Genomic DNA, 113,879 nt, shown 5'->3' with positions numbered 1-113,879 from the left:
CCCCTGGCCGCGCCGCCGGCCCGGTCGTCGCCGTCATCCGCGCCCGCCCGCCGGTGCCCGAAACCACGGTGGCGGACCGCGCGGCGGCGCTCACCCGGCTCGATGAAGCGCTGGCCGCCGCCCGCGCCGCGCTTTTCGGCAACCCGATCCTCGCCGCCCAGGCCGCCCTGCTCGCCGATCCGGCGCTGATCGGCCCCGCCCGCGCCGCGATCGAGGCGGATGGCCGTCACGAGGCCGCCGCCTGGCGCGACGCCATCGCCGCCGCCGCCGCCAGCCACGAGGCGCTGGATGACCCTTATCTCCGCGCCCGCGCGCGCGATCTGCGCGAGGCCGGCGATGCCGTGCTCCGCGAACTGCTCGGCGGTGGCGGTCTCGGCCTGCCTTCCGCGCCCGCGATCATCGCGGTGGACGACCTCACCGCCGCCGAGGCCGCGAGCCTGCCGCCCACCATCCTCGGCGTGCTGGACCGGCGCGGCGGCCCCACCAGCCACGCCGCGATCCTGCTCCGCGCCGCCGGCATTCCCGCCCTGGGTGGCGTCGCGCTCGATCCGCTCCCGGCCCGCGTCGCCTTCGATGGCGCGACCGGCGAACTTGTCACCGACTCCGACGCCGCGACCGAAACCCGCTTCCGCGCCGCCGACCTGCTCGCGCCGGGCCCCGCCTCCGTCATCCTGCCGGGTGGCGAGGCGCTCGAATTCTGGGCGAATGTCGCCGGCCCCGCCGATGCCGCGGCCGCCGCCCGTGCCGGCGCCTTCGGCATCGGCCTCGCCCGCACCGAAATGCTCTTCCTCGGCCGTGCCGACATGCCCGGCGAGGATGAGCAGGAAGCCCGCGTCGCCGCGATGATCGCGCCGTTTCGGGGCCGCCCGGTCGTCGTCCGCCTGCTCGATGCCGGGGCCGACAAGCCGGTGCCCTTCCTCGCCCTGGCGGCGGAGGAAAACCCCGCGCTCGGGGTGCGCGGCGTACGCGCGCTACTCCGCCGGCCGGATTTCTGCGCCGCCCATCTGCGCGCCCTGCTGCGCGCCGGCGCCGGGCACGACCTGCGGGTCATGGTCCCCATGGTCACCTTCGCCGCCGAGTTGCGCGCTATACGCGACCTGCTCACGGCCGCCGCGGCCGATGTGGGCTGCAAGCCGCCGCCGCTCGGCGCGATGATCGAGGTGCCCGCCGCCGCCCTCACCGTGCCGGAGTTGCTGGCGGTGAGCGATTTCTTCTCGATCGGCACCAACGATCTCACGCAATACGCCCTCGCCGCGGATCGCGGCCACAAGGATCTCCCCGGCTTTGCCGATGCCGGCCACCCGGCGGTCATCGGCCTCTGCGCCCAGGTCTGCCGCGATGCCGGCACGGCTCCGGTCTCGGTCTGCGGCGAAGCCGCTGGCGATCCGGCGACCGCCCGCCTCCTGGTCGCGGCCGGCATCCGCAAGCTCTCGATGGGCGCCGCCCGGCTGGGCACCCTCCGCGCGGCGTTTTTAGCCAGCGCATCCTGACACCCGCACACCCGGACCACGGCGCCGCCACTCGGCCCGCCTCTCACCCCGTTTTTTAGAGCATCACCCGATCAGATGGAGTCATCTGATCGGGTGATGCTCTATTTATCAATATTATAGAGCACTACATCCGATCCGGATGGATCGGAGAGTGCTCTAGTGTCCCGAATCTGAAATCCATCGGATTTCAGATTCAAAGTGGACACTGGAAAAAACAATAGTTTAGTGGCCTGCTTGTCCCTGAAATTCACCCACGAATTTCAGGGGCAGGACACTAGGTTCTGTACCTATTGCCATGACTACGGAGCGTCTGATTCAAGTCTGTTTGGAGGACTTGGAACATGGCGGAACTTTTCTGGCTGAACGACACGCAATGGGCTGCGATCGAACCATTGCTGCCGAAGCTTGGCGGCAAGCCTCGGGTTGATGACCGCCGGGTGCTGAGCGGCATCCTGCATCGCTTTCGCGAGGGCTTGCGATGGCGAGCGCTTCCTGAGGCCTATGGCCACGAACCACGGTGTTCAACCGGTTCAACCGCTGGAGCCAGCGTGGCCTCTGGCAGGAGATCTTTGCGGCCCTGGTCGCCTGCGCGTATCCGCCGCGCATCGCCATGGTGGACAGCACCTCGGTTCGGGCACATCGCGCGGCCGCGGGCGGTAAAGGGGGGCGCAAAGCCAGGCTATCGGCCGGTCGAGGGGTGGACGGACGACCAAGATCCACGCCGTCGCGGATGAGCAGGGACGCATCGCCGCACTCCTCCTGACGCCGGGACAGGCCTCCGACATCAGCGGCGCCAGGGCGCTTCTGCCCACAATACCGCCACCAGAAGAGCTGATCGCCGACAAAGCCTACGACGCCGATGACCTGCGCGCCTTCCTCACCCGCCAAGGCACCAGGCCCGTGATCTCGCCCATGCCCAACCGCCGCGCCATTCCGCCCTTCGACCCCGTCGCCTACAGAAAGCGCAATCTCATCGAACGCGCCTTCTGCAGGCTCAAGGACTGGCGCGCCATCGCCACACGCTACGACAAAACCGCACGAAATTTCCTCGCAGGTATCTGCCTCGTCCTCGCCGTCACATCTTGGATCAGTTGAGTCCAGAACCTAGGGCGAGGGGACGGGATGTGGTCAGGCCGTCAGCCTGGTCTCCTCCGCCCGCTGCATCACCGGATAGCGCAGACCGGCTTTCAGCGGCGTCACGGTCAGAACGCGGCTCTTGAGCAGGCTCGCCGGCACCACCGCCGCGCCATCGGTCCAGCGGCCATCGGCTTCCACGCCGTGCCACCCTTCGGCCAGTGCCGGGTGATCGAGCGCCACCGGTTCGTCGCCCGCCATCAAGGCGCCGATCTTGACGCCGAGCCGGCGGCGGTCGCGCGGATCGGGCGTCACCTCGGCGGGAACCGCGCTGCGCGACGTGATGATCGCCGCGCCATCGGCGCGGTACTCGACCCGAAGCTGCGCGTCTTCCGTCGTCTCGAGTCCTGCGCGCCTGAGGATCTGCATCCGGACCTGCTCAACGAACGCGCCATGCTCGGCGAAGGGGGCGCAGCTTGCCGCCTCGCGCAGCGGCTGCGCGAACTCTGGATGCAGGGCGATGGCGGCACCGCCATTTTCGAAGGCCTGGCGGTTGCCGGTATCGAGGTAGCTTTCCGCCGGCATGTTCTCGGCCAGCAGGATCGCGTGCGCCGGTAGTTCGACATGGTAATAGGTGACGCTGCGCCGCTCGACCTGCCGGATCGTCGTGCCGTTGACGAGCGCTTTCGCCGGGATGAGCGCGCCGTTGAAATAGAACGCATGATCCGGCGAAACGACGAGGTCGCGCGCCGGCACGTTATCCGCAATCGCATGGGCGCCGATCAGCACCGGCTGCACCGCGTCAGGCCTTGCATGGCGACCCGGTTCGATCGTGCGATGCCCGACCCACACCACGGGCGCCGTCCCGCCGCCATGCAGGAGGACGGCGTCGCCCTTCGCCAGTTCCTCCACCGGGACGTCACCGCGCGTCGTCGCAATCCGGGTGCCCGCGGCGAAACAGGCATTCGAACCAAGCGACGACAAAGACGGCGTCACGCCATCGAACGTAATTTCGCCAGTGCCCTGACCTTGTATGTCATAGAATACACCGTCCTACGAATAGAGATTTACGTAAACCTTTCTCCCACCGCGGGAAGTTGTGAATTCCAGTCCGTGCGTATCGAGTCCCTGCGTATTGCCATCATGTCCGTTGTAGCTGGCGCCGGACGTCGTGCCCGGGAAAATCGTGTTGTCGAAAAATACGCTGCGGCCCTACTGAACTTGCCCGCTGTTTCCGACCATCCCGGTGATTGTGCTGCCTTCCCAGGTTCCGCTGATCGACAACACGGGATACCCCTGGCCGCTAACGACACCGATGTTCAGGGGGTTGGTGATGGTGGCGATCGTTGTCGAGATCGTCACGTTGACCGTGTCTGTGTATGAACCGTCGGCAAAGGTATATGTAAAAATTTCCTGTCCGGACATGACGAAATGCCTCAAAAAAGATATTATATCTAAAGATGCATACAGTAAATCACCCAAGTTAACCTTTTCGTATCCATGGAATGTTGCCGGTGCAAACTTTTTATTGGTGCAGGCTCATTCACTCGGGTAACGCAGTCCCCCGGACCGTGCGATGCGTCGGGCCAGCCCGGCCCTGCCCATCGTCGTTAGAGTATCTTTATCCGATGAAATGTTTCCACATGACCGGACAAGGATGCTCTGACGGTCATTGGACTGGAGCACTGTATCCGATCCGGACGGATCGGAATCCGCTCAGTCCCCCGCCTGCGTCGCGAGCCGCCGCGCCGGCGCCGCGCGGCCGGGCTGGCGATGCCGATAGGCGATCGCCTCCGCGATATGCTCCCGCCGCACCACATCGATGCCCGCCAGGTCGGCGATGGTTCGGGCCATCCGCAGGATGCGCGTCAGCCCCCGCGCCGAGAGATGCAGCCGGTCCGCCGCCTGCTCCGCCAGCGCCCGCGCCCCGGCATCGAGCGCGATCGCGTCGCTGGCGATTTCGGCGTTCGTCACGCTCTCGCCCTGCCGTTCGCGCTGGATCATCCGGCATGCGGCCACCCGCGCGGCCACGGTCTCGCTCCGCTCGCCCGGCGGTGCCCGCATCAGTTCCGCCGGACTCGCCGGCGCGATCTCCACCACGAGATCGATGCGGTCGAGCAGCGGTCCGCTGATCCGCCCCTGATAGTCCTCCCCGCAGCGCGGCGCGCGGCCACAGGCGCGGGCGGCATCGAACAGGTGGCCGCAGCGGCAGGGATTCATCGCCGCAACCAGCTGGAACCGCGCCGGATAGGTGACATGCGCCGCCGCCCGCGCCACCGTGGTCCGCCCGGTCTCCAGCGGCTGGCGCAGCGCCTCGAGCGCCGCGCGCGGGAATTCCGGAAACTCGTCGAGGAACAGCACACCCCGATGCGCCAGCGAAATCTCGCCAGGCCGCGCCCGGTTGCCGCCGCCGGCGATCGCCGCCATGCTCGCCGAGTGGTGCGGTTCGCGGAAGGGTGGCCGCGTCACCAGCCGCCCTTCGTTCAGCAGCCCGGCAACGGAGTGAACCATGCTGACCTCCAGCGCCTCGCGCGGTGTCAGATCGGGGAGCAGACCCGGCAATCGCGCGGCCAGCATCGATTTCCCGCCTCCCGGCGGGCCGATCATCAGCAGGTTGTGCTGTCCCGCGGCGGCGATTTCGAGAGCGCGCCGCGCGCCCTCCATTCCCCGCACGTCGGCGAGGTCCGGCTGGCTGGACGGAGGCTGCAACCGCCCCCGTGCTGGCGGTTCAAGCAACGCGTCGCCGCGGAAATGGTTGATCAGCCCGAGCAGGTCGGCCGGCGCCAGCACGCCGATCTCGCCGGCCCAGCCCGCTTCCGGCCCCTGCGCCGCCGGGCAGATCAGGCCGAGATCGCGCGCCCCCGCGGCAATCGCCGCCGGCAGCACGCCGGCTACCGGCGCGAGCCGCCCGTCGAGCGACAGCTCGCCGATCGCGGCGAAGCCTGCCATCTCCTCCGCGGGCAGCACGTCCATCGCGGTCAGCACGCCGAGCGCGATCGGCAGGTCGAAATGGCTGCCCTCCTTCTGCAGGTCGGCCGGGGCGAGGTTCACGAGGATGCGCTTCGCCGGCAGGGCGAGGCCCATCGCGGTCAGCGCCGCGCGCACTCGCTCCCGCGATTCCGCCACCGCCTTGTCCGCCAGCCCGACGATGAGGAACACCGGCAGCCCGGCGGCGATCTGCACCTGCACCTCGACCGGCTGCGCCTCGATCCCGGCGAAGGCGAAGCTCTGGATGCGGGCGATGCTCACACAGCCGCCCCGGCAAGAAAACCCTCGCGCCGGAGGCTCAGCCAGCCGGCCTTGCCGATGATGACGTGGTCGTGCAGCGTCACGTCGAGCAGGGCGACGGCGCGTTGGATTTCCCGGGTCATCTCGATGTCGTCGCGCGAGGGGGATGGATCGCCGCTCGGATGGTTGTGGACGAGAATCAGCGCCGTTGCGCCCGTCTCGACCGTTCGCCGCACCACCTCGCGGACATAGACGGGCGTGTGGTTCACCGTGCCGCGCGAAGCGACCTCGTCGGCCACCAGCCGGTTGCGGTTGTCGAGATAGAGCACGCGGAACTGCTCGACCGTCTCGCGCGCCATGGCCATGGTGAGATAGTCGATCAAACGCTCCCAGTTGTTGAGCAGCGGTGCGCTGGCAAGCTCCGTCCGCGCCAGGCGGATGGCCGAAGCCTGCACCAGCTTGATCGCGGCGACGCTGTGCTGCCCGAGGCCCGGCGTTGCGAACAGCGCCTCCGGCGCGGCGGCGAGCACGCCGGCATAGGAGCCGAACCGGTTGATCAGCGCCTTGGCCAGCGGCTTGGTATCGCCTTTCTTGAAGGCAAGGAAAAGCAGCATTTCCAGCAGCTCGTAATCGGCCAGCGACTCGGCGCCGCGGCCGAGCAGCTTCTCGCGCATCCGGCCGCGATGGCCCTGCGGTCCGGTGCTGGAAAACGGGAGTTCTGCCGCCGGCGCCGGATCGAACGTGTCGCGCTCCGCCATCCCGCGTGGCCGCGGGGCGGCTTCAGGAAAAGGCCCGGCATCGTGCCGGCGGATCGCGCGGAACAGTCTTTCCAGCAAGTGGCGCGAAACCTTCCTCAAAAATACACGCGAAGGTTGAATATTACCGATCAACCGGGCGGCTTGTCCAGTCTTTCGCGGTACCCGATTTCATCCCGCCGCGCGGGCATGGCTTGCGCCGCTGCCGGCGGCGCAGATAGAAGAGCGCCACGGCCGCCACTCGCGGCCGCCACCAGCCCCGGAGACGTCCATGAGCCGCATCATTCGCACCGAAGCGAACGAAATCCTTTCCAAAGCCGTCGAGTATCATGGCTTCGTCTACACCCAGGGTGTGGTCGCGTCTGACCCCTCCGGCGACATCACGGCGCAGACCCGTGACGTTCTGGCCCAGATCGATGCGCTGCTGGAACAGCACGGCACCGACAACACGCGGCTGTTGCAGGCTCAGATTTGGCTGAAATCGATTGACGACCGCGCAGCGATGAACGCGGTTTGGTCGGCCTGGCTGCCGGAGGGCGGCGCGCCGGTCCGCGCCTGCGTCGAGGCTCGCCTTGCCGACCCGCGCCTGCTGGTCGAAATCATGGTGGTCGCCTGCCGCTGAGGCTTCTGCCCTCAAATTACCGAAAGTTGCGATTCCCGCCGGGTGAGTGCGAGATTTTCACCCGGCGTTAGCAATTTCGCGGTAAATTGATGTTTGTGACACGGGCGAAACATTAAATTCTCATCGTGTGTGACATTTTTGCTTGCCTGAAGGGTTGCATTTACCGCAGTCCCCCGTAACAGAAATGCAAGGTATGCGTGGCTTGAATTGACCGTCCGAGCGAGTCGTAGCGGCAATGCGCCTGTGACGACGATTTGGAATCATCTCGCAGATGCCTGTTTGGATTGTGGTTTTTTTGTGTTCGATTGCGTCACGGGGGTCGGGAAGGTGAACGGGGCATGAGAACGTGCGTGACAAACTTGAATGGAGTGTTGCGCATTGTCGGCGGCGTTTCGTCCGTCATGCTGTTCGCGCAGATCGCTCATGCCAAGGCGACCCGTGTTATTGACATTCCTGTAACAAAACATTCGACCGCTCCTGTCCGCAAGGTCGCAGCGCGTCGTCTCCCCACAAATCATGTCAGCGCGTCGGCCGAACATCCGGTCGAAATCCATCACGTCGTCGATCGCGTCACTTCGCCTCATCCCGCCGCCGTCCGCGCAGCGCAAATCCATCACACCGTCGTCCATCACACCGTCGTCCATCACACCGTTGCTCACGCCGCGCCGGTGCATCGCGCGGTCGTCCACGCGGCCATCCGCCATGTCGTCGAGCCGCGTCGGGTGGACGCGCATCCTGCCATTGTCCGCCGCGTCGTCGACCGCCATCCGGCGGAAGTGCATCATGCTGAAGTGCATCATGCCGTTGTGCGCCACGTTGTCGTCCACCGCCCGGTGGTTGCACATCCCGCTTCCATCCGCCACGTCGTGGAACGTCGTCCGGTCGAACCGCATCATGCTCCGGTTCGCCATGTCGTTGTCCGCCGCGCGGTTGAGCATCGCCCGGTGGTTCACCATGTCGTGCTGCACGAGGCCCGGCGCGATCACGTCCGCTATCCGCACCGCCTCGCCAGCAGCCATGGATATCGCTGGTGCGTGCCCTATGCCCGCGATGTTTCTCATATCGACATCAAGGGCGATGCGTTCCTCTGGTGGGCCGAGGCCGCCGGCCGCTATGCCCGCGGCCACCGGCCCGAACCGCGTGCGGTGCTCAACTTCCGCCCGACCGGCCGCATGCCGCTTGGTCATGTCGCCGTCGTCGCGAAGGTGATCAACAGCCGGGAGGTTCTGGTCAATCAGGCCAATTGGATCCCCGATACCGTCTCGCATGACGTACCGGTGATCGATGTGTCGCCGCACAATAACTGGACCGAAGTGAGGGTTGCGCTTGGCAATGGCCGTTTCGGCATGACCTACCCGACCTACGGCTTCATTTATGACCAGGCGCCGAGCAACATCGTCTACGCCAGCAATGGCGGCACCGAGGTTGCGGAAGCGCCGGTTGCCCACAAGATCCGCCTGACCGCGCCGAACCGCAAGCTGCGCTGATCGCGCCAGCCTCAGCCCGGCAAGTGTCGGGCCAGGGCGAGGAACTCCTCCGGCGTCAGCGTTTCCGCCCGGCGGGACGGGTCGATGCCGGCCGCTTCGGCCAGCGCCGCACCGCCGAGCGCCTTCAGCGAACCCCGCAGCATTTTCCGCCGCTGGCCGAACGCTGCCGCCGTGACCCTCTCCACCCTGGCCAGCAGCGCGGCCGGCAACTGTTCCTCGCGCGGCACCAGCCTGACGACGGCCGACTCCACCTTGGGCGGCGGTGAGAAAGCGCCCGGCGGCAGCGTCAGCACGATGGCGCCGCGAACCGTCAGCGCCGCCAGTACCGCGAGCCGCCCATAAGCCGCGCTGCCGGGGGCGCGACGATCCGCTCCGCGACCTCGCGCTGGAACATCAGCGTCATCGAGCGGAATTCCGCCGCCTGGTGCAGCCAGCGGAGCAGCATCGCCGTGCCGGCATTATAGGGCAGGTTGGCGACGATCGCCCGCGGTCCGGGCACCAGTGCGGCGAGGTCGATATCGAGCGCATCCCCTTCGATGATCCGCAGCCGTCCCGCATGCGTCGCCGCAAGTTCGGTCACCGCGGCCACCGCGCGCGGATCAAGCTCGATCGCCGTCACACTAGCCGCGTCGCTGGCCAGCAGTGCCCGCGTCAGCCCGCCCGGGCCAGGACCGACCTCGATCGCGTTGGCCCCCTCAAGCGGCCCGGCGAGGCGCACGATCCGCGCCAGCAGGTCGGGGTCGAGCAGGAAATGCTGGCCGAGCGACCGCTTCGCCGAAAGCCCGTGCCGCGCGATCACCTCGCGCAGCGGCGGCATCTCGCTCATGACGCGCTGTGGAAGGTCCGGATCACGGCGTTGCGATGCAGCGTATCCATCAGCCGCTGTGATTCCAGCGAGACCCGCCGGTTGATCAGCATCTCCGCGATCGTCTTGCTGTCCGGCAGGCCGATCTTCACTGTCTGCCGCTTGCAGACCATGACGATGGCGATCCCCTTGCTGGAGACCAGCGGCTGGCTGGCCTGGCCCAGCGGCAGGGTGGAGAGAAGCTGGCGGAATGCCGCCGGGCGAACCGTCGCGAGATCCACCGGACCGGGGTTCGATTTCTGCACGTTTCCCGCCGCCGCGTTCGCCGCCTCGACATCGGCGCAGCTATGCAGCGAACCGCGCACCGCATTTGCGTGCTGCAACACGCCGAGCTGCTGCGCGTTCGGCTGGCCACCGGCGAAGGGGGTGGCGAAGGGCAGGAATGCTTCGCGGATCGAAAGTTCGGTCTTGTCGCCCTCGCCGAATTTGCGGATTCCGAGCTGGTTGACGATTTCGAAGCCGCCCGCCACCCGCACCGGATCGCTGATTGCCCCCACCGGCATCTGCTCGACGATGCGCCGCACTGCCGGATCGAGCAAATCGGGCTCCACCCAGCCGCGGTCGCCGCCGGTCAGTGCGCTCTGCCCCTGGCTGAACTGGGCCGCGACCACCGGGAACGCCGCCCCGCCGCGCAGCTGGCGGATCACCACATCGGCGAAGCGCCGCGCCCCTGCCGTGTCCTGCGGGTTTTCCACCGGGATGAAGATTTCCGCGATATGATATTGCGTTGTGCCGATCTGCTTCTTCATCGCCGCCGCTTCCGCCGCGATGTCTTCCGGTGTGGGCCGCAGGTCGGCGCCGAGCTTCTTGCGCAGCACATCGGTCCAGCCGATCTGGGTGCGGAACTGGTTCACCAGCGTCGAGAGCGGCACGCCGGCGGCGGCCAGTTTCTTCTGCAGGGTGCCGGGCGGCAGATGGTTCGCCGTGTTCACCCGTTGCAGCGCGGTGGCGATCTTGTCTTCAGGCACCACCACCTTGTTCTGCTCGATGGCCTGCAATTGCAGGGCCTGGTCGATCAGCTCGCGGGTAATCTGCGGGCGGAGCCGCCGCAGCGTGTCCGATGCGGTGGGCAGGCCGGCGGAGAGGGCGAAGAGCCGTGTGCGCGCGGCGACATCGGCATTGGTGATCACGGTGCCATTCACCACGGCGGCGATGCTCGCAGTTTGCGCGCGCGCCGGCGCGCCGGGTCCGAGCAGGCCTGCGGCAAGGCCGATCAGGGCCGCGTAAGAGACGAACGATTTCATAGGGCGCTGAATCCGATATTCCCGAGTGTCTTGAGCGTGACGGTGATCAGCAGCGTCGTCGTGCCGTGATCATAGTTGTAGGAGGTGAAGTTGCGGTAGAAATTGAAGCTGACCGCGGTGCACTCGTTCTGCCAGACCGCGCCGATCGAGGCGTTGTCGAACCGGCCAGTGGCGAGGTTGCGCTGAACCCCGGCCGAGATCGACCAGTGCGGCACCAGCGTGGTTGAAACGCCGAGCGTCACTTCTCGCTGCGCCACGAAATACTGTGCCGGCGGCGTGGCGGACTGGGTGAACAGATAATAGGGGTTGGTCGTACTGTAGAAATACCCTGCCGAGGCGCGCAGGCTCGGCGGCCCGAAGGTCGCGTAGCTGTCGATCATCTGGGTGGAGAGGTCGCGGTGCGACAACCGGGTGCGGTAGGTCAGGCTGAGCCAGCGCGCCGGCGCGATCGTCGCGCGCCCCACCACGTCCGAATAGTGCCCGCCAAGCCCGCTCTCCGCCGGGTAAAGCTTCGAGGTTTCGAACGCGTAGGACTGGCCGATCATCCCCTCCGCCGAAGCGCCGCCCGGCAGAATCCAGTTTCCCTGCAGCGCATAGTCGACCCGCGTGCCGCCGGCGAAACGGTCGATGCCGCCGAAGCGCTGCAGGCTGAACAGGTTCGCGTCGGTAAACTGGAAGTCCAGACTGTCCTCGTTCGGAATCGTCGTCGTCTGCCCCAGCCCATAGACCGGCGCCGTCACCAGTTGCACCCGGGGTTCGATGATCTGCGTGCCCCAGCGCCCGGCGTCGCGCTCCAGCGGCCAGGCGAACGACACCGCGCCGATCGGGATCGCCCGCGCGGTCTGCGACGTGGTGAGCGGCGAGTAGTTCGGCTGCAGGTTCAGCTTGTCCGCCGAATACCCGGCGGCGATCAGCCGCAGCCGCGCGTCCACCAGCAGCCCGTCCGGCCCTTGCCGCGGCAGGTCGTAATTCGCGATCATCGCGACGCGCCGCGTCTGCGTGCCGACCTGGCGGAGAATGTTGAAGGCGTTGGCGGTGAGCGAGAACCGCCCGCCCCAGCTGTCGGCCTGCCCGTCATAGCTGTAGCGGGCATAGGGCAGCACGATCGGCAGCCGGTTCTGGCTGATCGAGGCGACCAGGCCCTGATAGGTCTCCGCCTCGATTCGCGCGTACGATCCGCGGCCGAATCCCTCCAGCCAGGCGTTCGACGCGAGGTAGGCGAGGTTGGGCAGATACCGGAAATCGTTGAGATACTGCGCGCTCGACGTACGGTTATAGCTGAAACCGGCTCGCCAGGAGCGGTTGAGGTCGAACGTGCCGTTGGCGAAGATCGAGTCGGAAATCCCACCGCGGTCGGCATAGCGGTCGTGCCCGCCGGAGACATTGATGCTGAGCTTGCCGTCGTTGAAGGCCCGGCGATATTTCAGGTCGAGCACCGGCCCCGCCTTGGTCGCGACGATCGGCACGATCGTCAGGTCCTGGCTCTTGCCGATGTCCCAGAAATACGGTGTGGCGATGAAACTGCCGACATGGGTCGAGCCGCCGAAGCTCGGGATCAGCAGCCCGCTCTGCCGCTTCACCGAAGGGTCGGGCTGGGAGAGATAGGGCAGCCAGAACACCGGCACGCCATAGATCTGGATCTGCGCGTCGTGATACTCGATCACCTTGTGCTGCAGGTCTTCCACCGCCTGGCGGGCGCGGATCTGCCACAGCGGCGGCGCGGTCGGATCGCTCTTGCACAGATTGCAGGTGGAATAGACGGGCTTCGAGAGTTCCTCGATCACCCCGCCATAGCGCCGCGCGCCGTTTGCCACCATGCGGCCGTTCTGCGCCAGGATCGACGCCACATCGTGCAGCACGGCGTTCTTCATGCCTTGCGACAAAGCGGCGTGGCGCGCGAACACCACCGCGCCGTCCGGCTCGATCATCACCACATGGCCGGACGCCACCGCCGTGTCGTGCCGACGGTCGATCTCGATGCGGTCCGCCTGCAGCACGTGGCCATCCTGCCACGCCTCGACATGGCCGGCGGCGACCACGATGCCGGTGCCGTGGTCATAGGAAACCCGGTCGGCCAGAAAGGTGACGGGGGCCGATTTGGAAACCGGCGTCTGCGGCCCGGCGACCAGCGCGCCCATCTGCGCGCGCGCGGCCGTGGCCGCCAGCATCGTGCCGGCAATCCCGATCCCGATGCGTCGGCGCAATCGCGCGCGGCGGCGTTGCTGGGCCTGGTTCATGGTTCAGCCATCCTCCAGATGGAGCAACAAGGCAAGCGCCAGCATCAGCCCGGCGGCGGCCGGCGCCCATGCCGCAAGGCCGACCGGCAGCGCCCCTGATTTGCCGAGCTGGGCCGCCACCTCCGAGAGCATGAACAGCAGGAACCCGCAGCCCACGCCCGCCCCGATCATCTGGATCGCCCCGCCCCGCCGCGATGGTCGCATCGAGAATCCGGCCGCCACGAGCACCATCGTCGCGCAGAGCAGCGGCAGCGCCAGCAGCTGCTGGAACGCGAGTTCATGCGGCGTCGCCGGAAAGCCGGAGCGCCGCAGCAGCCGGATGAAGCCCGGCAGCGCCCAGAACGAGAGAGCGCTCGGGCTGGCGAAGCTCTCCTGCACCCGGCTGGCCGTCAGCGTCGTCGGAATCCGAAGGGCCGGCACCGATCGTGGCGCGCGTTCCGGGGTCAGAATCCGGGCCGCCTCGAACTGCCAGTAGCCGGGCTCGAGCCGCCCGCCCGCCGCCTCGATCCGCTGACGCAGCGTCGTCTGCGCCGAGATCTGCAGCACCGTGACATGGCCGGTGACCAGTACCTTGCCGTGCAGATGCACGCCGCTCGCATGCAGGATCGCGATACCCCCCTTGCCTGCGGCCGGATCGGCCTGGCGCAGCCACAATTGCCCGCCCTGCAGCGAGAGCGGCCCGCCGCCGATCCCGAGATATGATGAATAAAGCGCCTCGGCGCGGGCAAACATCACCGCCGAAATCGGGCTGACCGCCGTGGTGCCGAGCGCGCCGATCAGCGCCGCGGCGGCCACCGGCAGGGCAAGGAACTGCCAGGCCGAGGTGCCGGTCGCCCGCGCGACAACCAGCTCCGAGCTGCGCGTCAGCCGCCAGAAGGCGAAAATTCCGCCGAGCAGCACGGCGAAGGGCAGGATTTTCATGCCGAGCCAGGGCACCCGCAGCACCTCCAGCGCCAGCATCCGCCAGAACGTCGCCTGCGGCTTGTCGGCCGACTGGCGCAGCAGGTCGAGAAAATCGAACAGCGCGCCTACCGCCGTCAGCCCCGCCTGCATCGCGATCACGGCAGCGACGAAGCGCCGGCCGATATAGAGCGAGAGCGTGAGCGGCGGCAGCCAGTTCCGCAGGCGGATCATGCGGCCACCTCGCGCAGCCGCCGCAAGCCCCGCAGCAGCAGCCCGAGCCCGGCCAGCGCCGGCCCAGCGTGACGACGAAAATCAGCGGGATCAGCGCATTCTGCCGCGCCGCGAGCGTTTCGACGCCGAGTTCGACCGCGACCAGCCCCATCACCCCGAACACCGCCGCCACCAGCGCCGCCACCCCGCCCTGCCGGCGGAACGGGCTGCGCAGCACCGCCAGCAGCGCCAGCACCGCGTAGGACAGCACGGCGAAGGGGGCGGCGATCCGCCGCCAGGCTTCTTCCCGCCAGCGCCGCCGCACCTCCGGGGCGATCCGCGCCGCCTCCGGATGGAACAGCTGCGCCATCGTCGCTTCCGAGGTCTTCGGCGCCAGATGCTCGGTGCCGCCGCGCGGCTTGGCGAGGCTGATCAGGTTGCGGTGGAAGCTGAGGATGTTGAGCTGCCCGGTCTTGGGGTCGAGCTGCTCGCGCGAGCCGTCGCGCAGCAGCACCGCCGGGCCGTCCGCGCTTTCGATCAGCCGGCCGCTGCGGGCGAGGATCGTCGCCGGCTCCCCCTTCTGCCGCGCGTCCTGGATGATGATGCCATGCAGTACCTGGTCGGGGTCGCGCCGCTGCACATAAACCGTGACATGTCCCGGAACCGCGGTGAACACGCCGGGTTCCAGCAGGAAGGCGGCGACCTGGTTGCGGATCACCGATTCGAAGCCGGTGAACTGCGCGAGGGTCGAGGGCACCAGCCACAAATTGAGCGCCCAGCAGGCGAGCATGGTCAGCGTTGCCAGCGCCAGCGCCGGCCGCGCGATCGCGGCGTCCGACATGCCGCTCGCGCGCATCACCGTCAGCTCGCGGTCGGCGGCGAGCCGCGCATAGACGAACAGGATCACGATGAAACACGTGATCGGCAGGATCACCGCGACGAAGCTCGGCACCAGCAGCCCGGTCAGATGCAGGAAGACGAACGGCGAAAGCCCGTGCTGGATGATCATCTGGATGAAGCGCAGCGACTGGGTCAGCCACACCAGCGCGACCAGCCCAAGCGTCGAGACCGCCAGCCCGATGAGGAGCTGGCGGAACACGTAGCGGTCCAGCCGGGTCGGGGTCAGCAAGGAGAGCATCGCCGGTCTTTTGGCGGCGCGCCGGGTCAATGGCAAGTTAACGCTGCGTACGCCGTCGCGCCGCGTCCATGATCGCGCGCATCCGGCGGATTGCCTCGGCGAGGCCGACAAATACCGCCTCGCCGACGATGAAATGGCCGATATTCAGCTCCCGTACTTCCGGTAACGCCGCGACCGGCGCGACATTGTCATAGTTCAGCCCGTGCCCGGCATGCACTTCCAGCCCGAGTGCTGCCGCCCGTGCCGCCGCGGCGCGCAGCCGGTCCAGCTCGCCCGGCCGTCCCTCGGCATAGGCGCCGGTATGCAGTTCGACCACCGGCGCGCCCAGCCGCGCCGCCGCTTCCAGCTGCACCGGATCGGGATCGACGAAGAGCGAGACGCGGATGCCCGCCTCGCGCAGCGCCACGATGCGCGGCGCCAGCGACGCGGCCATTCCCGCCACGTCCAGCCCGCCCTCGGTCGTCACCTCCTGGCGCCGTTCCGGCACCAGGCAGCTTGCATGCGGCTTCAGCCCGCAGGCGATGCCGACCATCTCCTCGGTTGCCGCCATCTCCATGTTGAGCGGCACCGAAAGCGCCCGCACGGCGCGCAGATCGGCGTCGCGGATATGCCGCCGGTCCTCGCGCAGATGCAGCGTGATCCCGTCTGCCCCCGCCTCGATGGCGAGGTGCGCGGCGCGGAGCGGGTCGGGTGTGGCGATGCCGCGGGCATTCCGCAATGTGGCCACATGGTCGAGATTGACGCCGAGGCGCAGCGCGCTCATCGCCGCCCCGCCATTTCGCCGGCCAGACGCAGCGCCGCGACCAGGCTCTCTGGCCGCGCCTTTCCGGTCCCCGCGATGTCGAAGGCGGTGCCGTGGTCCGGCGAGGTGCGGATGATGGGCAGGCCGAGGGTGACGTTCACGCCGTTCTCCATGTCGATCGTCTTGAGCGGGATCAGGGCCTGGTCATGATACATGCAAAGCGCCGCGTCGTAACCCGCCCGCGCCGCCGGGGTGAACATCGTGTCCGGCGGCAGCGGCCCGAACGCGTCGATGCCGGATTGCTTCAGCGCGGCGATCGCCGGCGCGATGATGGTCCGCTCCTCGTCGCCCATCGCCCCCGCCTCGCCGGCGTGGGGGTTGAGACCGGCCACCGCGATGCGCGGCGCCGCCACCCCGAAATCCCGCGTCAGCGCCGCCGCCAGCGTCCGCCCGGCGGCGACGATGGCGCCGGTCTCCAGCGTCTCGATCGCCCGCCGCAGCGCCACATGCACCGTCACCGGCACCACCCGCAGGCCGGGGCAGGCCAGCATCATCACCGGCGCCGCGACACCGGTCAGCGCGCCGAGGAACTCGGTATGGCCGGGATGCGGAAATCCCGCCTGATACAGCACCGACTTGGCGATCGGGCAGGTCACCACCGCCGCCGCCTCGCCGGCCAGCGCCAGCCGCGTCGCGGTCTCGATCGCCCCGGTCACCGCCGACGCGTTGCGCGGATCGGGCTGCCCCGGAATCGCCGGCACCGCGAGCTTCACGTCGAGCACCGGCAGCGCTGCGCCGAACCGCGCGGCGGCCTCGCCGATCCGCCCGATCCGCGCCACCTGCACGCCCAACCCCGCCGCCCAGTCGGCATCGCCGATGAGCGCGAACGGTCGCAATCGATCCCGCGCGTCGCGCCACGCGGCGGCGGCGATTTCCCCGCCGATCCCGGCCGGATCGCCCATGGTCAGCGCGATCGGGGCGTCGGTGTTGGCCACAGGCTCAGCCGGTCGGCCAGTCCCCGACCGCGATGCGCGGCATGTCGAACCGCTCCGTGGTCCGGGCATACCAGCCGCCGCCGTGCAGCCGGCCGATCAGATCGAGCTTCGGCGTGTCGATATGGCAGCGCTCCGGGTTCAGCACGGCGTCGTCGCGCACATGCATCGCCTGCACCTGGCCGATCACCAGCGCGCGGTCCGGCCCGAACTCGATCATCGAATGCAGCGTGCACTCCATCGCCACCGGGCTTTCGGCGATGCGCGGCGGGCGGATCTTTTCCGAGGGCAGGGTGGTCAGCCGCGCCTCGGCCAGTTCGTCCACCTCGGGGCCGAATTCGATCGCCGTCACGTTCATCGCCTCGGCATTCTCGTGCGCGACGAGATTGACCACGAACTCCCCGGTCAGCCGGATGTTCTCGCCGGTATCCTTGGGGTCGCCCGGCCGCCGCGCGCCGATGCCAAGGCACAGGATCGGCGGCCCGGCGCCGAACACGTTGAAGAATGAAAAGGGCGCGGCGTTCAGCCGGCCTTCGGGGCTCAGTGTCACCACCCAGGCGATGGGCCGGGGCACCACGGTCGAGGCCAGCAGCTTGTACTGATCCTCGGGTTTCAGCTTGGTCAGGTCGAACAGCATGGACCGATCATCGCTGCTTCCGCCGCCCCTGTCCATGCGGCGGGAGCGCCGCGGATGAAAAACCCCGCGCCTTGCGGCGCGGGGCAGTCGCAGCGTTTCGGGGTCAGGCGGCGACCTTCTCCTGCCCGATCGCCGGTGCGGCGGCCGGGGCGCTGGTGCCGATGGCGATCTTGCGGGGCTTCAGCGCCTCGGGAATCACCCGCTTCAGCGCCACGTGCAGCAGCCCGTTCTCCAGCGCAGCGCCATCGACCACCATGTGATCGGCCAGCACGAAGCGCCGCTCGAAGGCCCGCGAGGCGATGCCGCGATAGAGCATCTCGCCCCGACCGGCGCCTTCGGCGATCCGTCCGGTGATGATGAGGGTATTGTCCTTCACCGTCATGTCGAGATCCTCGGCGCGGAAACCGGCCACCGCCATCGTCAGGCGATAATCCTCGGCGCCGAGCTTCTCGATATTGTAGGGCGGGTAGGCGTTGGCGTTGCCGTCCGGCACGCTGTCGAGCAGTTGCTGCAGCCGGTCGAACCCGATGGCGGTGCGGAACAGCGGCGAAAAATCGAGAGTCATGAGTAACCTCCTCGGTCAAGCAAGGTTCATTGAACCGGGCTGTCCGACGGACCAGCCCGCGATGTCGGAAGAACCCCGAAGGCATCCTTCCTGACTGAGGATAAAGGTATTCGACGTTGCAGCTTCAAGACCCGCGCGCACGCGAAAACGCGCCCGGCCGAAAGCGGCGGGGCGCGTTGCAGGTCTTCCGCGGCGGAAACGCTTACTTCTTGCGGGCGCCGATCCCGGCGAAGCGCTTGTTGAACTTCGCCACCTGGCCCCCGGTGTCGAGCACGCGCTGCTGGCCGGTCCAGGCCGGGTGCGATTTCGGGTCGATATCGAGCCGCAGCGTGTCGCCGGGCTTGCCGTAGCACGAGCGGGTCTTGAACTCGGTGCCATCGGTCATGATGATGTTGATCTCGTGATAATCCGGGTGGATATCGGCTTTCATCGAAACTCTCCTGATTCTGGCCGATGCCGACCGGCCGCGTGACGCGCCCGCTTAGCGGTTTGCGCCGCCGGTGGCAAGTTCAACCCGCCTCTTCCGAAGGACTCCACACCCCATGACCGAACCGACCCGCGAACAGAAATGGGAATCCCGCTACGCCGCCGCCGATGGCTACATCTTCGGCACCGCGCCGAACGCCTTTCTCGCCGCCAATGCCGGGCTGATCGCGCCGGGGCGAAGGTGCTTTCGGTGGCCGACGGCGAAGGCCGCAACAGCGTCTTCCTTGCCGGCAACGGCGCCGATGTCCACGCCGTCGAGGTCTCGCCCACCGCCATTGCCCGCGCGCGCGAACTCGCCGCCCGGCGCGGTGTCCATGTGGCGTTCGAACAGGCCGACCTGCTGCGCTGGGCCTGGCCGGAAGGTGCCTATGACGCGGTGGTGGCGATTTTCGTGCAGTTCGTGACGCCTGAAGAGCGCCCCGCGTTTTTCGGTCGGCTGGTGCGCGCCCTGCGCCCCGGCGGCTTGCTGCTGCTCGCGGGCTACCGGCCCGAGCAGGTCGCCAACCGCACCGGCGGCCCGTCCGATCCGGCGCATTGTTACACCGAGGCTCTGCTTCGTGAATCCTTCGCCGGTCTCGAAATCGAACGGCTCGACAGCTACGATGCGGTGCTCGACGAGGGCCCCGGCCATTCCGGCCCCTCCGCGCTGATCGACCTCGTGGCCAGGGTCAGGCCGGCGGCGTGATCTTCTTCGCCCGGTCGGCGGCCCGCCAGAGATACCAGGCCGCCGTGCTGCGATACGGCGCATAGACCTCGCCGATCGCGGCGAAGGCGCGCGGCTTCGGCTGCGCATCGAGCCCGTGGATCAGCCGGTAGCCCTCGCGCACGCCGAAATCGTCCACCGGAAACACGTCCGGCCGGCCGAGCGTGAAGATCAGCAGCATCTCCACCGTCCAGCGGCCGATCCCGCGCAGGGTGCAGAGCCGCTCGATCAGCGCCGCATCGCTCATCCGCGCCGCGGCCCGCCTCGTCGGCACCGTGCCATCCAGCGTCCGCCGCGCGATGTCGCGCAGTGCCGCCGCCTTCGCGGCCGAGAACCCGCAGCCCCGCAGCGCCTCGTCCGACAGCGACAGCAGGTGCCCCGGCGCCGGCACCGGCGCCGCGGTCAGCGCGCGCAGCCGCCCCAGCATCGCCTCGGCGGCGCGGGCGTGCAGCTGCTGGTGCGCCACCGCCGAGATCAGCGCCTCATAGGGCTCGCGCGCCCGCTCCGGCTTCAGCGTGCAGCGCCCGACCTCGCGGATTAGCGCGCCGAGCACCGGATCGGCGGCGGCAAGATGGGCGCGGGCAAGGCGGCTCATCCGGCGGTCGTCATCGGCGGGCCTGCCCCGCCATCCGCGCCAGGCGCCAGCGCCAGGCGGAAAACCGCCGCGCCAGCCGGCGATTGCCCGCCCGTGCCAGCGCGCCGCGCAGTGCGCGCCGCAGCCGCAGCCGCACGGGCTCGGTCCGCATCAGCACCCAGGCCTTCGCCGCGAACACCGCGTGATGGGCCTGCGCGAACCACCGCACCGACAGCAGGCTCTGCTCGCAGGCCTGATAGATCCAGATCGCCAGCAGCAGCGCGAATCCCTTGACGAACACGGCAACCATTGTCGCGCCCAGCCAGTTGCCCTTCACCAGCAGCACCGTCGCCCAGAACCCGCTCAGATGATCGATCGCCTCGGGGATCAGGAACAGGAACAGCACCACCACCGGCGGCAGGCCCTGAAGGACGCGCCGCAGCCGGGCAATCGGCGGTGCCCGCGAGATCAGGTCGAGCAGCGCCTTCGTGCCGTCCCACACCACCCGTTCGAGAAACTCGACCAGCAAGGCGAGCGGCAGCAGCAGCACGTCCTCGGCCATCCGCCACCGCCGCCGGTGGCGCGCGATCCGGGCGACCCTGTCGTCGATCCTGCTGGACATGACCGAACCCTATCACAACCGCCCCCCGCCCGATAGCGGAACATGGCGGCGCAGCGCCCGGAGCGGTGCCGTCATAACGTTACAATTTTGGCATCAATTGGCCCCATCGCCGCCATACCATCCGTCACAATATCCACCCGACGACATGGGGAAAGACGATGACACCCAGTTTGCGCAGACTCCTTCTGGCGGCCTTCGCGGCGGGCGCGGCCCTGACCCTTGGCGGCTGCGTCTACTATCCGTCGAGCTACGGTTATGGCTATGGCTATTATGCGCCGCCGCCGGTGGTTTATGGCGGAGTCACGATCGGCGGGTGGTGGCATGGCGACGATGATGGCTGGCATCGGGGCTGGCATCACTGATCGCCCTTGCCAAGCCGCCGGGCGGACGCCTATATCCCGTGGTGACGAACAGCGCTCGTAGATGCGGCCCCTGGCCGCCGGCCCTGTTCACCGGCCGGCCGCGCTCTGCGCCGCCACCGCCGGCAGGCGCGTTCCATTCGGGGCGCGCACCCTCTGGGCGGCTCGTCTACGAAGCTTCCTGCCACCCTTGTGCCGCTCCTTCATCCTGAAGGGGCCGCGACGAAAGCGCTGTCTTGACCGATTTTACCACACTCGGCCTTGCCGAGCCCCTGCTGCGCGCCATCCGCGAGCAGTCCTATGAAACCCCCACCCCGATCCAGGCCCGTTCGATCCCGGTGATGCTCGAAGGCCACGATCTGGTCGGCATCGCCCAGACCGGCACCGGCAAGACGGCTGCCTTCGTGCTGCCGATCCTGCACCGGATCGCGGCCAACCGCGCCCGCCCGGCGCCGCGCGCCTGCCGCGCGCTGGTTCTCGCCCCCACCCGCGAGCTTGCCACCCAGATCGCCGATGCCGCCCGCACCTATGGGGCGTTTACCCGCCCGTCGGTCGCCGTCGTCATCGGCGGGGCCAAACCCGGCCCGCAGGCTCGCCGTATGGAAGCGGGTGTCGACCTGCTGGTCGCCACTCCCGGCCGCCTGCTCGACCATGTCGCCGCCGGCGCCATCCGCCTCGACGGGGTTGAAACCGTGGTGCTCGACGAGGCGGATCAGATGCTCGATCTCGGCTTCATCCCGGCGATCCGCCAGATCATGGCGAAGCTGCCCCGCCAGCGCCAGGCGGTGATGTTTTCGGCTACCATGCCGAAGCCGATCCGTGCCCTGGCCGGCGAATTCCTGCGCGACCCGCGCGAGGTCGCCGTCAGCGTCGAATCGAAGCCGGTCGACCGGATCGACCAGCAGGTTCTCCTCCTCGCCCCCGAGGAAAAGAAGGACAAGCTCGCCTGGCTGCTGGCCGATGTCGCGGTCGAGCGCGCCATCGTCTTCACCCGCACCAAGCACGGCGCCGACAAGGTCACCCGCCATCTCGAGGATGCCGGCATCGGCGCCGCCGCGATCCACGGCAACAAGAGCCAGGGCCAGCGCGAGCGCGCGCTCGATCTGTTCCGCTCCGGCCGCATCCGTGTGCTCGTCGCGACCGATATCGCCGCGCGCGGCATCGATGTCGACAATGTCTCGCATGTGGTGAATTTCGAGCTGCCGAACGTGCCGGAATCCTACGTCCACCGCATCGGCCGCACCGCCCGCGCCGGCGCCGAGGGGGTGGCGATCTCGCTGGTCGAGCCGTCCGAACTGCCCTATCTGCGCGATATCGAAACGCTGATCGGCCGCCATCTCGTCCCCGGCGGCGCCCAGCCGGTGCGCGGCCTCGCCCCGCCGCATCTCCTGCGCGCCCGCAACCAGGTTGCCCGCCAGGGGCAGATGCCCAAGCGCCATGCGCCGCCAAAGGCAGCGCATGGCGGCCATGGGCATGGTCATGGCGGCAGTCACGGCAGCGGCCAGGGTCATGGCGGCGGCCATCACGGCAAGCCGGCCCATGCGAATGCCGCCGGAAAGCCGCAGGGGCGCGGCCGCTCAGCCGGCGGCGGCCGGGGGCGTTCGTCCAATCGCGCGGTAAATCGTGTTGCGTGACACCCCGAGCGCGCGCGCCGCGCGGCTGACATTGCCGCCGGCCGCGCGCAGCGCCGCCTCGATCCGCTGCGCCTGAACGTCGCGCAGCACCGAGCGCCCGCCGCCCGAGGCCGCCGTGCCGCCATCCTCGGCCGGCAGCAGGGCGGCGATCGCCGCCTCGCCGATCACCTTGTCACCGCCCAGTGCCGCGCGCGCCAGAAGGTTGCGCAACTCGCGGATATTGCCCGGAAACTCGTGCCGCGCGAGGCGCGCCGCCGCCGCCGTATCCAGCCGTGATCCGGGCGCTATCTGCTCCAGCAGGTGCGCCGCCAGCGGGCGGACGTCGTTGCGGTCCTTCAGCGCCGGCAGGGTGATCTCGGCAATCGCCAGGCGATAGTAGAGATCGGCGCGGAATCGCCCGGCCGCCACCGCGGCGGCCAGATCCACATTGGTCGCCGTCAGCAGCAGCACATCGACCAGCCGCGGCGCCCCGCCGCCCACCGCCCGCACCGAGAAATCGTCGAGAAAGCGCAGCAGCGCCGCCTGCAAGGGCAGCGGCAGGTCGCCGATTTCATCGAGAAACAGCGTCCCGCCATCCGCCTCCACCGCCAGCCCGTTCGCCCCGCCGCGCCGCGCGCCGGTGAACGCGCCCTCGACATGGCCGAACAACTCGGCGGCGATCAGATCCGGCGGGATCGCTGCGCAGTTCACCGCGACGAACCGGCCGTTCCGCCCCGAGGCGCGGTGGGCGTAGCGCGCGGCCACTTCCTTGCCCGTGCCGGTCGCCCCGCGGATCAGCACCGGCATGCCGCGCACCGCCGCCCGTGCCGCCATGTCGAGCGCCGCCCGCGCCGCCGGGTCGTCCGCGACGACCGCATCCATCGCCGATGCTTCCGGTGCCCGGGCGAGCGCGCGCGGCCGCGCCGCCGCCTCCGGCTGGTCGAGCCGCGCGTGCAGCAGCCGCCCGGAGCGGTCGGTCAGCGTGCCGAGCGTCCCCGGCCGGAGTTCGCCGGGTGCGAACAGCGCGCCGAACGCGGCCCCCACGGGTTCGGCCAGCCCGGCCAGGATGAACCGCGCCTGGTCGTTCGCCGCCACCACGCGGTCCGCGGCGTCGAGCGCCAGAAGCCCGGCATAGGCGGTGTCGATGAACTCGGCCCGGCCGTGGAACGCCAGCAGCCGCTTGCCGGCCAGCCGCGCGCGGAACAGCCGCGCCTCGATCTCGGCCGCGGCCAGCGCCACGATGGCCCGGGCGTTGGGCGCGTAGGATTCGCTGAAGCAGGTTGCATCCAGCACCCCTGCCAGCGTCCGGTCCGGCAGGAAGATGGGGGCTGCGATGCAGGTCAGCCGCTGGTGATGGGTGAAGAAGTGCTCGGCGCCGCGCACCACCATGCGCTGGCGGGCCTCGCTCGCGGTGCCGAGCGCGTTGGTGCCCGCCATCGCCTCCTGCCACACGGTTCCGGGAACGATGCCGAAGGCCTCGATATCGGTGCGCCGCCCCTCGCTCGCCAGCGCGTCGAGCAGTACGCCCTCCGGATCGGCGAAGGCAAGCATGAAACTGTCGCGCCCGAGCTGGCGCTGGAGGGTCTGCATTTCCGCCCGGGCCAGCCGCCGCACGGTCTCGTGCGCGGCGCGGTGGCGTTCCAGCATATGCCGTTCGATCCGCTCGACCGGCGGTGGATGGTGCGGCTCGAGCCCTGCATCGAGGCAGCGCCGCCAGCTCGCGGCGATGGGTGCGGCCAGCAGCCCGGCCGGGATCGCCCGGCCGAGTTCCAGCAACGAGCGCGCCTGGGCAAGGCGAGAGTCGGTGGCACGATGCGCCAGCATGTTTCCTCCGAACGCTTTTTGTCCCTCTGCCGGGCTGGCCATTTCCGCCGCTCCGGCGAAGTCTTTTATCTTTGTTCAACTTATACGCAGGCGGGCCGCAACGGAACACATGTTTTGTATCGCTGTTGCGGAATGGAGCAGCCGCACCGGGCCCGAAGCCCTCTCCGGCCGCCAAAACCAGCCAATCCCGCGGCTGGCACGATCGATGCAGCACTCGTCTCACCAGAACAGGGGGACCCCGCGCCATGAAAGCCGCCGTGCTGCACGGATATGACGAAAAGCTCACCGCACCCGACTTCGTCACCTACGAGGACGTGCCCGAACCGCAGATCCGCAACCCGACCGACGTGATCGTGCGTATCGGCGGCGCCGGCGTCTGCCGGACCGACCTGCACATCATCGAGGGCGTCTGGCGCTCGAAGGTCGATCTCCAGTTTCCGCACATCATGGGCCACGAGAACGCCGGCTGGATCGAGGAGGTCGGCGCCGCCGTCACTCACCTGAAAAAGGGCGACCCGGTGATCTGCCATCCGCTGATCACCTCCGGCCATTGCCTCGCCTGCCGCCGCGGCGACGACATGCACGCCGAGGAAAGTGAATTCCCCGGCATCAACTGCAATGGCGGCTATGCCGAGCTGCTGCGCACCGGCGTGCGCTCCATCATCAAGCTGCCGAAATCGCTCTCGCCGAAGGACGTCGCTCCGCATACCGATGCCGGGCTGACCGCCTATCGCGCCGCGAAGAAGGCCTCGCGCCACCTGCTGCCCGGCCAGTTCGCGGTGGTGATCGGCGCTGGTGGCCTCGGCCATATCGGCATCCAGGTGCTGCGCGCGATGTGCGCCGCCCAGATCATCATCGTCGACCGCGCCGACATGGCGCTGCATCTCGCCCAGGAATGCGGCGCCGATTTTGCGGTGAAGGCGGACGGCTCCGAGCTCGACGAGGTGATGCGCCTGACCCGCGGCAAGGGGGCGGAAGCGGTGATCGACTTCGTCGGCGAGGGCGACGCCGTGGCGAAAGGCCTCGCGATGACCCGCGACGGCGGCTACTATTACATCGTCGGCTATGGCGGGAAGATCGACATTCCCACCATCGACATGATCACCTCGGAAAAGACCATCGTCGGCAACCTCGTCGGCACCTATCCCGAGCTGATCGAGCTGATGGCGCTCGCCGACCAGGGCAAGGTCACCCTCGCCACCCGCGAATACCGGCTCGACGAGGCGAACACCGCCCTGCACGACCTGCATCACGGCAAGGTCCGCGGCCGCGCCGTGCTGATTCCCTGAACGAAGCGAAAAAACCGCGCTCGAACGTCCAACGTCAAGGAAGGAAACGAACCCAGTGTATACTACCAAAGACGGCGAAGAGATCTTCATCATCGACGGCCACGTCCATCTCTGGGATGCCAGCCCCGAGAACATCAAGAACATTCACGGCAAGCAATTCATCGACTGCTTTTATGGGTATCACGCCTCGCTCTCCCCGCCGGAGCAGCTCTGGACGCCGGAGAAATTCGCCAAATACGGCGCCGAGCAGATGGTGCAGGACCTGTTCATCGACGGGCCGGACGACATGGCGATCTTCCAGCCCACCTATCTCAAGGATTTCTACAAGACCGGCTTCAACACGCTCGAACAGAACGCGGTGCTGAAAACCCGCTACCCCGACCGCTTCATCCTCAACGGCGCCTTCGATCCGCGCGACGGCGAGGGCGGGCTTGAAGCCCTCGAAGCCATGGCCGAGATCCACAAGATCAAGGGGGTGAAGCTCTACACCGCTGAATGGAAGGGTGACAGCCGCGGCTACAAGCTCTCCGATCCCGCCGCCTACAAGTATTTTGAACGCTGCGAGAAGCTCGGGATCAAGAATATCCACGTCCACAAGGGCCCGACCATCATCCCGCTCGACCGCGATGCCTTCGACGTCGCCGATATCGACCATTGCGCCACCGACTTCCCCAACCTCAACTTCATCGTCGAGCATTGCGGCCTGCCGCGCCTCGATGATTTCTGCTGGATCGCGGTGCAGGAAAGCAACGTCTATGGCGGCCTCGCCGTGGTGCTGCCCTTCATCCACTCGCGCCCCGGCTATTTCGCCAAGGTGATGTCCGAACTGCTGTTCTGGCTCGGCGAGGACCGCATCCTGTTCGGCTCCGATTACGGAATCTGGACGCCGCGCTGGCTGGTCGAGCGCTTCATGAGCTTCGAGATCCCCGACGAGCTGGCGAAGGAGACCGGCAAGCAGCTCACGCTCGAGGGCAAGAAGAAGATCCTCGGCGAAAACGCCGCCCGGATCTACGGTGTCGACATCGCCGCCCAGAAGGCCAAGCTCGGCCGGATGGCGCCGGTGGCCGCGTGATGTCAAGGCTGGAGGCGCGCACCGCGGAGGTGCGCGCCGCTCTCGATCAGGTGACCGACCCGGAACTTGACGAGAGCGTGGTCGAGCTCGGCTTCGTCACCGGTATCGACATCGCGGAAGACGGCGCCGTCAGCGTCGGCTTCCGCCTGCCGACCTACTGGTGCGCCGCCAATTTCTCCTATCTCATGGCCGCCGACATGCGCGATGCCGTCGCCGCCCTGCCCTGGGTCACGCACGCCGATGTCCGGCTCGACGAGCACATGTTCATCGACGAGATCAACAACGGCGTCGCCGCCGGTAAGGATTTCGCCGATGCCTTCCCGCAGGAGGCGGGCGAGAACCTCGCCGGCATCCGCCGGCATTTCGGCCTGAAATCCTTCGAGCGCCGGCAGGAGGCGCTGCTCCGCCACCTGCTCGCCGCCGGCCACGATGCGCAAGCCTTCCTCGATCTCACGGTAGAGGGCCTTGAACGCCTGGCGCTGGACGGGGAGGGGGCCGCCCTGCGCGCCCGCTACCTCGCCCGCCGCCTGCTCGCCGGTGGCGGGGATCTCGCTTTCGTCACCAGCGCCGGCGAGCGGATCATGCACGAAACGCTGAGCGTCTATCTGCGCCACATCCGCCGCGTCGGGCTCAACGCCGAATTCAACGGCGCGCTCTGCCGCGGCCTGCTCGCCGCCCGCTATGGCGAGGCGCCGTCAACCCTGCCGGAAGACCCGGGCCTGGCCGACTTCATCCGCCAGAGCGTCGCCGGCGGCGATCAGACCGCCCGGCCGTAATAGATGGCCGAAACGTGCGTCGCCTCGGCGAAGAACAGCCAGCGCTCGGCGAACAGGCCGATGCCGGCGAGGAGCGCGGCCAGTGGCGCCGCCACCGCCGGCATCGCCCCCGCCAGCGCGAGAGCGGCCAGCACCGCGGGTGCGGCGAAGGCGAGAACCAGAACGATCCGCCGCAGCCGCGCGGCGTGCCGCCGGGCGATCTGGTAGCCCATCTCCCGCAGCACGTAGTTCTCGGTGAAATGCGGCCGGTCGAGCGCCCGCACCGTGCCGAACTCGGCGAGCCCGGTGGCCGAGGCGAGGGTCGCGAGCGGCCCCTGAGCGTCGATGAAGCGCCAGTAGGCCGCCTTCGCCACGCCCGCGCCGATCGCGAACACCACGACCAGCGCCGAGGCCGCCGCCGCTGCCCCGGTCCACACCCCGAGCAGGGCCGCCAGCAGCAGCGCGCCGGAGAACGCGGCGAACATCAGATACAGCGGTGCGGTGAAGCGGTTGTGCCACTGGCGGATCGGCTTCAGGCAGGCATAGATCATCGCGGTGCAGAACACCGTCCCCAGCGCCATCGCCGCCGCCACCAGCCCGAGGGCGATGGTCAGCCTCGCGCCCGCGCCCAGCGCCGCCCATGACGCCGCGAAGCCCAGCGCCGGCAGGTTGGTCGCCACCGCCGTCACCCCCTCGCGCGACAGCCACGACGACCGCCACTGGCTGAACGCCCGCCAGGCGCGTTCCTTCCGCCCGAGATGCAGCGTCGAGGCGACCAGCCCAGCGCCGGCGAAGCCGAGCGCGATCACCACCGCCACCGGCCCGAACCACGGGCTCTCCGGCAGCGCCCCGGCGGCGCAGAAAATCCCGAGCCAGGCCAGCAGCCCGTAGCCGAAGCCGGTGAGGGTGGTCAGCAGCAGGACCGAACTTGCCGGGGTCATCGCGAAAGCACCTTGTCCACGAGGGCGAGCAGCGCGCCGCCCAGCCCGCCCGGCGCCGATGCCGGCATCTCCACCGGCCGCGTCTCGATGCGGGTCTGCCGCGGCGGCAGATATTTGTTGGTCGGCCGGTAGCCCAGCTCCGCCAGCAGATCGACGCCGCCGCGCTCCGCCACCAGTTTCGACACCCGGCTCTCGGGGTCGGCCAGATCGCCGAAATGCCGCGCCCGCGACGGGCAGGTCGCCACACAGGCCGGCTCGCGCTCCGCCTCGGGCAGCGACTCGTTATAGATCCGGTCGATGCAGAGGGTGCATTTCTTCATCACCCCGTCATGCTCGTCGAATTCCCGCGCGCCATAGGGGCAGGCCCAGGAACACAGCTTGCAGCCGATGCAGATATCCGTGTTCACCAGCACGATGCCGTCCTCGGCCCGCTTGTAGGAGGCGCCGGTCGGGCAGACGGTGACGCAGAGCGGATTTTCGCAATGCAGGCACGAGCGCGGGAAATTCACCGTCTTGCCGCACCCCCCGCTGCCCGTTGCCTCGTAGGAATGGATGCGGTTGAACCACACCCCGTCCGGGTCCGCGCCATGCGGATCGTAATCCGGCAGCGGCGCGTGGTGCCCCCCGGTGTTCCATTCCTTGCAGTTCACCGCGCAGGCATGGCAGCCGACACAGGTATCGAGATCGATCACGAGGCCGAGCCGCCTCGCACCCGGCTCACTCTGCGGCAGCGATGTCATCGCCCGGCTCCCTTCGTCGTCAACGCCACCGGGGCCATCCGCGGCTGGGTTTCCGCGATCGTCTCCGGCTCGCATTTCTCAAGCCTCACGGTAAGGTCGAACCACGCCGCCTGTCCGGTCACCGGGTCGGAATTCGACAGCCGCGCCCCGTCATCCCCCGCCGGCAGATATTCCGAGATCACGTGGTTGAGCAGGAAGCCGCGCACCGCCTCCGGCGCGTCCTGCGCCAGCGCCACCGCCCCGCTGCGCCGGCCGATCGCGTTCCACGTCCACACCGTGTGCGGGTTCACCCCGTCCATGATGCGGATCTGGCATTTCAGCCGCCCGGTGCGCGAGACCACCTCGACCCAGTCGTCATCCTCCAGCCCCTGTGCGGCGGCGAGGTCGCGATGCACGTAGAGCCGGTTTTCCGAATGGATCTGCCGCAGCCACGCATTGTGCGATCCCCATGAATGATACATCGACATCGGCCGCTGCGTGATCGCGTGGATCGGAAACCGTTTCATATCCGTCATGGTCTGCTCGATCGGTTCGTACCAGATCGGCAGCGGGTCCATGAACCGGGCGATGCGCGCGCGCAGCCGCTCCGGCGGCCGCACCGCCCCGTGCCCCTCGGCGGCGAGGCGGAATTTCTGCAGGTGCTCGCTGTAGAGATTGAGAACGATCTGGCTGTCGTCGTCGATCAGCCCCATGTCCTTCGCGCCGGTGAGATAGGCCCGGTTCGCGTGCTTGTAATAAAGCTGCTCCAGCGGCAGGTCGTAACGCGCGAACCCCTTGTTGGCGATGTAGCGGGAAATCTGCTCGGGGTTCGGCTCGCCCCGGCCGAACGCGGTCCCGTCCGCCCCGCGGAATCCGGCCAGCGGCCCCACCCCCGGCTTGCGCTGGTGGCGCACCATGTAATCGGCATAGGAATTGTAGAGCGTCTTGCCCGGCGCCTCGGCGAAATCCGGCAGGCCGAGCCGCCCGGCAAGGTCGATCAGCACGTCCTGGAACGGCCGCACGTCGCGGTCCGGCTTGAGCACCGGCACGCGGATCGCATCCGCCGGCCCGTGCGCCGAGCCGATCGGCCGGTCGAGCAGCGAAATGCAGTCATAGCGTTCGAGATAGGTCGTGTCCGGCAGCACCAGGTCGGCATAGGCGACCGTTTCGGATTCGAACGCATCGGCGACGATCACGAACGGAATCCGATACTCGCCGTCCTCGTCGCGGTCCGTCAGCATCCGCGTCGTCTCGCCGGGGTTCATCGCCGAGTTCCACGCCATGTTCGCCATGTAGAGGAACAGCGTGTCCACCCGCGCCCGCCCGGCCGCATGCGCCTCGGCGATCGCCATGTGCATCATGCCGTGAATGCCGAGCGGCGCCTCCCACGAGAACGCCCGGTCGAGCCGCAGCGGCTCGCCCGCGTCATCCACCAGCAGGTCGTCCGGCGAGGTCGGAAAGCCGAGCACGTTGCCGGTCAGCGCACCGCGCCCGTCATGCGCCCGCCCCGCCGGGCCCGGTCCGGGCGGAATCGGCTTCGGGTGCGGCGACTTGTAGCGCCACGACCCCGGCGTATCGACGGCGCCGATCAGCATCTGCAGCACATGCAGCGCCCGGCAGGTGTGGAACCCGTTGGAATGCGCCGAAATCCCGCGCATCGCGTGCATCGCCACCGGCCGCCCGGTCATCGTCTCGTGCCTGCGCCCGTCGGTGTCGGTCCAGGCCTGCTCGATCGTCACCGGCTGGCGGAACGCGATCTCGGCAATCTCGGCGGCCAGCCGACGGATCGTCGTCGCAGCCACGCCGCAGCGTGCTTCCACCGCCTCCGGCGCGTACTCCGCCGCCGTATAACGCTCCGCCAGAATGGCGAATGACGGCCGCGCGCTCCGCCCGTCGGGGAGCGTGAACGTCCCGAGCAGCGCGGGGTCGGTGCCGGTCGCATCCGCCCGCGCCAGCGCGCCCGCCTTGCGGTCGAAGGCCAGCGCCGCGCCGTCCGAGCCGCGCGCGAACAGCCCGTGATCGGCCGCGCCCGGCGCGTCGATCACCAGGTGATGCGCGTTGGTGTAACGGACCAGGAACGCGGTATCGACCGCCCCCTCCGCCAGCAGACAGTGGATCAGCGCCATGATGAACAGCCCGTCGGTCCCCGGCGTGATGCCGACGAACTCGTCGGCGATCGCCGAATACCCGGTCCGCACGGGGTTAACCGAAACGATCTTCGCGCCCCGCTCTTTCAGCTTGGCGAGGCCGAGCTTGATCGGGTTGGAATCGTGGTCCTCCGCCACGCCGAACAGCAGGAACAGCTTCGCATGGTTCCAGTCCGGCTCGCCGAATTCCCAGAATGCGCCGCCCACCGAATAGAGTCCGGCGGCCGCCATGTTGACCGAGCAGAACCCGCCATGGGCGGCGAAGTTCATCGTCCCGAACATCCGCGCGAAATGCCCGGTCAGCGATTGCGACTGGTCGCGCCCGGTAAAGAAGGCGAGGCGGTGCGGATCGCTGGCGCGGATGCCCGCGAGCCGCGCCGTCACGATCGCCATCGCCTCGTCCCAGCCGATTTCCTCGAACTCGCCCGCCCCGCGCGGGCCCACCCGCTTCAGCGGTGCGCGCAGCCGCGCCGGCGAGGTGGCCGACATGATCCCCGCCGACCCCTTGGCGCAGAGCACGCCGCGATTGATCGGATGGTCGCGGTTGCCCTCGATGTAGCGCAGCTTCCCGTCCCTGAGATGGACCTTGATGCCGCAGCGGCAGGCGCACATGTAGCAGGTGGTGTGGGCCACCTCGTCGCCGACCGGCGCGTGATAGGCAATCCTGTCTTCGGGCATGGCAATTCTCCGCCCGAATTTATGATCCCCCGCGCCGATTCAGGCCATCGTCCCTGACCGATCCGTTTGATCGGTTCAGCCGATCGGTTCACGCCGCCGTGCGTCGCCCGCGGCGGTCACCGCCGCCGCCAGCCCGTCGATATCGGCCGCCGTCGTGCGGTGATTGACGATCGCCGCCCGCAGCGCCCGCACCCCGTCGATCATCGTGGTCGAGATCACGTAGCGCCCGCTCTCCTGGATGTCGGCGGCGATCGCGGCGTTCAGCGCGTCCAGCCCGTCGCCGCCATCATCGTAGCGGAAACACACGATGTTGAGCGGCACCGGCGCGAGGCGCGCAAGCCGCGGCGCCGTATCCACCGCGGCCGCGAGCCGCGCCGCCAGCGCGCAGCAATCATCGACGATGCCGCCCAGCGCCGCGGTGCCATAGGCCTCGATCGTCATCCACACCTTCAGTGCCCGGAACCCGCGCGAGAGATCCGGCCCCATGTCGCACGGCCAGGGCGCGCCGCCCGAAAGCCCCCGCGCCGTCGTCGTCAGATACGAGGCATCCTGCGCGAACGTATCCAGCATCAGCTGCCGGTCGCGCACCAGGATGCAACCGGAATCGTATTGCACCTGCGCCCATTTGTGAAAATCGAACGCCACCGAATCCGCCTCGCCGATCCCCGCGACCAGCTCCCGCCTCGCCGGCGAGGCCGCCGCCAGCGCGCCGAACGCGGCATCGACATGAAACCACATCCCCTCCCGCCGGGCGATCGCCGCGAGGGCGGCCAGATCGTCGATCGCCCCGACATCGACCGACCCCACGGTGCCGACGATCATGAACGGCTCCGCCCCTGCCGCCCGGTCGGCGGCGATCGCCGCCTCCAGCGCCGCGAGGTCGATCCGCCGGTCGGTGCCGAGCGCCACCCGCCGCAGCGCCGCACCGCCAAGCCCGGCCATGTCGAACGCGCCCGGCACGCAGCGATGCACCCCCGCCTGCGCGTAGCCGGTAAGGCGCCGCCCGCCGAGCCCGTCCCGCCGCACCGCCGCGCCGCAATGCGCCCGCCGCGCGCAGAGCAGGGCGATGAAATTCGCGATCGACGATCCGGTCACCATCAGCCCGCCGGTCGCCGCCGGCAGGCCGAGCAGCTCCGCCGCCCAGGCCACCACCTGCCGCTCCACCTCGAGCCCGACATGGTCCCGCCCGCCGCAATTCTCGTTGAGCCCGCCGGCCAGCAGCTCCGCCAGCATCCCCACCGCGTTGCCGCCGCCCTGCACCCAGCCCATGAAGCGCGGATTCGCATTGCCCGAGGCATAGGGCGCGATCCGCGTGGCGAACGCGTCATAGGCGCGGGCGGCGCCGCTCCCCTCGCGCGGCACCGGGGCGCGGAACCCCGCGCGCACCGCGTCCGGCATCGGTTGCCAGACCGGCGCCGCGCCGAGCCCTTCCAGCCGGTCGAACATGTCGTCGATCATCCGGTGCCCCAGCGCGCGGAGTTCGGACCAGTCCTCGGGATCAAGCGTTGCCATGGACGCTGCTTATGCGCGCAGGCGCGGGCGGTAAAGCCCGCCAAATTTAACCCGGTAAAGCCCGCCAAATTTAACCCGGTAAAGCCCGCCCGCGCCGCCTAATCGTTCCCGGTGATGGCGATCTGCTGCTGCCGCTCGCGCGCCCGGCGCGAGACGCGCATCCGCAGCGTCTCGAACATCACGTACAGCAGCGGGATCACGAAAATCCCGATGCCGCTGGCGAAGATCATCCCGGCAAAGATCGGCGTGCCGAGCGAGCGCCTGGTGATCTGCGCCGCCCCGGTCGCCACCACCAGCGGCACCAGCCCGAAGATGAAGGCGATCGAGGTCATCATCACCGCGCGGAACCGCATCCGTGCCCCCAGCACCGCCGCCTCGCGGATGCCCATGCCCTCCTCGCGCCGCTCCTTGGCGAACTCGACGATGAGGATGCCGTTCTTCGCCGCCAGCGCGATCAGCACGACGAGCCCGATCTCGGCATAGAGGTCGATCGTCAGCCCGGCGAGGACGATGCCGAGCATCGCCCCGAACACGCCGACCACGACCGACAGCAGCACCGGCACCGGAATGATCCAGCTCTCATAGAGTGCGACGAGGAACAGATAGGCGAAGATCAGCGACAGGATGAACACATAGGCGGCCTGGCCCTTGGCCTGCTCCTGCAGATAGGCGGTGCTGGTCCAGTCATAGGAAAATCCGGCAGGCAGCACGCGGGACGAGATTGCCGCCATCTCGGCCAGCGCGGCACCCGATGAGATGCCCGGCGCCGGCGCGCCGAAGATCGGGGCGGCCAGCGAGTCGTTGTAACGGCTGACGATCTGCGGGCCGAGCCTCGTATGCGCCGTCGCCAACGAGCGTAGCGAGACCATCTGGCCCGAATTGCTGCGCACATAGATCCGCCAGATCGCCGCCCTGGTGTTGCGGTCGGCCGAGGCGGCCTGGATGTTGACCTGCCAGACCTGGCCGAACATGTTGAACTGGTTGACGTAGAACCCGCCGAGCGAAGCCTGCAACGCCTGGAAGATCGAGGCGACCGGCACGCCCAGCGCCTGTGCCTTGGCGCGGTCGATATCGAGATAGACCGAGGGGTTGTTCGCCGCATAGGTGCTGAACACATGCACGAGCTTCGGGTCCGAATTCGCCGCGACGATCAGCCCCTTGAGCACGGAATCGAATTTCTGCTGGCTGGCGCCGGCCACGTTCTCAAGCTCGTAGGTGAAGCCGCCATTGGTCGACAGCCCGATGATCGGCGGCAGGTTGAAGGCGACGATGTTCGCCCCCTGCACCTGCGAGCCCATCGCGAAGATCTTGCGGATCACCGCCTGCACCGAATTCTTCGGCCCCGGCCGCTGCGCGAACGGCTTCAGGTGCGCGACCATGAACAGCGCGTTCGGCTCGGTCGCCGAGTCGAGGATCGAGTAACCGTTGATGGCGATCACGTCCTGCACCTGCGGCAGGGTGTGGATCATCTTCGCCAGCTTCTGCCCCATCGCGTCGGTCCGCTGCAGCGAGGCGCCGGGCGGCAGCGTCGCCTGGATGAACAGCGCGCCCTGGTCCTCGTCCGGCAGGAACCCGCCCGGCGTGATCCGCGCGAGCAGGAACGCCGCCGCCCCGAAGGCGACGATCACCATCAGCCCCAGCACCGAGCGCGCGACCAGCCGGCCGATCAGCCGGCTGTAGCCCGCCCGCGTGCGCTCGATGAAATCGAGGATGCGCGCCATGATGCCGTGCCCGTGCTCGCCCCGGCGCAGCAGGATGGCGCAGAGCGCCGGCGACAGTGTGAGCGCGTTCAGCGCCGAGATCAGCATCGCCGTGCTGATCGCCACCGCGAACTGTGTGAACAGCAGGCCCGACAGGCCGGGGATGAACGCCGTCGGCACGAACACCGAGAGCAGCACCAGCATGATCGCGATGATCGGCGCCTGGATCTGCGCCATCGCCACTTTCGACGCCTCGCGCGGCGACAGTTCCGGCCGCTCCGCCATCACCCGCTCGATGTTCTCGACGACGACGATGGCGTCATCCACCACCAGCCCGGTCGCCACCACCAGCGCCAGCAGCGTGATCGTGTTCGCCGAATAGCCGAGCGCGAGCATGAAGGCGAAGCTGCCGAGCAGCGCGATCGGCACGACAATCGAGGGCACCAGCGCCGCCCGCCACGAGCCGAGGAAGAAGAACACCACCAGCACGACGAGGCCGAACGCCTCGGCCAGCGTCTTGATCACCTCGCTGATCGTGTCCGAGACGAAGCTGCTGGAATTATAGACAGTCTTGCTCGAGAGACTGGCCGGAAACCGCTTCGAGAGCTGGGCGATCTCGGCCGAAACCCGCTTCGACGTCGCCACCGCGTTCGCCCCCGGCGAGAGGAACACGCCGATGGCGACACCGGGATGCCCGTTGATCCGGTCGAGCTGGTTCTCGCTCTGCGGCCCGAGCTTGATGGTCGCCACGTCCTTCAGCCGCAGCAGCGAGCCATCCTTGTTGCCGCGGATGACGATGTCGCCGAACTGCCGGGGCGATTTCAGCCGCCCCTCGGTTTGCACCGAGAGCTGATATTGTTGCTTGCCGCCGATCGGCATTAGCCCGATCGTGCCGACCGGCGCCTGGGTGTTCTGGTCCTCGATCGCGCTGATCAGGTCGGCCGGCGTCAGCCCGAGCTGGGCGAGGCGGGCGGTGCTGAAGATCACCCGCATCGCGTAATCCTGCTCGCCGAACATGAAGGCCTGTCCCACCCCCGGCACGCGGCCGAGCGGGTTGAGCACGTTGATCTTCACGTAGTTCGAGATCTGCAGCGGTGTCAGCTTGTTGTCCGGGCTGTAGAAGAACATGAACTCCAGCACCGAGGCCGAGCGCTTGCGCACCGTCAGCCCTTCCTTCTGCACCTCGGCCGGAAGCTGGGTCAGCGCCTGCTGCACCGCGTTGGTGACATTGACGGTGTCGATGTCCGGGTTGCTGCCAAGCTTGAAGGTGACGGTGAGGTTGTAGGAGCCGTCATTCGCCGTGGTCGAGGCGTAATAGATCTCGTCGCTCAGCCCGTTGATCTTCTGCTCGATCGGCTCGGCCACGGTGTCGTTCACCACCTGCGCCGAGGCGCCGGGATAGGTCGCCGTCACCTGCACTGCCGGCGGCACGATCGAGGGGAACTGCGCCACCGGAATCCGCGTCATCGCGATGATGCCGGCGATCGTCAGCACGATCGCGATCACCATCGCGAAGCGTGGGCGGTCGATGAAGAAGGAGGGGATCATCGGCTCAGCCCGGTGTGGCCGGCGAGGGTATCACCTTCGCGTTCGCCTTGACCCCGGGATGCACCTTCTCGATCCCGTCGACGATCACCTTCGCGCCGATGGCAAGCCCGCGCGCGATCGTCGCGGTCGCCGGCGTGGTCGAGGCGAGCTTCACATCGGTCCGCGCCACCTTGCCGTCCTTGCCGACGGTCAGCACATAGTCGCCCACCTGGTCGGCCAGCACCGCGTCGCGCGGCAGCACGATCTTCTGCTCCGGCGTGCGGCTGCGCACGATGACGGTGACGAACTCGCCGCTTGTCAGCATCCGGTCGCTGGTGCGCGCTTTGCCGAGCCCCTTGATCACCGGGTTCGGAATCGTCCCCTGCATCGCGAGGCTGTCAGTCGATGCGCTGATCTGGTTGCCGGTGAAGTCGAGCGTGCCTTTCTGCGGGTCCAATCGCCCGTCCGGCAGCTTCACCCGCAGCACCACGCCGGCGAGCCCGCCCTGTTTGGCCAGCTGGTCGCCAAGGCGGATGGCGTCGCGCGTCGGCATCGAGAACACGATATTCATCGGGTCCTGGCTCACCACGGTCGCGAGCGTGCCGGTATTCGGTCCGACGACATTGCCGACATTCACCGCACTCGCGCCGATCCGCCCGTCGAGCGGCGCGCGGATCTCGGTATAGGCGAGGTTGATCGCCGCCGTCTCGCGCGCCGCCTCGGCGGCTTGCAGCTTGGCCGCGGCACTTTCCGCCGCCGCCCTGTCGTCGTCGTAGGTCGATTGCCGGCCCGCCGGTGTATGCAGAAGCTTGGCCGCGCGCTCCAGCGTCAGTTTCGCGTTGTCGAGCGTTGCCTGCGCGTCGGCGACATTCGCCTTCGCCTGGTCGAACGCCGCCTGGTATGGCCCCGGCTCGATTACGTAGAGCAGCTGTCCCTTCCTTACCTCCGCCCCCTGGCGGAACTGGCGCTGTTCCAGATAGCCGGTCACCCGCGGGACGAGATTGACGATGTGCGCCGCCTGAATGCGCCCGATGAAACTGTCCTGCTGGTAAACCTTTCGCGGTTTGACGATCACGACGCTGACCACCGGCGGCGGCGGTGCCGCGGCGCTGGCCGCTTCGCCGCCCAAGCCGAGACCGAAGACAAGGGCGATAGCGGCGGCGCGGCAGGCCGTGGCGTGAAACGGTCGTCGCATGCGGTTCCTCTTGGTCGTGTGCTGATCGGGTCGTGCGTGGGCGACAGGAGAGAGATCGGCGTGGCCGGCGGCACGGCAAGGCCCGGACGCGCAAAAACGGCAAGTCTGCTGTCCTGCCTCCTGATAATTGAAACGGGGCCGCGCGGTCAATCGCGCGGCCCCGTCCGCCAGCCGGTTATGCGGGAGCCTCCGGCATCGTTTATGCGGTTTGCTCGTTGGTGATGCAGCCTGGGTCAGAACGAAATCTGCGTCGCCTGCATCACCTGCGGCAGCGCGCGGATCGCGGCGAGTGCCGCCTCCGGCAGGGTCTCGTCGATCGAGATCAGGCACACCGCATCGCCGCCCTTCTCGGTCCGGCCGAGATGGAAGGTCGCGATGTTGATGCCCTTCTCGGCGAGAATGGCGCTGCACTGGGCGATGAATCCCGGCTTGTCGCGGTTGGTCACATAGAGCATGTGCCGGCCGAAATCGGCCTCGACCTTGATGCCCTTCACCTCGACCAGCCGCGGCTTGGCCCCGCCGAACAGCGTGCCCGACACGGTGCGCGTCTGCTCGTCGGTCGTCACCGAAACGCGGATCAGCGTCTGGTATTCGCAGTCGCGGTCGAACACCGTCTCAGCCAGCTCGATCCCGTGATCCCGCGCGAAGACCGGCGCGTTGACCATGTTCACGCCCTCCATCATCGGCGCGAGCAGCCCGGCGAACAGCGCGGCCGAGAGCGGGCGCTGGTTCACATGCGCGGCCGCACCTTCATATTCGATGCCGACCTTGCGGATCACGCCCTGCCGCGCCTCGGTCAGCTGCCCCGCGAAACTGCCGAGCAGCTGGCACAGCTCCATGTAGGGCTTCAGCCGTGGCGCGTCCTCGGCCGAGACCGAGGCCATGTTGATCGCGTTCGTCACCGCCCCGGTCAGCAGGAAATCGCTGATCTGCTCGGCCACCTGCAAGGCCACGTTCTCCTGCGCCTCGGTCGTCGCCGCCCCCAGATGCGGGGTGCAGACCACGTTCGGCAGCTCGAAGAGCGGGCTGTCCTTCGCCGGCTCGACCTCGAACACGTCGAGCGCCGCCCCCGCCACATGGCCCGATTTCAGCGCGTCGTACAGCGCCGCCTCGTCGATCAGCCCGCCGCGCGCGCAGTTGATGATCCGCACGCCCGCTTTCGTCTTCGTAAGGCTTTCGCGCGAGAGGATGTTGCGCGTCTGCTCGGTCAGCGGCGTGTGCAGGGTGATGAAATCCGCCCGCGCCAGCACCGTGTCCAGATCCGCCTTCTCGACGCCGAGCGTCGTTGCCCGCGCCTCGGTCAGATAGGGGTCATAGGCCAGCACGCGCATCTTCAGCCCGAGCGCGCGGTCGGCGACGATCGAGCCGATATTGCCGGCGCCGATCAGCCCGAGCGTCTTGCCGGTCAGCTCGACGCCCATAAACCGGTTCTTCTCCCACTTCCCCGCCTTGGTCGAGGCCGAGGCCTCCGGCAGGTCGCGGGCCAGCGCGAACATCATGCCGATCGCGTGCTCGGCGGTGGTGATGGCGTTGCCATAGGGCGTGTTCATCACCACCACGCCGCGCGCGGTGGCCGATTTCACGTCCACATTGTCGACGCCGATGCCGGCACGGCCGATCACCTTGAGGTTGGTCGCCGCATCCAGCAGCTCGCGCGTCACCTTGGTCGCGGAGCGGATGGCGAGCCCGTCGAACGCGTCGATGATCTCGCGCAGTTCCGCCGGGGCGAGCCCGGTCTTCACCGTCACGTCGATGCCGCGCCGCTTGAAGATGTCGATGGCGGCGGGGGAAAGCTTGTCGCTGATCAGAACCTTGGGCATGTCTCAGGCCTTCGCGGAAATGTCGGAATGAACGGTGTCGATCGCCCAGTCGATCCAGGGCAGCAGCGCCTCGATGTCGGCGGTCTCGACCGTCGCACCGCCCCAGATCCGCAGCCCCGGCGGCGCGTCGCGATAGGCGCCGATGTCATGGGCGACGCCCTCGGCCTCCAGCAGCGCGGCCACCCGCTTCGCCGCCTTCGCCTGCGCCTCGGCATCGAGGGCGGCGAACCACGGCGCGGCGATGACGAGGCAGATCGACGTGCAGGAGCGGATCGCCGGGTCGGCGGCAAGGAACGCCACCCGCTCATTGCCCTCGGCCCAGCGCGCGATCGCCGCGAGATTCCGTTCCGAACGCGCAATCATGGCCTTGAGCCCGCCGATGCCCTCGGCCCAGCGCAGCCCGTCCAGCGCGTCCTCCACCGCCAGCATCGACGGGGTGTTGATCGTCTCGCCGGCGAAAATCCCCTCGATCAGCTTGCCGCCCGAGGTCAGGCGGAAAATCTTCGGCAGCGGCCGCTCCGGCTTGAACGTCAGCAACCGTTCGACCGCGCGCGGCGACAGCGCCAGCATCCCGTGCGCCGCCTCGCCGCCCAGCGCCTTCTGCCACGACCAGGTCACCACATCGAGCTTGTCGAACGGCAACTCCATCGCGAACGCGGCCGAGGTCGCATCCGCGATCACCAGCCCTTCGCGATCCGCCGGAATCCAGTCGCCGTTCGGAATCCGCGCGCCCGAGGTCGTGCCGTTCCAGGCCAGCACCACGTCATGGCTGAAATCGACGGCGGCGAGATCGGGAAGTTGTCCGTAGGGCGCCTTCAGCACCCGCGCATCGGCGAGCTTGAGCTGCTTGAGCACATCGGTCGCCCAGGCCTCGGAGAAACTCTCGAACGCCAGCACGTCGACCGGCCGCGCGCCCAGCATCGACCACAGCGCCATCTCGACGGCGCCGGTATCCGAGGCGGGAACGATGCCGAGCCGCCAGTCGGCCGGCAGGCCGAGAATGTCGCGCGAGCGGGTAATCACCTCGGCGAGCTTCGCCTTCGGCTCCTTGGCGCGGTGGCTGCGGCCGAGCATCGCGCCGGAAAGCGCCGCAAGGGTGAAGCCGGGCCGCTTGGCGCAGGGGCCGGAGGAAAAATTCGGATTATGGGGGCGAGTATGCGGCTTCGCGTGCGCGGCCGCGGCGGCGTCTGCCATCAGATGGTCTCCCTTGCAGAAGATAAGCGCCCCGGTGGGGGGGCGTGACCCGCCGCGGGATGTATCCGGCTTTTCGCGCCGCCGCAAGCAAAACCGTGCGCCGCCTCAGCGCGCGTCCCTCATGGCTGCAATCAGGAATTCGCGATTGCCATCCCCGCCCTCGATCGGGCTGGGGATGATGCCGAGCCCCCGCCAGCCGGGAAGCTGCGCGAACCAGTCGCCGATCTCGCCGCACACACGTTCATGCACGGCGGCATCGCGCACGATCCCGCCCTTGCCGACCGCCTCCGGCCCCGCCTCGAATTGCGGCTTGATCAGCGCCACCGCAAAGGCGTCCTTCCCGCACAGGGCGAGCCCCGCCGGCAGCACCTTGCGCAGTCCGATGAAACTCACGTCGCACACCACAGCACCCAGCCCGTCCGGAATCCCCGTGGCCGAAAGGTCGCGCGCGTTCACGCCCTCATGCAGACGCACCCGCGCATCTTCGCGCAGGGCAGGGGCCATCTGCCCGTGGCCGACATCCACCGCATGCACCAGTGCCGCGCCGCGCGCGAGCAGCACCTCGGTGAACCCGCCGGTCGAGGCGCCGATATCGAGGCAGATCCGGTTTTCCGGTGACAATCCGAAATGATCGAGGGCCGCGATCAGCTTCAGCGCCCCGCGAGACACCCACGCGGCGCCGGCATCGGCCACGCTCAGCGCCTCGTCGTCGCCCACCATCTCGCCGGGTTTGCCGATCGTCCGCCCGCCGGCGCTCACCAGGCCGCGCCGGATCGCCTCCTGCGCCCGCGCCCGGCTCGCGAAATGCCCGCGCGCGACGAGGGCGAGATCGGCCCGGCCGCGCGCCACGCCGGTCTCAGCCGCGGGCGAGCCGCTTCGCGGTGCGCAGCAGGATCTGCCGGTCCTCCGCGGCACAGGCGCGGTAAAGCCGCATCAGCGCCAGTTCGTCGCCTTGCAGCGAGCCGGTCTCCCCGGAGACGAGATAGGCAATCGAGGTGCCGAGAACCTTGGCGATCCGTTCAAGATTCTCCCGAACCTGCCCGGCCCGGTCGGTTTCCCATTGCGCAATCGCCGAGCGCGACACGCCAAGCTGGGACGCGAATTCGTCCTGGGTGAGATTGTTCGCCAGCCGGAGAGCACGGATCCTCTGCCCGACCGATTCCGGTGGTGCCTGTTTCTTCGTTGCCATGCGCTCACCATAACGGCAAGGTTACGTCAACGCCAGTTCCACCATGCGATTTACGCCAAAAAAATGTTAAGAAATATAGTTTTTAGCGTCAGTGTGCGTGATATTCACGTTATTCTATGTCATTTGTGTCAAAAAATTAAAATTGAGATCTTCCGTGCTGTTTTCACGTGCGGCAAATGTCCCAATGCCCGCCATCCGATACGCTTGGCCACCCTGTTAACGCGACCGGCGCCGCCGCCCGACCCTCGCCGATGCCACGCCGACAGCCGGCCTGACAGTCAGCGCCGCAGCCGCGCGATGAAAAACCCGTCCATCCCACCGCGGTCGGCCCACATGCCGGGATGGGTGGCGACATCGCCCTCCGCCGTCACCGCCGCCTCCAGCCCGGGCACCTCCGCAGGGAAGATGGGCGCCCGCCGCAGCCCGAGCCGCGCCATGGCGGCTTCAATTCGCGCGGCACCCTCCTCCGGTTGCAGCGAGCACACGGCGTAGACCAGCGTTCCCCCCGGCGCGAGCATCGCCACGGCGGCATCGAGCAGTTGGTCCTGCATGGCCGCGCAAGCCTCGATGTCGCGGGGCCGCCGCAGATGCACGATTTCCGGATGCCGGCGGATCGTGCCCGTCGCCGAACACGGCGCATCCAGCAGGATCGCGTCGAAGGGCGCCGCCGGCCGCCAGTTCAGCGCGTCCGCCGCGATCGTCTCCGCCGCGAACCCGAGTCGCCCGAGATTTTCCCGCAGCCGGCCCAGCCGGCGCGCATCGCGGTCCAGCGCCGTCACCCGTGCGCCCGAAGCGGCGAGCTGCGCCGTCTTTCCGCCCGGGGCTGCGCAGAGATCGAGCACGCGCCGCCCGGCGACATCGCCGAGCAGCCGCGCCGGCAGCGCCGCCGCCGCGTCCTGCACCCAGAGCGTGCCCGCGGCGTAGCCGTAAAGCTGGGTCACGTCGGTTCCCGCCGGCAGCCGCACCGATCCGCTCGGCAGCCGCTCGCCGCCCTCAGGCATCGCGACGCCGTCCTTCAGCGTCAGGTCGAGCGGCGCCTCGGCCTGATGCGCGGTGGCGATCGCCCGCGCCGCCGCCCCCCACGAGGCCCAGAGCCAGGCCGGCGTGTCCAGCCGCGGCGAATCGAGCGCCTCCAGCGCCGCCGCCCCCTCGGCGCTCACCTTGCGCAGCACCGCGTTCACCAGCCCGGCGAACTTGCCGAGCCCGCGCGCATGCGCGAGCCCCACCGCGGTACTCACCGCCGCGTGCGCCGGCGCGCCGAGCAGCACGAGCTGTGCGGCGCCGATCCGCAGCATATGCCGCACCGCCGGAGGCGGCGCCCGCCTCAGATGGGTTTCAAGAACAGCATCGAGGCTGCCGAGCCGCCGCAGCACGGCGGCCGCGATCCGGTGCGCCGCCGCACGATCGCGTGGGGCGATGTCCGGCAGTCCGGCGAGTGCGACGTCCAGCGGCACGCGCCGGTCCAGAACGGCGGACAGCAATACGAACGCCGCATCGCGGGTCGGGTCGGCCCCTGTCTTGCTCATGCGCACCATGCAACTTTGGGGAAAAACGGGATGGTGGAGCTGAGGGGAATCGAACCCCTGACCTCCTCATTGCGAACGAGGCGCTCTCCCAACTGAGCTACAGCCCCATCCCTGTTGCGGCCAATCGCGCACCCTGAGCCGGAAGTCAAGCCATCAAAGCCGCCTTGTCACGTTGCGCGAAACGCCATGCTTCGCTAACCCGGCAGCGAACCCCCAGGAGGTGACGATGCTCGGATCGGTATTCTGGCTCCTCGACGAGGCGATCCAGATCTATGTCTACATCATGATCGCAGCGGCGATCTTCAGCTGGCTGATGGCGTTCGGCGTGCTCGATACCCGCAACCACATCGTCTACCGGATCGAGGAATTCCTCCTCCGCGCGACCGAACCCTTCCTCGCGCCGTTCCGTCGCTTCATCCCGGCGATCGGCGGGATCGACATTTCCTTCATCGTCGGGTTCCTGCTGCTGCGCGCATTGCAGATCTTCCTCGCCGGGCTTTATGCCCATCTCGCCGTGATGGGCTACCGGTGAGCGGCGCGGTGTCCGCCCGCATCATCGACGGCAAGGCCGTCGCCGCATCCCTGCGCGCCGAGGTCGCCGCCCGCGCCGCCGCGCTGCCCTACACGCCCGGCCTCGTCGTCGTGCTCGTCGGCGAAGACCCGGCGAGCCAAGTCTACGTGCGCAACAAGGAGCGCGCGGCAACGGCGGCCGGCATCGCCGGCGAAACCATCCGCCTGCCCGCGACCACAAGCCAGGCCGAGCTTCTCGCCGTGATCGACCGCCTCAACCGCGATGCGGCTGTGGATGGCATCCTCGTCCAGCTCCCCCTGCCGGCCGGGCTCGATGCCGGGGCGGTCATCCGCGCGATCGACCCGGCCAAGGATGTCGACGGCTTCCACCCCGACAATGTCGCCGCCCTCGCGCTCGGCGCGCCCTTTCTCGTGCCCTGCACTCCGCGCGGCGTGATGAAGCTGCTCGATGCCGCCGGCATCGCCCCGCGCGGCGCCCGCGCCGTGGTGCTCGGCCGTTCCAACATCGTCGGTCGGCCGATGGCCGCGCTGCTGCTCGCCGCCGATGCCACCGTCACCATCGCGCATTCCCGCACCCGCGATCTGCCGGCCGAATGCCGCCGCGCCGATATCCTCGTCGCCGCGGTCGGCCGCGCCGAAATGGTCAAGGGCGACTGGATCGCCCCTGGCGCGACAGTCATCGATGTTGGCATCAACCGCACGGCGGCGGGCGGGCTGGTCGGCGATGTCGCTTACGCGGAAGCCGCCGCGGTTGCTGGCGCGATCACGCCGGTTCCCGGCGGCGTCGGCCCGATGACCATTGCCTGCCTGCTGGAAAACACCCTGATCGCCGCCGCTTCCCGCCGCTTCTGACCCCGAGTCGGAGGGGCGTGGCTCAGGCCTTGCGCGTCACGGCGCGCCCGGCGCGACCAGCGCGCAGCCGGTCGGCCCGCCGCGCAGCGCGTGGCAGGCATTCACCGCCGTGTCATGCGGCAGGTCAACGAACCGGGCGCGATAGAACCGCCCGTGCGCCGTCGCCACCGGTTCGACCACCGGCTGCGCCCTGATCAGCATCGCCACCGCGGCCAGCTCGGCGATGCCGAGCGCCGCCTTGGCGTGGGCCGGCGTGTCGTAGGCGCCGACCTGTATGCTCCAGCGCCCGCCGCCCAGCGTCCGCGTCGTCGCCGCCGCGTGAGCCGCCGCCAGCCGCATCGTCGCATGCGCCGATGCCGGCACCACGGGCGGTGTCGGCCGTGGCGCCGGCATGCGCTGCGCCGGGGCGGGCGCCGTCACCGGTGGCCCATCCAGTACCGGGGTCGCCGCCTCGGCCGAGGGGATCAGCGAAAACCCGCCAAAAACATCATGCCGTCGCGCCGGTGGCCGCCCGCGCGCGGCGATGGGCGCGGGCGCTGGTGCTGGCGAGCGGTTTTGCCGCATCGCGAGCTGCGCCTCGTTCAGCCGCGAGGTCGCCGCCTCGTCGGCGCCCGGCCGCATGCCAGCCGGAATCCGCGCCGGAAGCTGGTTCATCGCCACGGCCTCCGCCCCGGAGGTTCCTGCCGGGTACACGCCGGCGATCCGCGGGGCGATCATCGCGACATAGTGCCGCGTCTCCGCCGGCAGGGGCTGGCGATAGTCGAGATAGTCGTCGAGCCGCCCCGGTCCCGCGTTGTAGGCGGCCAGGAAGCCGGGCGAGCCGTAGATCTCGTACATCTGATGGATGTACGCAGTCCCGGCCATGATGTTGTCGCGCGGGTTGAACGGGTCCGGCCCCAGCCCGTAGCGGGCCGCCATTTCCTGGTAGGTCTGCGGTTCGAGCTGCATCAGCCCCATCGCCCCGGCGCTGGAGACGGTGAGATGCCCGTTCATGTATTCATGACCGCCGGATTCGACGCGCATCACCTCGCGGATCCATTTCGCCGGCACGTCGAACCGGGTCGAGGCCTGCACGATATAGGGACCCCACGGGTCGCCCGGCGGCCCCGGCGGCCGGTAATCGGCCGGCGCGTTGGCGGCGTAGCGCGCGGCGAGCTGGCTCGGGCTCAGGCTGGCCTGGTGCGACGAACACGCGGCGAGGAGCGCGAGCGCCGAGAGCCCGGCAAGCTGGCCGAGCCGGCGGCGCCACTGGCGGGGCATGACCGGCGCGCGCGGGGCGGGGGTGAACGCAGTGGTCAACGCATGTCTCCCATCGCAGAAGCGGGGCGGCGCGCGGCGGCGGCCTGAGTTGCCCCTTGCGCCGGAAGCCTCGACCGGCACATGAAATTCATCCCATAAGCGCTTAACTTATAGCCGATTTCAAGGCAACATGATTCTGCGCGCCGTGGTGTCGGTCCGCGCCCGGAGGCCAGTTCATGAGATTTGTCCCGCCGCCCGTCCTGCTGCCCCTCCTTGTTCTCTGCCTTGCCGGTTGCGCCACGAATGTCCAGCCGCCGCCCCGCGCCGCCGGCCTCGCCGGCGAGGTGGTGGCGGTTCGCCCCGTCGCCCCTGGGGCGCGCCGCCTCGTGCTCGGCGCGCTCGGGGTCGACACCACACCCTCCGCCGCGCCGGCCAGCGAATATATCGTCCGTCTCGGCGATGGCAGTGTCGTCTCCGTGGTCGAGCCGGGGATGCCCACCTTGCGCCGCGGCGCCGCGGTACGCCTGATCGAGACCGATCCGCCGCGATTGCTGCCCGCTTCGCCCTGACCCCGGCGCCTTGCCGTGCAGTCACCGCTTGCCAAGCGGTGGCGCGCTTCCCAATTCCCGTTCCTGACACACCGCATCGGCCGCAACTCCGGGGAGGGGCGATGAACGAACGCAGGCTGGGCAGATCGCTGGTCGTCTCCGCGCTGGGCTTCGGCTGCATGGCCCTGGCCGGACCTGATGCCGCCGCCGAGGCGCTGGTTCGCCGCGCCGTCGAGCGCGGTGTCAGCTTCTTCGATACCGCCGATGTCTATGGTCTCGGCGCCAGCGAAAGCCTGCTCGGGCGCTGCCTCGCGCCGGTCCGCGATCAGGTCGTGCTGGCCACCAAATCCGGCATCCGCCGCGCGCCTGACGGCGCCTTTCTCGGCATCGACGGCTCGCCCGCCCATCTGCGCGCCAGTTGCGAGGCCAGCCTGCGCCGCCTTGGCACCGGCACGATCGACCTGCTGATCCTCCACCGTATCGATCCCGCCATTCCGGTCGAGGAATCGGTGGGCGAGATGTCCCGCCTTGTCGCCGAAGGCAAGGTGCGGTTCCTCGGCCTGTCCGAGGCGGCGCCGGACACCATCCGCCGTGCCCATGCCACTCATCGCCTCGCCGCGGTCGAGAGCGAATACTCGCTCTTGACCCGCGACCCCGAGGGCGAAACGCTGGCCTGCCTGCGCGCGCTGAATATCGGCTTCATCGCCGCCTCGCCACTTGCCCGCGGCCTGCTCACAGGCACGCTGCACCGGCCTGAAGACCTGCCCGAGGCCGATGCGAGGCGCGCCCAGCCGCGCTTCTTCGCCGAGAATTTCGCCCGCAACGTCGCCCTCGTTCGCATCGTCGAGGATATGGCGCACCGCCTGCGCTGCACCCCGGCACAGCTGGCGCTCGCCTTCCTTCTCGCTCAGGGCAGCGACGTGGTGCCGATTCCCGGACCGTGCTCGGAGGCGGAATTCGATGAAAACATTGGCGCGCTCGAGGTTCCGCTCTCGGCCGAGGATCTCGGCCGTCTCGTCCGGGCGGTGCCGCCAGGCGCTGCCGCAGGCGCCCGCCAGGTGCCCGAGCAGATGGCGACGCTCGGGCGCTGAGGCGACCGGCCTGCGCGCGTCCCGGTGCCGCCAGCTACGGCGTCGCGCGCGCCTCTCCTTGCGCGGTCAGGTCTCGAAGCCGGTGCAGCGCCGTCCCTGGATCATCGCGAGAAATTCCCGCCGCGTCGAGGCGTCGTCGCGGAACGCGCCGAGCATCCGGCTCGTCACCATCGAAACGCCGGGCTTGTGCACCCCGCGGGTCGACATGCACTCGTGCCCCGCCTCGATCACCACGGCGACGCCGCGCGGCTGCAACACCTCGTTGATCGTGTTGGCGATCTGCGCCGTCAGCTTCTCCTGGATCTGCAGTCGCCGCGCATAGGCATCCACCACGCGGGCGAGCTTGCTGATCCCCACCACCCGCCGGTTCGGCAGATAGGCGACATGCGCCACCCCGATGATCGGCACCATGTGATGCTCGCAATGCGACTCGACGCGGATGTCGCGCAGCAACACCATCTCGTCATAGCCCTCGGTTTCTTCGAAGGTGCGCGAGAGAATCGCCTCCGGATCTTCGCGATAGCCGCGGAAGAAATCCTCATAGGCGCGGGCCACGCGGGCGGGCGTGTCGATCACGCCTTCGCGGGTCGCGTCGTCTCCGGCCCAGCGGATCAGGGTGCGGATGGCTGCCTCGGCCTCCTCGCGGCTGGGGCGGTCGTCATGGACGGTGTTGTCGAGCTGGTGCGGCGGCGTGCGGATATCCACGGGTTTGTCTCCCTTATTGTCGGGCACGGCCGTCATCCAGCCGCTGAATGAGACCGGATATGGTCGGGGATTCCATCCCTGCAACCCGCGCGCGCATCATCGTGTGCCGTCATCGCGCCATTGGGCGGGCGCGAGGCGCATCCGCCGCCTCAGTGCAGCCGGTGGTCGGCGTGCGGGCTGTCGAGGCTGAAGCCCGGCGTCGGCACGTCGAACTCCTCGCCGCTATCCACCGCGACCATGTGAAAAATCCCCGACATGAAGCCCGAGGGCGTTTCCAGCGGTGTGCCCGAAGTGTATTCGAACGTGTCGCCGGGGTCGAGCACCGGCTGCTCGCCCACCACACCCGGTCCGTGAACGTGCTGGACATGGCCGGTGGCATCGGTGATCGTCCAGGTCCGGCGCAAGAGCTGTGCCGTCACCTGCCCGACATTCTCGATCCGCACCTGATAGGCCCAGACGAAATGACGGTCGTCCGGGCGCGACTGATCTTCAAGGAAGATGGCCCGGATGCTGACCTTGATCCTGGCATCTTCGTTGACGAACAGGTCGCCGGTCTGGTGAACGCGTCGGGTCGTCATGGCGTCGCCGCTATCGTCTCCTATGGCCGCTTCCCGACCTTCATCAATTTGTAAACCCCGCCACGGCGGAGGACAAGCCGTGCCCCCATTCCCCCGGGCGTGACCGCGCGGCGGATCGGGAGTAGGTAGGCGCCATGCACAGGCTTTCGGTCGCGGCGCTGCGCCGCGCGCTCACCCGCCGCGGCGCCGCCGCCCTTGCCTTCTGTCTTGCCGCCGGCGCGGCCGTCCCCGGCGCGTGTGCCGCTTCGCCGGACCTGCCGGCGCTGCGCGCGCCCTATGGCGCCTACATGGCCGGCGCCTATGCCGCCCAGACCGGCGACAACGAGGCCGCGGCGCATTATTTCGGCGCCGCCCTCGCGCGCGACCCCGGCAATGCCGCCCTTGCCAGCCAGTCCTTTCTCAGCGCCCTGCTGGCTGGCCGGCCTGACGCGGCGCGGCTTGCCGTCCGCCTGCCGGGCGACCCGCTCGCCGCCATGACCCTGGCCGATGCCGCGGTTCGCCGGGGCGACTGGAAAGCCGCCGCCGCCCATTTCGCCAGCCTCCCCGCCGAAGGGCTGACCGGACTGGTCCGGCCGCTGCTGCTCGCCTGGTGCGAGGCGGGCGACGCCGACTACGGCGCCGCCATCGCGCGTCTCGGCCGCGCCGCGCAGGCCGGCGCCTTCGCCCCGATCGACCACCTGAACGCGGCCCTCATCGCCGACATGGCAGGGCGTGAGGCGCAGGCGGCCCGGCTCTATGCCGTTACCGCCGCCACCAGCGCCGGGCCGCCCAGCCTGCGGCTTGCCCAGGCGCTGGCCAGCTTCGCCGCACGCGGCGGCCATCCCGCCCAGGCCCGCGCCATTCTCGCCGCGCTCGTCGCCGCCCATCCCGATCTCGGCATTGCCCTGTCCGCGCTCGAACGCGCCGCCGCCACCCCGGTCATCGGTTCCGCCGGTGACGGCATCGCCGAGGCCTATCTGACCCTCGCCGGCACGATAAACCGCCGGCAGGACCCGCTGCTTCGCCGCCTCCTGCTCCGCTTCGCGCTGCGCCTGCGCCCGAACCTTGCCGCCGCCCGCATGCTCGCCGCCGATGACGATGTGCAGGACAAGCACCCCCACGCCGCCGCGGCGCTGCTCGCCGCCATCCCTCCAGATGATCCGCTCTACGCGCCCGCCCTGCTTCAGCGCGCCAACATCCTGATCGGCCTCGGCCAGGGGCGTCCGCTGCTGTCGGCGCTGGCGGCGCTGGCCAAAGCCCATCCGCGCGCCACCGAACCGCTCGCCCTCGCCGCGGATATCGAACGCGCCGCCGGCGACAACGCCGCCGCCATCCGCCTGTCCACCGCCGCGATCGCCCGCGCCGGCCAGCCGCTGCCGGCCCGCGCCTGGTCGCTGTTCTACGCCCGCGCCATCGCCGAGGATCATGCCGGCCAGTGGAAACCCGCCGAGGCCGATCTGCACGAGGCGCTCGCCCTGTCGCCCGGCCAGCCTTTCGTGCTCAACTATCTGGCCTATTCCTGGGCCCTGCGCGGCGAGCGCCTGGCCGAGGCCGAGCGGATGCTGCGCCAGGCCCTCGCCGTCGATCCGCGCGAGGGCGCGATCATCGACAGTCTCGGCTATGTCCTGCTGCGCGAGGGCAAGCTCGCCGAAGCGACGACGACGCAGATCCACGCCGTCCACCTCGCCCCGGACGATCCCGAGGTGAACGCCCACCTCGCCGACATCTATGCCGCCGCCGGTCACCGTCTCGCCGCCGAGCACCAGTGGGAGCGCGCGCTCTCCCTGCATCCCGACGCGAAGCTGCGCGCCCGCATCGAGGCCCGGCTCAAGGCCGCCGCCGCAAGCTGAGAGACCCCGACATGACCGACGCTGCCCCCGGCTTCGCCTGCGCGAAGGTGAACCTCCATCTCCATGTCACCGGCCGGCGGGCCGATGGCTACCACCTGCTCGACAGTCTCGTGGTCTTTCCGCCGGTCGGCGACGAACTGGCGATCGCGCCCGCCGCCGGCCTGTCGCTTGCGGTCGATGGCCCCTTCGCTGCGGCGCTGTCCGGCGAGGATGACAATCTCGTCCTCCGTGCCGCGTCCCGCTTCGCCGTGCATGCCGGCCGCGCGCCGGAGGCCGCCTTCCGCCTGACCAAGTCGCTGCCCGTCGCCTCGGGCATCGGCGGCGGCTCGGCCGATGCCGCGGCGGCGCTGCGCCTGCTCGCGGCGCGCTGGAACGTGCCCATCCCGCCCGATCTCGCTCTCGGCCTCGGCGCCGATGTTCCGGTCTGCCTCGCCCGGCGCCCGGCGCGGATGTCCGGCATCGGCGAGATCCTCGCCCCCGCGCCCGCGCTGCCGCCCTTCGGCCTGCTGCTGGTCAATCCCGGTATCGCGGTCTCGACCCCGGCCATTTTCCGCGCCCGCGCCGGCGGGTTTTCGCCCCCGGCGGTGCTGCCCGCGCGCTGGCCGACCGCCGCGCGCATGGCGACCGACCTCGCCCGCCTCGGCAACGACCTGCAATCCGCCGCCATCACCCTCGCGCCCGTCATCGCTGAGGTGCTCGCCGCCATCGCGGTCTCCGACTCCTGCCTGCTGGCGCGGATGAGCGGCTCGGGGGCGACCTGTTTCGGCGTGTTTCCCGATGCCGAGGCCGCCCGCCGCGCCGCCGTCCGCCTCAACCGCGCGGATTGGTGGTGCTGGGGCGGCGAGGGGCAGATGGCGCCGGCGCAGGGCTGAACCCGCACGCCCCCGGTTGCATCCCCCGCCCGGGACGGGCAAGACGCGGCAAGACGGAGCACGAACCATGCGCGCAGGCATCATCCTCTTCCCCGGCATCAACCGCGAACGCGACATCGCCATCGCCCTCGAGGCGAGCCTAGGCGCCAGGCCGCGCCTCGTCTGGCACCGCGAGACCGACCTCGCCGGGCTCGACCTCGTGGTGATCCCCGGCGGCTTCTCCTATGGCGATTACCTGCGCTGCGGCGCGATGGCGGCGCAGTCCCCGGTGATGCGCGCCGTGGTCGAGCACGCGAAGCGCGGCGGCTACGTGCTCGGCGTCTGCAACGGCTTCCAGATCCTCACCGAGGCGCAGCTTCTCCCCGGCGCGCTGCTGCGCAATGCCGGGCTGCGTTTCCTCTCGATGGACTGCCGCCTCCGCGTCGAGCGCAACGACACGGTCTTCGCCGGCCGGTATGACAAGGGCGCTGTCTTCCGCGCCCCGATGGCGCATGGCGACGGCAACTACATCGCCGATTCCGAAACGCTCGACCGTCTGGAAGGCGAGGGGCTGGTTGCCTTCCGCTATGTCGATGCGACCGGTGCCGCGACGGAAGCCGCCAATCTCAACGGCTCCGCCCGCAACATCGCCGGCATCTACGCCCCCGGCCTGCGCATTCTCGGCCTGATGCCGCACCCGGAAAACCTGGTCGACCCGGCTACCGGCGGCATCGACGGCAAACCCCTGTTCGACAGTCTCAACGCCATCGGGAGGGCGGCATGAACCCCACGGTGATCGACGCCGCGCTGGCCCGCTCCTTTGGTCTGGCCGCCGAGGAATACGACCGCGTCCTCGCCATCATGGGCCGGGTGCCGACGCTCACCGAGCTCGGCATCTTCTCGGTCATGTGGTCCGAGCACTGCTCCTACAAATCCTCCCGCATCTGGCTGAAAACGCTGCCGACCACCGCCCCCTGGGTCATCCACGGCCCCGGCGAGAATGCCGGCGTGGTCGATATCGGCGAGGGCAGGGCGGCGATCTTCAAGATGGAGAGCCACAACCACCCGAGCTTCATCGAGCCCTACCAGGGGGCCGCGACCGGCGTCGGCGGCATCCTGCGCGACGTCTTCACCATGGGGGCCCGCCCGGTCGCCAACCTCAACGCCCTGCGCTTCGGCGACCCGTCGCTGCCGGTGACGAAGCGCGTGGTCGATGGCGTGGTCCGCGGCATCGGCGGCTACGGCAACTGCGTCGGCGTGCCCACCGTCGGCGGCGAGACCAATTTCCACCCCTCCTACAACGGCAATCCGCTGGTCAACGCGATGACCGTCGGCATCGCCGATCAAGACCGCATCTTCCTCTCCGCCGCCGCCGGAATCGGCAACCCGGTCGTCTATGTCGGCTCGAAGACGGGGCGCGACGGCATCCACGGCGCCACTATGGCCTCCGCCGAATTCGGCGCCGACGCCGAGGAAAAGCGCCCCACCGTGCAGGTCGGCGACCCCTTCATCGAGAAGCTGCTGATCGAGGCCTGCCTCGAACTGATGGCGACCGACGCCATCGTCGCGATTCAGGACATGGGCGCCGCCGGCCTCACCTCCTCCTCGGTCGAGATGGCGGGGAAGGGCGGCGTCGGCATCGAGCTTGAGCTTGATGCCGTCCCCCAGCGCGAGACCGGCATGTCCGCCTACGAGATGATGCTCTCCGAAAGCCAGGAGCGCATGCTGATCGTCCTCCAGCCCGGCCGCGAGGCCATGGCCCGCGCCATCTTCGAGAAATGGGAGCTGGACTTCGCCGTCATCGGCCGCATCACCGATACCGGCCGCATCGTGGTGCGCCATCAGGGCCGCACCGAGGCGGATATCGAGCTTGCCCCGCTGGCCGATCAGGCGCCGCTCTACGAGCGCCCCTGGGTGGAACCCGCGAAACCCGCCCCGCTTGGCCCGGTCGAAAGCCCGGTCGCGCCCGGCGCCGCCCTGCTCGCCCTCATCGGCTGCCCCGACCTCGCCTCCCGCGCCTGGATCTGGAACCAGTATGACGGCACCGTCGGCGGGCAGACGCTGCGCCGCCCCGGCCAGGCCGACGCCGCCATCGTCCGCATCGAGGGTAGCCGCCGCGCCCTCGCACTCACCACCGATTGCACGCCGCGCTACTGCGTCGCCGACCCCGAGACCGGCGGCGCGCAGGCCGTCGTCGAATCCTGGCGCAACATCACCGCGACCGGCGCCACCCCCCTCGCGGTGACCGACAACCTGAATTTCGGCAACCCAGAAAAACCCGCGATCATGGGCCAGATCGTCGCCGCCATCCGCGGCATGGGCGAAGCCTGCCGCGCGCTCGACTACCCGATCGTCTCCGGCAACGTCTCCCTCTACAACGAGACCGAAGGCACCGCGATCCTGCCCACCCCGGCGATCGGCGGCCTCGGCGTCATCGAGGATGGCGCCGCCGCCACCGGCATCGCCCTCGCCCCCGGCCTCGACCTCGTGCTGATTGGCGAGACAGGCGGCGAGCTTGGCGCCTCGCTCTTCCTTCGCGAAATCCTCCACCGCGAGGACGGCGCGCCGCCCGCGCTCGACCTCGCGGCCGAGAAGCGCAATGGCGATTTCGTCCGCAGCCAGATCCGCGCCGGCGCCATCGCCGCCTGCCACGACGTGTCGGATGGCGGCCTGCTCGTCGCCCTCGCCGAAATGGCGCTCGCCGGCGACACCGGCATCGCCCTGGCCGCGATCCCCGAAACCCTCGCCCCGCACGCATTCTGGTTCGGCGAGGATCAGGCCCGCTACGTCGCGGCGACGGAAGATGGCCCCGCCCTGCTCGCCGCGGCCGCTGCCGCCGGCATTCCCGCCCGCGCCCTCGGCCGCAGCGGCGGCGATCATTTGACAGGCCCGGACGGCATCGCCATATCAATATCGGAAATCCGTGCCGCGCACGAAGCCTTCTTCGCGCGCTGGTTCGCCTGAACGACGAGGACAATCCCATGGCCATGTCGGCCGCCGAAATCGAGGACATGATCAAGTCCGCCCTGCCGGACGCGCGGATTACCGTGGAAGACCTCGCCGGCGATGGCGAGCACTATGCCGCCACCGTCGTCAGCGAGCAGTTCCGCGGCCTCTCGCGGGTGCGCCAGCATCAGCTCGTCTATGCCGCCCTGCAAGGGCGGATGGGCGGCGTGCTGCACGCCCTCGCGTTGCAGACCTCGGCGCCCGAGTAACGCCGGCGCCCTTTTTCCCCAGGAGATACCCCATGAGCCAGGCCACCGAAAATCAGGCCTTCGCCAGCATCAAGACCGCCGTCGACGAAAACCCCGTCATGCTCTTCATGAAGGGCACGGCGATGTTCCCGCAATGCGGCTTCTCCGCCCGTGTGGTGCAGATCCTCACCCACATGGGCGTCCCCTTCAAGACCGCGAACGTGCTCGAAGACCCCGAGCTGCGCGATGGAATCAAGCAGTTCTCCAACTGGCCGACCATTCCGCAGCTCTACGTCAAGGGTGAGTTCGTCGGCGGCTGCGACATCGTGACCGAAATGTTCCAGTCGGGCGAATTGCAGACCCTGTTCGACCAGAACGGGATCGCCAAGACCGGCGCCTGAGCGTCCCGGCGGGTCCGGTTCCGCGGTGCCGACAGCGCACCCCGTTGCCATGCCACGCGATGGCCTGACCCGCCGTTTCTGCTTCGTCACCGATGAATGGCCGCGCCCAGGCGCTGCCGGTCATCTCGCTTATAATCACGCCCTCATCACCCATCTGCGCGCGGCCGGCCACACGGTCGATCTCTACCTGACCCGTCCGCGCCTGCCCGCGCCGGTAATGCGCCTCGCCCCGGGCGCTGTGCCCGTCGCCGGGCCGGCGTCTTTTCCGTGTCGGTCGCTTCCTTGTCGCCGCCGAGCCGCGCGCCGCCGCCGCCGCCCTGTTGCGCCGCGTCGTCCCCGGCCTGCTGCCGCGCCGCGGCAGTACCGACGTCGTGCTCGGTGCCAGCATTGCGGCGCCCGATTCCGGCTGGATCGCCGGGCGCATCGCCGAGAGCCGGCCCGATGCGATCCTGATCGACACCATCTTCCGTGCCCCGCTGCTCGATGAGCCGTCTTTGACCGGCATCCCGGCGGTGCTGCTCACGCATGATGTGTTTCACCGCCGCCATGCCGCGCTGCGCCTCGCCGGCTACCGCGTCGCCCCCGCCGAGCTCGACCGCGCGCAGGAGGCCGCCCTGCTCGCCCGCGCCGGCACCCTCGTCGCCATCCAGCCCGAGGAGGCCGCGCTGCTGCGGGGCATGTGCCCATCCCGGCGCGTCCTCACCGTGCCGATGCCGGCCATTCCGCTGCCGCGCCCGCCGGGCGCTGCCCGCAATCCGGACCGGCTGGTCTTCGTCGGCTCCGACAACCTGCCGAATCTCGACGGGCTGCGCTGGTTCCTGCGCGAGATCTGGCCCGGCCTGCGCCGCGCCCGGCCGCTGCTGCGGCTCGATCTCGCCGGCGATTGCGGCGCAGCACTCGGCCGCCTGCCGGCCGGGGTGCACCGGCTGGGCCGCATCGCCGATCTCGCGCCGCTGCTGCATTCCGCCAGCCTCGCCATCGCGCCGCTGCGCGCCGGTTCCGGCCTCAAGGTGAAGCTGCTCGATTATGCCCGCCACGGCCTCTGGACGGTCGCCACCCCCGATGCGCGGGCCGGTCTCGCGCCGGATGGCTGCATGCCGGTCTACACGGCGGACAGCGCGTCCAGCTTCGGCGCCACCATCCTCGCCGCCCTTGCCCATGGCGGGGGCGAGGCCGAGGCGCTCGCCTATATCCGCCGCCACTACGCGCCGACAACCATCTTCGCCACGCTGGACGAGGCGCTGCAGCGCGCCTGAGCACCTTCCGATCCGTCCGGATCGGGGATGAAGGCTCTACCCGATCTCGACCAGCAGGTCCTTCGCGTCCACCGCATCGCCCGGCTTCACGTGCAGCGCCTTCACCCGCCCGTCGCGGGGTGCCGCAATCCGCGTCTGCATCTTCATCGCCTCGATCGCGACCAGCGCCTCGCCCTGCGTCACCGCCTGGCCCTCGGCCACCAGCACGCTGGCGATCACGCCGGGCATCGGCGCGCCGATCTCGCCCTCGGCCTGGTCCTGCGCCTTGCGCCGGTGCGCGCGGCTCGGCGTCGCCGCCCGATTCGGCACCTTCACCATGCGTGGCTGGCCGTTCAGCTCGAAGAACACCCGCACATCGCCGTCATCGTCGGTTTCGGTCAGCGTCTGCAACCGGATCACCAGCCGTTTGCCCGGCTCGATATCCACGGCGATGTCCTCGCCCGGCTCCATCCCGTAGAAGAACACCGGCGTCGGCAGCACCGCCACCGGCCCGTAATGCCCGCGCGCCTTGCGGTAGGCGGCATAGACGTCCGGATACATCGCATAGGCGGCCAGCTCGTCCTCGTCGATCTTTGCGCCGCACCGCTTCTCCGCCTCGGCGCGCAGCGCGTCGAGATCGGCCGGCGCCAGCAGCGAGCCGGGGCGGACGGTGTAGGCCGCCTCGTCGCGCAGCGCCTTCGCCTGCAACGCCTCCGGCCATCCGCCCGGCGGCTGGCCGAGATCGCCGCGCAGCATCTCGATGGTCGAGGCCGGGAAGGCGATCTCCCGCGTCGGGTCGAGCACGTCGCCCACCGACAGCCCCTGGCTGACCATCATCAGCGCCATGTCCCCCACCACTTTCGACGACGGCGTCACCTTCACGATATCGCCGAACATCATGTTCACGTCGCGATAGGCGCGGGCGATCTCGTGCCAGCGCTCGGCCAGCCCCATCGAGGCCGCCTGCTCGCGCAGGTTGGTGAACTGCCCGCCCGGCATCTCGTGCAGATACACTTCCGACGCGCCGGACTGCAGGTCGCTCTCGAACGCCGCATACTGCGCCCGCACCGCCTCCCAGTAGAACGACAGCCGGCGGATCGCCACCGGGTCGAGCCCGGCGTCGCGTTCGGTATGCCGCCACGATTCCACCAGCGAGCCGAGGCAGGGCTGCGAGGTCAGGCCGGACATCGGGTCCATCGCCGCGTCCACCGCGTCCACCCCGGCCTCCACCGCGGCCAGCACCGTCGCCGCCGAAATCCCCGACGTGTCATGCGTGTGCAGATGGATCGGCAGCCCCACCGCCTCCTTCAGCGCCCGCACCAGCACGCCCGCCGCCGAGGGTTTCAGCACCCCCGCCATGTCCTTGATCGCGAGGATGTGGCAGCCCGCCGCCTCCAGCTCCTTCGCCAGCCCGACATAGTAGTTCAGCGAATATTTCGCCCGCTCCGGGTCGAGAATGTCGCCGGTGTAGCAGATCGCCCCCTCGGCGAGCCGCCCGCTTTCGCGCACCGCGTCGATGGCGACGCGCATGTTCTCCACCCAGTTCAGGCAGTCGAAGATGCGGAACAGGTCGATCCCGCCCGCCGCCGCGCGCCGCACGAAATGCCGCACCACGTTGTCGGGATAATTGGTGTAGCCCACCCCGTTCGCCCCGCGCAGCAGCATCTGCAACAGGATGTTCGGCACCGCTGCGCGGATCTCGCGCAGCCGCTCCCACGGGCTCTCGGTCAGGAACCGCATGGCGACGTCGAAGGTCGCCCCGCCCCAGCATTCCAGCGAGAACAGCCCCGGCAGCCCGGCGGCATAGGCGGGCGAGGCGGCGACGATGTCGTAACTGCGCATCCGCGTCGCCAGCAGCGACTGGTGGGCGTCGCGCATCGTCGTGTCGGTCACCAGCACCCGCGTCTGCTCGCGCATCCATTGCGCGAATCCCTCGGGCCCGAGCCGCTCCAGCACCTGCTTCGTCCCCTCGACCGGCGCCGCCGCCAGCCGCGGCACCTCCGGCCGCCGCGCGCTCGCCGCCGGCCGCCGCCGCCCCCGCGTCTCCGGGTGCCCGTTCACCGTCACGTCGGCGATGTAGCGCAGCAGCCGCGTCGCCCGGTCGCGCCGGCGGGGCAGGGCGAACAGCTCCGGCGTGGTGTCGATGAACCGCGTGGTGTAATCCCCGGCGCGGAACGCGGGATGCGTCAGCAGCGCCTCCAGGAAGGGCAGGTTGGTGCTCACCCCGCGGATGCGATACTCGCGGATCGCCCGCACCATCCGCGCGATCGCCTCCTCCGGCGTCGGCGCCCAGGCGGTCACCTTCTCCAGCAGCGCGTCGTAGAAGCGTGTCACCACCGCGCCGGAATAGGCCGTCCCGCCATCGAGGCGGATGCCGAAGCCGAACGCCCCGCGATAGGCGGAAATCCGTCCGTAATCCGGAATGAAGTTGTTCTCCGGGTTTTCCGTGGTGATCCGGCATTGCAGCGCGTGCCCGTCGAGCACGATCGCCTCCTGCGCCGGAATCCCGGTCTCGTCCGGCCGCCCGATCCGCCCGCCCTCGGCGATGCGGATCTGCGCCTTCACGATGTCGAGCCCGGTCACCACCTCGGTCACCGTGTGCTCCACCTGGATGCGCGGATTGACCTCGATGAAATAGAACCGCCCGGTCTCGCGGTCGAGCAGGAACTCCACCGTGCCTGCGTTGCGGTAATCGGTCGCCCGGCCGATCGCCAGCGCCGCCGCGCACAGCCCCGCGCGCGTCTCGGCGTCGAGATACGGCGCCGGCGCGCGCTCGATCACCTTCTGGTGCCGCCGCTGGATCGTGCAGTCCCGCTCGAACAGGTGCACGAGATTGCCGTGCGAATCGCCGAGGATCTGCACCTCGACATGCCGCGCCCGCCGCACCAGCTTCTCGAAATACACCTCGTCATTGCCGAACGCCGCCAGCGCCTCGCGCCGCGCCGTCTCCACCTGCTCGGCCAGCCCCTCCGCGCCCTCGATTGGCCGCATCCCGCGCCCGCCGCCGCCCCAGGAGGCCTTGAGCATCACCGGATAGCCGATCTCCGCGGCGATCCGCCCGATCTCCGCCGCATCCCGCGGCAGCGGTGCGGAGGCCGGCATCACCGGCACGCCCACGCTCTCGGCGAGCTGCCTGGCCGCCACCTTGTTGCCGAGCGTGCGCATCGTCTGCGGCGCCGGCCCGATGAACGCGATCCCCCGCGCCGCGCAGGCCTCGGCGAATTCCGGATTTTCCGACAAAAACCCGTAGCCCGGATGGATCGCGTCGGCCTTCGCCTCCTCGGCGACGCGCAGCACCTCCTCGATCGACAGATACGCCTCGATCGGCCCCATCCCCTCGCCGATCAGATAGGCCTCGTCCGCCTTGAACCGGTGCAGCGACAGCTTGTCCTGCTCGGCATAGACGCCGATCGTGGTAATCCCCAGCTCGGTCGCCGCCCGGAACACCCGGATCGCGATTTCCGACCGGTTCGCCACCAGCAGTCGCCTGAATGTCTGCACCGCCCTGTGCCTCCCTTGTCATTTTTTGAAGAGCCGAGCCTATGGTCTCCCGGCAACGAGGGCAAGGCGTTTTTGTGCGCTGCGAAAAACCCGGCGCGGGACGGGCGGTTTCCTCCTGACGGCGCATGCTTTAATAACGAAACAGAACATTAAGCACGTTCAAGACGAAACTTTAACCATTTCGCCGCGCCCAGCCGTTGGCGGCCACGGCCCCCGGCCCGACATGGCGGCAGGCGCAAGGAGCAGACAATGTCCGGATCGAAGTCCCTGAAACGAACCGCCTCGGCGCTGATCGCCGTCTCCCTGCTTGCCGGCTGCGCCCAGCAACCGGGCCAGGGCAATGGTGCCGTCACCAACACCGCCGGCGGCGCCCTGCTCGGGGCGGCCGGCGGCGCGCTGATCGGCGCGCTGGCCAGCGGCGGCCATGCGCGCGGTGCGCTGATCGGCGCAGCTGGCGGCGCCGCGGCCGGCGCTCTCGGCGGCTATCTCTGGAACCAGCATCTCCAGGCCCAGCAGCAGCAGCTCAGCCAAACCGCCCAGGGCACCGGGGTGCAGGTCAGCCGCACCGCGGACAACCGGCTGAAGATCAACATCCCCGCCAATGCCGGCTTCGCCACCGGCAGCGCCAATCTCAACCCGCGGATCGATCCCATCCTCGGGCAGCTCGCCAGCGGCCTCGCGCAGAACCCCGCCGAGACGGTCCAGGTGATCGGCTATACCGACAATACCGGCTCGAACGCGATCAACTATCCGCTCTCCCTGCACCGGGCCGACAGCGTGAAGGCGTTCCTCACCGCCCAGGGTGTCGCGCCGCAGCGCATCGCCACCTCCGGCATGGGCCCGCAAAACCCGGTCGCGAGCAACGCCACCGCCGCCGGCCGTGCCGCCAACCGCCGCGTCGAAATCTACGTCGCCGCTCCCGCCAGCCCCGCCGGCTGACCGGGCGCCTGCCTGCTGGCCCCGCGCCGGTTTCGCTCCGGCGCGGGCGCCGCGCCGATTATCCCGCGGCGCGTTCCAATCGCGTTGATTATCCTGCGGCGCGCTCCAGGCGCGCCGCGGCTCGCGCCCGGCCGATCAGCGGCAGCAGCGCCGCTAGCTCCGGCCCGTGGCTCTCCCCGGTCAGCGCCAGCCGCAGCGGCAGATACAGCGCCTTGCCCCGCGCCCCGCTCGCCGCCGCCACCGCCCCGGTCCATCCCTTCCAGGTCGCCTCGTCCCACGGCTCCGGCGGCAACAGCTCCAGCGCCGTCTGCAGCAGCGCGGCCGCCTCCGGCAGCGCTGGCGTCTCGATCTCGCCGCTCACCACCTCCCACCACAGCCGCGCTTCCGACAGCAGGTCGAGATTCCCCCGCACCGCCATCCAGAATTCTGCGCCGCACCCCTCGGGCAGGCGCTCGGCCACCGCCTCGAACGGCAGCCCATGCAGCACCCGCCGGTTCAGCGCCAGCAACTGCTTCGGATCGAAGCGCGGCGCCCCGCGCGAGAAATCGCCAATGTCGAACGTCCCGGCCAGCTCCTCCAGCGTCAGCGGCTCCGGGTCGCGCCGGCTGCCCAGCCGTGCGAGGTACGACACCAGCGCCATCGCCTCGATCCCGTCGCGCCGGAACTGCCGCACCGAAACGCTGCCCGCCCGCTTCGACAGTTTTTCGCCCGTCACATCCGAAATCAGCGGCAGATGGCCGAAAGCCGGCACCGCCCGCCGCGGCTCCAGCGCGCGCATGAGGTCGATCTGCACCGCCGTGTTGGTCACATGATCCTCGCCGCGGACCACATGCGTCACCCCCAGCTCCAGATCGTCCACCACCGAGGTGAAGGTATAGAGCGGCGTGCCGTCGGCGCGGATCAGCACCGGGTCGGATACGGTGCCGAGCGCCACCTCCCGCCGCCCCAGCACCAGGTCGTTCCACGCCACCGCCCCGTCCGACAGCTTGAACCGGAAATAGGGCCGCTTGCCGCCCGCCTCCGCCGCCGCCCGCTGCTCGGCCGTCAGGCTCAGCATCGCCCGGTCATAGACCGGCGGCAGATGCCGCTTCGCCCGCAGCGCCCGCTTCGCCGCGAGTTCCTCCTCCGACTCGAAACACGGATAGAGCAGCCCCGCCGCCTTCAGCCGCTCGGCCGCCGCCGCGTAGCGGTCCATCCGGTCGGACTGCCGCGCCGTCTCGTCCCAGGCGATGCCGAGCCAGCGCAGATCCTGTTCGATCCCCGCCTCGTATTCCGGCTTCGAGCGCTCGCGGTCGGTATCGTCGATGCGTAGCAGCAAACTGCCGCCCATCGCCCGCGCGGCGAGGGCGTTGACCACCGCGAGGCGTGCATTGCCCGCGTGCAGATGACCGGTGGGGGAGGGCGCGAAACGGAACTTGACCATGCCTCTCCGCTAGCATGGCATGATTGCGCCGGGCGAGAGGCCACGCGCGCATTTTCATGGCATAGTTGCAGCTCGTCCGGGAGAGCAAACACGTGAGCGCCACCGTCCAGACCCGCCCGCAGGCCGCCGGCCGCGCCACCATGGCCGTTCTCGTCGGCGTCAGCATCTGCCACATGCTGAACGACATGCTGCAGGTCCTGCTGCCGGCGGTCTATCCGCTGCTCAAGGGCGGCTTTCACCTGAATTTCGCGCAGATCGGGCTGATCACCCTGGTCTACCAGGCCACCGGCTCGCTGCTGCAACCGCTTGTCGGCCTCTATACCGATGCGCGGCCGCTGCCCTATTCGCTGCCGGTCGGCATGGCGCTGTCGATGTCCGGCATCGTCACCATCGCCTACGCGCCGAGCTACGGCATTCTGCTGGCCGGCGCCTGCCTGCTCGGCATGGGCTCCTCGATCTTCCATCCCGAATCGGCGCGCATCGCCCGTGCCGCTTCCGGCGGCCGGCACGGCTTCGCCCAGTCGATCTTCCAGGTCGGCGGCAATTTCGGCCAGTCGCTCGGCCCGCTGCTCGCGGCCTTCTTCATCCTGCCGCGCGGGCGGGCGAGCATGGCCTGGTTCGCCATCGCCGCGCTTTGCGGCATGGCGATCCTCACCGCGCTCGGCCACTGGTTCCGCGCCAGCGGCCACGCCCGCCCGCGGCAGCGGACAGCGCTCACCGCCGCCGACCTCGATACGCGCAAGGTGCTGGTGCCGCTGATCCTGCTCGGCGTGCTGATGATGTCGAAATTCGTCTATCTCTCGAGCATCAACTCCTATTACATCTTCTACCTGATGCACCGCTTCGGTCTGAAGGTGCAGGCCGCGCAGATCGACCTGTTCATCTTCCTCGCCTCGGCGGCGGCGGGAATCATGATCGGCGGGCCGATCGGCGACCGGGTGGGCCGGCGCACCGTGATCATCGGCTCCATCCTCGGCGTGCTGCCCTTCACCCTCGCGCTGCCCTACGCGGGCGAGACCATGACCGTCGTGCTCTCGATCATCATCGGCCTGATCCTCTCCTCGGCCTTCGCCGCGATCGTGGTCTATGCCAACGAGCTTGTGCCGGGCCGGGTCGGCGCCGTCTCCGGCCTGTTCTTCGGCCTCGCCTTCGGTCTTGCCGGGCTCGGTGCCGCCGGCCTCGGCGTGGTGGCGGACTGGACCAGCATCACCACCGTCTACCAGATCTGCGCGGTGCTGCCCGCGCTCGGCATTGTCGCGCTCTGGTTGCCGAAACTGCACTGAGCGCGCGCGGTTGGCGTTTCCCGGCCGGGGCGGCTATGCAGGGCCGATGCGGAGACCAAGATGCCAGCTGCCGTGAAATCCTCGCCCGCCGCCCTGCCCGCCGAGCCCACCCAGGCGCGCCGATTCGGCAAGGCGCGCACGGCGCAGGCGAGTGCCGTGCTCGAAGACTATGTCGAGCTGATCGCCGACCTGATCGCGATCAACGGCGAGGCGCGGCCGATCGACATCGCCCGCCGCCTCGGCGTCTCGCACCCGACGGCGGTGAAGACCATCGCCCGGCTCAAGCGCGAGGGGCTGGCCACCGCGAAACCCTATCGCGGCGTCTTCCTGACCGAGGCGGGCCAGGCGCTGGCCGAGCGCGTGCGCACCCGGCACCGGCTGGTGGTCGCCCTGCTCAAGGCTGTCGGCGTGCCGCCCGAAACCGCCGAGGCCGATGCCGAGGGCATCGAACACCACGTGTCGGACATCGCGCTGAACGCCTTCAGCCGCTACCTCCAGTCCCGCGGCTGATCAGCCCGGACGGGCATCGTCCAAACAGGCAGGGGGTCTGCTTGCGCTGGATCAAGGGGGGATCAGCTGTCGCCGCCTAGCCTCTGCCCGCCGGCGTGCCATGGGCGCGCCAGCGCAGCGCACAGGCAGAGGAGACCAGTTGCCATGTTCATCCATCGTCCCCGCCCCGCGGGATCGTTCCGCCCGGCCCGCCGCGCCGTGCTCGTGTTCACCGCGTCGGGCCTGGCCTCGCTCGCCGCCGGCCGTGCCTTCGCCCAGGACCAGACCCGTACCCAGGATCAGCTTCGCACCCTGGACCAGACCCGCACGCAGGACCAGCAGCGCCTGCTCGACCAGCAGCGCCTGCGCGAGCGTCAGCAGGATCGACTGCATCAGCGCGCCGACGCCGAGACCGAACGGCTCCGTGCGCGCGAGCAGGAACGCCAGCGCGAGCGCGATCGCGAACGCGAACACGCGAGGATACAGGAGCGCGAGAGAGCCCAGACCCAGGCCCGCGATCAGGCGCAGACCCAAACTCAGTCGCAGACACGCGGCGCGCCCGGCATGTCCGGCGGCGGCATCGGTGCCGGCACGGGGGCCGGCATGGGGGCCGGCATGGGTGGCGGTATCGGTGGCGGCATGGGGGGCGGTGGCGTGGGCGGCGGCGGGCGCGGCGGGCGCTGAGCGGGAAGAGCGAGAGCACTTTCCGATCCATCCGGATCGGATGTAGTGCTCCATGATATTGATAAACAGAGCATCTTTATCCGATCAGATGACACCATCTGATCGGATGACGCTCTATGTCCGGCGCTTCAGGAACAGCAGCGCCAGCGCGAGAAGTATGGCGCCGAAGATCAGCTGGCGCGCGCCCTCGGAAATGTTCAGCGTCACCAGGATGGCCTGAAGCAGAACAACGGTAAGCGCGCCGGCGATGCTGCCGGCGTAGCCGCCGTCGCCGCCGGAAAGCCGGGTGCCGCCAATGACCACGGCGGCGATCGGCGGCAGCAGATAATCGTTGCCCATGCCAAGATAGGCCTGCGAGGCATAGCCGCTCAGCAACAGCCCCACGAAGGCCGCGCAGAGCGCGCTGGTGATGAAGACCAGCGCATGCACGCGCCCGACCGGCACGCCCGAGAGCAGCGATGCCGCCGGGCTGTTCCCGATCGCATAGACCGAGCGGCCGAACGGCATCCTGCGCAAGGCCACGATCGCGGCGCCGCCGCAGGCGATCCAGACCAGGAACGCCGCCGGCATGACCCCCACATTGCCGAGGGCGAGGGCGCGCGCGGCGCCGGGGATATGGGTCGTGGGCGCGACCGCATTGGTATAGACCAGCGTGATCCCCTGAAGCATCAGGTTGACGCTGAGCGTCCAGATCAGCGAGTGCACCCGCAGCACGAACACGCCGAGCGTGTTCAGCAACCCCACGCTGACGCCGATCATGATGACGACCGCGAAGGCGACCCACTGATGGCCGTAGACCGAGGCGAGATTGGTGCTCAGGATGGCCGAGAGCGTGATCGTCCACGGCACCGAGAGATCGATCTGGCCGATCAGGATCGCCAGCGTCTCGCCGATCGCGATGAGGCCGATAAAGGTCGCCTGCACGAGTTGCAGCCGCAGCGTTCCCCAGGCGAGGAACTCGCGATTGACCGCGACGGCGCAGCCATAGACGAGCAGCAGGATGAGATAGGCGAGCAGCGCCCGCCGCGCCGCCGGCCGGATCGCGATGCCGGAGAGCGCCGTCACGACCGCAGAACCGTGAGCCAGTTGCCGCCACGCAGCAGGCGCAGCCCGCCAAGGGCCAGAACGGTCATCAGGATCAGCCCTTCGATGCAATCCTGCCAGAAGGCGGAGACGTTGAAGACGCCGAGGGCGTTGAGGATGATCGAGAGCAGGAAACTGCCGAGGATCGGGCCGATGGCCGTGCCGCGCCCGCCGGTGAGGGCGACGCCGCCAAGCACCGCGGCGGCGAGCGAGTTCAGCGTGTAGATGCTGCCGATGGTGGGATCGCCCGATGTCGTTTCGGCGGCGAGGAACAGGGCGGCGATCGCGGCGAACAGCCCGGCCAGCACGTAGCTGATCAGCTCCACGCGGCGGACCGGCAGGCCGGAGACGCGCGCGCTTTCGGCATCGTCACCGACCGCGACGATGAACCGGCCGAGGCGGGAGCGGAACACGGGAAGCCAGGCCAGCAGCACGGCCGCTGCCAGCAGCACCACCGAAAACGGCAGAATACCCCAGTTTCCGGTGAGCGCATTGGCGAAGCCGGCGGGAATGGTCCCGCCCGGGCGCGGCAGGACGATCAGTGCCGCGCCGCCATAGATGAACGAGGTGCAGAATGTCGCGATCAGCGGTTCCACGCGCCCGTAGGCGATGATCAGCCCGTTCACCGCGCCCAGCCCGAGCCCGATCAGCAGCGACAGCACGACGATGCCGCCGATGCCGAGCGGGCTGCCCTGCATCGTCGTTGCCGCGAAGCAGTTGACCAGGGTGATCTCGGCGCCGATCGACAGATCGAGGCCCGCGCCGAGCAGCACGATGGTCTGGCCGATCGCGGCGAGGGCGAGCGGCACCGAAACATTGGCGAGGCTGGCGAGGCCGAAGGGCGAGAGGATCAGCGGCTGGCGCAGCGCATAGAGGCCGATCACCACGGCAAGGCCGATGGCGCAGGAGACCGGCCCCAGATGCTTCTCAAGCCGCCCGCGCCGGCGATGTGCTGCGGGGTGTGCCGTTTCAGGCGGCTTCATGCGCGGCCTCGTGGAAGGAGAGATCGAGAATGTTCTGCTCGGTGATCGCCGCCCCTTCGAGCGTTCCCGAGACCCGGCCCTCGCGGAACACCAGAACACGGTTGCACAGCAGCGGAAACTCCGAAATGTCGGTGGAGTAGAACAGCACGGCGGTGCCCTGCGCCGCGAGGTCGCGGATCACGCCGAAAAGCTCGCGCCGCGCCCCGGCATCCACCCCCCGCGTGGGGTCGCAGAAGATATAGACCGGCATGCGCCGCGCCAGCCATTTGGCGACGACGACCTTTTGCTGGTTCCCGCCGCTCAGGCTGCCGAGCGGTGCAGCCGCACTGGAACACTTGATGCCGAGGCGGCGGACATACTCGTCCACGAGGTCCGCCTCGGCGCGCCGGCTGAGTAGCAAACCCCGGCGCAGCGAGCCGAGCACGGTGATGGCGATGTTTTCCGCGATGCTGAGGCCGAGAAAGCCGCCGAGCGTCTTGCGGTCATCCGGGATCATCGCGATCCCCGCCGCGATCGCATCGCGCGGCTGGCGTGGCCGCAAGGCCCGGCCGCCTACCTCGATGATCCCTTCCAGTCCGCGGCGGAACAGGCCGAACAGGGCGAAGAGGAATTCCTTCTGTCCCTGGCCTTCGAGACCGGCAAGGCCGAGCACCTCGCCGCGGCGCAGGTCGAATCCGATATCGGCGAAATGCGGCGCCAGGGTGAGGCCGCCCACGCGCAGGATCGTGTCGTCCGGCCGGCCGGCATAGGCGGCCGCGCGCGCGCCGGCCTGCCGCTCCTGCCAGGCCTCGCCCAGCATCAGCGAGAGCGCCTTGTCGCGGCTGAAATCGCCGGGCGGAAACTCGCCGACCTTCTCGCCGCTGCGCAGGATGGAAACGCGGTCCGCCAGCCGCTCGATTTCGCCGAGCCGGTGCGAGATCAGCACGATCGCCGCCCCACGGTCCCGCAGCCGTTCGATGACCGTGATCAGGTGCTCGACCTCGGCGATGGAGAGAGCGGAGGTCGGCTCGTCGAGGATCAGCACGCGCGGGTCGGTCGAGAGCGCCTTCGCGATCTCGACGAGTTGCGCCTGGGCCAGCGGAAGATCGCCGACGGTCGCATCCGGTTCGATATCTGACGCGCCCAGCATCGCCAGCAGGGCGCGCGCCCGCTCGCGCATCGCCGCGGCGTCGATCCAGTAGCCGCCGCGCAGCTTTTCCTGGCCGATGAGGATGTTCTCGGCAACGCTCAGGCTCGGGAACAGCGAGAGTTCCTGGTGCACGGTGGCGATGCCGGCGGCGAGGGCGGCGCGCGGGCTGGCGAACCGCATGGCGGCGCCGCCGACCTCGATGCTGCCATCGTCCGGCTGCTCGATGCCGGCGAGCAGCTTGACCAGCGTGCTCTTGCCGGCGCCGTTCGCGCCGAGCAGGGCGTGAACCTCGCCCGGATAGAGCGCGAGATCGGCCCGGCGCAGGGCAACGACGCCGCCAAAGCGCTTGGACAGGCCGGTTGCCGCCAGGGCCGGCGCGCAAGCGGCGCCCGCGCCGGCTGCCCGCCGGGTTCCGTCAGCCGCGATTGGCACCGGCCTTGCCCTTGTGTCCTCGTCCCCGCTTTGCCTCAGCTGCCGTGGACCACGGCGCCGACCGGGATCTTCACCCCGCATTGCGGAATGTCGATATCGGTGACGAAGCTGTTCGGCAGCTTCGGGAAGTAGTTGACGCCGGCCTTCATCTGCGCCGTCGTCACCGGATTGAGCGGGATGTTCGCGGTGCGCGGCAGGCTCTGGCCGTCGAGTGCGGCGATCGCAGCACGGATCGCGGCGGCAGCCAGCGCCGGCGACTGGCCGATGACCAGCGCCGGGATATGATGCGCGACCGCGAGCTTCATGAAGCCGTTATCCGACTCGCTCGTCATCGGCGCCAGCTTCGCCTTGACCTGCAGGAAGGCCTGGAGCGCGCCGGTGGCCCCTTCGGTGCCCCACACGCCGGCGATGTCGTGGCTGGTCGAGAGCGCATCGGCGGTGACCTTCTGGTTCACACCCACATCCCAGTTGCCATAGACCTGCTTGACCGTGATCCCGGCCGATGTCTTGAACACGGCCATGGCGCCGTCGCCCTGGTCGTTGTCGACAGTGGTGCCGGCCAGGCCGCGGACCATCAGGATCCTGCCCTTGCCGCCGGTTTCCTTCGTGAGAAACTGCGCCCACATGCGGCCCATCGCCGCCTGGTCCTCGTTGATGTTGATCGCCTTGTCGGTCGTCACCGTGTTGTCGAAGGCGACGACGACGATGCCGTGACTGACCGCTTCGTTGATCACGCTGTTGAGGCCGGAGGGCGAGGCGGCATCGACGACGATGGCATTGTAGCCGCTCAGGATCATCTGGCGGATCTGGGCCACCTGCTGGGCGACGTTGTTGCCGGCGTTCTGGATCTCGAATTTCGAGATATATTTCGCGACCGCCGGCTGCTTCACATAGGCGCGGGCGATGTTCAGCATCTCGGTGCGCCAGTTGTTGCCGTAATACGAGTTGCTGAACGCGATCTTGTAGGGCCCGTGCTTCGCCTTGGCCGCGACCATCGGGGTCGCTGCCGTCTGCGGAACGAAGCAGGCGGCGAGGCTTTTCGGCGCGACGAGGCTGTCGGCGGCGGCGGTGCCCGTCGCGGCGAGCATGGTCGCCGCGGCAAGAGCGGAAACGATGGAATGACGCATGTTGTTATCCTCCCTGTCTGGCTGCCCGGGCTTCTCCCGTGGCGGGCCGGTTGGTCGTTGATGGGTTGGCCTTGACCGGTGTGCTGCGGCGTTGCGGCCTCGTCATGCCCCCGTGCCGGCTTCCTGCCGGCCGCGGGAGAGCTGCATCGCGCAGTCGATCGCCTCGATCAGGCTCTGCTCGCTGGCGATCCCCTTGCCGGCAATGTCGAATGCGGTTCCGTGATCGACCGAGGTGCGGATGATCGGCAGGCCGAGCGTCACGTTCACGCCGCTCAGGGCCTGCCATTCGCCGGTCGCGGGATCGACCGAAAAGCCCAGCAGCTTGACCGGAATGTGCCCCTGATCGTGATACATCGCGACGACGGCGTCGAACTGGCCGGCCCGCAGCTTGACGAACACGGTATCGCCCGGAACTGGCCCGGTCAGGTCGTACCCGTCGCGGCGCATCTCCTCGATCGCCGGCGTGGTGATGTCGATGTCTTCCCGGCCGAACAGGCCGTTCTCGCCGGCATGCGGATTGAGCGCGGCAATGCCGATCCGCGGCCGGGCGATGCCCAGAAGGTGCAGCGCCCCCGATGTCAGCTCGATCACCTGGCGCAGCCGCTCGCGGGTCAGCCGCCCCGGCACGTCCCGCAGCGCGACATGGGTGCAGACATGGCTTACCCGCATGTTGCCGTGAACCAGCAACATCACCGAATTGCGCGCGCCGGTCAGGTCTGCGAGCAGCTCGGTATGGCCGCCATAGTGGTGGCCGGCGAGGTTGAGCGCTTCCTTGTTGATCGGCGCGGTGCAGATCGCATCGACCCGCCCCGCCATGGCCATCCGCACGGCGAGCGCGATGGACTGGTAGGCGATTTCGCCCGCCACCGCCGAAACCTTGCCGGGGACGATGCCGGCGGCGTCCGGCCCCGCTTCGACCACGGCCAGAGGCGGCAGCATGCCCCCCGCGCTGTCGGCCGGCACGGTCTCGAAGCCCGGGTGCAGGTTCAGCCGCTCGCACGTTTCCGCAAGACTGCGCGCCGATCCGGTCACCACGAGGGACAAGTCGCCGGCGGCGATGCGCCCCTGCAGCCGCGCCGCTGCCCTGACAACGATTTCCGGACCGATCCCGGCCGGATCACCCATCGTGATCGCGATACGCGCAACGCCCACCGGTCAGCCCCCAGACATTATGACAGCGCTACCATGGTCCAGCGCGCTTGTGCTGTCAACAATCGCGGCCCGGCCGTTGCCTCCGGTTCACGCGCCGGCGGCGAGCAGGCGGGCGAGGAAATCCGGCCCGCCGAAGGCGCCCGACCGCGAGATCAGCGTGGTCCCGTCCCAGGCGCCGCCGATCATCCGGGAAACCGGCACGCCGGACACGATCTCGCCGCCGGGATGCAGGGCGGCCGCCCCGACGGCCTTGCATACCGCGTCGAGCGTTTCGCCACCGATCACGATGATCTCGGCGGGCTTCGCCAGCCTCGGCAGGGTTGCGCGCAGGCGGGCCTCGATGGCGGCGGCGGCGGCATCGGCCGCCAATCCGTCGGGCAGCCCGGGTGTGACGATGCAGTTGCCATGCTCAAGGCTGGCCGCAATCCGAAGGGCCGCCCGTTCCGCATCCTCCCCGAGCGGTATCCGCGCCGCCACCGCTGCCGGAACCGCGGCGATCTGCCCGCGCGTCACACAATGGTTCGAGCCGATGATCGCCAGCCGCAGCCCGGGGCGCGGCACGATCAGAGGCGGCGCGCGCCCGGCGAGCGCCCGAGCAAGGCCGGCGCTGCCGCACCAGAGGATCGGTGGGCCGTCTCTCCGTGCTGCGGCGACGAGCCGGTCCAGATCGTCCTGTTCGATCGCATCGCAGACCAGCACCGTCCCCGGCGCGGCGGCGAGACCGGCGTCGGCCGCAATTCCTCCCGGTATCTGCGCGGTGCGAAGCCCCACCCTCGCAAGCTCATGCGCCGCGCTGCGCTCCAGCCGCACGAGCGCGCCATCCGCGCGGGGGGCGTATTGCCGCCCGCCCCGCGTGATCCGCTGCTGGGCAGGGAAGGCCGGCGCGAAAACGCAGAGCTGGTCCGGCCCGGCCTGCAGCGCCATCGCGATGGCCTCCGGCCAGTGTCCGCGCAGCAGGCTGTCGATCTTCAGGAACCTGAGTTCGGCCCCCGCGAGGAAGGCGGTCGCGCCGTCCATACGCGCAGCCGCCGCCGCAGCGTCCAGATCCCGCGCATTGGTGCTGATCGCGGCGCTGGCGGGCACGGCGCCGCCGGTGTCCGTGCCGAGCAGGACCGCAAGATCACGGTCGAGGACCGTGAATTGCACCGCCGCATCCAGGGCGCCGGTCAGGTCATCGGCAACAAGGCGTATGGATGTCATCCTTGCCCCACCAGCGCATCCCTCCGACGCTCAGCCGCGCAGGCGGGTGACTGTGGCCGTGGTGGAATGGCCGGGCAGGAGTTCGGCGAGCATCACGCGCCCTCCCCAGGATTCGACCTCGCGGGCGCCCACCACGGTGTCGTGCGTGTAGTCCGCGCCCTTGACGAGCACATCCGGCCGGATGACGGAGAGCAGGTCGAGCGGCGTGTCCTCTTCGAAGATCACTACGAGATCGACGCTCGCCAGCGATGCCAGGACCGCCGCGCGGGCCGCCTCCGGCTGGACCGGGCGGGTCGGCCCCTTGAGGCGGCGCACCGAACTGTCGGCGTTGATGCCGACGATCAGCCGGTCGCATCCGGCGCGGGCCTGTTCGAGCAGATGGACATGGCCGGGATGCAGCAGGTCGAAACAGCCATTGGTGAAGCCGACCCGCCAGCCGCGCTGCCGCCAGCGTTCCGCCGCTTCGGCGGCCGCCTGCCTGGTCACTACCTTGCGCAGCGCGCCGGATGCCGGCTTCACCGCATCCATCAGGTCGTTGGGGCGGGCCACGGCGGTGCCCACCTTGCCGACGACGAGACCGCCCGCGATGTTGGAGAGCCTGGCCGCCACCTCAAGGTCGAGCCCGCTTGCCAGCCCGGCCGCGAGCACGGCCACAACCGTATCCCCGGCACCGGAGACATCGTAGACCTCGGAGGCCTCCGCAGGATAATGCCGCACGGTGTCGGCGGTGACGAGGCTCATGCCGTCCTCCGAGCGCGTGCACAGCACGGCGCCGAACCCGAACCGGGCAATGGCCTCGCGGGCCGCCGCGACGATCGCGGCCTCCGTCGAGAGATCGCGGCCCGTCGCCTCGGCGAGTTCGCGGCGGTTCGGCGTGATGACGTCCGCCCCGGCATAATGCGACCAGTCCGCCCCCTTGGGATCGACGATCAGCATCCGGCCGATCGCACGCGCGCTGGCGATCAGGTTGCGGGCGATCGCGGGGCGAGCACGCCCTTGCGATAATCCGAGAGCACGGTGACCGAGGTCGCCGCCATCGCGTCGGAGGCGATCTTGAGCAGCCGTTCGCCGAGCTTTTCGGGCAGTGGCGCCGCCAGCTCGCGATCCGCGCGGATGAGATGCTGGCCGGCGGCGATGTAACGCGTCTTCACCGTCGTCGCCCGGCCGGTTTCCACCAGCAGCCAGGGCTCGACATTGGGCTGCCCGCCGATCAGCGCCGTAAGGTCGGACCCCTCCTGGTCGTCACCCACCACGGAGACGAACGCCGCCGCGGCATCGAGGGCGGTGAGATTGCGGACAACGTTTCCCGCCCCGCCCGGCATCGCGATTTCCCGCGTGACCGTCAGGATCGGAACCGGGGCTTCCGGACTGATCCGCTCGACCCGACCATATGCGTAGCGGTCGAGCATCAGGTCGCCCACCACCAGAACGTTCGCCCGCGCCAGACCCCGGATCGCCGAGATCAGGTCATACCCAACATGCTCCGACATGACTCTCTCGCTAGCTTGCGCGGCGGCAGCGGGCAAGCGGTTTCGTGCACTTTGCATGACACGGCGTTGCCCGGCGGCGTCATCGGCGTGCGCCAACAAATGCGCGGCGATGGCAAAATCGGCGCACTGCCTCTATTTAACGGCCATGACCGATCTGCCCCCTTTTCTCGACCGTACCCGCCCCGACGTCCCCGATATCGTCGTGCCACGGGGCGTTACGCCGTTTTTCCTGCCAAATCAGCCTGTTCGCGGCCGTCTGGTCCGTCTTGGCCCGCTGGCTGACGCGCTGCTCAACCGCCACGACCATGCCCCGCCGGTGCGGGCGCTGCTGGGAGAGGCGCTGGCGCTCGTCGCCAGCCTCGCCACCGCGCTGAAATTCACCGGCAGCTTCTCGCTGCAGGCCAAGGGCGACGGCGCCGTGCCGCTGCTGCTCGCCGACTGCACCGATGGCGGGGCGCTGCGCGGCTATGCCCGCCTGTCCGACGAGATCGCGCTGCCGGAAGAGGCCTTCGCGCGGGCGATGATGGGCGATGGCTATCTCGCCTTCACCGTGGATCAGGGGCCAGACATGGAACGCCACCAGGGCATCGTCTCGCTCGAGGGGCAAAGCCTGTCGGACATGGCGCATCATTATTTCGAGACATCCGAGCAGCTGCCCTGCCAGATCCACCTTGCCGCCGCCGAAACGCCGGCCGGCTGGCGCGCCGCCGCCCTCGTGATCGAGCGGATCGCCGGTGCCGGCGGCATCGATCCCGCCCTGAGCGAGGCCGAGCAGGAAGAGGCCTGGCGAACCGCCAAAATCCTCGCCGCCACCATCACCGACGCCGAATTGCTCGACGACGCGCTGCCGCCCGAACGGCTGCTCTACCGGCTGTTTCACGGCGAGGGCATTGCGGTCGACCGGCCGCGACCGCTCGCCTATGGCTGCCGCTGCTCGCGCGCCCGGCTTTCGGACGTGCTGGGCGGGTTTTCCGGGGACGATCTCGATCACATGACCATCGACGGGGACATCACGATGACCTGCGAATTCTGCAATGTCGATTTCCGTTTTCCACGCGGCGAGATCAGCGTCGCGACACAGGCCGACGGTCAGGGAGGCGTGTCATGAGGCGCCGCGTGTTCGCCGGAATGGTCATCCTGCCGCTCGCCCTTTCGGCCTGCGCGAGCGAGCCGCCCCCGCCGACCACGTTTGCCCGGCTCGACTACGCCTATCTGCCGCCGATCACCCTGAAAGTCGCCAGTATCCAGATTCGCAATGATTACCAGCCCGGGCCCGATGCCGCGCAGGTGATCGAGCAGGCGCCGGAAACGCCCGCGCGGGTGCTGGAGCGCATGGCGCGGGAGCGGCTGGTGGCCAATGGCAGCCCCGGTTCGGCCGTTTTCGTGATCCGCCAGGCCTCGCTCCGCCAGGTCGGCGATACGCTCGTCGGCACCATGACGGTTGACCTCAACGTCCGCACCAGCAACGGCCAGCGGGTTGGCTACGCCGAGGCGACGATCTCGCACAGCGTGACGGCCCCGGCCAATGAAACGCCGGACCGCATGCGCGCCGCGCTGTATGGTCTGACGAAATCGATGATGAACAGCATGAATGTCGAGCTGCAATACCAGATCCAGCGCACCCTGCCGGACTGGCTGGCCTTCGCGCCGAATTCAGGCGCCGGCGGCGCGGTGGCGCAGCCTTATTCGGCGGACCAGGGAATCCAGGCGAAACCCTTGCCCGTTCCCGATGCCGGCGCCGCGGATACCGGCGCGCAGCCGACGAGCCTGCCAACCGGCGCCGCGCGATAGCGCGCTTTCCGACCCATCCGGATCGGATATCGTGCTCTATGCTATTTATAAACAGAGCATCTTTATCCGATCGGATGATGCTCTGGGGACACCACCTCGCGCCTTGCCTGTCCAATGAAATACGCCTGCCCCCTGAAATGCGCCTGCCCTTGAAAGGCCTGGGTGAATTTCAGGGGCGGGCTGTCAGTTCCGAAGCGTCGCCCCGGTCGCCTTGGCCACCGCCGCGACGATCTTCGCCGATACGGCCTCGATCTCCGCATCCGTAAGGCTCGCCTCGCGCGGTTGCAGGGTCACCGCCACGGCCAGCGACACCTTGCCTTCCGGCAGTTTCTCCCCGGCATAGCGGTCGAACAGCGCGACATTGGTGATCAGGCTGCGCTCGGCCCCCTTCGCCGCGCGCAGCACCGCCTCGGCCGTCACCGTCGCATCGGCGATGAAGGCGAAGTCGCGGCGGAGCGGCTGGAACTGCGGCAGCGACGGCGCGGCCTTGCGCCGCCGTTTCGGATCGGCGATCGCGCCGAGATCGAGCTCGAACGCCACGCTGCCTTCCGGCAGATCGAGTTCGGCGCAGAGGGCGGGATGCAGCGCGCCGAACCAGCCGAGCCGTGTCTTCGGCCCCTGGCGCAGCGTGCCGGAACGGCCCGGGTGATAATGCGCCGGGGCATCGGCCGTCACCGTCACCGCATCGAGCGGCACGCCGAGTTCGCCGAGCACGGCGACGGCGTCGGCCTTGGCGTCCCACAGATCGGCAGGGCGCGCCGGCTCGATCCAGGAGAGCGGCGTCCGCCCGGCGCGCAGCCCTGCCGCGACCAGATCCTGTCCGTCGGGGGCGATATCGCGATAGGCCGGGCCGATCTCGAACAGCGCGAGATCGCCAAGGCCACGGGCGGCGTTGCGCGCTGCGGCGAGGGCGATGGTGGCCAGCGGCGTCGGCCGCATCTGGTCGAGATCGGCGGCGATCGGGTTTTTCAGCGCGAGAGTGTCGGGCGTCGCGCCGAAGCGCGCGGCGGTGGCGCGGTCGAGGAAGCTGAACGTCACGCATTCGGCCATGCCGCGCGCGGCGAGCACGCGTCGGGCGCGCACCGTGCGGGCCTGGCGGGGGGTGAGCGAGGCCGTGGGCACCGGTGCTGCGCCCGGCAGCGAGACCGGCTCGATCCGGTCCAGCCCGTCGATCCGCAGCACTTCCTCGATCAGGTCGACCTCCGGCTCGATCGTCCGCGCGCCAAGCCGCGCGGCCTCGGCGGTCGCCGCGGCGAGGCCGCCATGCTGGTCGAGCGCGCTGCCGCCGGGCAGGTCGGCCGCGGCGACATCGTTGCGCCAGCTCGGCACGGCGACGGTGACCGACGCCGCATCGCGCGCGACGGCGGCGAAGCCCAAGCGGTCGAGAATTTCCACGGCGCGGTCGGGTGTGACGGTCGAGTGGCCGAAACTGGCGAGGCGGTCGAAGCGCATCGTCGCGGTGCGATGCCAGTCGGGCTGCGCCCCGGCCTCGGTGATCTCGGACGCGGTGCCGCCGCAGAGCTCGATCACCATCGCGGTCGCCGCATCGAGGGCGGCGGGCAGCAACGCGAAATCGATGCCGCGCTCGAAGCGCTGCCGCGCGTCGGAATGGATGCCGGTGCGCTGGCCGGTGAGGGCGATCCGCACCCGGTCGAACAGGGCGCATTCGATGAACACGTCCCGCGTGGTCTCGTCGCACCCCGTCGCCTCGCCGCCGACGATCCCGGCGAGAGACTGCGCGCCCGCCGCATCGGCGATGACGCAGTCATCCGCCGTCGCGGTCACGTCCTTGCCGTGCAGGCCGCGGAAGCTTTCCCCCGCGCCGCGCCGCAAGGTGAGCGCGCTGCCGGCGATCTTGCCGACGTCGAACACATGCAGCGGCCGGCCGAGATCGATGGTGAAGAAATTGGTGATGTCGACCAGCGCGTTGATCGGCCGCAGCCCGATCGATTCGAGGCGGCGCTTCAGCCAGGCGGGGCTCTCGCCGTTGCGCACCCCGCGTACGGTGCGGCCGAGCACCCAGGGGCAGGCCTCGGAATAGGCGTTCTGCCAGGCGATCGCGCTCGCCCCGGCGGCGGCGGCGGCGGGCGGCGCCCAGGGCTTCAGCGTGCCGAGCCCGGCGGCGGCGAGGTCGCGGGCGACGCCGCGCACCGCGAAGGCATCGCCGCGATTGGGCGTCACGCCGATCTCGATCACCGGATCGTCGAGCCCCGCCCAGCTCGCGTACGGCGCGCCCACCGGCGCGTCGTCCGGCAGGTCGATGATGCCGTCATGGCTGTCGCCAAGGCCGAGTTCGCGCTCGGAGACCAGCATCCCGGCCGAGGGGACGCCGCGGATCTCGCCCACCTTCAGCGTGATCCCGGTGCCGGGCACGAAACTGCCCGGCGGCGCGAAGACGGCGCGCATGCCAGTGCGCGCGTTCGGCGCGCCGCACACCACGGTCACCTCGGCGCCATCGCCGGGATCGACGCGGCAGACCCGCAGCCGGTCGGCATTCGGGTGCTGTGTGGCCTCGATCACCCGGGCGATGCGGAACGGCGCGAGGCTGGCGCCGCGATCGGCGATGCTTTCAACTTCCAGCCCGATGGCGGACAGGGTTTCGGCGATGGCATCGAGCGAGGCATCAGTGTCGAGATGCGTCTTCAGCCAGGAGAGGGTGAATTTCATCGTGCGTCCCTTCGTGCAGGGTCACCGGCGCCAGTGGCGAGGTGCCGTAATGCGCGAGCCAGCGCACATCGCTCTCGTAAAAGGTGCGAAGATCGGGAATGCCATGCTTGAGCATGGTGATGCGCTCGACCCCCATGCCGAAGGCGAAGCCCTGGAACGCGCGCGGGTCGAGCCCGCAATTCGCCAACACGTTGGGATGGATCATCCCGGCGCCGAGGATTTCCAGCCAGTCGCTGCCGGCGCCGATTTCGCCGGATTTGCGGTCCCAGGCGATATCGACCTCCATCGAGGGTTCGGTGAAGGGGAAATAGCTTGACCGGAAGCGGGCCTTGAGGTCCGGCCGTTCGAAGAAGGCGCGCAGGAAGTCGATCAGGCAGCCCTTGAGATGGGCGAGGGTGATTCCGCGGTCGATCACAAGGCCCTCGCATTGGTGGAACATCGGGCTGTGCGTCGCGTCATGGTCCGAACGATAGGTGCGGCCCGGCACGATGACGCGGATCGGCGGCGCTTCCGCGAGCATGGTGCGGATCTGCAGCGGCGAGGTGTGGGTGCGCAGCACGACCGGGCGGCTGCCGGCCGCGGCGTCGAGATAGAACGTGTCCATCATCGCCCGCGCCGGGTGGTGCGAGGGGATGTTGAGCGCGCCGAAATTGTGCCAGTCATCCTCGATATCCGGCCCTTCCTTCACGCCGAACCCCATGGCGCCGAACAGGGCGGTGAGTTCTTCCATGGTGCGCGAGATCGGGTGGATCGTGCCCGCACGGTCGGGACGGCCGGGCAGCGTGACGTCGATTCGCTCGGCGGCGAGGCGTGTTGCGAGGGCCTCGGCCTCGAGCACCGCGCGGCGCGCCTCGATCGCGGCTGAAATCGCCGTTTTCAGCGCGTTCACCTCGGCGCCGACGCGCTTGCGCTCATCTGGCGTCAGGCTGCCGAGTGTCTTGAGCAGCGCGGTGACCTGGCCGGTCTTGCCCAGCAGGGCGATGCGGACGGCGTCGAGCGCAGCGAGATCGCCTGCGGCGGCGATGGCTGAGCGGGCCTGGGAGTCGATGGTCGGCAGATCGTCGGACATGGCCGGCAGGGAGCGTGAAGCGGGCGAAATGTCAAGCAAACGGGGCGATCGGAACCCGGTTGTCGATAAAAAAACCTCCGGAACATGTCCGGAGGTTTTGAGCGTCTGGATCAAAAGCTTGTGTCAAAAAGTACGTCGTATTCGAACCTGGCTTCACAAACCCGAGCCACGCGGTCGTCGGTAGGGGCAAGATTATTCCTTGCGATGACTTGCCTGGTTTTCTAATCCAGGCATCCAAAAAAACCCAAAGCCGAGACGGTGGATCGCCGTAATTTTTTGTCTTCACGGTGAGTATAATATGAAATCGTTACAATCTACAAACTATAAGTAGTATATGAGGCATCACGTGTATTAATAATAATAATTTTTCCTTAAAAAGATATATTGTCTCAGATTTTGAAAAATGAGCGTGACCGTTAGTACCGATCACGCTCGAAGGAGGGCTGGCATATGACCAGCCATCAGGGAGGAAACGGAGACCAGCGGCCTCGTTTTTCGTGTTTAAAGCAGGAAAGTTAAGAATAAGTTGCAAAACGGAAACGGCCGGGAAGGCGGCGCTCCAAAAGCTGCATTCAGGCGGTAATGTGTCAAAAAAGTCGCGTTGCTGGCGAATGACACGCCAATAAGCGCGAGCGGCCTCGTGATGCCAAAAGTCCGCTTGAATGGTCGGCACAATCCGAATAGATGAAGTAACGCGTTCTGGTCAGGCCGATACATCGGTCCGGCCGGGTTCGTCGTTTGCTCAGACTGTTTATCGAACGCCGCCCGCCAACCCGGCGAGGCCAGTCGGTGGGTATCTGGGCAATACGTCTGGCTAAAAGTTCAGGCTAACGGTTTCAACGCATCGGCATGGCGCCGGTGCGTCACAATACAGGCACCCAACATCGGGACGGTAAACATGAATATCAAAGCTCTGGGCGCGCTTGCGGCTGTTGCCCTGCTTGCGGCGTGCTCCAACGCCCCCAAGACCCAGTCCATGGCAACCGGCTCTGGCACGACCGCCGCGCAGTCCGGTCCCGCGCCGGGCAGCGAGCAGCAGCTTGTTGCCGACGTCGGCGATCGTGCCTTCTTCGGCTTCAACAAGTCCAACCTGACCGGCGCCGACAAGTCGACGCTCGACCGTCAGGCCAGCTGGCTTGCGAAGTATCCGAATGTCGACGTTCTGATCGCCGGCAACGCCGACCCGCGCGGCACGGAAGCCTACAACCTGGCCCTCGGCGCCCGCCGCGCCCACGCCGCCCGCAATTACCTGGTTGCCAAGGGCGTTGCGGCGTCCCGCATCCGCACGATCTCCTATGGCAAGTCGTGCCTGGTCTCGCCGGGTAACACCGAGCAGGACTACGCGCAGGACCGCGTGGCGATCACCTCGGTGCAGGGCTTCAACCCGCAGCATTGCCACTGAGAATGCCGTTCGGGGGATTTCCCCTGACAGCATGACGTGACCGATCGGCGGCTCGATCAACCCGAGCCGCCGATTTGCTTTCTGCCGGCCCGCGCTTCAACGACGCGGTCGTTCGCACTACATTGGGTCGGGGGCGCAATCCGGCGCGTCTCGCCGAACGAGGAAACCGATGCGCAGTTCCATGTTGAAATCCCTGACATCCGCCAGCATTGCCGTGCTGATCCTCATGCCTGCCGTGGTTCGGGCGCAGATGATCTCGAGCCGGGAAGGAATTGCCCTCGAAAACCAGATCCTCGAACTCAAGCACCAGCTTGCGCAGATGCAGCAGGGCGGCAGCAATGGCGGCTCCGTTCTGGGGTCCGCCGCGCCGCCGGCGCAGACCAGCCAGTCCGCGCGCCAGGGCAGTTCGGGGGGACTCGTCGCCTCGTTGCTTGAGCAGGTCGATACGCTGCACAACCAGGTCCAGGACCTGAGGGGGCGTGTCGATACGCTGGAACACGAGGTCGCCACGCAGCACGACGAAATCAACCAGCAAATCGGCAATCTGAAATTCCAGCTCGACCAGGCGGGGAAACCCGGCGCGACGCCGCCGGCCGCCAATACGTCGCCCGCTCCGGGTGCTACGGGGACGCTCGGCACGCTGCCGGCCGGGAAAACATCCGCGCGGCCGCAAAATCCGCAGTCGCAACCCCAGCCGCGGGCCACGGCCTCGCTCGCCGCCGCGCGCACGGCTCTCGCCCGGCATGACTACAAGGCCGCCGAGGAGGATGCTCGCGCGGTGATCGCGAAGCAGGGCAAACGCGCCGGCAAGGGCGAGGCTTCGATGATCGTCGCCGAATCGCTCTACCACCAGGGCAAGCATCAGGAGGCCGCGATCGCGTTCGACGATGCCTACAACGCCGATCGCGCCGGTCCGCATGCGCCCTATGCCCTGCTTGGACTGGCCAATTCCCTGTCCGCGATCCACCAGAACCAGGAAGCGTGTGACACGCTCGACTCCCTGAACAGCCAGTTCTCCTCGCCCTCGCCGGCGCTGAAGGCACAGATTGGCGCGGCGCGCCGGCGCGCCGCCTGCCGCTGAAGTCCGCGTTCGCGCCCAGCCTGCCCGCTCGGTTCGAGCGGGCCATGGCCCGGTTCGGCCCTTTCGGCCCCGCGCCATGCCTCGCCGCGGGTGTTTCCGGAGGGGCTGACAGCACGGCCCTCGTTCTTCTCGCCGCATCCTGGGCCCGCCAGCGTGGCGGAGAATGCATCGCGCTCATCGTCGATCATGGTCTCCGCCCCGAATCCGGCCGGGAAGCCGCCGAAACCGCCCAACGGCTTGCAGGGCTCGCCGTGCGCAGCCGCGTCCTGCGTCTGCGCCTGTCGCCGGGTGCCGCCTTGCAGGCCCGCGCGCGCGAAGCGCGTCACGCCGCGCTGGCCGGTGCGGCGCGCGAGGCTGGAATCGTTCATCTCCTCCTTGGTCATCATGCGGGCGATCAGGACGAGTTGCGGGTCATGCGCGCCCGCCGCGGCGTTCGCGGTCTCGCGGGGATGGCGGGCGTCTCGCCGCGCGACACGGTGATGATCCTGCGGCCCCTGCTCGGGATTCCGTCCCCGATGCTCCGCGATTTCCTGGTGGAGCAGGGCGTCGCCTGGGTGGAGGACCCTTCGAATCTCGACCCGCGCTTCGAACGGGTCCGGGTCCGGCGCGCCGGCGCATCGCAACCGCCCGGCGATGTCGGGACAGCGGCGGATGACCGCGCGGCGGCGGACCGCATCGCCGCCGCCGATCTGGCGTGCCACGTCACGCTTCGTCCGGAAGGATGGGCGATCATCCGCGGGGATGCGCTCCCGCCCGATGCGCTCGCCGCCCTGTTGCGGGTCGTCGCCGGACAGATCTACCCGCCGGCCCGCGCCGCGATCGGCCGGCTGGCGGGAGGATTGCGCCCCGCAACGCTCGGTGGCGTGCGGATTCTGCCCGCAGGGCGCCACGGTCCTGGCTGGATGCTCGTGCGCGAGGCCGCCGCTTGCGCACGCCCGATCCCGCGGTCGAGGGCGCGCTCTGGGATGGGCGCTTCCGTATCCGCCATGCGCCGCCAGGCGCGCGGACCCTCGGCGCCCTTGGCCCAAGCCCGGTCGACAGGCGTGCCGCCGCCCGCCTTCCCGCCGCCCTGCGCCAGACCCTGCCGGCCTTTTTCGGCGATCAGGGTGTGCTTGCGGTTCCGCATCTCGGAATTGGGCCTGCCTGCGCGGTCGCGTTCGTGCCTCCCGGCCCGGCTGCCCCGGCGCCATTCGAGCCAGCGTCCGGCGGCGGACAGATCTGCGCGTCCCGTTCACCAGAAGGATAGGAAAACGGCGTATCATCCCCACTCTCTATAGGGATTGGCGAACCGACCGGAGCCGTGCCAAGATGAGGCAAGACGCGGTTCGGCGGAATTTCTCGGCCGGTTTCCGCCGGCCCCCTCGGTTTTAGCCTTCCGGGGTGAACAGGACTGGATGAAGCTTGATGAACAATCTGGGGCGCAACCTGCTGGTCTGGGTGATCATAGCACTCTTCTTTGTGTTATTGTTCAACATGTTCCAGCCCACCACCACGGACACCAGCCACGGCACGCAAGTCGCCTATTCGACCTTCGTGTCCGAGGTCAACGCGGGCAAGGTGGATCATGTCACGATCCGCGGGCATGACATCACGGGCGCCCTCAAATCGGGCTCCACGTTCGAGACCTATGCGCCGGACGATCCGGGCCTGGTCAACACGCTGATCTCGAAGAAGGTCAGCGTCGTCGCCAAGCCGCTCAACCCGCCGGAAAACCCGCTGCTTCACTATCTCGTGTCTTGGGCGCCGATGATCCTGCTGGTGGGCGTGTGGATCTATTTCATGCGCCAGATGCAGGGCGGCGGCGGCCGGGCCATGGGCTTCGGCAAGTCCCGCGCGCGCCTGCTGACCGAGAAACAGGGCAGGGTGACATTCGAGGATGTCGCCGGCATCGAGGAAGCCAAGGGCGAGTTGCAGGAGATCGTTGACTTCCTGCGCGATCCGCAGAAATTCCAGCGACTGGGTGGCAAGATCCCGAAAGGCGTCCTGCTGGTCGGCCCGCCAGGCACCGGCAAGACGCTGCTTGCCCGCGCCATCGCCGGCGAGGCCAACGTGCCCTTCTTCACCATCTCGGGCTCCGATTTCGTTGAAATGTTCGTCGGTGTCGGCGCCAGCCGCGTGCGCGACATGTTCGAGCAGGGCAAGAAGAACGCGCCGTGCATCATCTTCATCGACGAGATCGACGCGGTCGGCCGCCATCGCGGCGCCGGGCTTGGCGGCGGCAACGACGAGCGTGAGCAGACGCTGAACCAGATGCTCGTCGAGATGGACGGGTTCGAGAGCAACGAGGGCGTCATCCTCATCGCCGCCACCAACCGCCCCGACGTGCTCGACCCCGCGCTGCTGCGCCCCGGCCGGTTCGACCGCCAGGTGGTGGTGCCGAACCCGGACGTGAACGGCCGCGAGCGCATCCTCAAGGTCCATATGCGCAAGGTGCCGCTGGCCGCCGATGTCGATCCCAAGGTGATCGCCCGCGGCACGCCCGGCTTCTCGGGGGCCGATCTCGCCAACCTGGTCAACGAGGCCGCCCTTCTCGCCGCCCGCATGGGCAAGCGCGTCGTCGCCATGGCCGAATTCGAATACGCCAAGGACAAGGTCATGATGGGCGCCGAGCGGCGCTCGATGGTGATGAGCGAGGACGAGAAGAAGATGACGGCCTATCACGAGGCCGGCCATGCGCTCTGCTCGATCTCGCAGAAGCACTGCGACCCCGTTCACAAGGCCACGATCATTCCCCGCGGCCGCGCGCTCGGCATGGTGATGAGCCTGCCGGAAGGCGACCGCTATTCGATGAGCAAGGCCAAGCTGCTCTCCGAACTGGTCAAGGCGATGGGCGGGCGCGCCGCCGAGGAGATCATCTTCGGGGCCGAGAACGTCTCCAACGGTGCGTCGGGCGACATCAAGCAGGCGACCGACATCACCCGCCGGATGATCACCGAATGGGGCATGAGCGACAAGCTCGGCATGATCGCCTATGGCGACAACGGGCAGGAACTCTTCCTCGGCCACTCGGTGACGCAGCACAAGAACGTCTCCGAGGCGACCGCGCAGGAGATCGACCGCGAAATCAAGTCCGTGATCGATCACGCCTATTCCGAGGCCCGTCGGATCCTGACCGAGCGGCTCGACGAGCTGCACCGCCTGGCCAAGGGGCTGCTGGAATACGAAACGCTCACCGGCGATGAAATCCAGACCGTCCTGCGCGGCGAGCCGGTGGTTCGCCAGGTCGTTGACGAGCCGGCGCCCGACAGTCGCCGCGCCTCGGTGCCGATGGCGCAGAAACCGGAAGTGCCGAAATCCGGCGGGCTCGGGCCGCTGCCCGCGCCGGGCTGAACGGCCCGGTCATTCTGGCCGGACTGACGGAAAGGGCCGGGGGCGATCGCCTCCGGCTTTTTTCATGGCTCGCCACCGCCCATATCCGGCGCTGAACCTATTGCGAACGGGAGCACGAACATGAGTCTGAAGATTGGCGTTATCGGTCTTGGCCGGATGGGTGCCGCGATGGCGGCGCGGCTGATCGAGCGCGGCCATCAGGTCTGCGGCTGGAACCGGACCCTGGCGCGGGCCGCGGCGGTCGAGGGGCTCGCGGTCAAGTCATCGCCGGCCGAGGTGGCGGCCGCGGCCGATTACGTCATTGTGATGCTGCTCGACGAGGCGGCTGCCCGCGCGGTCTATCATGGCGAGGGAGGTCTGCTCGGCGCCACTCTCCGCCAGGCCCTCGTGATCGACATGAGCACGCTGAAGCCCGCCGACATGCAGGCCAACGCCGAAGCGGTGACCGCGCAGGGCGGGCGGTTCGTGGCCTGCCCGGTGGGCGGCACGGTCGGCCCGGCGCGGTCGGGCAAGCTGCTCGGCCTTGCCGGCGGCGATGACGCGACGATCGCCGCCGCGACGCCGGTGCTCGACGAGCTGTGCGACCGGCTGGAGCGCTTCGAGACGCCGCAGGCCGCTTCGGCGATGAAGCTCGCGGTCAACCTGCCGCTGCTGGCCGCGTTCCAGGCGCTGGGCGAGGCCGCGCTGATCACCCGCGATTACGGGATCACGCCGGAACGGCTGCTCGGCATCATCGGCAAGAGCTCCGGCGGCGCGCCCGCCCTCGCCATCCGCAGCGCCGCGATCATTACCGAGATGGGCGGCACGCGGAGCGATTCGGTGGGCTTCTCGATCGAGGCGGTCGAGAAGGATCTCCGCCTGATGGACGAGGCGGGCGAGGGAGCCGGCTTCAACCTCAAGCTGGTCGAAGCCGTCCGCCGCACCGCGCATGACGCCGTGCGCGAAGGCTGGGGCGATCGCGATCTCGCGGCGCTGGCCGCCTTCAACCTGCGCGCCTGAAGCTCAGCCGCCGCGCTTCTTCGCCCGCAACGCCGCCATGGCCTCGATGAAGGCCCGGTCGCGATGCGCGGCGTCGAGCCCGGCGGCGAACGCCTCGCCATCCAGCCTGCCGGATGCGAGCCCGGCGATCGCCGCCTTCATGCCCCGCACGGCGAGGGGCGCGTTGGCTTCCAGCCGGGCGGCGAGGGCATCGACCGTGGCGTCGAGATCGTCGGCGCTGGCAAGCGCGGTCAGGTAGCCGATCCGCAGCAGCGTGTCCGCGTCGATCGTCCGCGCCGCGACGAAGAGCAGGCGCGTGGCGTCCGGCCCGATGCGCTCCACCGCGCGGGCGAGCCCCGAGCGATAGTAATGCAGGCCGATCCGCGCCGCCGGCATCAGCAGTTCCATGCCCGCCACGCCGATGCGGAAATCGCAGGCGAGCGCGAGATCGACCGCGCCGCCATACAGATTGCCGTGCAGCCGCGCGATCACCGGCTGGGGCAGGGCGGCGAGCGCCGTGCCCACGCGGCCGATGCCGCCCGGCCCGTCCTCGGCGTCCCCGGTCTCCCCGCGCGAGAGGGCATCGAGATCGAAGCCGGCGCTGAACACCTTCCCGGCGGCCTCGAACACGACGACGCGGATCGTTTCGTCCGCCGCGATCGTGGCGCAGTGGCCGAGCAGGGCGGCAAGATCATCCGCGCCGAGCCGGTTGCGCAGGGAAGGGCGGTTGAGACGCAGCCGGGCGATGCCGCCGCGGCGTTCGAGAATCGGGGGCGTTTCGGTCATGCGGGTCTCCTCACGCCCCCGCAGTAGCGGAGCGGCGGCAATTGGACTATAAGGATGATATGCGCCGCTGGCGCATCTTCAGCCGGGGGATCGTCCTCCGGTCGTGATCGGAACGGATCAGATCGTTCGGTTGCGCGCAACGCCGGGGTCTCTTCGGCGTTTCCGGCCACATGGCCCGTGGCTGTGACGAGACATCGCCCACAGCCCGACCCATGCCGCCCGAGACGCCGCGTCCCGCACCGCGCCACCGATGGTGTGACCGTACCGGTCCTGTTGTTGCAAGGACCGAATGATGTTTGACAAGTATTTCCGCAAGGAACTCGACTGGGGCGGGCGCAAGCTCATCCTCGAAACCGGCAAGGTTGCCCGCCAGGCCGACGGCGCCGTCGTCGCCTCCTATGGCGACACCGTGGTGCTCGCCACCGTGGTTGGCGCCCGCACGGTGAAGCCGGGGCAGGATTTCTTCCCGCTCACCGTGAACTACCAGGAGAAATTCTATGCCGCCGGCCGCATTCCCGGCGGCTTCTTCAAGCGCGAAGGCCGCCCGACCGAGCGCGAGACCCTGACCTCCCGCCTGATCGACCGGCCGATCCGCCCGCTCTTCCCGCACGGGTTCCGCAACGAGGTGCAGGTCATCGTCAACGTGCTCAGCCACGACCTCGAGAACGAGCCGGACATCGTCTCGCTCGTCGCCTCTTCGGCCGCGCTGACCCTTTCCGGCATTCCGTTCTTCGGCCCGGTCGGCGCCGCCCGCATCGGCTATATCGACGGTGAATACATCCTCAACCCGACCTCGGCGCAGATCGCCGAAAGCCGGCTCGACCTCGTGCTCGCCGGCACGGAAGAGGGCGTGCTGATGGTCGAGTCCGAGGCGCACGAGCTGTCGGAAGAAACCATGCTCGGCGCCGTCACCTTCGGCCATGCCGCGTTCCAGCCGGTGATCCAGGCGATCATCGAGCTTGCCGAACACGCCGCCAAGGACCCCTGGCCGCTGGTCGAGGAAAGCGACGAGGAAAAGGCGCTTGCCGCCCGCGTCGACGAACTCGCCCGCGAGGGGCTGCGCGCCGCCTATGCCGAGCGCGAGAAGACCGCCCGCCACGAAAAGATCGGCGCGGTGAAGGCCCAGGTGCTCGAGACGCTCGCCGCCGAGGAACGCCCGGTCGACAAGGCCAAGGGCATGTTCAAGGAGCTTGAGGCGGATATCGTCCGCAACGCGATCCTCGACAACGGCATCCGCATCGACGGGCGCGACACCCGCACCGTCCGCCCGATCCTCGCCGAGGTCGGCGTGCTGCCGCGCACCCACGGCTCCGCCCTGTTCACCCGCGGCGAAACCCAGGCCCTCGTGGTCGCGACCCTCGGCACCGCGCAGGACGAGCAGATCGTCGATGCGATCGAGGGCGAATACCGCGAGCGCTTCCTGCTGCACTACAATTTCCCGCCCTTCTCGGTGGGCGAGACCGGCCGCGTCGGCAGCCCTGGCCGCCGCGAAGTGGGCCACGGCAAGCTCGCCTGGCGCGCCATTCACCCGCTGCTGCCGGGCAAGGACAAGTTCCCCTACACCCTGCGCGTCGTCTCCGAGATCACCGAGAGCAACGGCTCCTCCTCGATGGCGACGGTGTGCGGCACCTCGCTCGCGCTGATGGATGCCGGCGTGCCGCTGCCGCGCCCGGTGGCCGGCATCGCCATGGGCCTGATCAAGGAGGACAAGGGCTTCGCCGTGCTCTCCGACATCCTCGGCGATGAAGACCATCTCGGCGACATGGACTTCAAGGTGGCCGGCACCGAGGCGGGCGTGACCAGCCTGCAGATGGACATCAAGATCACCTCGATCACGCCCGAGATCATGAAGATCGCGCTGGATCAGGCGAAGGATGGGCGCCTGCACATCCTCGGCGAGATGTCCAAGGCGCTGACCGGCGCGCGCGAGGGCGTCTCCGCCAACGCGCCGCGCATCACCGTGATCAACGTGCCGAAGGACAAGATCCGCGACGTGATCGGCACCGGCGGCAAGGTGATCCGCGAGATCGTCGAGTATTCCGGCTGCAAGATCGACATCGAGGACGATGGCACGATCAAGATCGCGGCAACCTCCGACGAACAGGCGCAGAAGGCGATCGACCGTATCCGCTCGCTGACCTCCGAACCGGAAGTCGGCCAGATCTACACCGGCAAGGTCGTGAAGATCGCCGATTTCGGCGCCTTCGTGAACTTCTTCGGCGCGCGAGACGGCCTGGTCCACATCAGCGAACTGGCGCAGGGCCGCGTCGCCCGCACCGGCGATGTGGTGAAGGTCGGCGATGCCGTGAAGGTGAAGATGATCGGGCTCGACGATCGCGGCAAGGTGAAGCTGTCGATGCGGGTGGTCGATCAGGCGACCGGCGCCGACATCACCGACCAGGTCGGCGGCAAGGGCGGCCGGCGCGAAGACGCCGCCGAGTAACGAGCGCGCAATACAAGGTCAGGTGGAAACACCTGACTGGATGCGCGTTCCAGACAGAAACGGCCCCCGTGCGCTGCGCGGGGGCCGTTTTCCATGTCGGCCGGATGTCAGAACCGGATCGTGCGCGGCCGCGCTGCCGCGAGGCCGAAGCCGAGCGTCGGCGCCTGCAAGATCACCAGGAACGCGACCGATGGCCACCAATGGCCGCTCAGCGTGTGGATCACCCCGAGCCCGAGCGGCCCCGCGATCGACACCGCATAGCCGACCATCTGCGAGAACGCCGACAGCGCCATGGCCTCGCCCGGGCCGCCGGTGCGCAGCACCATCAGCGTCAGCGCCAGCGGAAAACAGGCGCCCTGGCCGATGCCGATGAACACGACCCACACCCAGGGCGCCGCGGCCGGCACCAGCATCAGCCCGACATACCCGACGCTGACGATCGCGAGCAGGCTGGCGAGCAACAGCCGCTGGTCGCGGCTTCTCGTGGCGAGGCCCGGCGTGACAAGTGCGGCCGGAATCGCGACGAGCGTGGTCGTCGACAGCATGATCCCAGCCATGGTCGGGTTGATGCCGTGGGCATGCAGGATCGCCGGCAGCCATGACAGGATCGAGTAGAAGCCGAGCGATTGCAGGCCCATGAACATCGTCACCGCCCAGGCCAGCGGGCTGCGCGCCAGCTTGCGGAATGCGCCGGTCGTCGGCGTGTGGCTCAGCCGATGGGCGCCATGGGCAAGCTGCGGCAGCCAGATCAACGCCGCGACGATCGCCGGCACCGCCCACAGCCCCAGCGCGCCGCGCCAGGCGAACGGGTTGGCATTGGCCACCGGCACGCTGATCGCCGCCGCCACCGAGGCGATTGTCGTCATCACCGTGGTGTAGCAGCCGGTCACGAGGCCGACGCGGGTTGGAAAATCGCGCTTGACCAGCCCCGGCAGCAGCACGTTGCCCATCGCGATCGCCGCCCCGCCCATCACCGTGCCGGCGAACAGCGCGGCAACCCCGCCGAGCACGCGGACCAGCAGGCCGGCGGCGAGCAGCACCAGCACCGTCATCATCGCCGCTTCCAGCCCCACCCGCCGTTGCAGCACGATGCTGACAGGGGCGAGGGCCGCGAAGCAGACGACGGGGATGGTGGCCAGCGCGGTCAGCCCCAGCGGGCCGAGGCCGAGCGCCGCGCCGATCGGGGTCAGCAGCGGCGAGACCGAGGCCAGCGCCGCGCGCATGTTCATGGCGATGAGCAGGATTCCGGCGAACAGCAGGAGAGTTCGCAAGGGGCTTTCGGCGGCGGCGGCCGCTGTCGTCGTTTTCGTGTCAGGGGTCATGGGTGCGTTGCGGCGCCGGGCCGCAGCCTTTCAGGCGGCTGGCAAAAGACGTTTGACCAGCGCCGATATCCGGTGCCGGCGCATCTCGTAGCGCGCCTTGGCATCGGTGGTCATGTAGTTCATCTGCACCGTGTAGCGCTTGCCGACATAGGTGCGGTGGCCATGCCAGGTGGTCGGGCCGTTCGGGAACACCAGCAGCGTGCCATCGACCGGCGGCACCTCGACCGCGTAATTCTCCAGATCGTCCGGCCCACGCAGCAGCCGCAGGCAACCATCCTGCCGCGCCCAGGCCTCGCTGGCCGGGTTGAGATAGAGCAGGATGGTGACCCGCTTGGCGAGCGAATCGCAATGGATCTTGCCGTCCCGCGCATCGGTGCGGCCGCGCAGCGTCAGCATCACCGGCGCGCCGTCGAGGTCGAGGCCGAACTTCCCGGCGATGATTCGCCGCATCTGCTCGCCCTTCATGTCGTCCATCAGCCGCGCGGCGTTGGTCCCGAGCCGGACCGACTCGATCGGGAAACTGCCCCGCGCGCCGAGCGGCGGCAGATCGGCGACGACGCCGGCGAGCCGCTCGGGTCGAACGAAACCTCGCATTACCAGATGCGGAAAGGGATCGGCGGAGATCTCGGTCGCGGCGAGGCCTTCGAAATCGACGACGGGGCTGGCGGTCATGATGGCGTTCCGTTTAACAAGCGGCGGGGCAGGGCGCCCCGCTCAACGATAACTTACAGGGTCTGGATCGAAAGAAAACCATGCAGCGTGGCATATCGGATGTGGGAATGCTGGCCGGAAGGCTGGCGATCGCTTTACTCTTCGTGCAGGCGGGCTGGAGCAAGCTCGTGCACTGGCCCGGAATTGTGCATCTGCTCACCCATCTCGATGCCCCGGCGCCGACCCTGGGCGGCGTGATCGCCGTGGTCTGCGAACTTGGCGCCGGCGGCCTGGTCATGCTGGGCCTGCGGACCCGGCAGGCCGCCATCGTGCTGATCCTGTTCACGATCGCCGCGAACTGGCTGGCGCATCGCTTCTGGCTGATGCACGGCCGCGCCGCGGCGGCGGCGGAAATCCAGTTCTTCCTCGATCTGGCGATTTGCGGCGGTCTGCTGCTGCTGGCCTCCGCCGGCCCGGGGCGTTATTCGCTTGATCGTCGCTGAAACGGAAAAAGGCGCGTGCCCATATAGGCCGCGCCCTGTCCCGTCAGGAAAGCCGATCGCGTGGAGCGATCAGAACCCTTCGCGTTCGATCCGCTTGCGCTCCATCTTGCGGGCGCGGCGAACGGCTTCCGCCGCCTCGCGGGCGCGGCGTTCGGAGGGCTTTTCGTAGTGCCGGCGCAACTTCATTTCGCGGAACACGCCTTCACGCTGAAGCTTCTTCTTGAGCGCCTTCAGCGCCTGATCGACATTGTTGTCACGAACGAGAACTTGCACTTGGCCAGAGACTCCATAACGGTTGAAAGGCTTGCAGAGTAACGCAAAGAAGCCGCGCCAATCCGGACGCAGCCTTACGCAGTGCCGGGACGACCCCGTCATCGGGTCGCCCTTATAGCAAGATTCCAGGCTTTGCCAACCGTCTTGTTGAGGCTGTACGGCGTAATCCGCCTTTGCGATTCGGCGGATCTGCGCCATGTGTCGGTCATGGCGATTCTCAAACTTGCCCGGCTGGGGCATCCCGTGCTGCTCGAAAAGGCCGCCCCGGTGGCGGACCCGGCCGCGCCGGAAATCGCCCGCCTGCTGCGCGACATGGCCGAAACGCTGGAGGATGCCGGAGGTGTCGGCCTGGCGGCGCCGCAGGTGCATGTGCCGCTGCGGGTGTTCATTTACCGTGTGCCGGAAAGCCGGGCCGGCGGTGGCGCGCACGATACGCCGCGCGGCCTGTCCGCCGTGATCAATCCCGAACTCGTGCTGCATCCCGGCGATCCGGTCGAGAATTGGGAGGGCTGCCTGTCGATCCCGGGCATGAGCGCGCTGGTGCCCCGCGCCGAGGCGCTGACCCTGCGCGGGATCGATGCGACCGGGGCGCCCTTCAGCCGCGAGGCCACCGGGTTTCACGCCCGGGTCATCCAGCACGAGGCCGATCACCTCGACGGTATTCTCTACCCGCAGCGGCTGCGCGATCCGCGGCTGATGGGATTCAACGAGGAAGTGGCGCGGTTCCGCGACGAGATCGTGCGCAGCGCAGGAGAGGTGGAATGAACGAAACGGCGATGACCGGCGCGGACGAGGTCCGCGCGGATGACGATGCACTGCTCCGCGCCCTGATCGAGGAGGTGCCCTTCGATGGCTGGACGCGCACCGCCCTGCGGCGGGCGCTGGCGCGCCTTGGCCGCGACCCGGCGGAGGCGGAGTTGCTGTTCGAGGGCGGCGCTCCGGCGATGATCGAGGCCTGGGCCGCCCTGGCCGACCGCGAGATGGAGGCGGCCGCCGGCACGATCGACGAGCCCCGGCTCTCCGCGCGGGTGCGTGCCGTCATCCTCCTTCGGCTCGACCGTGCGGCGCCGCATCGCGAGGCGATCCGCCGCGCCCTCGCCATCCTCGCCCTGCCGCGCAACGCCGCGCTCGCGGCGCGGATCACCGGCCGCACGGTGGATGCGATCTGGCACGCGGCCGGCGACCGCTCGGCCGATTTCTCCTGGTATACGAAGCGGGCCATCCTCGCCGCGGTCTATTCGACGACGCTGCTCTACTGGCTGCGCGACACCTCGGAAACGGGCGAGGACACCAGGGCGTTCCTCGACCGGCGGCTGGCCAGTGTTGCGCTGATCACCCGCGCCCGCAAGCGCGTCGAGCAGCGGCTCGCCGGGCTGCGGCGCGGCCCTATGCGCTAGTGTCCCGAATCTGAAATCCATCGGATTTCAGATTCGGGACACTGAGGCCCATCGCCGTCCGCATGAAGCGGCGCTTGAGCCGGGGCATCCGGTTCACCGCGGCGAGCCCGATATCGCGCGCGAGGCGCACCGGCGGCAGGTCGGTCGAGAACAGCCGGTCGAGCCCGTCGGTCGCGGCGAGCATCGCGATGTTGGCCGGCCGGCGGATGCGCTGGTAGCGGGCGAGCAGATCCGGGCTGCCCGGATCGGCCGCGCCCTCGATCAGCGCGGCCAGCGCGATGCCGTCCTGCAATCCGAGATTGAGCCCCTGGCCGGCGATCGGGTGAACGCCGTGCGCGGAATCGCCGACGAGAACCAGCCGCGTCGCGTGATAGCGGTGCGCGTGCAGGGCGGAGAGCGGATAGGTCCAGCGCCGCCCCACCAGCCGGATGCGGCCGAGATGCGCGCCCAGCCGCCGCACCACCTCGATGGTGAAGCGCGGATCGTCCATCGCCGCGAGGCGCGCGGCATTGGCGTGGCTCTCGGTGAAGACGATGGCGGACAGATGGGCGCCGTCGGCATCGCTCATCGGCAGTTGCGCGAAGGGGCCGCCCGGCAGGAAATGCTCCAGCGCCACGTTGTGGTGCGGCCGCTCGTGTTCCACGGCGCAGACCACGGCGCTCTGGCGATAGGGGTAGCGGGTGACGGCGATGCCCGCCTCGGCGCGTAGCGCGCTGCCCCTGCCATCGGCGGCGACCACGAGGCTTGCCCGATAGACCGGCCCGCCCGCGATCGCGACGGTGGCGCCGTCGGCATCGCGGGTCACGCGCGCGGTCGCCGGCGCATGAAGAATGACCGGCGATTCCGCGAGGGCGCGGTTGATCGCCATCCGCAGCGAGCGGGCCTCGACAATCCAGCCGAACGGTTCCTCGCCGACATCTCGATGGTCGAAATCGAGAAACAGCGGCGAGGGCGGGCGACCCGGCTTGCCATCCGATACGCGGATGCGCTCGATCGGACAGGGCGGAAACGGCAGCCGCTCCCACAGCCCGGCACGCTCCAGCAGGTCGCGGGACCCGTAGGCGATGGCATAGGCGCGGCCGTCGAAATCCGGATGTTCCATCGGCGGCAGCGCCGCCCGGTCCACCAGAACGACCCGCTGCCCCGCCGCGGCCAGGCGCAGGGCGAGCGCCGCCCCGACCGGTCCCGCGCCGATGATCGCAACATCCGCTGTCTGCTCCGCCATGCCTCGCCTCCGCTGGAGCATCATCTGATCGGATGGAGTCATCTGATCGGATAAGGATGCTGCCATTATCAATAACATGGAGCACTACATCCGATCCGGATGGTTCGGAAAGTGCTCTGATGCCTCAGATGTCGCATCTGCGGCAGATCCTGCAAGCCGCTGGCGCGCTCATCTGCCCGGCGCCACGCCGATCTGGGCAAATCCGATAAATGACCGAAAAATATGCAGAATATGACTATAAAAACAACAATATTTACCTGGATTCCGGCTTGTGCCCAACAAACAAACTTGAGCGTGTCTGGCACGATCTCTGCATAAGGAGGCGTATGGTTAAACGTATCGCAGAGCAGGAAGGATAACGGCGGATGAAAAGACGATTGCTCATCGGGAGCATGGCGGCTGCCCTGGGGGTCATGGGCTGGAATGCTGTGGCCTTCGCGGACACGGCGCCGAAGCTCGACTCGGGCGATACAGCCTGGATGCTCACCTCCTCGGTCCTGGTGCTGATGATGACCGTGCCGGGTCTGGCGCTCTATTATGGCGGCCTGCTGCGCCGGAAGAACATCCTGGCCATGCTGATGCAGTGCTTTTTCGCCACAGCGCTCATCTCGGTGCTGTGGGTGGTGATCGGCTACTCGCTGGCCTTCACCAAAGGCACGCCGTTCATCGGCGGCCTGTCCAGGGTCATGCTGATGGGCGATGGCACCGGCACGCTCTCCGGCACCATCCCGGAAACCGTATTCTGCATGTTCCAGTGCACCTTCGCGATCATCACGCCGGTGCTGATCCTCGGCGGCCCCGCCGACCGGCTCAAATTCTCCTCGGCCATGGTCTTTCTCGGCATCTGGCTGATCGCGGTCTACGCCCCGATCGCGCACATGGTCTGGGGTCCGGGCGGCTTCCTCGGCAGCCAGGGCGTGCTCGATTTCGCCGGCGGCACCGTGGTGCACATCAACTCCGCGGTCGCGGGTCTCGTGGCCGCCCTCATGGTCGGCAAGCGCACCGGCTATGGCACCACCAACATGGCGCCCGCCGATCTCGGCTACACGCTGGTCGGCGCGTCCCTGCTCTGGGTCGGCTGGTTCGGGTTCAACGCGGGCTCGGCCCTCACGTCGGGCGGCCAGGCCGGGTATGCGATGATCAACACCCACCTCGCCACCGCCGCCTCGGTCCTTTCATGGACGGTCGTGGAGTGGATGACGAAGGGCAAGCCCAGCCTGCTTGGCGCCGTGTCCGGCGCGGTCGCGGGTCTCGTCGCCATCACCCCGGCCTGCGGCTTCGTGCCGGTCGGCGGCGCGCTGGTCATCGGGCTTGTCGCTGGCGTCGTCTGCTTCTGGGGCGTCACCGGGTTCAAGGGCATGTTCGGATATGACGACGCGCTCGATGTCTGGGGCGTGCACGGGCTCGGCGGCATTGCCGGCGCGCTGCTCACCGGCGTCTTCGCGGTCAAGTCGATCGGCGGCACCAACGGCCTGCTCGCCGGCAACCCGCACCAGATGGTCCTCCAGGCCGAGGGAATCCTCGTCACCCTGCTCTATAGCGGCGTCGTCTCCTTCATCATCCTCAAGATCATCGACCTGACCATGGGATTGCGGGTCTCGGCCGAGGCCGAACGCGAAGGGCTCGACATCTCCGAGCACGGCGAAGTTCTGCAGCACGGCTACTGAATTTAATACAAAAAATTGTCCAGCCGACGGGCCGGAGGGAAACCTCCGGCCATTTTCTTTGTCAGATCAGTGTGATTCGGGTTATAGTTCAACCTCCGCCGTATTGCCGGAGTCAGGCACCCGAATGTCCGCGACCACCGAAACCCGCCAATTTCTCTCGCCCGCCCTGAAAGCGCGCTTTGCCCGGCATCTCGCCGAGATCGCAGCACTCTGCGCCGGTCTCGCCGGCCTGACGGTTCTGGTGTCGCTCGCCTCCTATCATCCCGGCGACCCCTCCTTCGACACCGCCTCCTCTCTGCCGCCGCAGAACCTTGCCGGCCGGTTCGGCGCGATCCTCGCCGACCTGCTGCTGCAAGGCTTCGGCATCGCCGGCGCCCTGCCGGCGCTGGTGCTGCTCGCCTGGGGGTTCGCGCTGGTCAATCGCGGCGAGATCACCCGCTGGCGGCTACGCGCCCTGTCCACCCTGTTCGCGATGCCGGCCCTGGCCTGCACGCTGGGCGTCCTGCAATCTTTCGACGCCGGCTTCGCGCCCGGCTGGCCGGCCGCATCCGGCCCCGGCGGCGCCGTCGGCACGCTGCTCGGCTTCTATGGCGCCGATGTCGCCCACTCGGCGCTCGGCATGGTCGGCCGCGCCGCCTTGCTGGGCCTGTCCGCCCTGCTGGGCACGGGGTTTACCGTCTTCGCCTTTGGCCTGACATCCGGCGAGTGGCGCCTTGCCGGGCGCCGCGCCGCCGCCGCCGCGGCCGTCTCCGCGCGGCATGGCCGCCGCGCCGTCCGGGCCGCCGGCAGCACGTCCATATGGCTCAAGGAAATCGTCGCCTCCCAGCCGATGTCCGAAACCACGGCGGCGGACGATCGGGCCTCGCTCGTCATCCCCCGCGGCCCGGCCGATGCCGATGATCCCGCCGCGTCCTACCACGATGATCCCGGCGCGGCGCCTAGCCCACGTGCCGCACCCTTCACCGAAACGGAGGGCCGCGCCCCGCCCTCGCGGCTGACCCGCGCCGCGCCGCCGCGCAAGGCCCCGCCGCGTCAGGAACGGCTGCCCCTGCCGGACAATCTCTGGCGCCTCCCGCCCCTCGAACTGCTCAAGCAGGCGCCCTCGCGCCAGTCATCCGGCGGCCCCAATGCCGAGGCGCTGCAAGCCAATGCACGGCTGCTCGAAACCGTTCTCGGCGATTACGGCGTGCAGGGCCGCATCGTTGAAATCCGCCCCGGCCCGGTCGTCACCCTCTACGAGCTTGAGCCCGCCCCCGGAATCCGCTCCGCCCGCGTCATCGGTCTCGCGGATGACATCGCCCGCAGCCTCTCCGTCCTCGCCGTCCGCATCGCCACCGTGCAGGGCCGCAACGTCATCGGCATCGAGGTGCCGAATGCGAAGCGGGAAACCGTGTTCCTCTCCGAGCTTCTCGAATCGGCGGACTGGAACGCCACCACCGGCCGCCTCGGCCTCGCCCTCGGCAAGGATATCGGCGGCAAGCCCGTCATCGCCGATCTCGCGCGCATGCCGCATCTGCTGATCGCCGGCACCACCGGCTCCGGCAAGTCGGTCGGCGTCAACGCGATGATCCTGAGCCTGCTCTACCGCCTGTCGCCCGAAGAATGCCGCCTGATCCTCATCGACCCGAAAATGCTCGAACTCTCCGTCTACGAGGGCATTCCGCACCTGCTCGCCCCCGTCGTCACCGAGCCGGCCAAGGCCGTCGCCGCCCTCAAATGGGTCGTGCGCGAAATGGAGCGCCGCTACCGCGCGATGAGCGGCCTCTCGGTGCGCAACATCGCCGGCTATAACGACCGGGTGAACGAAGCCCTCGCCCGCGGCGAGGTCGTCACCCGCCGCGTGCAGACCGGCTTCGATTCCGAAACCGGCAAGCCGATCTTCGAGGACCAGCCCCTCGCCCTCGAACCCCTGCCGCTCATCGTCGTCGTCATCGACGAGATGGCCGACCTCATGATGGTCGCCGGCAAGGAAATCGAGGCCGCCGTGCAGCGCCTCGCGCAAATGGCCCGCGCCGCCGGCATCCACGTCATCATGGCCACCCAGCGCCCCTCGGTCGACGTCATCACCGGCACGATCAAGGCGAACTTCCCCACCCGCATCTCCTTCCAGGTGATCTCCAAATTCGATAGCCGCACCATCCTCGGCGAGCAGGGCGCCGAGCAGCTCCTCGGCATGGGCGACATGCTCTACATGGCCGGCGGCGGCCGCATCACCCGCGTCCACGGCCCCTTCGTCTCCGACCGCGAGGTCGAGGATGTCGTCGCCTACCTGCGCGAACAGGGCGAGCCCGACTACGTCGAGGCCGTGACCGAGGCGGTGGAGGACGATGCACCCTCGATGCCCGGCCTCGCCGCGGCCGAGGGCGGCGAGGGCGGGCTCTACCAGCAGGCCGTCGCCCTCGTCGCGCGCGAGGGCAAGGCCAGCACCTCCTTCATCCAGCGCCACCTGCAAATCGGCTACAACCGCGCCGCCAAGCTCATCGAGCAGATGGAAAAGGACGGCGTCGTCGGCCCCGCCAACCATGTCGGCAAGCGCGAGGTGCTGATTGCCGGCGAGCGCGACTGAGCCGCCCCCCCCGGCGCTGATCGTCCACAACGCCGCGGATATCGCCCGCGCGCTCGCCCCCGCCCGCCCGGTCACGCTGCTCTCGCCCCCCGGCTTCGCCCTCTATGCCGGCTGCCTCTGGTGGCAGAGCCTGCTGGCCGCCGCATGCTTCGACGGACCCGCTCTGCTCGACTGCGCCGACGCCCCCGCCCGCGCCCTCGAAGCGCTCCGGCTCGGCCTGCGCGGCGTCATCCTCGATCCCGCCGCGCCCGCCTTCCCCCGCATCGCCACCCTCGCCGATGAATTCGGCGCAACCTTGCTCGCAGCACCGCCGCCAGCGCTCGATCTCGCGGGCGAAATCGCCCCCGCCACCCTCGCCGCATGGCTGGACGCCGCGAAAAATCCGGCTTAACGGCATCCCGCTTGCCATCTTTCAGCCTGAATACATTCAAAGGGAGATCCCAATGCGCGTCACTCAACGGGTCAGGAAGATCCTGAGCTGGTACGAAAGCGACAATCCCGGCACCAAGGCCAACCTCGCCCGCATCCTCATGCAGGGCAAGCTCGGCGGCACCGGCAAGATGGTCATCCTGCCGGTCGATCAGGGCTTCGAACACGGCCCCGCGCGCAGCTTCGCCAGCAATCCGGCCGCCTACGACCCGCACTACCATTTCCAGCTCGCCCTCGATGCCGGCCTGTCCGCCTACGCCGCCCCGCTCGGCATGATCGAGGCGGGCGCCGACGCCTTCGCCGGCAGCATCCCCACCATTCTCAAACTCAACTCCTCCAACTCGCTGGCCACCGAAAAGGACCAGGCCGTCACCGGCTCGATCTCCGACGCCCTGCGCCTCGGCTGCGCCGCCATCGGCTTCACCATCTATCCCGGCAGCGAACACCAGTTCGCGATGATGGAGGAATTCCGCGAACTCGCCGAAGAAGCCAAATCCGCCGGCCTCGCCGTCGTGCTGTGGTCCTACCCCCGCGGCCCGATGCTCGACAAGAAAGCCGAAACCGCCATCGACATCTGCGCCTACGCTGCCCACATGGCGGCACTCCTCGGCGCCCACATCATCAAGGTGAAGCCGCCCACCGAGCATATCGGCCTCGATGCCGCGCGGAAGGCCTACGAAAAGGTCGATGTCTCGACGATGGCCAAACGCATCAAACACGTCGTGCAGTCCTGCTTCAACGGCCGCCGCCTCGTCGTCTTCTCCGGCGGCGAAGCCACCGATTCGGCCAGCCTGCTCGACACCGTCCGCGCCCTCAGCGACGGCGGCGCCTCCGGCTCGATCATCGGCCGCAACGCCTTCACCCGCCCGCGGGACGAGGCGCTGGCCCTGCTCTCGCAAATCGTCGGCATCTACCAGGGCAAGGCTTGACCGCGCTCTACCTCATCACGCCGCCACGCATCGGCCCCGATTTCGCCGATGCGCTGGCGGCGGCGCTGGATGCTGGGCCGGTCGCCTGCGTCCAGCTCCGCCTCAAGAACGCACCGCCAGACGAGCTGCGCCGCGCCATCGATGCCCTGCGCCCCATCGCACAGTCCCGCGGCGTCGCCTTCCTGCTGAACGACGACCCCCGCCTCGCGCTCGAAACCGGGTGCGACGGCGCCCATCTCGGCCAGGACGACCTCGCCGCCCACGGCGGCCTCCCCCACATCCGCCGCCTGCTCGATGGAATGAGCCTCGGCATCACCTGCCACGATAGCCGGCACCTCGCCATGGAAGCCGCGGAACACGGCGCGGACTACGTCGCCTTCGGCGCCTTCTTCCCCACCACGACCAAAACGCCGAAAACCCGCGCCGACATCGAACTGCTGCGCTGGTGGTCAGACCTGATGGAAATCCCCTCGGTCGCCATCGGCGGCATCACCCAAGACAATTTTTCGCTCCTGACCGAAGCGGGCGCCGACTTCATTGCGGTGATCGGCGCTGTATGGAATCATCCCGACGGCCCAGCCGCAGGTGTGCGGGGGTTTCTCGAACGAATTCACACTTAGCTGAACATGAAAATATTTTACAAAAAGGAGAAAATAATTTTACTTCGAATTTAAAAAAAATATGGAAAAATCAAAAATATTGGCGTTAAAAATATACCATTCAAAAATTCGAATTTAAAATAGTTATTTAGGTAGCGGCACCCGATCTGCATAGTACGATTTTTATCATTAGATGATGATTTAATTTAAATAATGGGGAAAAACATGAATAATGAACAGAAGTATTTATCTGTAAGTCCAGACGTACATATTGGTCTTGATGGATGGCTATTTCTTATTGGGGGTAGTAATGACGTATTAAATTTTTACACAGATCCTTCATTTTTTTCTGATAGTGACGCAGAAAATTGGATCAAACTTCTTGGAAAGCGAAATCAGATACTTTCCCAACTTGGGATCATATATCGTCATGTTGTGGCCCCAGAAAAATTATCTGTGTTTCCAGAATTTTTCGGAAAATCTCTTCCGCACCATGAAAGTGCTCCTGCGAATAAAATAGTAAAAAAATTAGAAGGGAGACAAGATTCGGAGATTTTTATAAATCCAACATATTTACTTAAAGCCGGCAACGGAGCGCTCCCATCATACTTCAAAACTGATACACATTGGACGGCATGGGGGGCTTATCTTGTCTTCATGCAGATATGTTGGTCATTGAATATCAAAGTAAATTTTGCCTTGAGGGAGACCTCGTTCTCACGATGGAATCAAACATTTGATCTTGGGTCTAAAATAACACCAAACATAACTGAAAATCAAATCTATTTCCCAATGTCAAAGAATGTTTCTAGAATATATGCCAATGAGATTGTTCTTGCGCGAGAGGCAGATATTCCGCACAGAGTTCCGCCAAGCCATCATGGAACGCATACTATTTTCAAAAATGAAAATGCAGAGTTAGACAAAACTATAATCATATTCGGAGACTCGTTTTCGGGATACGGCGAGTCAATGTTAACATCAATGTTCGTTGAAACATTTAAAAACGTACATTTCTTGTGGACTGAAAATATTGATTATGATTATGTAAAACGAAATAAGCCGGACATTGTCATATCGGAGCTGGCGGAACGTTTTATGGGGCGCTTGCCAACGGACAATACAAGTTTCAATGATTTGGTAGAAAGAAGAATGAATGAATTTTTAACGAAAAACGCGGAGGAGGCTACTTCTGTCGATTCAACTCAGTTCGAAATTTCTAAAAATGAAATTGGTGTTAATGTGGAAAATAACGGCACAACGAATTCTGTTATAGATTCACTAAAATCTTATAAATCAGACCAGGAGATACTTTCTATAGATTTTACGATTTATGGTAATGGAGATTCGTTTGAAACGGAGTCGATTGATCAACCAGAAGAAACTCACCGATGGTGTCTTAATGATAGTTCAAGAATAAAAATTTTAAACGCTCCACAGGAAATATTAGGTGGAGTTTTCTTGTTCGAGTTTGATTTTGCATTGTTTAATCCAATTACGGAATTAGGTGGTCAATATCTAAGAATCGTCTTTAATGAATATGTTGTATTCGGACAGAAAATCTATTCTGACGGAAAGATATCATGTCTGGTAAATATGCCGCCCTTGCAAAATAACAATGTCTTCGAAATAAATTTGTTTCATCCAGATCACCGTATGCCAAGCGAATTTTTAAATGTGGATGACCAGAGGCAATTATCGATTGCTCTTAAAAGAATGTCATTCATAAAGCTAATGGAGTTTTGATTATGACAAAAATATATGACTGATTTATTTTTTTCAATGAAATAGATATTCTAACTATAAGACTAAATGAATTATATGATGTTGTTGATTATTTTGTAGTATGTGAAGCAACTAAAACATTCCAGGGCGCTGATAAGCCACTTTATTTTAAAGAAAATATACAGTTATTCGAAAAATTTCTTCAAAAAATCATTCATGTAGTTGTTGACGATATGCCCGATGGCGACGCTTGGGCGAGAGAACATCATCAACGAAATTCATTACGCCGAGTCATACAGAATTGTGAGTCGAACGACTTTATTATTATATCTGACACAGATGAAATAATTCGACGAGAAACAATACAGGAACTAAGGCAAGATTTACCAAAATATGCAATGTTTGATATGCCAATGTTTCAGTATTTTCTAAATTTGCGCTCAGATGTGGCTGGATTGCGTACGCCGTTCGGATTTCAATATGATATGATTGACCAAATTGATGATTTCAATCAAGTCAGAAACGCTGAGAGCAGACATTTTTGCAAATTCGGCCGAGATGCAAAAATGTTCCATCAATCGGGATGGCATATGACCTACATCGGCGGCGTGTCGCGTATCAGATATAAGTTAAATTCCTACTCGCATACAGAGGAATGGGCTAGGTCTCTGCTGGAGCCAGATGGCTTAACTTTGCTAAAGCAATTTGTTATTGGCTATGGAGTGGGTAATGGTTGGCATCTTTCCCAATTTGTCGAAATCGACGAAACATTTCCGAAATTTGTACTGGAAAATAAATCCTACTTTATAGAAAAAGATATGATCCGTGATCCGTATATTGCTCTGAGGGAACTTCAGCGGCTTGCCAGATATCTTGATGATGAGAACAGGAATTTAAAAAAACAGATAGAACTCTTGCAATAGACAATGACTACAGCGCTATGATCAGGCCTCGCTATCTGGAGCGGGGGACGCACTCGTCAACAAAGTTACGCACAAACAATAAAGAGGGCATATTCCCACGGAAAATGACCAACGGGATTAAAATTTATAACAAGAGGCTTTGAGAATCTGGCTCCCGGAGTAGGACTCGAACCTACGACCGAGCGGTTAACAGCCGCTTGCTCTACCAACTGAGCTATCCGGGACCAGTGCGAAGCCTCATAGCGAAGGCCGCGGCGTATGGCAACAGGGAAGGTTCATATCCGCCTTGCAACGCCCGGTCTGGACGCCGCGACAGGAACGACATCTGCCCCAGGCCGGGAGATGGCGCGCAAGACAAGCGGGAAAATGGAATGGCCCTCCCCGGACTCGAACCGGGATGCCCGTAAGGGCGCGCGATTTTCGTACCACTTCGGCTTTCGCCGCCCCATCCGGGTTCGTGGTCTGGACTGTCCCTTCACCCTGTCACAAGCTCGCGCCGGTGATGTAGGTGCCGCCCGTCCAGTCTCTACACCTTCCCGTTTCCGGGCTTGGCTCGGGATTAGCAGTTAAGCCTTCCCCGACTTTGAGCGGTTCTACGCCGGGCATTTCCACCCGGGCACCCAATTTACGATGAGTCGCGTTCGTCTACCAATTCCGACAGAGGGCCGGTGCCCAACGATATATCCAATCCCGCCGTCCCTGCAAAGAGCCCCGCGCCCGCCTCAGCCGCCGCCCGCCTTCCGCCGCCGCTTGCGCGCCGGCACCCTGCCGCTGGCCCCTTCGCCCAGCGGAAACCGCGCCGGCGGAACCGGTCCCGCCGCCGCCACCGCCGCCGGGTCGATCACCCGCAAATCCCGATAGGCGCCGCCCTCGCGGCTGAAATGCGGGCTGTAGAACGGGTCCGCCGCCAGCTCCCGCCCCCAGCGCGACAGCATCGCCTCGTTCTCGAACATGAACCGCGCCACCTTCGAATCGTCGAAATCATCGCCCCGGCTCAGGCTCTCCCGATGCTCGCAAACGGCATCCGCCGCATAGATGATCCGATAGCCCGCCGCCCTGATCTTCATGCACAGATCGACATCGTTGAACGCAACCGTCAGCTCCGCCTCGTCGAACCCCCCGGCCGCCTCGAACGCCTCCCGCCGCACCAGCATGCAGGCCGCCGTCACCGCCGCAACCTCCCGCGTCGCGATCGCATGCGCGATATAGCCGGGAGTCTCCCCCGGCAGCCCGCGAAAGGCATGGTCCGCCACGCCCCCAACCCCCAGAACCACCCCGGCATGCTGCACCGTGCCGTTCGGATACAGCAGCTTGGCACCCACCGCCCCCACGCCCGGATCGGCCAGCGCCTCGTTCAGCATGGTCCGCAGCCAGCCCGGGTCGCGCACGAACACGTCGTTGTTCATGAACAGCAGGAACGGATGCCGCGCCGCCGCCGCCCCGAGATTGTTGATCCGCGAATAGTTGAACGGCTCGGCGATCCGCAGCACCCGCGTATCCGGCAGATTCCCCTGCTCGACGGCGAAGCGCTCCGCATCCGCCTCTTGCGACCAGTTGTCGAGCAGCAATGTTTCACATGAAACATTCTGCGTCACCTCGCGGAGCGCGCGCACGCATTGTTCCGTCATGCCGATATGATCGCGATACGGAATCAGGATCGACACGCCGGGATCGTCGTCGAGGGCGAAGCTCGTCCGGTAGCACGTCAGCGCGCCGCGCCGCGTGGTCTGCGCGGCAAGACCCCGGCGTTGCAGATGCGCCACGACCGCCCTGGCCCCCGCGCCCGCGGCGGCCGGCTTCGCCGCGCCCGAGCCGGCGGTGGAGCCCTGGGTGATGCGCCAATGATAAAGAATTTCCGGCACGTGATGAATCTCGTGCGCGCCAACCCGCTCGACCATCCGCAGCAGCAGGTCGTGGTCCTGCGCGCCGTCCAGAAGCGGGTCCAGCGGGCCGGCCTCGCGGATCAGCGCGGCATCGGCCACCACCAGATGGCAGATATAGTTGAGGTCGAGCAGCAGGCGGTAATTGAAATCCGGCTTGAAATTCGGCTCCGAAACCCGCCCGCGCCGGTCGATCTTGTCCTCGTCCGAATAAAGCAGGCGCGCCCCGGTCGCCGCCTGCGCCCGCATCATCGCATCGAGCGCGCAAGGCTCAAGCACGTCGTCATGGTCGAAAAACGCGATGAACGCGCCACGCGCCAGTTCGATCGCGCGATTGGTGGCGGCGGCGATGCCGCGATTGGCCGGCAGCCGCTCGACCCGGATGCGGGAGTCGCGCCTCGCGAGGTCGCGCAGCGAGCCCGTCAGCCCCGGATCGTCGCTGCCATCGTCGATCAGGATGAGTTCCCAGTTCCGGTAGCTCTGCGCCAGAACCGAGTCCACCGCGGCGATGAACGCGCCCTGCTCCGGCCGATACACCGGGCAGAGAACCGAGACCAGCGGCGCGTCCTCCCGCGTGCCGTAGCGCGCCGCGATGCGCGCCGGGGCCAGCTTCTGGCTCTCCGCGGCCCAGTCGCGATAGCTGGCGAGGGAGAACCTTTCGGCCGGCAGCACCGCCTTGAGATCCCGCCGCAGCCCATAGGCATAGCGCAGCAGGTCGTCCGCCTTTTCGATCAGCGCGTTGATGCGCGCGCGTTCCGACGTTCCCGGCACGCGGATCTCCACCGGGCTGCCCCGCAGCGCGATACGATCCGGCATCATGTGAAAATCGAACGTCACCGCGCCATGGGCGTGAAACGAAGCCGGCGGTGTCCAGGAAAACCCGCATGACGGATCGGCGCCGAGCGCCTCGGCCACGTCGGCGCGGAACTGGTCGGCCAGCAGTTCGGCAACCGGCTGGCCGCGCGTGGAGACGAGAATGCGCAGCCCGCCCGCCTTCAGCCCCGCCTGCTCGTCGACCCGCAACGCCCAGCCCTGCACCGCCCCGTCCACGAGACCATCGAGCACCCCTTCGACATGCACCCGCCGCGTCAGGCAGAAATGCAGCTCCGGCAAGGCAAAGCCGGCCCGGCTCGGCAGCGATACGGGCTGTCCATCCATCGTCGCGAGCGACAGCACATGCCGCAGACCGTCCTGGTGGATGTAGGGAATCGCGAAGTGAAATCCGACCCTTGTGTTCGGCAGATGCAGGCGGTGCAGATCCGGCCGGTCGAGGTCGCAGGTGATGACGTCGGCGATCTGGCCATCGATCATGACGCGGAGCGACAGCGGCCGCGACATGTCGGCGGGGTCGACGGCCCATCCGGCCAGCGAGGCCTCTTCGATCCGGTCGAGAAACCCGAGAATGGTGGAGCCGGTCTTCGCGCTGACGGGTGGTATGGCCCCGCTTCGCCCGGAATTCGCCGAAGGTTTTGCCATGAAATATTTCCTGTCAAATGGCCGCTGCGTGCCGCGTCGGTACGCTCAAATGCCAGAACCATATCGAATAATATTTAAGCATTGTTTACCGATGTCGGCCGGGGGCGGCAAGCAGGCGGCGAACCGGCGGCGGGCCGAGTTGCCAAGCCCGGCGCGATTGCCTATACCGCCCGCTTCCAGCGCGATCAGGTCGCGAGCCCGGGCCTTTTTGGCATGCCCGGCCGCACGCCGCGCCCCCGGCCAAAGCCGGGTATGGACGAGAAGGAGTATGAAATGCCGAAGATGAAGACCAAGTCGTCGGTCAAGAAGCGGTTCAAGATCACCGCGACCGGCAAGGTGATGGCGGGCCATGGCAACAAGCGCCACGGCCTGATCAATCGCTCCCAGAAAATGAAGCGCACCAATCGCGGCACGATGGCGCTGCCCGAGCAGGACGGCAAGACCGTCAAGCAGTGGGCCCCCTACGGTCTGGATTGAGGAGCGATAAAGCATGGCACGTGTCAAACGGGGTGTGACGACGCACGCCCGTCACAAGAAGGTCCTCAAGCAGTCCAAGGGGTTTGTCGGCCGCTCGTCGACCAATTACCGGATTGCGCTCGAACGTCTCGAAAAGGCGCTGCGCTACGCCTATCGCGACCGCCGGAACAAGAAGCGTGAATTCCGCGCGCTCTGGATCCAGCGCATCAACGCCGCCGTGCGCGAGCAGGGCATGACCTACAGCCAGTTCATCGCCGCGCTCAAGGCCGCGAATATCGAGCTGGACCGCAAGGTTCTCGCCGCGATGGCGTTCGACGACCCCGCCGGTTTCACCGCGATTGTCGAGGCGGCAAAGGCCGTCCGCGCCTGAATAATCAATCTGGTGCCGGTCCGTCGACGCGGGTCGGCACCAGATGCTGCATGAACAACGCCGCGCATGACGCCCAGTCATGCCGCTCGGCAAAGCGCCGGCAGTCTTCACGGTCGAGCTGAAGTGCTTTCAGCGCCGCCACCCCCAGATTGTCATCCAGAATGCCGACCTCCGGGGTCTCGCCGCCAATGATATCAGCCGGTCCGGGAACCGGGAACGCGGCAACCGGCGTTCCGCTCGCCAGCGCCTCCAGCACGACAAGGCCGAACGTGTCCGTCCGGCTCGGAAAGACGAAGACATCGGCGCTCGCGAACAGCGCGGCGAGATCCGGCCCCTGCCGCGTGCCGAGAAACACGGTGCGCGGTCCGGCGTAACGGCGCTCCAGCGCTGCGCGCGCCGGCCCGTCGCCGACCACGAGCCTGGTGCCCGGCAGGTCCAGATCGAGGAAGGCCGGCAGGTTTTTCTCCACCGCGAGCCGCCCCACCGACAGGAAGATGGGCCGCTCATACGGCAGATCGATCGCCCGCGACGGGTTGAACAGCTCGGCGTCCACCCCGCGTGACCAGAGTTTGGTATCGGCGAAGCCCCAGCGGCGCAGCTCGGCCGCGATCGAGGCGGTGGCGACCATGGTGCCCGCGCCGTGGCGATGGAACCGCCGCAGCCATGCGTGCGACAGGCTGACCGGCAGGCCGGTCCGCGCCGCGAGATATTCCGGGAACCGGGTGTGATAGGCCGTGGTGAAGCGCCATCCCCGGCGGCGCGCCAGCCGCAGCGCCGCAAGGCCGAGCGGCCCCTCGGTCGCGATATGCAGCGCATCGGGCGCGAACTCGTCGACCATTCTGCGCAGCCGCCGGCCCGGCGCGACCGAGAGCCGGATTTCGGCATAGAACGGGCAGGGCAGTGTCATGAACCGGTCGGGCCCGATCACCACGACCTGCTGACCGTCGCGCCGCAACTCGTCGGTCAGCATCGAGAGGGTGCGCACGACACCGTTCACCTGGGGGTGCCAGGCGTCGCTGACGATCATGATCCGGGCAGGCTCAGGCAGGAGCGACATCCATCGCGCCCGGCTGCACGACGGCGCCGCGGGGGGCAAGGAAGGACAGCCGGTTCAGGGCGGCCCAGTCGAGCAGTTCGAGCTGCCCGTCGTGATGTTCGACCAGCGCCGTGCAACTCTCCACCCAGTCGCCGTCGTTGATGTAGCGGATGCCGTTCACGTCCCGCATCTCGGGGTGGTGGATATGGCCGCAGACCACGCCATCGAACCCGCGCGCCGCCGCTTCCGCCGCGAGCGCGACCTCGAACCGGTCGATCGCCTTGACCGCCTCCTTCACCTGCCGCTTCAGATAGGCGGACAGCGACCAGTACGGATAGCCGAGCCGTGCTCTCGCGGCATTGAACCAGCGGTTCAGCACCAGCGCCGCGCCATAGGCCCAGTCGCCCAGCACCGCCAGCAGCCTCGCATAGCGCACCACGGAGTCGAACTGATCGCCATGGATGATCAGCAGCCGTTCCCCGGCCGCGGTGACGTGTTCGGCTTCGTCGGCAAACCGGATACCGGCGATTTCAAGGCTCAGATGAAGATAGCGCCGCACGGCTTCATCGTGGTTGCCGGGAACATAGGTGATCTTCGTGCCGGCGCGGGCGCTGCGGAGCAGTAGCGTGATGACATCGTCGTGGTGTTTGTCCCAATACCATCCGCGCCGCAGCCGCCAGCCATCGATGATGTCGCCGACGAGATAGATATGTTCGGCGCTAGTCCGGCGGAGGAAATCGGCGAGGAAATCAGCCCGGCAGCCGCGCGTGCCGAGATGGGTGTCCGAGATGAACACGCTGCGATAGCGTGTGATCGCGCCGGGAGCTGTCATGCCGCGCTCACTACGGCAGGGGAACGCGCCGCTCCTAATGAAACTCTGGTGACAGATCCTCGATCTTTACAGGATCATGACGATTTTCGTGCCTCTTGCGCCGCCGCCTCAGGCGCTGACCTGGCGCAGCCAGTCCTGCAAATTGTAATAATTGGAAACGCGGGCGATCTTGCCGGCGCGCACCTCGAAGAACGCGCCGGCCGGCAGGATGTAGCGCTGGCCGCACGCCTCCGGCAGGCCGGGGTCGGTTTGCAGATATTCGCCGTGGACGACGAATTCCGCGGCCGCCCGGCTGCCGTCCTGGTTAGCCATGATGACGATATCCGCGAGCCGCTCGCGATAGGACACGTTCATGTGGCCAAGAAACCTCGCAAAGGCCGGCCGCCCGGTTTCGCGCTCCCCCTGGTTGATGTCGTGCGCGACGTCGTCGGACAGCAGATCGAGCATCGCCTGCGGCTGCCCGTCGTTGAACGCCGCGTAATAGGCCGCGATCAGCGCGGTCGTCGTTTCGGCCGGTGTCATCTGCATGGTCCTTCATCCCCTTGCGCGCCCCGAACATTCCAGACTTCCCGGCCCGCTTCAAGATTCGGCCCCTTGCTGTCGTCCGGACAACGGCCTACCCTTTACGTCAACATATGGAGCGAACCATGAGCCAGCCCGAATCCCGCCAGTTCCGCCTGATCCGCCGCCCCGTCGGCCTGCCGAAGCGCGATGATTTCGAATATCGCGTCGAGCCGGCGCGCAAGCCCGACGAGGGCGAGATCATGGTCGGCGTCGAATACATCTCGCTCGACCCCGCGATGCGCGGCTGGATGAACGAGGGCAAGTCCTACATCAAGCCGGTCGGGCTCGGTGAGGTCATGCGCGCCGGCGCGGTCGGCACCATCATCGAGAGCCGCGCCGCGGGGTTTGCGGCCGGCGATGTCGTCACCGGCCCGTTCGGCGTGCAGAGCGTGGCGACGATCGCGGCGAAGGACTGCCTGAAGGTCGACCCGACCCTGGCGCCGAAGCCGCTGTTCATCTCCACCCTCGGGATGCCCGGCATGACCGCGTATTTCGGCCTGCTCGCGGTCGGCGAACCGAAGGCGGGGGAAACCGTGGTAGTGTCGGCCGCCGCCGGTGCCGTGGGCGCGCTGGTGGGGCAGATCGCGAAGATCCAGGGCTGCCGCGTGGTGGGCATTGCCGGGCGTGAAGACAAATGCCGCTACATCGTCGACGAACTCGGGTTCGACGCGGCGATCGACTACAAATCCGAGAGCGTTCCCGAAAGGCTGCGCGAAACCTGCCCCGACGGGATCGATGTCTATTTCGACAATGTCGGCGGGCAGATCCTCGATGACTGCCTGGCCCGCATCAACCTGCGCGCCCGCATCGTGATCTGCGGCGCGATCTCGCAATACAACAACACGACGCCGGTGCGCGGGCCGGCGAACTATCTTTCGCTTCTGGTCAATCGAGCGCGCATGCAGGGCATGATCGTTTTCGATTGGGCGGATCGCTACCCCGAAGGGATGCGGGCCATGGCGGGGTGGCTGCGGCAGGGAAAGCTGAAAAGCCGTGAAGATATCGTCGACGGTCTGGAAAATTTCCCGGAAACGCTTCTGAAACTTTTCTCCGGCGATAATTTCGGAAAACTCATAACGAAAGTGTGAAATCATATCCGGCGGCGTTCAGGCTCTTGCGTGAGCGCGGCCGATATGCCACGAGGCCGTCACAATTCAGTGACCGGCCATGGTGGGGCCGACGAGGGGAAAATGTCGTTTATCGTCAACTCGGCCCCCGCCTTCGTGGCGGCAGGGTGTCGGTCGATCCATGGCCGATAACATACTCGAGGCGCGCGGTCTGGCGAAGGGTTTTCGCGGCTTCATGGCTGTGCAGGACGTCGATCTGTCGATCGAGCGCGACAGCATTCATGCGCTGATCGGCCGAATGGCGCCGGCAAGACCACCTGCTTCAACCTGCTGACCAAGTTCCTGCAACCCAGCGCGGGCCAGATCATGTTCGAGGGTCGGGACATCACCGACCTGAAGCCGGCCGATGTCGCGCGTCGCGGCCTGGTGCGCAGCTTCCAGATTTCCGCGGTTTTCGGCCATATGAGCGCGCTTGAGAACGTGCGCGTCGCCCTGGCCCGCTCGCGTGGCGGCAATTTCGATTTCTGGCGCAGCGAACGCGCGCTTTCGGTGTTCAACGACCGGGCGCACGAACTGCTCTACGATGTCGGGCTTTCGGACAGTGTCGAGGTGCCGGCGGCGGAACTCTCCTATGGCCGCAAGCGCGCGCTGGAGATCGCGACCACGCTGGCGCTCGATCCGAAGCTGATGCTGCTCGACGAGCCGACGGCCGGCATGACCGAATCGGATGTTGCCCGGATCGTGGCACTCATCCGCCAGATCCGGAAGGGGCGCACGATCCTGATGGTGGAGCACAATCTCTCCGTCGTCTCCGGCCTGTCGGACCGGATCACCGTGCTCGCGCGCGGCCGCGTGCTGGCCGAGGGCGATTACGCCAGCGTGTCCACCAACGAGGCGGTCATCACCGCCTATCTCGGCTCGGAGCACGCCGATGCTTGAAATCGCCGATCTCAACGCGTGGTACGACGAGAGCCACGTTCTGCACGGCATGAAGTTCGAGGTGCGCGAGGGTGAGTGCGTCACCCTGCTCGGCCGCAACGGCGCCGGAAAATCGACCACGCTGAAGGCGATCATGGGGCTGGTTCCGAAGCGGACGGGCAGCATCCGCTTTCGCGGCGCCGAACTGATCGCAGCCCGCCCCGATACGATCGGCCGGGCCGGCATCGGCTTCTGTCCGGAAGATCGCGGCATCTTTGCCGGTCTGACGGTCGAGGAAAACCTCATGCTGCCGCCGGTTGTCGCCCCCGGCGGCATGAGCATCGCCGATATTCACGAGCTGTTTCCCAATCTGCGCGAGCGCGCGAAAAGTCCGGGGACGAAACTCTCCGGCGGCGAACAGCAGATGCTGGCCATCGCCCGCATCCTGCGCACGGGCGCGAAACTGCTGTTGCTCGACGAGCCGACCGAAGGGCTGGCGCCCGTCATCGTCCAGCAGATCGGCCACATGATCGCCGAGATCAAGCGCCGCGGCTTCACCGTGCTGCTGGTGGAGCAGAATTTCCGTTTTGCCGCCAAGCTTGCTGATCGGCACTACCTCGTCGAGCATGGACAGGTCGTCGACATGATCCCGGCCCATGAGCTCGCCGCCCGCGCCGAGTCGCTCAACCAGCGACTTGGCATCTGAACCTCAACGAAGGAAACATCCATGGACCTGAGCAGAAGAAACCTTCTCGGCGGCGCCGCCGCCGGTGTTGCCGCGGCCTCGCTGCCCGGCGCGCGGGCGCGCGCGGCCTCGGCGAAGAAGCTCAAGATCGCCGTGATCAGCGATTTCTCCGGCCCCTATCGCGACATTGGCGGCCCGACCTCGGTGGCGTGTGTCGAGCAGGCGATCGCGGATTTCGGCGCCAAGCAGAAGGGCTATGACGTCGAGGTGATCCGTGGCGACCACCAGGAGAACCCGGGTGTCGGCACCGCGCTGGCCGCCGCTTCTACGACCAGGGTGCGGATCTCGTGATCGACGTGCCGAACTCGGCCATCGGCATCGCCATCGAGGGCGTCGCGCACGACAAGAACCGCGCCTACATCAACACCAACTCCGCCTCTTCCGAGATCACCGGCAAGTTCTGCAACGCGCAGACCGTGCACTGGACCTACGACACTTACATGCTGTCGCACTCCACCGGCGGCGCCATCGTGAAGTCGGGCGGCAAGAAGTGGTTCTTCATCACGGCCGACTACGCGTTCGGCCATCTGCTGCACGAGCAGACCGCCGCGGTCGTCAAGCAGATGGGCGGTCAGGTTCTCGGCAACATCAATTATCCGTTCCCGACCACGACCGACTTCTCCTCCTACCTGATCCAGGCGCAGGCGTCCGGCGCCGACGTGCTCGGCCTCGCCAACGCGGGCAAGGACACGGTGAACTCGATCAAGCAGGCGCACCAGTTCGGCCTGAACAAGAAGATGCACATCGCCGGCCTGCTGATCTTCCTGAACGACGTGCATGGCATGGGCCTCGAGGTTGCGCAGGGCCTGACGCTCACCGAGAGCTTCTACTGGAACCTGAACGACCGCACCCGCGCCTTCATGAAGCGGGTGAAGCCGCGCACGCCGAACAACTATCCTTCGATGGGCCAGGCCGGCAGCTATTCCGGCACGCTGCACTTCCTCAAGGCCGTCGAGGCCATGAACAACATGAAGGATGTGAAGAACGGCGCCGCCGTCGTCGCGCAGATGAAGAAGATGCCGACCGACGACGATGCCTATGGCAAGGCCTATATCCGTGAGGATGGCCGCTTCATGTGCGATGCCTACCTGTTCCGCGTGAAGTCGCCTTCCGAGAGCAAGGAACCGTGGGACTACTACGAGCTCCTCGCCACGA

At 67.8% G+C, this 113,879-nt stretch carries 95 protein-coding genes, 2 tRNA genes and 6 pseudogenes (1 of these 103 running past the window's edge); 49 read left to right on the top strand and 54 right to left on the bottom strand.

All coding sequences use genetic code 11. The annotated features are described in order from the left end of the window. Together ACIDOCELLA78_RS85515 and ACIDOCELLA78_RS85510 are read left to right on the top strand one after the other, a co-directional pair. Positions 1–1,490: the 3' portion of a putative PEP-binding protein gene (locus ACIDOCELLA78_RS85515; RefSeq protein ID WP_249675357.1), read on the top strand. The gene continues 4 nt to the left of window position 1, outside the view; 1,490 of the gene's 1,494 nt are visible here — the last part of the coding sequence; the start codon falls outside the window, past its left edge; it ends in the stop codon at positions 1,488–1,490. A gap of 341 nt (positions 1,491–1,831) precedes the next feature. Then, positions 1,832–2,585: pseudogene (locus tag ACIDOCELLA78_RS85510) on the top strand (IS5 family transposase). 33 nt (positions 2,586–2,618) lie between these two features. On the opposite strand, the gene ACIDOCELLA78_RS85505 reads toward ACIDOCELLA78_RS85510, so the two are convergent. From ACIDOCELLA78_RS85505 to radC, 4 genes are all read right to left on the bottom strand, one after another. Next, positions 2,619–3,560, bottom strand: coding sequence for a Hint domain-containing protein (locus tag ACIDOCELLA78_RS85505; protein WP_249675340.1), 942 nt, complete (start codon positions 3,558–3,560; stop codon positions 2,619–2,621). Positions 3,561–3,776: 216 nt separating this feature from the next. Next, complete coding sequence (locus ACIDOCELLA78_RS85500; RefSeq protein WP_249675337.1) at positions 3,777–3,989, bottom strand: hypothetical protein; 213 nt, start codon at positions 3,987–3,989, stop codon at positions 3,777–3,779. Positions 3,990–4,280: 291 nt separating this feature from the next. Continuing rightward, positions 4,281–5,813 carry a YifB family Mg chelatase-like AAA ATPase gene (locus ACIDOCELLA78_RS85495; RefSeq protein WP_201728137.1) on the bottom strand — a complete coding sequence of 511 codons (1,533 nt, stop codon included), beginning with the start codon at positions 5,811–5,813 and terminating at the stop codon, positions 4,281–4,283. After that, complete coding sequence (gene radC / locus ACIDOCELLA78_RS85490) at positions 5,810–6,628, bottom strand: DNA repair protein RadC (protein WP_249675334.1); 819 nt, start codon at positions 6,626–6,628, stop codon at positions 5,810–5,812. The genes ACIDOCELLA78_RS85495 and radC overlap by 4 nt, the downstream gene beginning before the upstream one ends. 190 nt (positions 6,629–6,818) lie before the next feature. On the opposite strand from radC, the gene ACIDOCELLA78_RS85485 reads away from it, so the two are divergent. Continuing rightward, on the top strand, positions 6,819–7,169 hold the full coding sequence (locus ACIDOCELLA78_RS85485; RefSeq protein WP_201728136.1) for a RidA family protein: 351 nt from the start codon (positions 6,819–6,821) through the stop codon (positions 7,167–7,169). A 260-nt stretch (positions 7,170–7,429) separates the two neighbouring features. Here the strand turns inward: ACIDOCELLA78_RS85485 and ACIDOCELLA78_RS85480 are convergent, their stop codons facing one another. After that, on the bottom strand, positions 7,430–8,155 hold the full coding sequence (locus ACIDOCELLA78_RS85480) for a hypothetical protein (RefSeq protein ID WP_249675331.1): 726 nt from the start codon (positions 8,153–8,155) through the stop codon (positions 7,430–7,432). On the opposite strand from ACIDOCELLA78_RS85480, the gene ACIDOCELLA78_RS85475 reads away from it, so the two are divergent. Then, positions 8,114–8,656 (top strand): CHAP domain-containing protein, encoded by a 543-nt coding sequence (locus ACIDOCELLA78_RS85475; protein ID WP_249675328.1) that lies wholly within the window; start codon positions 8,114–8,116, stop codon positions 8,654–8,656. The two genes, ACIDOCELLA78_RS85480 and ACIDOCELLA78_RS85475, sit on opposite strands and share 42 nt — an antisense overlap. An 11-nt stretch (positions 8,657–8,667) precedes the next feature. Here the strand turns inward: ACIDOCELLA78_RS85475 and rsmA are convergent. From rsmA to rpmE, 10 genes and pseudogenes are all read right to left on the bottom strand, one after another. Then, positions 8,668–9,482, bottom strand: a pseudogene (rsmA, locus tag ACIDOCELLA78_RS85470) (16S rRNA (adenine(1518)-N(6)/adenine(1519)-N(6))-dimethyltransferase RsmA). After that, positions 9,479–10,765 carry a peptidylprolyl isomerase gene (locus tag ACIDOCELLA78_RS85465; protein ID WP_201728134.1) on the bottom strand — a complete coding sequence of 429 codons (1,287 nt, stop codon included), beginning with the start codon at positions 10,763–10,765 and terminating at the stop codon, positions 9,479–9,481. The pseudogene rsmA and the gene ACIDOCELLA78_RS85465 overlap by 4 nt, the downstream one beginning before the upstream one ends. Continuing rightward, a complete protein-coding gene (locus ACIDOCELLA78_RS85460; RefSeq protein WP_201728133.1) occupies positions 10,762–13,002 on the bottom strand; it encodes an LPS-assembly protein LptD in 2,241 nt (746 codons plus the stop codon). Before ACIDOCELLA78_RS85460 ends, ACIDOCELLA78_RS85465 begins: the two co-directional genes overlap by 4 nt. 3 nt (positions 13,003–13,005) lie before the next feature. Further along, positions 13,006–14,136: an LPS export ABC transporter permease LptG gene (gene lptG, locus ACIDOCELLA78_RS85455; RefSeq protein WP_201728132.1), complete on the bottom strand. Its 1,131-nt coding sequence runs from the start codon at positions 14,134–14,136 to the stop codon at positions 13,006–13,008. 124 nt (positions 14,137–14,260) lie between these two features. Continuing rightward, positions 14,261–15,253: pseudogene (gene lptF / locus ACIDOCELLA78_RS85450) on the bottom strand (LPS export ABC transporter permease LptF); the annotation flags it as partial. Positions 15,254–15,290: 37 nt separating this feature from the next. After that, positions 15,291–16,016: a pyridoxine 5'-phosphate synthase gene (locus ACIDOCELLA78_RS85445; RefSeq protein WP_201728131.1), complete on the bottom strand. Its 726-nt coding sequence runs from the start codon at positions 16,014–16,016 to the stop codon at positions 15,291–15,293. Further along, complete coding sequence (pdxA, locus tag ACIDOCELLA78_RS85440) at positions 16,013–16,990, bottom strand: 4-hydroxythreonine-4-phosphate dehydrogenase PdxA (protein WP_201728130.1); 978 nt, start codon at positions 16,988–16,990, stop codon at positions 16,013–16,015. The genes ACIDOCELLA78_RS85445 and pdxA (ACIDOCELLA78_RS85440) overlap by 4 nt, the downstream gene beginning before the upstream one ends. A gap of 4 nt (positions 16,991–16,994) precedes the next feature. Beyond that, positions 16,995–17,624, bottom strand: coding sequence for a flavin reductase family protein (locus ACIDOCELLA78_RS85435; RefSeq protein WP_201728129.1), 630 nt, complete (start codon positions 17,622–17,624; stop codon positions 16,995–16,997). Between the two features lie 103 nt (positions 17,625–17,727). Continuing rightward, complete coding sequence (locus ACIDOCELLA78_RS85430; protein ID WP_201728128.1) at positions 17,728–18,189, bottom strand: Hsp20 family protein; 462 nt, start codon at positions 18,187–18,189, stop codon at positions 17,728–17,730. Between the two features lie 202 nt (positions 18,190–18,391). Beyond that, the gene (rpmE, locus tag ACIDOCELLA78_RS85425; protein ID WP_201728127.1) at positions 18,392–18,619 is read right to left on the bottom strand and encodes a 50S ribosomal protein L31; all 228 of its coding nucleotides are present in this window, start codon (positions 18,617–18,619) and stop codon (positions 18,392–18,394) included. A gap of 138 nt (positions 18,620–18,757) precedes the next feature. Here rpmE and ACIDOCELLA78_RS85420 point away from each other — a divergent pair, with 138 nt between their 5' ends. Further along, positions 18,758–19,360 carry a bifunctional 2-polyprenyl-6-hydroxyphenol methylase/3-demethylubiquinol 3-O-methyltransferase UbiG gene (locus tag ACIDOCELLA78_RS85420; RefSeq protein WP_249675325.1) on the top strand — a complete coding sequence of 201 codons (603 nt, stop codon included), beginning with the start codon at positions 18,758–18,760 and terminating at the stop codon, positions 19,358–19,360. Here the strand turns inward: ACIDOCELLA78_RS85420 and ACIDOCELLA78_RS85415 are convergent. Together ACIDOCELLA78_RS85415 and ACIDOCELLA78_RS85410 are read right to left on the bottom strand one after the other, a co-directional pair. After that, positions 19,344–19,973: a DNA-3-methyladenine glycosylase gene (locus tag ACIDOCELLA78_RS85415; RefSeq protein WP_201728126.1), complete on the bottom strand. Its 630-nt coding sequence runs from the start codon at positions 19,971–19,973 to the stop codon at positions 19,344–19,346. The two genes, ACIDOCELLA78_RS85420 and ACIDOCELLA78_RS85415, sit on opposite strands and share 17 nt — an antisense overlap. 10 nt (positions 19,974–19,983) lie before the next feature. After that, positions 19,984–20,574, bottom strand: a complete 591-nt coding sequence (locus ACIDOCELLA78_RS85410; protein WP_201728125.1) for a hypothetical protein — start codon at positions 20,572–20,574, stop codon at positions 19,984–19,986. A 158-nt stretch (positions 20,575–20,732) separates the two neighbouring features. On the opposite strand from ACIDOCELLA78_RS85410, the gene ACIDOCELLA78_RS85405 reads away from it, so the two are divergent. Further along, a complete protein-coding gene (locus tag ACIDOCELLA78_RS85405) occupies positions 20,733–20,936 on the top strand; it encodes a hypothetical protein (RefSeq protein ID WP_201728124.1) in 204 nt (67 codons plus the stop codon). A gap of 233 nt (positions 20,937–21,169) precedes the next feature. Beyond that, the gene (locus ACIDOCELLA78_RS85400) at positions 21,170–22,567 is read left to right on the top strand and encodes a DEAD/DEAH box helicase (RefSeq protein ID WP_201728123.1); all 1,398 of its coding nucleotides are present in this window, start codon (positions 21,170–21,172) and stop codon (positions 22,565–22,567) included. Here the strand turns inward: ACIDOCELLA78_RS85400 and ACIDOCELLA78_RS85395 are convergent. After that, positions 22,511–24,370, bottom strand: coding sequence for a sigma-54-dependent Fis family transcriptional regulator (locus tag ACIDOCELLA78_RS85395; RefSeq protein WP_201728122.1), 1,860 nt, complete (start codon positions 24,368–24,370; stop codon positions 22,511–22,513). The genes ACIDOCELLA78_RS85400 and ACIDOCELLA78_RS85395 overlap by 57 nt on opposite strands. A 245-nt stretch (positions 24,371–24,615) precedes the next feature. Between ACIDOCELLA78_RS85395 and ACIDOCELLA78_RS85390 the strand changes: the two genes are divergently transcribed. The 3 genes from ACIDOCELLA78_RS85390 to ACIDOCELLA78_RS85380 are packed head-to-tail and all read left to right on the top strand — an operon-like array spanning position 24,616 to position 27,507. Then, on the top strand, positions 24,616–25,659 hold the full coding sequence (locus ACIDOCELLA78_RS85390; RefSeq protein WP_201728121.1) for an NAD(P)-dependent alcohol dehydrogenase: 1,044 nt from the start codon (positions 24,616–24,618) through the stop codon (positions 25,657–25,659). 55 nt (positions 25,660–25,714) lie between these two features. Further along, positions 25,715–26,731: an amidohydrolase family protein gene (locus ACIDOCELLA78_RS85385; RefSeq protein WP_201728120.1), complete on the top strand. Its 1,017-nt coding sequence runs from the start codon at positions 25,715–25,717 to the stop codon at positions 26,729–26,731. After that, positions 26,731–27,507: a metal-sulfur cluster assembly factor gene (locus tag ACIDOCELLA78_RS85380; protein WP_201728144.1), complete on the top strand. Its 777-nt coding sequence runs from the start codon at positions 26,731–26,733 to the stop codon at positions 27,505–27,507. The genes ACIDOCELLA78_RS85385 and ACIDOCELLA78_RS85380 overlap by 1 nt, the downstream gene beginning before the upstream one ends. Here ACIDOCELLA78_RS85380 and ACIDOCELLA78_RS85375 read toward each other — a convergent pair. The 12 genes from ACIDOCELLA78_RS85375 to ACIDOCELLA78_RS85320 form a co-directional block, all read right to left on the bottom strand. Then, positions 27,489–28,427, bottom strand: coding sequence for a DmsC/YnfH family molybdoenzyme membrane anchor subunit (locus ACIDOCELLA78_RS85375; protein ID WP_201728119.1), 939 nt, complete (start codon positions 28,425–28,427; stop codon positions 27,489–27,491). The two genes, ACIDOCELLA78_RS85380 and ACIDOCELLA78_RS85375, sit on opposite strands and share 19 nt — an antisense overlap. Then, a complete protein-coding gene (locus ACIDOCELLA78_RS85370; RefSeq protein ID WP_201728118.1) occupies positions 28,424–29,167 on the bottom strand; it encodes a 4Fe-4S dicluster domain-containing protein in 744 nt (247 codons plus the stop codon). Before ACIDOCELLA78_RS85370 ends, ACIDOCELLA78_RS85375 begins: the two co-directional genes overlap by 4 nt. Beyond that, positions 29,164–31,971 (bottom strand): molybdopterin oxidoreductase family protein, encoded by a 2,808-nt coding sequence (locus tag ACIDOCELLA78_RS85365; protein WP_201728117.1) that lies wholly within the window; start codon positions 31,969–31,971, stop codon positions 29,164–29,166. Before ACIDOCELLA78_RS85365 ends, ACIDOCELLA78_RS85370 begins: the two co-directional genes overlap by 4 nt. A 75-nt stretch (positions 31,972–32,046) precedes the next feature. Beyond that, complete coding sequence (locus ACIDOCELLA78_RS85360; RefSeq protein WP_201728116.1) at positions 32,047–33,483, bottom strand: pyridoxal-dependent decarboxylase; 1,437 nt, start codon at positions 33,481–33,483, stop codon at positions 32,047–32,049. 98 nt (positions 33,484–33,581) lie between these two features. Next, positions 33,582–36,731, bottom strand: a complete 3,150-nt coding sequence (locus tag ACIDOCELLA78_RS85355; protein ID WP_201728115.1) for an efflux RND transporter permease subunit — start codon at positions 36,729–36,731, stop codon at positions 33,582–33,584. A gap of 4 nt (positions 36,732–36,735) precedes the next feature. Continuing rightward, on the bottom strand, positions 36,736–37,905 hold the full coding sequence (locus tag ACIDOCELLA78_RS85350) for an efflux RND transporter periplasmic adaptor subunit (protein WP_201728114.1): 1,170 nt from the start codon (positions 37,903–37,905) through the stop codon (positions 36,736–36,738). A gap of 233 nt (positions 37,906–38,138) precedes the next feature. Then, a complete protein-coding gene (gene serA / locus ACIDOCELLA78_RS85345) occupies positions 38,139–39,725 on the bottom strand; it encodes a phosphoglycerate dehydrogenase (RefSeq protein ID WP_201728113.1) in 1,587 nt (528 codons plus the stop codon). A gap of 3 nt (positions 39,726–39,728) precedes the next feature. Further along, complete coding sequence (locus tag ACIDOCELLA78_RS85340; RefSeq protein WP_201728112.1) at positions 39,729–40,919, bottom strand: phosphoserine transaminase; 1,191 nt, start codon at positions 40,917–40,919, stop codon at positions 39,729–39,731. Between the two features lie 105 nt (positions 40,920–41,024). After that, positions 41,025–41,768, bottom strand: coding sequence for a TlyA family RNA methyltransferase (locus tag ACIDOCELLA78_RS85335; protein WP_201728111.1), 744 nt, complete (start codon positions 41,766–41,768; stop codon positions 41,025–41,027). A 7-nt stretch (positions 41,769–41,775) separates the two neighbouring features. Further along, on the bottom strand, positions 41,776–42,108 hold the full coding sequence (locus ACIDOCELLA78_RS85330; protein WP_201728110.1) for a helix-turn-helix domain-containing protein: 333 nt from the start codon (positions 42,106–42,108) through the stop codon (positions 41,776–41,778). Between the two features lie 278 nt (positions 42,109–42,386). Next, positions 42,387–43,634: a transcription antitermination factor NusB gene (locus tag ACIDOCELLA78_RS85325; protein ID WP_249675322.1), complete on the bottom strand. Its 1,248-nt coding sequence runs from the start codon at positions 43,632–43,634 to the stop codon at positions 42,387–42,389. A gap of 31 nt (positions 43,635–43,665) precedes the next feature. After that, a tRNA-Ala gene (locus ACIDOCELLA78_RS85320) sits at positions 43,666–43,741 on the bottom strand. 119 nt (positions 43,742–43,860) lie between these two features. Here ACIDOCELLA78_RS85320 and ACIDOCELLA78_RS85315 point away from each other — a divergent pair. Together ACIDOCELLA78_RS85315 and folD are read left to right on the top strand one after the other, a co-directional pair. Continuing rightward, positions 43,861–44,166 (top strand): YggT family protein, encoded by a 306-nt coding sequence (locus ACIDOCELLA78_RS85315; RefSeq protein ID WP_201728108.1) that lies wholly within the window; start codon positions 43,861–43,863, stop codon positions 44,164–44,166. Between the two features lie 8 nt (positions 44,167–44,174). After that, a complete protein-coding gene (folD, locus tag ACIDOCELLA78_RS85310) occupies positions 44,175–45,017 on the top strand; it encodes a bifunctional methylenetetrahydrofolate dehydrogenase/methenyltetrahydrofolate cyclohydrolase FolD (protein WP_201728143.1) in 843 nt (280 codons plus the stop codon). A gap of 36 nt (positions 45,018–45,053) precedes the next feature. Here the strand turns inward: folD and ACIDOCELLA78_RS85305 are convergent, their stop codons facing one another. Further along, complete coding sequence (locus ACIDOCELLA78_RS85305) at positions 45,054–46,316, bottom strand: lytic transglycosylase domain-containing protein (protein WP_249675319.1); 1,263 nt, start codon at positions 46,314–46,316, stop codon at positions 45,054–45,056. 176 nt (positions 46,317–46,492) lie between these two features. Between ACIDOCELLA78_RS85305 and ACIDOCELLA78_RS85300 the strand changes: the two genes are divergently transcribed. Together ACIDOCELLA78_RS85300 and ACIDOCELLA78_RS85295 are read left to right on the top strand one after the other, a co-directional pair. Continuing rightward, positions 46,493–46,825 (top strand): hypothetical protein, encoded by a 333-nt coding sequence (locus ACIDOCELLA78_RS85300; protein ID WP_249675314.1) that lies wholly within the window; start codon positions 46,493–46,495, stop codon positions 46,823–46,825. 101 nt (positions 46,826–46,926) lie between these two features. Beyond that, on the top strand, positions 46,927–47,895 hold the full coding sequence (locus ACIDOCELLA78_RS85295) for an aldo/keto reductase (RefSeq protein ID WP_201728107.1): 969 nt from the start codon (positions 46,927–46,929) through the stop codon (positions 47,893–47,895). Positions 47,896–47,961: 66 nt separating this feature from the next. Here ACIDOCELLA78_RS85295 and folE read toward each other — a convergent pair whose 3' ends face one another. Together folE and apaG are read right to left on the bottom strand one after the other, a co-directional pair. Further along, on the bottom strand, positions 47,962–48,600 hold the full coding sequence (gene folE / locus ACIDOCELLA78_RS85290) for a GTP cyclohydrolase I FolE (RefSeq protein ID WP_201728106.1): 639 nt from the start codon (positions 48,598–48,600) through the stop codon (positions 47,962–47,964). Between the two features lie 149 nt (positions 48,601–48,749). Continuing rightward, positions 48,750–49,178: a Co2+/Mg2+ efflux protein ApaG gene (apaG, locus tag ACIDOCELLA78_RS85285; protein ID WP_201728105.1), complete on the bottom strand. Its 429-nt coding sequence runs from the start codon at positions 49,176–49,178 to the stop codon at positions 48,750–48,752. Positions 49,179–49,312: 134 nt separating this feature from the next. Here apaG and ACIDOCELLA78_RS85280 point away from each other — a divergent pair, with 134 nt between their 5' ends. From ACIDOCELLA78_RS85280 to ACIDOCELLA78_RS85250, 7 genes are all read left to right on the top strand, one after another. Further along, positions 49,313–51,007: a hypothetical protein gene (locus ACIDOCELLA78_RS85280; protein ID WP_201728104.1), complete on the top strand. Its 1,695-nt coding sequence runs from the start codon at positions 49,313–49,315 to the stop codon at positions 51,005–51,007. 11 nt (positions 51,008–51,018) lie between these two features. After that, entirely contained in the window at positions 51,019–51,879 is an 861-nt protein-coding gene (locus ACIDOCELLA78_RS85275; RefSeq protein ID WP_201728103.1) for a 4-(cytidine 5'-diphospho)-2-C-methyl-D-erythritol kinase, read from the top strand. Between the two features lie 67 nt (positions 51,880–51,946). After that, the gene (gene purQ, locus ACIDOCELLA78_RS85270; RefSeq protein WP_201728102.1) at positions 51,947–52,642 is read left to right on the top strand and encodes a phosphoribosylformylglycinamidine synthase subunit PurQ; all 696 of its coding nucleotides are present in this window, start codon (positions 51,947–51,949) and stop codon (positions 52,640–52,642) included. Further along, complete coding sequence (gene purL, locus ACIDOCELLA78_RS85265) at positions 52,639–54,822, top strand: phosphoribosylformylglycinamidine synthase subunit PurL (RefSeq protein WP_201728101.1); 2,184 nt, start codon at positions 52,639–52,641, stop codon at positions 54,820–54,822. Before purQ ends, purL begins: the two co-directional genes overlap by 4 nt. Positions 54,823–54,839: 17 nt before the next feature. Continuing rightward, positions 54,840–55,073 (top strand): BolA family protein, encoded by a 234-nt coding sequence (locus ACIDOCELLA78_RS85260; RefSeq protein ID WP_007423628.1) that lies wholly within the window; start codon positions 54,840–54,842, stop codon positions 55,071–55,073. A gap of 32 nt (positions 55,074–55,105) precedes the next feature. Then, the gene (gene grxD, locus ACIDOCELLA78_RS85255) at positions 55,106–55,453 is read left to right on the top strand and encodes a Grx4 family monothiol glutaredoxin (protein ID WP_201728100.1); all 348 of its coding nucleotides are present in this window, start codon (positions 55,106–55,108) and stop codon (positions 55,451–55,453) included. 320 nt (positions 55,454–55,773) lie between these two features. Then, a complete protein-coding gene (locus tag ACIDOCELLA78_RS85250; RefSeq protein ID WP_249675311.1) occupies positions 55,774–56,709 on the top strand; it encodes a glycosyltransferase family 4 protein in 936 nt (311 codons plus the stop codon). Positions 56,710–56,745: 36 nt separating this feature from the next. Here the strand turns inward: ACIDOCELLA78_RS85250 and pyc are convergent, their stop codons facing one another. After that, positions 56,746–60,189 carry a pyruvate carboxylase gene (pyc, locus tag ACIDOCELLA78_RS85245; RefSeq protein ID WP_201728099.1) on the bottom strand — a complete coding sequence of 1,148 codons (3,444 nt, stop codon included), beginning with the start codon at positions 60,187–60,189 and terminating at the stop codon, positions 56,746–56,748. A 249-nt stretch (positions 60,190–60,438) separates the two neighbouring features. Between pyc and ACIDOCELLA78_RS85240 the strand changes: the two genes are divergently transcribed. Then, positions 60,439–61,128: an OmpA family protein gene (locus ACIDOCELLA78_RS85240; protein ID WP_201728098.1), complete on the top strand. Its 690-nt coding sequence runs from the start codon at positions 60,439–60,441 to the stop codon at positions 61,126–61,128. Positions 61,129–61,216: 88 nt separating this feature from the next. On the opposite strand, the gene gltX is transcribed toward ACIDOCELLA78_RS85240, so the two are convergent. Further along, positions 61,217–62,551, bottom strand: coding sequence for a glutamate--tRNA ligase (gltX, locus tag ACIDOCELLA78_RS85235; protein WP_201728097.1), 1,335 nt, complete (start codon positions 62,549–62,551; stop codon positions 61,217–61,219). 92 nt (positions 62,552–62,643) lie between these two features. On the opposite strand from gltX, the gene ACIDOCELLA78_RS85230 reads away from it, so the two are divergent. The 3 genes from ACIDOCELLA78_RS85230 (at position 62,644) to ACIDOCELLA78_RS85220 (ending at position 65,007) form a co-directional block, all read left to right on the top strand. After that, positions 62,644–63,834, top strand: a complete 1,191-nt coding sequence (locus ACIDOCELLA78_RS85230; protein ID WP_201728096.1) for an MFS transporter — start codon at positions 62,644–62,646, stop codon at positions 63,832–63,834. Positions 63,835–63,894: 60 nt separating this feature from the next. Next, complete coding sequence (gene mntR, locus ACIDOCELLA78_RS85225; protein ID WP_201728095.1) at positions 63,895–64,344, top strand: manganese-binding transcriptional regulator MntR; 450 nt, start codon at positions 63,895–63,897, stop codon at positions 64,342–64,344. Positions 64,345–64,488: 144 nt separating this feature from the next. Beyond that, on the top strand, positions 64,489–65,007 hold the full coding sequence (locus tag ACIDOCELLA78_RS85220; RefSeq protein ID WP_201728094.1) for a hypothetical protein: 519 nt from the start codon (positions 64,489–64,491) through the stop codon (positions 65,005–65,007). A 114-nt stretch (positions 65,008–65,121) separates the two neighbouring features. Here the strand turns inward: ACIDOCELLA78_RS85220 and ACIDOCELLA78_RS85215 are convergent, their stop codons facing one another. The 7 genes and pseudogenes from ACIDOCELLA78_RS85215 to rfaE1 form a co-directional block, all read right to left on the bottom strand. Further along, positions 65,122–66,072 (bottom strand): ABC transporter permease, encoded by a 951-nt coding sequence (locus ACIDOCELLA78_RS85215; protein ID WP_249675308.1) that lies wholly within the window; start codon positions 66,070–66,072, stop codon positions 65,122–65,124. Beyond that, the gene (locus tag ACIDOCELLA78_RS85210; RefSeq protein ID WP_201728093.1) at positions 66,069–67,073 is read right to left on the bottom strand and encodes an ABC transporter permease; all 1,005 of its coding nucleotides are present in this window, start codon (positions 67,071–67,073) and stop codon (positions 66,069–66,071) included. Before ACIDOCELLA78_RS85210 ends, ACIDOCELLA78_RS85215 begins: the two co-directional genes overlap by 4 nt. Continuing rightward, positions 67,060–68,634, bottom strand: coding sequence for a sugar ABC transporter ATP-binding protein (locus ACIDOCELLA78_RS85205; RefSeq protein ID WP_201728092.1), 1,575 nt, complete (start codon positions 68,632–68,634; stop codon positions 67,060–67,062). The genes ACIDOCELLA78_RS85210 and ACIDOCELLA78_RS85205 overlap by 14 nt, the downstream gene beginning before the upstream one ends. A 35-nt stretch (positions 68,635–68,669) precedes the next feature. Then, positions 68,670–69,761: a substrate-binding domain-containing protein gene (locus ACIDOCELLA78_RS85200; protein ID WP_201728091.1), complete on the bottom strand. Its 1,092-nt coding sequence runs from the start codon at positions 69,759–69,761 to the stop codon at positions 68,670–68,672. 102 nt (positions 69,762–69,863) lie between these two features. Then, positions 69,864–70,913, bottom strand: coding sequence for a 4-hydroxythreonine-4-phosphate dehydrogenase PdxA (gene pdxA / locus ACIDOCELLA78_RS85195; protein ID WP_249675291.1), 1,050 nt, complete (start codon positions 70,911–70,913; stop codon positions 69,864–69,866). An 87-nt stretch (positions 70,914–71,000) separates the two neighbouring features. Beyond that, on the bottom strand, positions 71,001–72,113 hold the full coding sequence (locus tag ACIDOCELLA78_RS85190) for a four-carbon acid sugar kinase family protein (protein ID WP_201728090.1): 1,113 nt from the start codon (positions 72,111–72,113) through the stop codon (positions 71,001–71,003). A gap of 30 nt (positions 72,114–72,143) precedes the next feature. Beyond that, positions 72,144–73,603, bottom strand: a pseudogene (rfaE1, locus tag ACIDOCELLA78_RS85185) (D-glycero-beta-D-manno-heptose-7-phosphate kinase). Between the two features lie 145 nt (positions 73,604–73,748). On the opposite strand from rfaE1, the gene ACIDOCELLA78_RS85180 reads away from it, so the two are divergent. Next, on the top strand, positions 73,749–74,711 hold the full coding sequence (locus ACIDOCELLA78_RS85180; protein ID WP_249675287.1) for an Hsp33 family molecular chaperone HslO: 963 nt from the start codon (positions 73,749–73,751) through the stop codon (positions 74,709–74,711). Further along, positions 74,708–75,394 (top strand): hypothetical protein, encoded by a 687-nt coding sequence (locus ACIDOCELLA78_RS85175; protein WP_201728088.1) that lies wholly within the window; start codon positions 74,708–74,710, stop codon positions 75,392–75,394. Before ACIDOCELLA78_RS85180 ends, ACIDOCELLA78_RS85175 begins: the two co-directional genes overlap by 4 nt. 183 nt (positions 75,395–75,577) lie before the next feature. Here the strand turns inward: ACIDOCELLA78_RS85175 and pheT are convergent, their stop codons facing one another. Next, positions 75,578–78,061 (bottom strand): phenylalanine--tRNA ligase subunit beta, encoded by a 2,484-nt coding sequence (gene pheT / locus ACIDOCELLA78_RS85170; protein WP_201728087.1) that lies wholly within the window; start codon positions 78,059–78,061, stop codon positions 75,578–75,580. Next, a complete protein-coding gene (gene pheS / locus ACIDOCELLA78_RS85165) occupies positions 78,018–79,130 on the bottom strand; it encodes a phenylalanine--tRNA ligase subunit alpha (RefSeq protein ID WP_201728086.1) in 1,113 nt (370 codons plus the stop codon). Before pheS ends, pheT begins: the two co-directional genes overlap by 44 nt. Before the next feature lie 898 nt (positions 79,131–80,028). Between pheS and ACIDOCELLA78_RS85160 the strand changes: the two genes are divergently transcribed. From ACIDOCELLA78_RS85160 to ACIDOCELLA78_RS85140, 5 genes are all read left to right on the top strand, one after another. Then, entirely contained in the window at positions 80,029–80,532 is a 504-nt protein-coding gene (locus ACIDOCELLA78_RS85160; protein ID WP_201728085.1) for an OmpA family protein, read from the top strand. 169 nt (positions 80,533–80,701) lie between these two features. Continuing rightward, complete coding sequence (locus ACIDOCELLA78_RS85155; protein WP_201728084.1) at positions 80,702–81,613, top strand: tol-pal system YbgF family protein; 912 nt, start codon at positions 80,702–80,704, stop codon at positions 81,611–81,613. 44 nt (positions 81,614–81,657) lie between these two features. After that, entirely contained in the window at positions 81,658–82,890 is a 1,233-nt protein-coding gene (gene tilS, locus ACIDOCELLA78_RS85150; RefSeq protein ID WP_249675270.1) for a tRNA lysidine(34) synthetase TilS, read from the top strand. Between the two features lie 127 nt (positions 82,891–83,017). Then, positions 83,018–84,943, top strand: coding sequence for an ATP-dependent zinc metalloprotease FtsH (gene ftsH, locus ACIDOCELLA78_RS85145; protein WP_201728083.1), 1,926 nt, complete (start codon positions 83,018–83,020; stop codon positions 84,941–84,943). A 120-nt stretch (positions 84,944–85,063) separates the two neighbouring features. Next, positions 85,064–85,942, top strand: a complete 879-nt coding sequence (locus ACIDOCELLA78_RS85140; RefSeq protein WP_201728082.1) for an NAD(P)-dependent oxidoreductase — start codon at positions 85,064–85,066, stop codon at positions 85,940–85,942. 3 nt (positions 85,943–85,945) lie between these two features. On the opposite strand, the gene ACIDOCELLA78_RS85135 is transcribed toward ACIDOCELLA78_RS85140, so the two are convergent. Further along, a complete protein-coding gene (locus ACIDOCELLA78_RS85135) occupies positions 85,946–86,707 on the bottom strand; it encodes an enoyl-CoA hydratase/isomerase family protein (protein WP_201728081.1) in 762 nt (253 codons plus the stop codon). Between the two features lie 289 nt (positions 86,708–86,996). Here ACIDOCELLA78_RS85135 and pnp point away from each other — a divergent pair, with 289 nt between their 5' ends. Then, positions 86,997–89,150 (top strand): polyribonucleotide nucleotidyltransferase, encoded by a 2,154-nt coding sequence (gene pnp, locus ACIDOCELLA78_RS85130; RefSeq protein WP_201728080.1) that lies wholly within the window; start codon positions 86,997–86,999, stop codon positions 89,148–89,150. A gap of 107 nt (positions 89,151–89,257) precedes the next feature. Here the strand turns inward: pnp and ACIDOCELLA78_RS85125 are convergent, their stop codons facing one another. Both ACIDOCELLA78_RS85125 and ACIDOCELLA78_RS85120 read right to left on the bottom strand, forming a co-directional pair. Further along, positions 89,258–90,472, bottom strand: coding sequence for an MFS transporter (locus tag ACIDOCELLA78_RS85125; RefSeq protein WP_201728079.1), 1,215 nt, complete (start codon positions 90,470–90,472; stop codon positions 89,258–89,260). 30 nt (positions 90,473–90,502) lie between these two features. Then, complete coding sequence (locus ACIDOCELLA78_RS85120; RefSeq protein WP_201728078.1) at positions 90,503–91,144, bottom strand: 2OG-Fe(II) oxygenase; 642 nt, start codon at positions 91,142–91,144, stop codon at positions 90,503–90,505. Between the two features lie 107 nt (positions 91,145–91,251). On the opposite strand from ACIDOCELLA78_RS85120, the gene ACIDOCELLA78_RS85115 reads away from it, so the two are divergent. Beyond that, on the top strand, positions 91,252–91,626 hold the full coding sequence (locus ACIDOCELLA78_RS85115; RefSeq protein WP_249675266.1) for a DoxX family protein: 375 nt from the start codon (positions 91,252–91,254) through the stop codon (positions 91,624–91,626). 69 nt (positions 91,627–91,695) lie between these two features. On the opposite strand, the gene rpsU is transcribed toward ACIDOCELLA78_RS85115, so the two are convergent. Continuing rightward, positions 91,696–91,899, bottom strand: coding sequence for a 30S ribosomal protein S21 (rpsU, locus tag ACIDOCELLA78_RS85110; protein ID WP_007421557.1), 204 nt, complete (start codon positions 91,897–91,899; stop codon positions 91,696–91,698). A gap of 207 nt (positions 91,900–92,106) precedes the next feature. Here rpsU and def point away from each other — a divergent pair, with 207 nt between their 5' ends. Together def and ACIDOCELLA78_RS85100 are read left to right on the top strand one after the other, a co-directional pair. Continuing rightward, positions 92,107–92,664, top strand: a complete 558-nt coding sequence (def, locus tag ACIDOCELLA78_RS85105; RefSeq protein ID WP_201728076.1) for a peptide deformylase — start codon at positions 92,107–92,109, stop codon at positions 92,662–92,664. Then, complete coding sequence (locus ACIDOCELLA78_RS85100) at positions 92,661–93,296, top strand: COQ9 family protein (RefSeq protein ID WP_201728075.1); 636 nt, start codon at positions 92,661–92,663, stop codon at positions 93,294–93,296. Before def ends, ACIDOCELLA78_RS85100 begins: the two co-directional genes overlap by 4 nt. On the opposite strand, the gene ACIDOCELLA78_RS85095 is transcribed toward ACIDOCELLA78_RS85100, so the two are convergent. Beyond that, on the bottom strand, positions 93,286–94,521 hold the full coding sequence (locus ACIDOCELLA78_RS85095; RefSeq protein WP_201728074.1) for a UbiH/UbiF/VisC/COQ6 family ubiquinone biosynthesis hydroxylase: 1,236 nt from the start codon (positions 94,519–94,521) through the stop codon (positions 93,286–93,288). The two genes, ACIDOCELLA78_RS85100 and ACIDOCELLA78_RS85095, sit on opposite strands and share 11 nt — an antisense overlap. Before the next feature lie 392 nt (positions 94,522–94,913). Here ACIDOCELLA78_RS85095 and ACIDOCELLA78_RS85090 point away from each other — a divergent pair, with 392 nt between their 5' ends. The 7 genes from ACIDOCELLA78_RS85090 to ACIDOCELLA78_RS85060 all read left to right on the top strand — a co-directional run bounded on the left by ACIDOCELLA78_RS85090 (position 94,914) and on the right by ACIDOCELLA78_RS85060 (position 103,359). Further along, complete coding sequence (locus ACIDOCELLA78_RS85090; RefSeq protein ID WP_249675263.1) at positions 94,914–96,188, top strand: ammonium transporter; 1,275 nt, start codon at positions 94,914–94,916, stop codon at positions 96,186–96,188. A 124-nt stretch (positions 96,189–96,312) separates the two neighbouring features. Further along, positions 96,313–98,754 carry a DNA translocase FtsK gene (locus ACIDOCELLA78_RS85085; RefSeq protein WP_201728072.1) on the top strand — a complete coding sequence of 814 codons (2,442 nt, stop codon included), beginning with the start codon at positions 96,313–96,315 and terminating at the stop codon, positions 98,752–98,754. Next, positions 98,735–99,145: a hypothetical protein gene (locus ACIDOCELLA78_RS85080; RefSeq protein WP_201728071.1), complete on the top strand. Its 411-nt coding sequence runs from the start codon at positions 98,735–98,737 to the stop codon at positions 99,143–99,145. The genes ACIDOCELLA78_RS85085 and ACIDOCELLA78_RS85080 overlap by 20 nt, the downstream gene beginning before the upstream one ends. Before the next feature lie 52 nt (positions 99,146–99,197). Continuing rightward, a complete protein-coding gene (locus tag ACIDOCELLA78_RS85075; RefSeq protein ID WP_201728070.1) occupies positions 99,198–100,112 on the top strand; it encodes a class I fructose-bisphosphate aldolase in 915 nt (304 codons plus the stop codon). Next, entirely contained in the window at positions 100,109–100,732 is a 624-nt protein-coding gene (gene thiE / locus ACIDOCELLA78_RS85070) for a thiamine phosphate synthase (RefSeq protein WP_201728069.1), read from the top strand. Before ACIDOCELLA78_RS85075 ends, thiE begins: the two co-directional genes overlap by 4 nt. Before the next feature lie 204 nt (positions 100,733–100,936). Then, positions 100,937–102,457 (top strand): alginate O-acetyltransferase AlgX-related protein, encoded by a 1,521-nt coding sequence (locus tag ACIDOCELLA78_RS85065; protein WP_201728068.1) that lies wholly within the window; start codon positions 100,937–100,939, stop codon positions 102,455–102,457. Positions 102,458–102,483: 26 nt separating this feature from the next. Next, positions 102,484–103,359: a hypothetical protein gene (locus tag ACIDOCELLA78_RS85060; RefSeq protein ID WP_201728139.1), complete on the top strand. Its 876-nt coding sequence runs from the start codon at positions 102,484–102,486 to the stop codon at positions 103,357–103,359. A 148-nt stretch (positions 103,360–103,507) separates the two neighbouring features. Here ACIDOCELLA78_RS85060 and ACIDOCELLA78_RS85055 read toward each other — a convergent pair. Together ACIDOCELLA78_RS85055 and ACIDOCELLA78_RS85050 are read right to left on the bottom strand one after the other, a co-directional pair. Beyond that, a tRNA-Asn gene (locus tag ACIDOCELLA78_RS85055) sits at positions 103,508–103,583 on the bottom strand. Positions 103,584–104,081: 498 nt separating this feature from the next. Further along, positions 104,082–106,715: a glycosyltransferase family 2 protein gene (locus ACIDOCELLA78_RS85050; protein ID WP_201728067.1), complete on the bottom strand. Its 2,634-nt coding sequence runs from the start codon at positions 106,713–106,715 to the stop codon at positions 104,082–104,084. Between the two features lie 273 nt (positions 106,716–106,988). Between ACIDOCELLA78_RS85050 and rpmI the strand changes: the two genes are divergently transcribed. Both rpmI and rplT read left to right on the top strand, forming a co-directional pair. Beyond that, positions 106,989–107,192 (top strand): 50S ribosomal protein L35, encoded by a 204-nt coding sequence (gene rpmI, locus ACIDOCELLA78_RS85045; RefSeq protein WP_012040415.1) that lies wholly within the window; start codon positions 106,989–106,991, stop codon positions 107,190–107,192. Between the two features lie 13 nt (positions 107,193–107,205). Next, positions 107,206–107,562, top strand: a complete 357-nt coding sequence (gene rplT / locus ACIDOCELLA78_RS85040; protein ID WP_174503753.1) for a 50S ribosomal protein L20 — start codon at positions 107,206–107,208, stop codon at positions 107,560–107,562. Positions 107,563–107,566: 4 nt separating this feature from the next. Here the strand turns inward: rplT and ACIDOCELLA78_RS85035 are convergent, their stop codons facing one another. The 3 genes from ACIDOCELLA78_RS85035 to ACIDOCELLA78_RS85025 form a co-directional block, all read right to left on the bottom strand. Continuing rightward, positions 107,567–108,619: a glycosyltransferase family 1 protein gene (locus ACIDOCELLA78_RS85035; protein WP_201728066.1), complete on the bottom strand. Its 1,053-nt coding sequence runs from the start codon at positions 108,617–108,619 to the stop codon at positions 107,567–107,569. Further along, positions 108,603–109,430 carry a UDP-2,3-diacylglucosamine diphosphatase gene (locus tag ACIDOCELLA78_RS85030; RefSeq protein WP_201728065.1) on the bottom strand — a complete coding sequence of 276 codons (828 nt, stop codon included), beginning with the start codon at positions 109,428–109,430 and terminating at the stop codon, positions 108,603–108,605. Before ACIDOCELLA78_RS85030 ends, ACIDOCELLA78_RS85035 begins: the two co-directional genes overlap by 17 nt. Before the next feature lie 108 nt (positions 109,431–109,538). Further along, positions 109,539–109,952 carry a ketosteroid isomerase-related protein gene (locus ACIDOCELLA78_RS85025; RefSeq protein ID WP_249675258.1) on the bottom strand — a complete coding sequence of 138 codons (414 nt, stop codon included), beginning with the start codon at positions 109,950–109,952 and terminating at the stop codon, positions 109,539–109,541. Between the two features lie 125 nt (positions 109,953–110,077). On the opposite strand from ACIDOCELLA78_RS85025, the gene ACIDOCELLA78_RS85020 reads away from it, so the two are divergent. The 4 genes and pseudogenes from ACIDOCELLA78_RS85020 to ACIDOCELLA78_RS85005 all read left to right on the top strand — a co-directional run. Next, the gene (locus ACIDOCELLA78_RS85020) at positions 110,078–111,082 is read left to right on the top strand and encodes an NADP-dependent oxidoreductase (RefSeq protein ID WP_201728063.1); all 1,005 of its coding nucleotides are present in this window, start codon (positions 110,078–110,080) and stop codon (positions 111,080–111,082) included. A gap of 160 nt (positions 111,083–111,242) precedes the next feature. Further along, a pseudogene (locus ACIDOCELLA78_RS85015) lies at positions 111,243–112,000 on the top strand (ABC transporter ATP-binding protein). Further along, complete coding sequence (locus tag ACIDOCELLA78_RS85010; protein WP_201728062.1) at positions 111,993–112,685, top strand: ABC transporter ATP-binding protein; 693 nt, start codon at positions 111,993–111,995, stop codon at positions 112,683–112,685. Before ACIDOCELLA78_RS85015 ends, ACIDOCELLA78_RS85010 begins: the two are co-directional and overlap by 8 nt. A gap of 21 nt (positions 112,686–112,706) precedes the next feature. Further along, positions 112,707–113,879, top strand: a pseudogene (locus tag ACIDOCELLA78_RS85005) (ABC transporter substrate-binding protein); the annotation flags it as partial.

This window comes from Acidocella sp. C78 (assembly GCF_907164655.1).
This window is presented reverse-complemented; position numbering and strand designations above follow the sequence as displayed.

Coding starts and splice junctions, on each gene's coding strand:
- ACIDOCELLA78_RS85350 (WP_201728114.1), bottom strand. CDS start 37,905: ATGCGACGACCGTTTCACGCCACGGCCTGCCGCGCCGCCGCTATCGCC.
- ACIDOCELLA78_RS85140 (WP_201728082.1), top strand. CDS start 85,064: ATGAGTCTGAAGATTGGCGTTATCGGTCTTGGCCGGATGGGTGCCGCG.
- ACIDOCELLA78_RS85300 (WP_249675314.1), top strand. CDS start 46,493: ATGAGATTTGTCCCGCCGCCCGTCCTGCTGCCCCTCCTTGTTCTCTGC.
- ACIDOCELLA78_RS85390 (WP_201728121.1), top strand. CDS start 24,616: ATGAAAGCCGCCGTGCTGCACGGATATGACGAAAAGCTCACCGCACCC.
- pnp (WP_201728080.1), top strand. CDS start 86,997: ATGATGTTTGACAAGTATTTCCGCAAGGAACTCGACTGGGGCGGGCGC.
- pheS (WP_201728086.1), bottom strand. CDS start 79,130: ATGTCCGACGATCTGCCGACCATCGACTCCCAGGCCCGCTCAGCCATC.
- ACIDOCELLA78_RS85030 (WP_201728065.1), bottom strand. CDS start 109,430: ATGACAGCTCCCGGCGCGATCACACGCTATCGCAGCGTGTTCATCTCG.
- ACIDOCELLA78_RS85175 (WP_201728088.1), top strand. CDS start 74,708: ATGAGGCGCCGCGTGTTCGCCGGAATGGTCATCCTGCCGCTCGCCCTT.
- ACIDOCELLA78_RS85330 (WP_201728110.1), bottom strand. CDS start 42,108: ATGGCAACGAAGAAACAGGCACCACCGGAATCGGTCGGGCAGAGGATC.
- ACIDOCELLA78_RS85190 (WP_201728090.1), bottom strand. CDS start 72,113: ATGACATCCATACGCCTTGTTGCCGATGACCTGACCGGCGCCCTGGAT.
- purL (WP_201728101.1), top strand. CDS start 52,639: ATGAACCCCACGGTGATCGACGCCGCGCTGGCCCGCTCCTTTGGTCTG.
- ACIDOCELLA78_RS85365 (WP_201728117.1), bottom strand. CDS start 31,971: ATGCCCGAAGACAGGATTGCCTATCACGCGCCGGTCGGCGACGAGGTG.
- rpmE (WP_201728127.1), bottom strand. CDS start 18,619: ATGAAAGCCGATATCCACCCGGATTATCACGAGATCAACATCATCATG.
- ACIDOCELLA78_RS85065 (WP_201728068.1), top strand. CDS start 100,937: ATGAATAATGAACAGAAGTATTTATCTGTAAGTCCAGACGTACATATT.
- ACIDOCELLA78_RS85075 (WP_201728070.1), top strand. CDS start 99,198: ATGCGCGTCACTCAACGGGTCAGGAAGATCCTGAGCTGGTACGAAAGC.
- ACIDOCELLA78_RS85100 (WP_201728075.1), top strand. CDS start 92,661: ATGAACGAAACGGCGATGACCGGCGCGGACGAGGTCCGCGCGGATGAC.
- ACIDOCELLA78_RS85200 (WP_201728091.1), bottom strand. CDS start 69,761: ATGCGTCATTCCATCGTTTCCGCTCTTGCCGCGGCGACCATGCTCGCC.
- ACIDOCELLA78_RS85050 (WP_201728067.1), bottom strand. CDS start 106,715: ATGGCAAAACCTTCGGCGAATTCCGGGCGAAGCGGGGCCATACCACCC.
- rplT (WP_174503753.1), top strand. CDS start 107,206: ATGGCACGTGTCAAACGGGGTGTGACGACGCACGCCCGTCACAAGAAG.
- ACIDOCELLA78_RS85210 (WP_201728093.1), bottom strand. CDS start 67,073: ATGAAGCCGCCTGAAACGGCACACCCCGCAGCACATCGCCGGCGCGGG.
- pheT (WP_201728087.1), bottom strand. CDS start 78,061: ATGAAATTCACCCTCTCCTGGCTGAAGACGCATCTCGACACTGATGCC.
- ACIDOCELLA78_RS85085 (WP_201728072.1), top strand. CDS start 96,313: ATGTCCGCGACCACCGAAACCCGCCAATTTCTCTCGCCCGCCCTGAAA.
- ACIDOCELLA78_RS85025 (WP_249675258.1), bottom strand. CDS start 109,952: ATGACACCGGCCGAAACGACGACCGCGCTGATCGCGGCCTATTACGCG.
- ACIDOCELLA78_RS85420 (WP_249675325.1), top strand. CDS start 18,758: ATGGGAATCCCGCTACGCCGCCGCCGATGGCTACATCTTCGGCACCGC.
- grxD (WP_201728100.1), top strand. CDS start 55,106: ATGAGCCAGGCCACCGAAAATCAGGCCTTCGCCAGCATCAAGACCGCC.
- tilS (WP_249675270.1), top strand. CDS start 81,658: ATGGCCCGGTTCGGCCCTTTCGGCCCCGCGCCATGCCTCGCCGCGGGT.
- ACIDOCELLA78_RS85410 (WP_201728125.1), bottom strand. CDS start 20,574: ATGTCCAGCAGGATCGACGACAGGGTCGCCCGGATCGCGCGCCACCGG.
- ACIDOCELLA78_RS85095 (WP_201728074.1), bottom strand. CDS start 94,521: ATGGCGGAGCAGACAGCGGATGTTGCGATCATCGGCGCGGGACCGGTC.
- apaG (WP_201728105.1), bottom strand. CDS start 49,178: ATGACGACCCGACGCGTTCACCAGACCGGCGACCTGTTCGTCAACGAA.
- ACIDOCELLA78_RS85500 (WP_249675337.1), bottom strand. CDS start 3,989: ATGTCCGGACAGGAAATTTTTACATATACCTTTGCCGACGGTTCATAC.
- def (WP_201728076.1), top strand. CDS start 92,107: ATGGCGATTCTCAAACTTGCCCGGCTGGGGCATCCCGTGCTGCTCGAA.
- mntR (WP_201728095.1), top strand. CDS start 63,895: ATGCCAGCTGCCGTGAAATCCTCGCCCGCCGCCCTGCCCGCCGAGCCC.
- ACIDOCELLA78_RS85115 (WP_249675266.1), top strand. CDS start 91,252: ATGCTGGCCGGAAGGCTGGCGATCGCTTTACTCTTCGTGCAGGCGGGC.
- ACIDOCELLA78_RS85275 (WP_201728103.1), top strand. CDS start 51,019: ATGACCGACGCTGCCCCCGGCTTCGCCTGCGCGAAGGTGAACCTCCAT.
- ftsH (WP_201728083.1), top strand. CDS start 83,018: ATGAACAATCTGGGGCGCAACCTGCTGGTCTGGGTGATCATAGCACTC.
- ACIDOCELLA78_RS85415 (WP_201728126.1), bottom strand. CDS start 19,973: ATGAGCCGCCTTGCCCGCGCCCATCTTGCCGCCGCCGATCCGGTGCTC.
- ACIDOCELLA78_RS85395 (WP_201728122.1), bottom strand. CDS start 24,370: ATGCTGGCGCATCGTGCCACCGACTCTCGCCTTGCCCAGGCGCGCTCG.
- ACIDOCELLA78_RS85485 (WP_201728136.1), top strand. CDS start 6,819: ATGAGCCGCATCATTCGCACCGAAGCGAACGAAATCCTTTCCAAAGCC.
- serA (WP_201728113.1), bottom strand. CDS start 39,725: ATGCCCAAGGTTCTGATCAGCGACAAGCTTTCCCCCGCCGCCATCGAC.
- ACIDOCELLA78_RS85445 (WP_201728131.1), bottom strand. CDS start 16,016: ATGAGCGCGCTGCGCCTCGGCGTCAATCTCGACCATGTGGCCACATTG.
- ACIDOCELLA78_RS85120 (WP_201728078.1), bottom strand. CDS start 91,144: ATGACCGCCAGCCCCGTCGTCGATTTCGAAGGCCTCGCCGCGACCGAG.
- ACIDOCELLA78_RS85405 (WP_201728124.1), top strand. CDS start 20,733: ATGACACCCAGTTTGCGCAGACTCCTTCTGGCGGCCTTCGCGGCGGGC.
- ACIDOCELLA78_RS85155 (WP_201728084.1), top strand. CDS start 80,702: ATGCGCAGTTCCATGTTGAAATCCCTGACATCCGCCAGCATTGCCGTG.
- ACIDOCELLA78_RS85460 (WP_201728133.1), bottom strand. CDS start 13,002: ATGAACCAGGCCCAGCAACGCCGCCGCGCGCGATTGCGCCGACGCATC.
- ACIDOCELLA78_RS85355 (WP_201728115.1), bottom strand. CDS start 36,731: ATGATCCCCTCCTTCTTCATCGACCGCCCACGCTTCGCGATGGTGATC.
- ACIDOCELLA78_RS85135 (WP_201728081.1), bottom strand. CDS start 86,707: ATGACCGAAACGCCCCCGATTCTCGAACGCCGCGGCGGCATCGCCCGG.
- ACIDOCELLA78_RS85295 (WP_201728107.1), top strand. CDS start 46,927: ATGAACGAACGCAGGCTGGGCAGATCGCTGGTCGTCTCCGCGCTGGGC.
- ACIDOCELLA78_RS85315 (WP_201728108.1), top strand. CDS start 43,861: ATGCTCGGATCGGTATTCTGGCTCCTCGACGAGGCGATCCAGATCTAT.
- ACIDOCELLA78_RS85360 (WP_201728116.1), bottom strand. CDS start 33,483: ATGGCAACGCTTGATCCCGAGGACTGGTCCGAACTCCGCGCGCTGGGG.
- purQ (WP_201728102.1), top strand. CDS start 51,947: ATGCGCGCAGGCATCATCCTCTTCCCCGGCATCAACCGCGAACGCGAC.
- ACIDOCELLA78_RS85280 (WP_201728104.1), top strand. CDS start 49,313: ATGCACAGGCTTTCGGTCGCGGCGCTGCGCCGCGCGCTCACCCGCCGC.
- ACIDOCELLA78_RS85435 (WP_201728129.1), bottom strand. CDS start 17,624: ATGCTGTTCGACCTGACCAAGCTGAAACCCGAGGATCAGTACAAGCTG.
- ACIDOCELLA78_RS85180 (WP_249675287.1), top strand. CDS start 73,749: ATGACCGATCTGCCCCCTTTTCTCGACCGTACCCGCCCCGACGTCCCC.
- gltX (WP_201728097.1), bottom strand. CDS start 62,551: ATGGTCAAGTTCCGTTTCGCGCCCTCCCCCACCGGTCATCTGCACGCG.
- ACIDOCELLA78_RS85340 (WP_201728112.1), bottom strand. CDS start 40,919: ATGGCAGACGCCGCCGCGGCCGCGCACGCGAAGCCGCATACTCGCCCC.
- ACIDOCELLA78_RS85380 (WP_201728144.1), top strand. CDS start 26,731: ATGTCAAGGCTGGAGGCGCGCACCGCGGAGGTGCGCGCCGCTCTCGAT.
- ACIDOCELLA78_RS85375 (WP_201728119.1), bottom strand. CDS start 28,427: ATGACCCCGGCAAGTTCGGTCCTGCTGCTGACCACCCTCACCGGCTTC.
- ACIDOCELLA78_RS85010 (WP_201728062.1), top strand. CDS start 111,993: ATGCTTGAAATCGCCGATCTCAACGCGTGGTACGACGAGAGCCACGTT.
- ACIDOCELLA78_RS85220 (WP_201728094.1), top strand. CDS start 64,489: ATGTTCATCCATCGTCCCCGCCCCGCGGGATCGTTCCGCCCGGCCCGC.
- ACIDOCELLA78_RS85240 (WP_201728098.1), top strand. CDS start 60,439: ATGTCCGGATCGAAGTCCCTGAAACGAACCGCCTCGGCGCTGATCGCC.
- ACIDOCELLA78_RS85125 (WP_201728079.1), bottom strand. CDS start 90,472: ATGACCCCTGACACGAAAACGACGACAGCGGCCGCCGCCGCCGAAAGC.
- ACIDOCELLA78_RS85260 (WP_007423628.1), top strand. CDS start 54,840: ATGGCCATGTCGGCCGCCGAAATCGAGGACATGATCAAGTCCGCCCTG.
- ACIDOCELLA78_RS85160 (WP_201728085.1), top strand. CDS start 80,029: ATGAATATCAAAGCTCTGGGCGCGCTTGCGGCTGTTGCCCTGCTTGCG.
- ACIDOCELLA78_RS85020 (WP_201728063.1), top strand. CDS start 110,078: ATGAGCCAGCCCGAATCCCGCCAGTTCCGCCTGATCCGCCGCCCCGTC.
- ACIDOCELLA78_RS85035 (WP_201728066.1), bottom strand. CDS start 108,619: ATGTCGCTCCTGCCTGAGCCTGCCCGGATCATGATCGTCAGCGACGCC.
- ACIDOCELLA78_RS85430 (WP_201728128.1), bottom strand. CDS start 18,189: ATGACTCTCGATTTTTCGCCGCTGTTCCGCACCGCCATCGGGTTCGAC.
- ACIDOCELLA78_RS85325 (WP_249675322.1), bottom strand. CDS start 43,634: ATGAGCAAGACAGGGGCCGACCCGACCCGCGATGCGGCGTTCGTATTG.
- ACIDOCELLA78_RS85465 (WP_201728134.1), bottom strand. CDS start 10,765: ATGAAATCGTTCGTCTCTTACGCGGCCCTGATCGGCCTTGCCGCAGGC.
- ACIDOCELLA78_RS85370 (WP_201728118.1), bottom strand. CDS start 29,167: ATGACATCGCTGCCGCAGAGTGAGCCGGGTGCGAGGCGGCTCGGCCTC.
- lptG (WP_201728132.1), bottom strand. CDS start 14,136: ATGATCCGCCTGCGGAACTGGCTGCCGCCGCTCACGCTCTCGCTCTAT.
- rpmI (WP_012040415.1), top strand. CDS start 106,989: ATGCCGAAGATGAAGACCAAGTCGTCGGTCAAGAAGCGGTTCAAGATC.
- ACIDOCELLA78_RS85090 (WP_249675263.1), top strand. CDS start 94,914: ATGGCGGCTGCCCTGGGGGTCATGGGCTGGAATGCTGTGGCCTTCGCG.